Annotated in this window: 105 protein-coding genes and 1 tRNA gene (1 of these 106 running past the window's edge); 41 read left to right on the top strand and 65 right to left on the bottom strand. The window is 74.7% G+C overall.

Translation table 11 applies throughout. The features are described 5' to 3' along the window. The 5 genes from O2W16_RS10305 to O2W16_RS10285 form a co-directional block, all read right to left on the bottom strand. A protein-coding gene (locus tag O2W16_RS10305; protein WP_269158735.1) for a DEAD/DEAH box helicase crosses the window boundary here: on the bottom strand, positions 1–746 show its start. The gene continues 1,420 nt to the left of window position 1, outside the view; the window shows 746 of its 2,166 coding nt (coding positions 1–746); the start codon lies at positions 744–746; its stop codon lies off the left edge, out of view. A 411-nt stretch (positions 747–1,157) separates the two neighbouring features. Next, positions 1,158–1,664 carry a hypothetical protein gene (locus tag O2W16_RS10300; protein ID WP_269158734.1) on the bottom strand — a complete coding sequence of 169 codons (507 nt, stop codon included), beginning with the start codon at positions 1,662–1,664 and terminating at the stop codon, positions 1,158–1,160. 190 nt (positions 1,665–1,854) lie between these two features. Next, positions 1,855–1,928: transfer RNA gene (locus tag O2W16_RS10295), tRNA-Met, on the bottom strand. Positions 1,929–1,993: 65 nt separating this feature from the next. After that, positions 1,994–4,960: a UPF0182 family membrane protein gene (locus O2W16_RS10290; protein ID WP_269158979.1), complete on the bottom strand. Its 2,967-nt coding sequence runs from the start codon at positions 4,958–4,960 to the stop codon at positions 1,994–1,996. Positions 4,961–5,204: 244 nt separating this feature from the next. Further along, complete coding sequence (locus O2W16_RS10285; RefSeq protein ID WP_269158733.1) at positions 5,205–6,227, bottom strand: YlbL family protein; 1,023 nt, start codon at positions 6,225–6,227, stop codon at positions 5,205–5,207. A gap of 279 nt (positions 6,228–6,506) precedes the next feature. On the opposite strand from O2W16_RS10285, the gene O2W16_RS10280 reads away from it, so the two are divergent. Further along, positions 6,507–7,937: a zinc-dependent metalloprotease gene (locus tag O2W16_RS10280; RefSeq protein WP_269158732.1), complete on the top strand. Its 1,431-nt coding sequence runs from the start codon at positions 6,507–6,509 to the stop codon at positions 7,935–7,937. Between the two features lie 73 nt (positions 7,938–8,010). Here the strand turns inward: O2W16_RS10280 and O2W16_RS10275 are convergent, their stop codons facing one another. After that, positions 8,011–8,634, bottom strand: coding sequence for a M48 metallopeptidase family protein (locus O2W16_RS10275; RefSeq protein ID WP_269158731.1), 624 nt, complete (start codon positions 8,632–8,634; stop codon positions 8,011–8,013). Between the two features lie 350 nt (positions 8,635–8,984). Between O2W16_RS10275 and O2W16_RS10270 the strand changes: the two genes are divergently transcribed. Then, the gene (locus tag O2W16_RS10270) at positions 8,985–10,052 is read left to right on the top strand and encodes a ThiF family adenylyltransferase (RefSeq protein WP_269158730.1); all 1,068 of its coding nucleotides are present in this window, start codon (positions 8,985–8,987) and stop codon (positions 10,050–10,052) included. A gap of 16 nt (positions 10,053–10,068) precedes the next feature. Continuing rightward, positions 10,069–11,391 (top strand): ABC1 kinase family protein, encoded by a 1,323-nt coding sequence (locus O2W16_RS10265; RefSeq protein WP_269158729.1) that lies wholly within the window; start codon positions 10,069–10,071, stop codon positions 11,389–11,391. 159 nt (positions 11,392–11,550) lie between these two features. Here the strand turns inward: O2W16_RS10265 and O2W16_RS10260 are convergent, their stop codons facing one another. From O2W16_RS10260 to O2W16_RS10245, 4 genes are all read right to left on the bottom strand, one after another. After that, positions 11,551–11,715: a hypothetical protein gene (locus O2W16_RS10260; RefSeq protein WP_269158728.1), complete on the bottom strand. Its 165-nt coding sequence runs from the start codon at positions 11,713–11,715 to the stop codon at positions 11,551–11,553. Between the two features lie 137 nt (positions 11,716–11,852). Continuing rightward, the gene (locus tag O2W16_RS10255) at positions 11,853–12,191 is read right to left on the bottom strand and encodes a WhiB family transcriptional regulator (protein WP_269158727.1); all 339 of its coding nucleotides are present in this window, start codon (positions 12,189–12,191) and stop codon (positions 11,853–11,855) included. A 158-nt stretch (positions 12,192–12,349) separates the two neighbouring features. Next, positions 12,350–12,712, bottom strand: a complete 363-nt coding sequence (locus tag O2W16_RS10250; RefSeq protein WP_269158726.1) for a hypothetical protein — start codon at positions 12,710–12,712, stop codon at positions 12,350–12,352. Positions 12,713–12,870: 158 nt separating this feature from the next. Beyond that, positions 12,871–14,931: an ATP-dependent DNA helicase UvrD2 gene (locus O2W16_RS10245; RefSeq protein ID WP_269158978.1), complete on the bottom strand. Its 2,061-nt coding sequence runs from the start codon at positions 14,929–14,931 to the stop codon at positions 12,871–12,873. A 146-nt stretch (positions 14,932–15,077) separates the two neighbouring features. Here O2W16_RS10245 and O2W16_RS10240 point away from each other — a divergent pair, with 146 nt between their 5' ends. The 3 genes from O2W16_RS10240 to O2W16_RS10230 all read left to right on the top strand — a co-directional run bounded on the left by O2W16_RS10240 (position 15,078) and on the right by O2W16_RS10230 (position 16,716). Then, positions 15,078–15,341, top strand: coding sequence for a mycoredoxin (locus tag O2W16_RS10240; RefSeq protein ID WP_269158725.1), 264 nt, complete (start codon positions 15,078–15,080; stop codon positions 15,339–15,341). A gap of 95 nt (positions 15,342–15,436) precedes the next feature. Then, a complete protein-coding gene (locus O2W16_RS10235) occupies positions 15,437–16,045 on the top strand; it encodes an ANTAR domain-containing protein (protein ID WP_269158724.1) in 609 nt (202 codons plus the stop codon). Positions 16,046–16,209: 164 nt separating this feature from the next. After that, positions 16,210–16,716: a uridine kinase gene (locus O2W16_RS10230; RefSeq protein ID WP_269158723.1), complete on the top strand. Its 507-nt coding sequence runs from the start codon at positions 16,210–16,212 to the stop codon at positions 16,714–16,716. On the opposite strand, the gene nudC is transcribed toward O2W16_RS10230, so the two are convergent. The 5 genes from nudC to O2W16_RS10205 form a co-directional block, all read right to left on the bottom strand. After that, positions 16,709–17,674, bottom strand: coding sequence for an NAD(+) diphosphatase (nudC, locus tag O2W16_RS10225; RefSeq protein WP_269158722.1), 966 nt, complete (start codon positions 17,672–17,674; stop codon positions 16,709–16,711). The two genes, O2W16_RS10230 and nudC, sit on opposite strands and share 8 nt — an antisense overlap. Continuing rightward, a complete protein-coding gene (locus O2W16_RS10220) occupies positions 17,671–19,056 on the bottom strand; it encodes a M16 family metallopeptidase (protein ID WP_269158721.1) in 1,386 nt (461 codons plus the stop codon). Before O2W16_RS10220 ends, nudC begins: the two co-directional genes overlap by 4 nt. Further along, entirely contained in the window at positions 19,053–20,366 is a 1,314-nt protein-coding gene (locus O2W16_RS10215) for a M16 family metallopeptidase (RefSeq protein ID WP_269158720.1), read from the bottom strand. The genes O2W16_RS10220 and O2W16_RS10215 overlap by 4 nt, the downstream gene beginning before the upstream one ends. A gap of 87 nt (positions 20,367–20,453) precedes the next feature. Then, positions 20,454–21,389: a DUF2510 domain-containing protein gene (locus O2W16_RS10210; protein WP_269158719.1), complete on the bottom strand. Its 936-nt coding sequence runs from the start codon at positions 21,387–21,389 to the stop codon at positions 20,454–20,456. Positions 21,390–21,411: 22 nt separating this feature from the next. After that, on the bottom strand, positions 21,412–22,833 hold the full coding sequence (locus O2W16_RS10205) for a M20/M25/M40 family metallo-hydrolase (RefSeq protein WP_269158718.1): 1,422 nt from the start codon (positions 22,831–22,833) through the stop codon (positions 21,412–21,414). A gap of 61 nt (positions 22,834–22,894) precedes the next feature. On the opposite strand from O2W16_RS10205, the gene O2W16_RS10200 reads away from it, so the two are divergent. The 7 genes from O2W16_RS10200 (at position 22,895) to mnhG (ending at position 29,635) form a co-directional block, all read left to right on the top strand. Further along, complete coding sequence (locus O2W16_RS10200; RefSeq protein WP_269158717.1) at positions 22,895–23,785, top strand: alpha/beta fold hydrolase; 891 nt, start codon at positions 22,895–22,897, stop codon at positions 23,783–23,785. A 73-nt stretch (positions 23,786–23,858) separates the two neighbouring features. After that, complete coding sequence (mbhE, locus tag O2W16_RS10195; protein ID WP_269158716.1) at positions 23,859–26,642, top strand: hydrogen gas-evolving membrane-bound hydrogenase subunit E; 2,784 nt, start codon at positions 23,859–23,861, stop codon at positions 26,640–26,642. After that, positions 26,639–27,079: a sodium:proton antiporter gene (locus O2W16_RS10190; RefSeq protein WP_269158715.1), complete on the top strand. Its 441-nt coding sequence runs from the start codon at positions 26,639–26,641 to the stop codon at positions 27,077–27,079. The genes mbhE and O2W16_RS10190 overlap by 4 nt, the downstream gene beginning before the upstream one ends. Further along, positions 27,076–28,605, top strand: a complete 1,530-nt coding sequence (locus tag O2W16_RS10185) for a monovalent cation/H+ antiporter subunit D family protein (RefSeq protein ID WP_269158714.1) — start codon at positions 27,076–27,078, stop codon at positions 28,603–28,605. Before O2W16_RS10190 ends, O2W16_RS10185 begins: the two co-directional genes overlap by 4 nt. Then, positions 28,602–29,024 (top strand): Na+/H+ antiporter subunit E, encoded by a 423-nt coding sequence (locus O2W16_RS10180; RefSeq protein ID WP_269158713.1) that lies wholly within the window; start codon positions 28,602–28,604, stop codon positions 29,022–29,024. The genes O2W16_RS10185 and O2W16_RS10180 overlap by 4 nt, the downstream gene beginning before the upstream one ends. Positions 29,025–29,027: 3 nt before the next feature. Continuing rightward, entirely contained in the window at positions 29,028–29,285 is a 258-nt protein-coding gene (locus O2W16_RS10175; protein WP_269158712.1) for a monovalent cation/H+ antiporter complex subunit F, read from the top strand. Continuing rightward, the gene (gene mnhG / locus O2W16_RS10170) at positions 29,282–29,635 is read left to right on the top strand and encodes a monovalent cation/H(+) antiporter subunit G (RefSeq protein WP_269158711.1); all 354 of its coding nucleotides are present in this window, start codon (positions 29,282–29,284) and stop codon (positions 29,633–29,635) included. Before O2W16_RS10175 ends, mnhG begins: the two co-directional genes overlap by 4 nt. A 31-nt stretch (positions 29,636–29,666) precedes the next feature. Here mnhG and O2W16_RS10165 read toward each other — a convergent pair whose 3' ends face one another. From O2W16_RS10165 to O2W16_RS10120, 10 genes are all read right to left on the bottom strand, one after another. After that, positions 29,667–33,101: an ATP-dependent helicase gene (locus O2W16_RS10165; RefSeq protein ID WP_269158710.1), complete on the bottom strand. Its 3,435-nt coding sequence runs from the start codon at positions 33,099–33,101 to the stop codon at positions 29,667–29,669. Then, positions 33,098–36,289: an ATP-dependent helicase gene (locus tag O2W16_RS10160; RefSeq protein WP_269158709.1), complete on the bottom strand. Its 3,192-nt coding sequence runs from the start codon at positions 36,287–36,289 to the stop codon at positions 33,098–33,100. Before O2W16_RS10160 ends, O2W16_RS10165 begins: the two co-directional genes overlap by 4 nt. Before the next feature lie 152 nt (positions 36,290–36,441). Then, complete coding sequence (locus O2W16_RS10155) at positions 36,442–36,753, bottom strand: MGMT family protein (RefSeq protein WP_269158708.1); 312 nt, start codon at positions 36,751–36,753, stop codon at positions 36,442–36,444. Positions 36,754–36,763: 10 nt separating this feature from the next. After that, positions 36,764–37,396 carry a hypothetical protein gene (locus O2W16_RS10150; RefSeq protein WP_269158707.1) on the bottom strand — a complete coding sequence of 211 codons (633 nt, stop codon included), beginning with the start codon at positions 37,394–37,396 and terminating at the stop codon, positions 36,764–36,766. Between the two features lie 446 nt (positions 37,397–37,842). After that, the gene (locus O2W16_RS10145; RefSeq protein ID WP_269158706.1) at positions 37,843–38,430 is read right to left on the bottom strand and encodes a TIGR03086 family metal-binding protein; all 588 of its coding nucleotides are present in this window, start codon (positions 38,428–38,430) and stop codon (positions 37,843–37,845) included. Between the two features lie 94 nt (positions 38,431–38,524). Then, a complete protein-coding gene (gene moeZ / locus O2W16_RS10140) occupies positions 38,525–39,685 on the bottom strand; it encodes an adenylyltransferase/sulfurtransferase MoeZ (RefSeq protein WP_269158705.1) in 1,161 nt (386 codons plus the stop codon). A gap of 111 nt (positions 39,686–39,796) precedes the next feature. After that, positions 39,797–41,440: a hypothetical protein gene (locus O2W16_RS10135; protein ID WP_269158704.1), complete on the bottom strand. Its 1,644-nt coding sequence runs from the start codon at positions 41,438–41,440 to the stop codon at positions 39,797–39,799. Next, positions 41,437–42,378, bottom strand: a complete 942-nt coding sequence (locus O2W16_RS10130) for an ABC transporter ATP-binding protein (protein ID WP_269158703.1) — start codon at positions 42,376–42,378, stop codon at positions 41,437–41,439. The genes O2W16_RS10135 and O2W16_RS10130 overlap by 4 nt, the downstream gene beginning before the upstream one ends. 135 nt (positions 42,379–42,513) lie before the next feature. Further along, positions 42,514–43,428 (bottom strand): DUF3152 domain-containing protein, encoded by a 915-nt coding sequence (locus O2W16_RS10125; protein ID WP_269158702.1) that lies wholly within the window; start codon positions 43,426–43,428, stop codon positions 42,514–42,516. A gap of 75 nt (positions 43,429–43,503) precedes the next feature. Beyond that, positions 43,504–44,544 (bottom strand): alpha/beta fold hydrolase, encoded by a 1,041-nt coding sequence (locus O2W16_RS10120; protein ID WP_269158701.1) that lies wholly within the window; start codon positions 44,542–44,544, stop codon positions 43,504–43,506. A gap of 93 nt (positions 44,545–44,637) precedes the next feature. Here O2W16_RS10120 and O2W16_RS10115 point away from each other — a divergent pair, with 93 nt between their 5' ends. After that, complete coding sequence (locus tag O2W16_RS10115) at positions 44,638–45,306, top strand: TetR/AcrR family transcriptional regulator (protein WP_269158700.1); 669 nt, start codon at positions 44,638–44,640, stop codon at positions 45,304–45,306. Between the two features lie 77 nt (positions 45,307–45,383). Then, positions 45,384–45,614, top strand: a complete 231-nt coding sequence (locus O2W16_RS10110; RefSeq protein ID WP_036340369.1) for a DUF3107 domain-containing protein — start codon at positions 45,384–45,386, stop codon at positions 45,612–45,614. A gap of 117 nt (positions 45,615–45,731) precedes the next feature. Here the strand turns inward: O2W16_RS10110 and O2W16_RS10105 are convergent, their stop codons facing one another. After that, positions 45,732–46,406 (bottom strand): ferritin-like fold-containing protein, encoded by a 675-nt coding sequence (locus O2W16_RS10105; RefSeq protein ID WP_269158699.1) that lies wholly within the window; start codon positions 46,404–46,406, stop codon positions 45,732–45,734. Positions 46,407–46,668: 262 nt separating this feature from the next. On the opposite strand from O2W16_RS10105, the gene O2W16_RS10100 reads away from it, so the two are divergent. Genes O2W16_RS10100 through O2W16_RS10085 form a run of 4 tightly spaced genes read left to right on the top strand, consistent with a single transcriptional unit; the run spans position 46,669 to position 51,496 of the window. Further along, positions 46,669–48,483 (top strand): DEAD/DEAH box helicase, encoded by a 1,815-nt coding sequence (locus tag O2W16_RS10100; RefSeq protein WP_269158698.1) that lies wholly within the window; start codon positions 46,669–46,671, stop codon positions 48,481–48,483. 14 nt (positions 48,484–48,497) lie between these two features. Next, on the top strand, positions 48,498–49,646 hold the full coding sequence (locus O2W16_RS10095; RefSeq protein WP_269158697.1) for an outer membrane protein assembly factor BamB family protein: 1,149 nt from the start codon (positions 48,498–48,500) through the stop codon (positions 49,644–49,646). A 45-nt stretch (positions 49,647–49,691) separates the two neighbouring features. Then, a complete protein-coding gene (locus tag O2W16_RS10090) occupies positions 49,692–50,627 on the top strand; it encodes an alpha/beta fold hydrolase (RefSeq protein WP_269158696.1) in 936 nt (311 codons plus the stop codon). Next, positions 50,624–51,496: an oxygenase MpaB family protein gene (locus O2W16_RS10085; RefSeq protein WP_269158695.1), complete on the top strand. Its 873-nt coding sequence runs from the start codon at positions 50,624–50,626 to the stop codon at positions 51,494–51,496. The genes O2W16_RS10090 and O2W16_RS10085 overlap by 4 nt, the downstream gene beginning before the upstream one ends. On the opposite strand, the gene O2W16_RS10080 is transcribed toward O2W16_RS10085, so the two are convergent. Then, positions 51,486–51,797, bottom strand: coding sequence for a hypothetical protein (locus tag O2W16_RS10080; RefSeq protein WP_269158694.1), 312 nt, complete (start codon positions 51,795–51,797; stop codon positions 51,486–51,488). The two genes, O2W16_RS10085 and O2W16_RS10080, sit on opposite strands and share 11 nt — an antisense overlap. Positions 51,798–51,894: 97 nt before the next feature. Then, entirely contained in the window at positions 51,895–52,773 is an 879-nt protein-coding gene (locus tag O2W16_RS10075; RefSeq protein ID WP_269158693.1) for a LysR family transcriptional regulator ArgP, read from the bottom strand. A 77-nt stretch (positions 52,774–52,850) separates the two neighbouring features. On the opposite strand from O2W16_RS10075, the gene O2W16_RS10070 reads away from it, so the two are divergent. Continuing rightward, positions 52,851–53,477 (top strand): LysE/ArgO family amino acid transporter, encoded by a 627-nt coding sequence (locus O2W16_RS10070; protein WP_269158692.1) that lies wholly within the window; start codon positions 52,851–52,853, stop codon positions 53,475–53,477. A gap of 260 nt (positions 53,478–53,737) precedes the next feature. Next, the gene (locus O2W16_RS10065; protein ID WP_269158691.1) at positions 53,738–54,148 is read left to right on the top strand and encodes a hypothetical protein; all 411 of its coding nucleotides are present in this window, start codon (positions 53,738–53,740) and stop codon (positions 54,146–54,148) included. Between the two features lies 1 nt (position 54,149). Here O2W16_RS10065 and O2W16_RS10060 read toward each other — a convergent pair whose 3' ends face one another. From O2W16_RS10060 to O2W16_RS10040, 5 genes are all read right to left on the bottom strand, one after another. Next, the gene (locus O2W16_RS10060) at positions 54,150–55,007 is read right to left on the bottom strand and encodes a RecB family exonuclease (protein ID WP_269158690.1); all 858 of its coding nucleotides are present in this window, start codon (positions 55,005–55,007) and stop codon (positions 54,150–54,152) included. Positions 55,008–55,058: 51 nt separating this feature from the next. Further along, positions 55,059–55,916 (bottom strand): PHP domain-containing protein, encoded by an 858-nt coding sequence (locus O2W16_RS10055; protein ID WP_269158689.1) that lies wholly within the window; start codon positions 55,914–55,916, stop codon positions 55,059–55,061. 56 nt (positions 55,917–55,972) lie between these two features. Beyond that, a complete protein-coding gene (locus O2W16_RS10050; protein ID WP_269158688.1) occupies positions 55,973–56,644 on the bottom strand; it encodes a PH domain-containing protein in 672 nt (223 codons plus the stop codon). Positions 56,645–56,652: 8 nt separating this feature from the next. Then, positions 56,653–56,808 (bottom strand): hypothetical protein, encoded by a 156-nt coding sequence (locus tag O2W16_RS10045; RefSeq protein ID WP_269158687.1) that lies wholly within the window; start codon positions 56,806–56,808, stop codon positions 56,653–56,655. Positions 56,809–56,997: 189 nt separating this feature from the next. After that, entirely contained in the window at positions 56,998–57,624 is a 627-nt protein-coding gene (locus tag O2W16_RS10040) for a DUF6758 family protein (RefSeq protein ID WP_269158686.1), read from the bottom strand. 100 nt (positions 57,625–57,724) lie between these two features. Between O2W16_RS10040 and O2W16_RS10035 the strand changes: the two genes are divergently transcribed. Beyond that, positions 57,725–58,138 (top strand): NUDIX domain-containing protein, encoded by a 414-nt coding sequence (locus tag O2W16_RS10035; protein ID WP_269158685.1) that lies wholly within the window; start codon positions 57,725–57,727, stop codon positions 58,136–58,138. Between the two features lie 40 nt (positions 58,139–58,178). On the opposite strand, the gene O2W16_RS10030 is transcribed toward O2W16_RS10035, so the two are convergent. Then, positions 58,179–58,709, bottom strand: a complete 531-nt coding sequence (locus tag O2W16_RS10030; protein ID WP_269158684.1) for a MaoC family dehydratase — start codon at positions 58,707–58,709, stop codon at positions 58,179–58,181. A 118-nt stretch (positions 58,710–58,827) separates the two neighbouring features. Here O2W16_RS10030 and O2W16_RS10025 point away from each other — a divergent pair, with 118 nt between their 5' ends. Together O2W16_RS10025 and O2W16_RS10020 are read left to right on the top strand one after the other, a co-directional pair. Further along, positions 58,828–59,316 carry a hypothetical protein gene (locus tag O2W16_RS10025; RefSeq protein ID WP_269158683.1) on the top strand — a complete coding sequence of 163 codons (489 nt, stop codon included), beginning with the start codon at positions 58,828–58,830 and terminating at the stop codon, positions 59,314–59,316. Continuing rightward, on the top strand, positions 59,313–60,242 hold the full coding sequence (locus O2W16_RS10020; protein WP_269158682.1) for an MFS transporter permease: 930 nt from the start codon (positions 59,313–59,315) through the stop codon (positions 60,240–60,242). The genes O2W16_RS10025 and O2W16_RS10020 overlap by 4 nt, the downstream gene beginning before the upstream one ends. Before the next feature lie 71 nt (positions 60,243–60,313). Here the strand turns inward: O2W16_RS10020 and O2W16_RS10015 are convergent, their stop codons facing one another. Continuing rightward, a complete protein-coding gene (locus tag O2W16_RS10015; protein ID WP_269158681.1) occupies positions 60,314–60,607 on the bottom strand; it encodes a WXG100 family type VII secretion target in 294 nt (97 codons plus the stop codon). A 181-nt stretch (positions 60,608–60,788) separates the two neighbouring features. On the opposite strand from O2W16_RS10015, the gene O2W16_RS10010 reads away from it, so the two are divergent. After that, complete coding sequence (locus O2W16_RS10010) at positions 60,789–64,958, top strand: FtsK/SpoIIIE domain-containing protein (protein WP_269158680.1); 4,170 nt, start codon at positions 60,789–60,791, stop codon at positions 64,956–64,958. Between the two features lie 8 nt (positions 64,959–64,966). Here O2W16_RS10010 and O2W16_RS10005 read toward each other — a convergent pair whose 3' ends face one another. The 4 genes from O2W16_RS10005 to O2W16_RS09990 form a co-directional block, all read right to left on the bottom strand. After that, on the bottom strand, positions 64,967–65,470 hold the full coding sequence (locus O2W16_RS10005) for a DUF6912 family protein (protein ID WP_269158679.1): 504 nt from the start codon (positions 65,468–65,470) through the stop codon (positions 64,967–64,969). A gap of 122 nt (positions 65,471–65,592) precedes the next feature. After that, positions 65,593–66,987: a WS/DGAT/MGAT family O-acyltransferase gene (locus tag O2W16_RS10000; RefSeq protein ID WP_269158678.1), complete on the bottom strand. Its 1,395-nt coding sequence runs from the start codon at positions 66,985–66,987 to the stop codon at positions 65,593–65,595. A 107-nt stretch (positions 66,988–67,094) separates the two neighbouring features. Beyond that, positions 67,095–68,372, bottom strand: a complete 1,278-nt coding sequence (locus O2W16_RS09995; RefSeq protein ID WP_269158677.1) for an AAA family ATPase — start codon at positions 68,370–68,372, stop codon at positions 67,095–67,097. Further along, positions 68,372–69,136: an SAF domain-containing protein gene (locus O2W16_RS09990; protein ID WP_269158676.1), complete on the bottom strand. Its 765-nt coding sequence runs from the start codon at positions 69,134–69,136 to the stop codon at positions 68,372–68,374. Before O2W16_RS09990 ends, O2W16_RS09995 begins: the two co-directional genes overlap by 1 nt. A 201-nt stretch (positions 69,137–69,337) precedes the next feature. On the opposite strand from O2W16_RS09990, the gene O2W16_RS09985 reads away from it, so the two are divergent. After that, positions 69,338–69,583, top strand: a complete 246-nt coding sequence (locus tag O2W16_RS09985; RefSeq protein ID WP_269158675.1) for a helix-turn-helix domain-containing protein — start codon at positions 69,338–69,340, stop codon at positions 69,581–69,583. Between the two features lie 9 nt (positions 69,584–69,592). Here the strand turns inward: O2W16_RS09985 and O2W16_RS09980 are convergent, their stop codons facing one another. Continuing rightward, positions 69,593–70,162: a hypothetical protein gene (locus O2W16_RS09980; RefSeq protein ID WP_269158674.1), complete on the bottom strand. Its 570-nt coding sequence runs from the start codon at positions 70,160–70,162 to the stop codon at positions 69,593–69,595. A 91-nt stretch (positions 70,163–70,253) separates the two neighbouring features. Between O2W16_RS09980 and O2W16_RS09975 the strand changes: the two genes are divergently transcribed. Both O2W16_RS09975 and O2W16_RS09970 read left to right on the top strand, forming a co-directional pair. Beyond that, a complete protein-coding gene (locus O2W16_RS09975; protein ID WP_269158673.1) occupies positions 70,254–71,024 on the top strand; it encodes a LysM peptidoglycan-binding domain-containing protein in 771 nt (256 codons plus the stop codon). Positions 71,025–71,069: 45 nt separating this feature from the next. Then, positions 71,070–71,669 carry an Rv3235 family protein gene (locus O2W16_RS09970; protein WP_269158672.1) on the top strand — a complete coding sequence of 200 codons (600 nt, stop codon included), beginning with the start codon at positions 71,070–71,072 and terminating at the stop codon, positions 71,667–71,669. 92 nt (positions 71,670–71,761) lie between these two features. Here O2W16_RS09970 and secA read toward each other — a convergent pair whose 3' ends face one another. Further along, positions 71,762–74,869: a preprotein translocase subunit SecA gene (gene secA / locus O2W16_RS09965; RefSeq protein WP_269158671.1), complete on the bottom strand. Its 3,108-nt coding sequence runs from the start codon at positions 74,867–74,869 to the stop codon at positions 71,762–71,764. A gap of 87 nt (positions 74,870–74,956) precedes the next feature. Here secA and O2W16_RS09960 point away from each other — a divergent pair, with 87 nt between their 5' ends. Then, positions 74,957–75,439 carry a pyridoxamine 5'-phosphate oxidase family protein gene (locus O2W16_RS09960; protein ID WP_269158670.1) on the top strand — a complete coding sequence of 161 codons (483 nt, stop codon included), beginning with the start codon at positions 74,957–74,959 and terminating at the stop codon, positions 75,437–75,439. A 5-nt stretch (positions 75,440–75,444) separates the two neighbouring features. Further along, positions 75,445–75,996, top strand: coding sequence for a GNAT family N-acetyltransferase (locus tag O2W16_RS09955; RefSeq protein ID WP_269158977.1), 552 nt, complete (start codon positions 75,445–75,447; stop codon positions 75,994–75,996). Positions 75,997–76,057: 61 nt separating this feature from the next. On the opposite strand, the gene hpf is transcribed toward O2W16_RS09955, so the two are convergent. From hpf to O2W16_RS09900, 11 genes are all read right to left on the bottom strand, one after another. Further along, entirely contained in the window at positions 76,058–76,798 is a 741-nt protein-coding gene (hpf, locus tag O2W16_RS09950; protein ID WP_269158669.1) for a ribosome hibernation-promoting factor, HPF/YfiA family, read from the bottom strand. Positions 76,799–76,825: 27 nt separating this feature from the next. Continuing rightward, positions 76,826–77,716 (bottom strand): ComF family protein, encoded by an 891-nt coding sequence (locus O2W16_RS09945; RefSeq protein ID WP_269158668.1) that lies wholly within the window; start codon positions 77,714–77,716, stop codon positions 76,826–76,828. A gap of 95 nt (positions 77,717–77,811) precedes the next feature. Continuing rightward, positions 77,812–79,551 (bottom strand): LpqB family beta-propeller domain-containing protein, encoded by a 1,740-nt coding sequence (locus O2W16_RS09940; RefSeq protein ID WP_269158667.1) that lies wholly within the window; start codon positions 79,549–79,551, stop codon positions 77,812–77,814. Further along, complete coding sequence (gene mtrB / locus O2W16_RS09935) at positions 79,548–81,143, bottom strand: MtrAB system histidine kinase MtrB (RefSeq protein ID WP_269158666.1); 1,596 nt, start codon at positions 81,141–81,143, stop codon at positions 79,548–79,550. The genes O2W16_RS09940 and mtrB overlap by 4 nt, the downstream gene beginning before the upstream one ends. A 169-nt stretch (positions 81,144–81,312) precedes the next feature. Then, positions 81,313–82,020: an MtrAB system response regulator MtrA gene (mtrA, locus tag O2W16_RS09930; RefSeq protein WP_269158665.1), complete on the bottom strand. Its 708-nt coding sequence runs from the start codon at positions 82,018–82,020 to the stop codon at positions 81,313–81,315. A gap of 116 nt (positions 82,021–82,136) precedes the next feature. After that, positions 82,137–83,621, bottom strand: a complete 1,485-nt coding sequence (gene ahcY, locus O2W16_RS09925) for an adenosylhomocysteinase (RefSeq protein ID WP_269158664.1) — start codon at positions 83,619–83,621, stop codon at positions 82,137–82,139. 160 nt (positions 83,622–83,781) lie between these two features. After that, entirely contained in the window at positions 83,782–85,029 is a 1,248-nt protein-coding gene (gene manA / locus O2W16_RS09920) for a mannose-6-phosphate isomerase, class I (RefSeq protein WP_269158663.1), read from the bottom strand. A 4-nt stretch (positions 85,030–85,033) separates the two neighbouring features. Next, positions 85,034–86,176, bottom strand: a complete 1,143-nt coding sequence (locus O2W16_RS09915) for an SIS domain-containing protein (protein ID WP_269158662.1) — start codon at positions 86,174–86,176, stop codon at positions 85,034–85,036. Beyond that, positions 86,173–86,379 carry a Trm112 family protein gene (locus O2W16_RS09910; protein ID WP_269158661.1) on the bottom strand — a complete coding sequence of 69 codons (207 nt, stop codon included), beginning with the start codon at positions 86,377–86,379 and terminating at the stop codon, positions 86,173–86,175. Before O2W16_RS09910 ends, O2W16_RS09915 begins: the two co-directional genes overlap by 4 nt. After that, positions 86,376–87,755, bottom strand: a complete 1,380-nt coding sequence (locus O2W16_RS09905) for a phosphomannomutase/phosphoglucomutase (RefSeq protein ID WP_269158660.1) — start codon at positions 87,753–87,755, stop codon at positions 86,376–86,378. Before O2W16_RS09905 ends, O2W16_RS09910 begins: the two co-directional genes overlap by 4 nt. A gap of 92 nt (positions 87,756–87,847) precedes the next feature. Further along, positions 87,848–88,198 (bottom strand): DUF3499 domain-containing protein, encoded by a 351-nt coding sequence (locus tag O2W16_RS09900; protein WP_269158659.1) that lies wholly within the window; start codon positions 88,196–88,198, stop codon positions 87,848–87,850. Between the two features lie 185 nt (positions 88,199–88,383). Here O2W16_RS09900 and O2W16_RS09895 point away from each other — a divergent pair, with 185 nt between their 5' ends. Both O2W16_RS09895 and O2W16_RS09890 read left to right on the top strand, forming a co-directional pair. After that, positions 88,384–88,842, top strand: a complete 459-nt coding sequence (locus O2W16_RS09895) for a metallopeptidase family protein (RefSeq protein ID WP_269158658.1) — start codon at positions 88,384–88,386, stop codon at positions 88,840–88,842. Positions 88,843–88,882: 40 nt separating this feature from the next. Then, the gene (locus O2W16_RS09890; RefSeq protein ID WP_269158657.1) at positions 88,883–90,361 is read left to right on the top strand and encodes a hypothetical protein; all 1,479 of its coding nucleotides are present in this window, start codon (positions 88,883–88,885) and stop codon (positions 90,359–90,361) included. Here O2W16_RS09890 and O2W16_RS09885 read toward each other — a convergent pair. Both O2W16_RS09885 and O2W16_RS09880 read right to left on the bottom strand, forming a co-directional pair. Further along, on the bottom strand, positions 90,336–91,199 hold the full coding sequence (locus O2W16_RS09885; RefSeq protein ID WP_269158656.1) for a hypothetical protein: 864 nt from the start codon (positions 91,197–91,199) through the stop codon (positions 90,336–90,338). The genes O2W16_RS09890 and O2W16_RS09885 overlap by 26 nt on opposite strands. A gap of 138 nt (positions 91,200–91,337) precedes the next feature. Then, positions 91,338–91,607 carry a WhiB family transcriptional regulator gene (locus O2W16_RS09880; protein WP_331254102.1) on the bottom strand — a complete coding sequence of 90 codons (270 nt, stop codon included), beginning with the start codon at positions 91,605–91,607 and terminating at the stop codon, positions 91,338–91,340. A 378-nt stretch (positions 91,608–91,985) separates the two neighbouring features. Here O2W16_RS09880 and cofD point away from each other — a divergent pair, with 378 nt between their 5' ends. The 3 genes from cofD to O2W16_RS09865 are packed head-to-tail and all read left to right on the top strand — an operon-like array spanning position 91,986 to position 94,657. Then, on the top strand, positions 91,986–92,945 hold the full coding sequence (gene cofD, locus O2W16_RS09875; RefSeq protein ID WP_269158655.1) for a 2-phospho-L-lactate transferase: 960 nt from the start codon (positions 91,986–91,988) through the stop codon (positions 92,943–92,945). Further along, positions 92,942–94,006 (top strand): coenzyme F420-0:L-glutamate ligase, encoded by a 1,065-nt coding sequence (locus O2W16_RS09870; protein WP_269158654.1) that lies wholly within the window; start codon positions 92,942–92,944, stop codon positions 94,004–94,006. Before cofD ends, O2W16_RS09870 begins: the two co-directional genes overlap by 4 nt. Positions 94,007–94,054: 48 nt before the next feature. Next, positions 94,055–94,657, top strand: a complete 603-nt coding sequence (locus tag O2W16_RS09865; RefSeq protein ID WP_269158653.1) for a dTDP-4-dehydrorhamnose 3,5-epimerase family protein — start codon at positions 94,055–94,057, stop codon at positions 94,655–94,657. 39 nt (positions 94,658–94,696) lie between these two features. Here O2W16_RS09865 and rfbD read toward each other — a convergent pair whose 3' ends face one another. Continuing rightward, entirely contained in the window at positions 94,697–95,593 is an 897-nt protein-coding gene (rfbD, locus tag O2W16_RS09860) for a dTDP-4-dehydrorhamnose reductase (protein ID WP_269158652.1), read from the bottom strand. Then, complete coding sequence (rfbB, locus tag O2W16_RS09855; RefSeq protein WP_269158651.1) at positions 95,590–96,585, bottom strand: dTDP-glucose 4,6-dehydratase; 996 nt, start codon at positions 96,583–96,585, stop codon at positions 95,590–95,592. Before rfbB ends, rfbD begins: the two co-directional genes overlap by 4 nt. A gap of 111 nt (positions 96,586–96,696) precedes the next feature. On the opposite strand from rfbB, the gene rfbA reads away from it, so the two are divergent. Beyond that, positions 96,697–97,560: a glucose-1-phosphate thymidylyltransferase RfbA gene (gene rfbA / locus O2W16_RS09850; protein WP_269158650.1), complete on the top strand. Its 864-nt coding sequence runs from the start codon at positions 96,697–96,699 to the stop codon at positions 97,558–97,560. A 6-nt stretch (positions 97,561–97,566) separates the two neighbouring features. Here the strand turns inward: rfbA and O2W16_RS09845 are convergent, their stop codons facing one another. The 9 genes from O2W16_RS09845 to O2W16_RS09805 form a co-directional block, all read right to left on the bottom strand. After that, the gene (locus O2W16_RS09845) at positions 97,567–98,499 is read right to left on the bottom strand and encodes a DNA-3-methyladenine glycosylase family protein (RefSeq protein ID WP_269158649.1); all 933 of its coding nucleotides are present in this window, start codon (positions 98,497–98,499) and stop codon (positions 97,567–97,569) included. 26 nt (positions 98,500–98,525) lie between these two features. Further along, the gene (locus tag O2W16_RS09840; RefSeq protein ID WP_269158648.1) at positions 98,526–99,296 is read right to left on the bottom strand and encodes an SDR family NAD(P)-dependent oxidoreductase; all 771 of its coding nucleotides are present in this window, start codon (positions 99,294–99,296) and stop codon (positions 98,526–98,528) included. Positions 99,297–99,336: 40 nt separating this feature from the next. Next, positions 99,337–100,437 (bottom strand): mannose-1-phosphate guanylyltransferase, encoded by a 1,101-nt coding sequence (locus O2W16_RS09835; RefSeq protein WP_269158647.1) that lies wholly within the window; start codon positions 100,435–100,437, stop codon positions 99,337–99,339. 46 nt (positions 100,438–100,483) lie between these two features. Then, positions 100,484–101,443 carry a glycosyltransferase family 2 protein gene (locus tag O2W16_RS09830; protein ID WP_269158646.1) on the bottom strand — a complete coding sequence of 320 codons (960 nt, stop codon included), beginning with the start codon at positions 101,441–101,443 and terminating at the stop codon, positions 100,484–100,486. Then, positions 101,440–102,573 (bottom strand): glycosyltransferase family 4 protein, encoded by a 1,134-nt coding sequence (locus O2W16_RS09825; protein ID WP_269158645.1) that lies wholly within the window; start codon positions 102,571–102,573, stop codon positions 101,440–101,442. Before O2W16_RS09825 ends, O2W16_RS09830 begins: the two co-directional genes overlap by 4 nt. Positions 102,574–102,685: 112 nt before the next feature. Then, the gene (locus O2W16_RS09820) at positions 102,686–103,801 is read right to left on the bottom strand and encodes a glycosyltransferase family 4 protein (protein ID WP_269158644.1); all 1,116 of its coding nucleotides are present in this window, start codon (positions 103,799–103,801) and stop codon (positions 102,686–102,688) included. Positions 103,802–103,806: 5 nt separating this feature from the next. After that, the gene (locus tag O2W16_RS09815) at positions 103,807–105,342 is read right to left on the bottom strand and encodes a phosphotransferase (RefSeq protein WP_269158643.1); all 1,536 of its coding nucleotides are present in this window, start codon (positions 105,340–105,342) and stop codon (positions 103,807–103,809) included. A gap of 254 nt (positions 105,343–105,596) precedes the next feature. After that, entirely contained in the window at positions 105,597–106,856 is a 1,260-nt protein-coding gene (locus O2W16_RS09810; protein ID WP_269158642.1) for an ABC transporter ATP-binding protein, read from the bottom strand. A gap of 1 nt (position 106,857) precedes the next feature. After that, the gene (locus tag O2W16_RS09805; protein ID WP_269158641.1) at positions 106,858–107,835 is read right to left on the bottom strand and encodes an ABC transporter permease; all 978 of its coding nucleotides are present in this window, start codon (positions 107,833–107,835) and stop codon (positions 106,858–106,860) included. Between the two features lie 175 nt (positions 107,836–108,010). Between O2W16_RS09805 and O2W16_RS09800 the strand changes: the two genes are divergently transcribed. The 5 genes from O2W16_RS09800 (at position 108,011) to O2W16_RS09780 (ending at position 114,061) form a co-directional block, all read left to right on the top strand. Next, positions 108,011–109,093 carry a glycosyltransferase family 4 protein gene (locus O2W16_RS09800; RefSeq protein WP_269158640.1) on the top strand — a complete coding sequence of 361 codons (1,083 nt, stop codon included), beginning with the start codon at positions 108,011–108,013 and terminating at the stop codon, positions 109,091–109,093. 218 nt (positions 109,094–109,311) lie between these two features. Next, positions 109,312–109,671: a hypothetical protein gene (locus O2W16_RS09795; RefSeq protein WP_269158639.1), complete on the top strand. Its 360-nt coding sequence runs from the start codon at positions 109,312–109,314 to the stop codon at positions 109,669–109,671. Further along, positions 109,668–110,936 carry a glycosyltransferase family 4 protein gene (locus O2W16_RS09790; RefSeq protein ID WP_269158638.1) on the top strand — a complete coding sequence of 423 codons (1,269 nt, stop codon included), beginning with the start codon at positions 109,668–109,670 and terminating at the stop codon, positions 110,934–110,936. Before O2W16_RS09795 ends, O2W16_RS09790 begins: the two co-directional genes overlap by 4 nt. Then, the gene (locus O2W16_RS09785; RefSeq protein WP_269158637.1) at positions 110,936–112,408 is read left to right on the top strand and encodes a glycosyltransferase family 4 protein; all 1,473 of its coding nucleotides are present in this window, start codon (positions 110,936–110,938) and stop codon (positions 112,406–112,408) included. The genes O2W16_RS09790 and O2W16_RS09785 overlap by 1 nt, the downstream gene beginning before the upstream one ends. Before the next feature lie 321 nt (positions 112,409–112,729). Next, positions 112,730–114,061 (top strand): acyltransferase family protein, encoded by a 1,332-nt coding sequence (locus O2W16_RS09780; protein ID WP_269158636.1) that lies wholly within the window; start codon positions 112,730–112,732, stop codon positions 114,059–114,061. Positions 114,062–114,173: the final 112 nt, after the last annotated feature.

The following is a 114,173-nucleotide window of genomic DNA, read 5'->3' as shown; positions in this document are numbered from 1 at the left end:
AGCAGGAACGTCCGGTGGCCGGCGGCCGCCGCGGCGACCAGCTGCCCCTGGTGCGGCATCAGGTCCAGCCCGGCCGGCGTGAACCGGCTGGTCGGGAACGGGAGGTCCAGGCAGGCCGGGGCGCCACCGGACGCGCGCTCGAAGGAGTTCAGCAGCGGACCGATCAGCTCCCACCCGGCCAGCCGGCGTGGCCGGGGCGCGGCCGGCCGGACGGCCGAGAAGTCCGGGGCCAGGAACGGGTTGGCCAGCTGCCGGGACACGACCGACTGCGGCACCACCTGGCGCTCGGGGGCGACGGCAGCCGCAGCGGGCTCCGGCGCCGGCGCCTCGTCGGGGACCGGCTCGACGCCGACGGACTCCAGCAGCTGCCGCTTGAGCGACCTGGCCGCCTCGGACACGACCGCGTCCTCGGCGAGGAGCGCGAGCAGGCCGGAGTCCCGCACGGCGGTCTTCGCGAGGATCGTCCCGATCCCGTCGAGCCGCTTGAGCTGCTCGGCCCGGCGGCTGTCGGTGCCGGCCTCCTCCGCCCGGACCCGGGCGTGCTCCTCGCGCACCAGGAGCGCCACGACCTGGAACTTCGCGCGCACGGCGGGGGTCACGCGACCGCGCTGGGCGGCCGCCTCGACCTCCCGGACGGTGCGGGCGAGGACCGCGATGAGGTCGCCCTCGTCACGGTCCCGGGCGCGTCGCTGGGTGCGCGGGGCGCCACGGCGGGTGCCCGCCTGGGCCTGGCCTCGTCGAGCCAAGAATCCTCCTCTGGAACGCCCGGCCCGGTGGCCGCGGCGGGTGCCGCACACAGGTCCGCGATCGGGGTGACGGCTGTCGCGAGGAGGCAACCAGGACGGTCGCTCCCGATCACGACCCGGCCCCACGGATCTGCAGCAGATCGACGTGATCGGGGCCGGACAGCCCACCCACGGTGGGGACCTGCAGCCACCACTCGATGGCCGGGGCACCCACCGCACGGAAGACGTCGTCGCCGGATGAGCGACAGGCCCCTGAGGCAGGTGCTGGTCCCATGCTAACGGCCATCCGCTCGGCCATCTTCCCGGCCAGGGACACCGGCACGGCAGGACGACCCCGCACGGACGAGAACGGACCCCCGGTGACCGTGGTCCCCCGGCGTGACCTGCCCGGGCAGACCTCTCCGCCGACGGTCAGTTCGTGCTGGGCGGGGTGACGCCGCACTCGACCTGCGCGTGGTCCATGATCTCGTCCATGGGCGGTGCGCTCCGGGCCGAGTAGTCGTCGAAGGCCCCCTGCCACGCCGCCAGGTCCTCCGGCGAGACCGGGGCTGTCCCCTGGGTCTGCTCGATGGCGTCCCGTCCTGCGCCGACCACGACCGAGAACTGACCGTCGAGCTCCGCCGGCGGCTCCATCGCTGCCAGCTGGTCGGTCAACGCGCTGAGCACGTCGCGCACGGCACGGGGATCGCCGGCCTCCACGTCCTCGACCTCCGCCGACGCCTCCAGTCGTCTGAAGAGCTCGTCCATGTCGGAGCAGAAGGACGCGGCGTCGGCGGCAGACCTGGTGTCCTGCTCGGCCTCCGACGTGGCGCCGTCGGTGGTGACGGTCGTCTCGTCGGCCTCCCCGCCGCAGCCAGCGACCACCACCACCAGCGCGCTCGTGGACAAGACCGTGCGGATCGCGAGGCGGGCGCGCATGTCGAGCAGGCTGGCGAGGCGACGCCCTGATCTCCCCGGGAGCTGGATCGGGAGGTCGGCGAACTGGAGGCACGGGAGGTGGTCGTCAGCTGCCGCGTACTGCTGGAGGTGCAACTCCGGGACGAGCCGGCGCCGCACGGACACATGCGACAGGGCCCCTCACAGTCACTGTGAGGGGCCCTGTCTTCTGTAGCGGGGGCAGGATTTGAACCTGCGACCTCTGGGTTATGAGCCCAGCGAGCTACCGAGCTGCTCCACCCCGCGTCGGTGAAGACAACCCTACCAGCTCTGTGGGGAGGGGGCACTCAGGCCCCCTCCCCACCCCGAGCTCAGCCGCCCGGTGCCGCCTCGGCGGCCGCCTGCGCCGCCTGGTAGGCCTCGACCGCGACCTGCAGGTCCTCCAGCGCCGCGCCCTGGCCGGCGAAGTCGCCACCCTGCTGGGCGGTCCGGAGCGCCTCCAGCGCGGCGTTGATGTCCGAGACCGCGCCGGCCATCTCCGGGGTCGCCGCCTCGTCGCCCGGCCCGTCGCCCGTCGCGGGGCCCCCCACCGGCACCTCGGGGTCCGGGATCGGCTCGGGCACCACGTCGGGGGTGGCGTCCTCGTCGACGGTGTCGGCGATGTCGTTGCTGTCGGTGGCCGACTCCCCCGCTCCGGCGCCGAAGACCTGGTCCAGGGCCTCGGACAGGGTGTTGGCGTAGCCGATCCGGTCCCCGAAGTTGACCAGGACCTTCTGCAGCAGCGGGAACCCGCCCTCGCCGGAGGACCGGACGTACAGCGGCTCGACGTAGAGCAGCCCCTCGTCCCCGATGGGCAGGGTGAGCAGGTTGCCGAACACCGCCGTCGAACTGTCGCTGTTGAACAGGGTCAGGTCGGGCCGGATCAGGTTGTTGGTCTCGAAGGCGTTCTGCACCTGGCCCGGTCCACGGAACGGCGTGTTCCCGGGCAGCTGCAGGACCTGGATCTCCCCGTAGGTCTCCGGCGCGCTCGAGGCGGAGATGAACGCCGACAGGTTCTGCCGTTCGAAGGCGTTCATCGGGCTGGTCAGCTGGAAGCTGGCCTCCTCGTCACCCGGCCGCTGGGCCAGGATGTAGTACGGCGGCTGGTCCTGCGTGGTGTCCTGGGTCGGGTCGTCCGGGATCTGCCAGCGGTCGTTCTGGTTGTAGAAGTCGACCGGGTCGTCGACGTGGTAGCGGGTGAGGATCTCCCGCTGGACCTTGAACAGGTCCTCCGGGTACCGCATGTGGCTCTCCAGCTCGGCACTCATCGAGTCCCGCGGCTCGACGACGCCCGGGAACGCCTGCATGTAGGTCTGCAGGACGGGGTCGGACTCCCACTCGTACAGCGTCACCGAGCCGTCGTAGGCGTCGACCGTGGCCTTCACGGAGTTGCGGATGTAGTTGAACGTCTCGTTGGGCAGCGCGGTCGTGCCGGTGCCCGTGAGCGCGTCGGTCGCGGCCTCGCCCAGCTCCATCTGCTCGGCGTAGGGGTAGGAGTTCGAGGTGGTGTAGCCGTCGAGGATCCAGACGATCCGCCCGTCGATCACCGCCGGGTAGGGGTCGCCGTCGACCTCGAGGAACGGTGCGGCCTTCTGCACCCGGTCCCGCGGGTTGCGGATGTGCAGGACCTTGGACTCCTCGTTGACCGCCTCGGAGAGCAGGAAGTTCCGCTCGCGGTAGAAGATGGCGAAGGTCAGCTGGCGGAAGAAGCTGCCGGCCGAGATGCCGCCGTCACCGTCGTAGGTGTTGTTGATCTGCCCCTCGTCCGAGCCGCCCTCCGGCTGGTCGAACTCCCGCGGGGCGACCCCCTCGGGGGCACCGACCACCGAGTAGTCGCTCATCAGCTCGCCGTAGTAGACGCGGCTCTGGTCCACCGGGATGTTGCCGGTGGTGGGCAGGTTCCCGGTGGTGAAGTTGGGCTCGCCACCCTCTCGGCCGGCGGTCACCTGGTTGGCCGGGGCGGCCACGAAGCCGTTGCCGTGGGTGTAGACGGTGTGCCGGTTGATCCAGCTGTCCTGGTTCTCGCTCAGGCCCTCGCTGTTGAGCTCCCGGACGGCGACCACGTAGTCCTGGGTCTGACCGTCGATGGTGTACCGGTCGATGTCCAGCTTCTCCGGGAAGCCGTAGACGTTCCGGATCTGCTGGCGCGCGGTGAACGTGTCACTGAGCACGTTGGGGTCCAGCAGGCGCGCGTTCGGGATGGTCTGGTCGTCGTTGCGCAGCTCGGACAGGACGGCACCGACGTTGGGATCGCCTGCGGTGTCCTGCGCGTAGTTGACGTACTCGACGTCGTCGAGGCCGTAGGCCTCGCGGGTGGCCGCGATGGCCTTCTCGATGTAGGGGGCCTCGCGCTGGTTGGCGCTGGGGTTGACGACGAACTGCTGCACGATGGCCGGGTAGGCCACGCCGATCACCAGGCTGGAGGCCAGCAGCAGCACCAGCGCCGCGGCCGGCAGCAGCGTGTTGCGCACCAGGATGTTGGCGAAGAAGGCGACGGCGCAGATCGCCGCGACGACGACCAAGATGTTCTTCGCCGGCAGCAGGGCGTTCAGGTCGGTGTAGGACGCACCGCTGAAGACCTCACCGCGGTTGGAGTAGACCAACTCGTAGCGGTCCAGCCAGTAGGCGATCGCCTTCAGGGCGACGAACGCCCCGACCAGGACCGACAGCTGGACGCGGGCGGCGCCGGTGAGCTTCTGGCCCGGCGTCTGCAGCCGCAGGCCGCCGAACACGTAGTGGGTCAGCACCGACCCGATCAGCGCCAGCAGGACGATGGCGAAGCCGAAGCCCAGCAGCAGCCGGTAGAACGGGTAGTCGAAGACGAAGAACGAGATGTCCAGCCCGAACTGCGGGTCGACCGTGCCGAAGTCGGTGGAGTTGCGGTAGGTCAGCCAGGTCTGCCAGCTGCCCTGCGCGGTGATGCCGGCGAACAGACCGAGGACGACGCCGATCCCGGCCAGCACCAGCTTGCGCCGCGGCTCGACCGACTGGCGGTAGCGCTCGAGGTTCTGTTGCTCCAGCGACATCGGCCGGAACGTCGGGCGGAACCGGTAGGCCAGGTACACCGCGAGGGCTACCAGCCCCCCGGTGGCCACCGCGGCCACGGCGAACAGGAGCGCACGGGTCTGGATCTCGGTCCAGAACACCTCGGTGAAGCCGGTCTCGTCGAACCAGAGGTAGTCGACGTAGGCGTTGGTCAGCGTGCCGATCACGGTGAAGAGCACCAGCAGCACGGCGACGACGCCGATGACCAACTTGGCGCGCCGGGACAGCGTCGGCACCGGCACGGGGGGCCGCATGGCCACGGTCGGTCTCCTGTCTTCTTGCTTCTTGCGACGTAGAGGCAGCGCGGACTCAGGGGCCCGGCCGGGGAACACGATCACAGGGGCCCGGGATACCGCCAGGGGCGGAGGGCGGGACCGCTGGGTTCCGCCCTCTCCAACTGTTGTCAGCGGCGCCGGGTTCCCAGCGGGGTCACGAGCAGGTCACGGATCGCTGACAGTCGGGTCGAGGAGGCGGTGCCGGCACGGGGAGGGGCCGACGTCAGCACGGCGTGGGAGTCCGCCCGGCCCGCAGGTCCTCCAGCGCGGTCAGCGCGTCGTCCAGCGTCGCGACCCGGGCCGTCGGCAGGCCCTCCTGGGGGTTCTGCAGCGCCTCGGCACAGTTCTCGGCGGGCACCAGGAAGACCTCGGCCCCGATCTCCCGGGCCGCGACGAGCTTGAGCGGGATGCCGCCGATCGGCCCCACCACGCCCTCGGTGTCGATCGTCCCGGTACCGGCGACCACCGCGCCTCCGGTGAGGTCGGTGTCGCCCACGAGGTCGACGATCCCCAAGGCGAGCATGAGGCCGGCGGACGGGCCGCCGACGTCCGCGACCTCGATCCCGACGTCGAACGGCGCGTACGGGGTCTGCAGCACCAGCACGCCGAGCGCCGAGCCCTCGCCCTCGGCTGCCGGGGACGTGGTCACCGTCGTCGTCCCCGGCTCGCCGCCGCGCCGGTAGTCGACGACCACCGAGGTGCCGGGTGGGGTGTCCGCCAGGACGGCCGACAGCGCATCCAGGTCCGGGGTGGGCGTGCCGTCCACCGCGTCGATCGCGTCGCCGGCCTCCAGGCGGCCCTCCGACGCCGAGTCCTCGGCGAGTTCCTGCAGGACGACCGCCTCGGGGTACCCCAGCTCGGCCAGGGCGGCGCCCCGGGCGGCCTGCTCCGAGGTGAGGAAGGCCTGCCGGTTCTCCGCCTGGGTCTCCTCCACCGACCGGTCCGGCGGGTAGATCTGCTCGCGCGGCACGACCACGACCTCGTCGTCCAACCAGCCCTGCACCGCGCCCACCAGCGTCAGCTGGTCCTGCGGGATGCCGACGGTGGTCAGGTTCAGGTTGCCTGAGACGTCGTTGGGCTCACGGCCCTCCACGCTGATGATCGGCGTGCCGTCGATGTCACCGAGGGTGTTGTAGGTCGGGCCGGGCACCTGCGCCACGAAGGGCACCGGGAGCAGCGTCCCCAGCACGCCGAAGAACAGCAGCAGCGCCGTCCCGGCCACCAGCACCGTGGTCCGCCGGGTCACCGGTGCACCGCACCGGCGGCGCCCGGCTCCCTCCGCGACGTCGCCGTCCCCACGCCTGCGCCCTCGACCACGACCCCTCCTCGTTGACGGTCGACCGCCCTCGTCGGGCCCCCACCGTCGTCGGGCCCGCGGCCCGGCGGGCGGGCCCGTCGAACGGCGAGCGTAGGTGACCAGCGCAGGTCGCCGGTCCGACGCAGGTCAGCGCCGAGCGGGGGCGGTACGGCCGGTGGCGGGTCCGGACGGCGGTCGGCCGGGGGCGCACGCGGTTACGGTGGTGTCATGAGCGATCTCCCCTTCGGCTTCGGGCCCCCTGACCGCGACCCCGAGCGCCGGGGCGAGCCCGGCGGGCAGGGCAGCGGCGGGCCGGGCGGCGACGGGCCGGGCAACGACCCCTTCGGCCTCGGCGCGCTGTTCGGCGCGGGCGGGGCAGGCGGCGGCAACCCGGCGGAACTGCTGGGCAAGATGCCGCTGTTCGCCGAGCTGCAGAAGCTGATGAACTGGTCGGGCGGCCCGGTGAACTGGGACCTCGCCCGGCAGGGCGCGATCAGCCAGCTCGCCCCTGGCCACCAGCCGACGTCCGCCGGTGAGCAGGCCGCCGTGACCGAGGCGCTGCGGCTGGCCGACCTCTGGCTGGACCAGGTCACCGACCTGCCCTCCGGCGTCGACCGGGGCCTCGCCTGGTCGCGGGTGGAGTGGGTCGAGCAGACGCTGCCGGCCTGGACCGCGCTGATCGACCCGCTGGCGGAGCGGGTGGTCGCCGCCATGACCAGCGCGCTGCCCGCCGAGGCGGCGTCCTTCGCCGGCCCGCTCGCCGGGATCATGGGCCAGATGGGTGGGGTCATGTTCGGCGCCCAGGTGGGTCAGGCGCTGGCCCGGCTCGCCGACGAGGTCACCACCAGCACCGACGTCGGCCTGCCGCTGGGCCCCCAGGGCGCCGGCGTCCTGGTGCCGCAGAACGTCGCCGCCTTCGGCGAGGGCCTGGACCGTCCTGAGGACGAGGTCCGCCTCTTCCTGGCGCTGCGCGAGGCCGCCCACCAGCGGCTGTACGCCCACGTGCCGTGGCTCCGCCAGCAGCTGACCGATGCCGTGCACGCCTACGCGCGGGGCATCCACGTCGACCGCGAGGCCATCGAGCGCGGCCTGAACGACGCGATGAGCGGCATGGAGGGCGGCCTGGACCCCAGCGACCCGGAGAGCATCCAGAAGCTGCTGGGCAGCGGGCTGCTCGAGCCGGAGGAGACCCCCGAGCAGCAGATGGCGCTGCGTCGGCTGGAGACGCTGCTGGCCCTGGTCGAGGGCTGGGTGGACAGCATCGTGTCCGCGGCCGCCGCCGAGCGGCTGCCCGGTCACTCGGCGCTGGCCGAGACGATGCGCCGGCGCCGCGCCTCCGGCGGGCCGGCCGAGCAGACCTTCGCCACCCTGGTCGGGCTGGAGCTGCGCCCGCGACGGCTGCGCGACGCCAGCACGGTCTGGGGCGCGATGGCGCAGCAGCACGGCCCGGCCGAGCGCGACCGGCTCTGGTCGCACCCGGACCTGCTGCCCACGTCGGACGACCTGGACGAGCCGCTGGACTTCGTCTCCCGCCAGGGAGCGGGCGACCCGTTCGCCGCGCTGACCGACGGTCTCCAGCAGCAGTCGGAGGGCACGTCGCCGGAGCAGGGCGAGAGCGCACCGGACGACGAGGACGGCGGAACCGAGCCCCGCGCCTGACCGACCGACCCCCGCCACGAACGCGTGGCGGGGGAACGGCCTGGCTGCAGGCTGGGGGCAGCGGGGCCGTCCCTCAGTCGACGGCGCCGGGCTCCAGCTCGTCGTCGCCGGCTGGCTGGTCGCCGGCGGAGCCGTGTTCGACGCCCTCGAGGAAGCCCAACGCGCGCTCGGCGCGCGGGTAGGCGTGCACCAGGGCCCAGAAGCGCTGGTCGTGGCTGGCCTCCAGCAGGTGCGCCAACTCGTGGACCAGCACGTAGTCGACGACGAACTCCGGCATGCCCCGCAGCCGGCTCGACAGCCGGATCGTGCGGTCGGCCGGGGTGCACGACCCCCAGCGCCGGTTCTGGTTGTCCACCCAGCGGACGCTGGCCGGCACGGCCCGCCCGTCCAGGTGTGCCCGGGACAGTTCCATCGCCCGCGTCATGAGGTCGTCGTCGGAGCCGAGGGTGCGGCGACGCCGCTCCTCGCGGGTCTGCAGCTTGGCGACCATCTGATCGACCCAGCGCCGCTCCTCGGCAGCGCTGAAGGCCGCCGGGATGAGCACCACGGTGCGCCCGTTCTCCCGGTAGGCCGTGACCGTCCGGCGGCGTCGGGCGCTGCGGCGGACCTCCACCTCCGGCACCGGACGGGGCGCCGTGCGGACGGCGGGGACCGCCGTCGACGCAGCCGGCGCGCGGCGGTCGGGTCGCTTCTCCACGCACGCACCGTATCGGGCCGGACGGCGCACCTCCCGGGTGAGGACACCCGGTCGTGGACAGGTGCACACGGACAGTGGACACGGGGCGGGCGGCTGTCCCCCGATCGATGGACGGGGCCCGCTCCCTCCACAGGCTCGACCGTGCGTTCCTGCAGGTGAGCGCGCCGGGCGACGACCTCGTCGGGCATCGTCCCCGCCCGCTCCCCCGGGTCGTGCACAGCGACACGCCTGGTGGTCAACATCGCGTCCACAGCACCGTCCACAGGTTGTGGGAGGACGCCGGCGGCCGCTCTCCCCGACCTGTGGACGACGACTGCGGGCGGGGCCGTCGCACTGGCACCCTCCCTGCGATGACCGAGAGCCCGCACCCGCTGCTGCCCGCTGCGACGCCGCTGCTCCGGCTCGACCCGGACCTGCTCCAGATCGGCGGTGTCGACGGGCGCGACGGGCTGCGCGTCCACCCGGCCGGGGACGAGGTCGCCGCCCGGCTGCGCAGGCTGGACGGCCGCCGCAGCGAGCGTGCGGTGCGCGCCGAGTGGGTGGCCGAGGGCGTGCCCGGCGGCGTGGTGGACGACCTCCTGGCCGGGCTGCGCGGCACCGGCCTGCTGCACGACCTGGCCGCCGCCGACCTGCTGGCCGCCGACCCGGGCCCGGCCGCGGTCGCCCGGGCCGGGCTGGAACTGCCCGCGGCGGTGCCCCGGGCGGGCACGGGCGGGCGATGGCGCGCTCGCCGGCAGAGCGCGGTCGTCGTCGACGGCGCCACCCGGGTGGGCGTCCCGCTCGCCGCGGTGCTGGCCGCCAGCGGGGTGGGGTGGGTGCACGTCCGGGACCGGGGCGCCACCCGCGCCGGGGACGCCGTCGTCGGCGGGGTGACGGCGGCCGACGAGGGGCGCCCCCGGGCGCTGGCTGCGGCCGACGCCGTCCGGCGGGCCAGTCCACTGACCGACCTCCGCCCGCTCCCGCCGGACCGTCCGCCGGACCTGGTGGTCCTGTGCCGGCCCTGGGCGGCCGCCGATCCCCTGTCGGCGGCCCTGCACCAGGCGAGCACCCCGCACCTGGTGGCCACGGTGCGCGAGGAGACCGGCGTCGTCGGCCCGCTCGTCCTGCCCGGCGGCGCCGACGGGTGCCTGCGCTGCGCCGACGCCTGGCGGCGGGACGACGACCCGGCGTGGCCCCGGCTGGCCGCCCAGCTCGCCGCCGTCGAGCCGGCCGCCAGCGGCGCGACCGTCACCTGCCTGCTCACCGCCCTGACCGCCGCCGTGCAGGTGCTGGCCCACCTGGACGGCGGCGACGACCCGGTGACCGTGGGGGCGGCCCTGGAGCTGCGCCCACCCGACCTCGTCCCCCGCCTCCGTCGCTGGCCGCCGCACCCGGGATGTGCCTGTCGCGGGGCCGGTCGAGGCGCGCCACCGCCGTAGAGGGGACACTGGTGTGGTGAGTGACACCGGACGGGACATCCCGCGGGGGGCGGTGTCCCGAACGGCACGGCTCGCCTCCCTGCCGCTCGGCGCCGCCGGGCGCGCCACCCTGGGCATCGGCAAGCGACTCTCCGGGGTCTCGTCCGAGGAGGTCAGCGCGGAGCTGCAGCAGCAGACGGCCGAGCAGCTGTTCGCCGTGCTGGGCCAGCTCAAGGGCGGTGCCATGAAGCTGGGGCAGCAGCTGTCGATCTTCGAGGCCGCGGTGCCCGAGGAGATGGCCGGGCCCTACCGCGAGGCGCTGGTCAAGCTGCAGGAGGCGGCTCCGCCGATGCCGGTGCGCACCGTGCACGCCGTGCTCGCTCAGCAGCTGGGCGGGAGCTGGCGCGAGCGGTTCCGCGACTTCGACGACACCCCCGCGGCGGCGGCCAGCATCGGGCAGGTGCACCGGGCGACGTGGCGGGACGGCCGGGACGTCGCGGTGAAGATCCAGTACCCCGGTGCCGGCACCGCGCTGATGGCCGACCTCAACCAGCTCGCCCGGTTCGCCCGCATGTTCGCGGTGCTCTTCCCGGGCATGGAGGTCAAGCCGCTCATCGCCGAGCTGAAGCTGCGCGCGGAGGAGGAGCTGGACTACGGACTGGAGGCCGACGCGCAGCGGGCGTTCGCCGCCGCGTACGCCGACGACGACCAGATCGTCGTCCCCCGGGTGGTGGCCAGCGCACCGAAGGTCATCGTCTCCGAGTGGCTCGAGGGCATCCCGCTGTCCCGGGTCATCGCCGACGGCACCCGGGAGCAGCGCAACCGGGCCGGGCTGCTGATGACGGTGCTGCACTTCTCCGGTCCGCAACGAGCCGGGCTGCTGCACGCCGACCCGCACCCGGGCAACTACCGACTGGTGCCCGACGGGCGGCTCGGGGTCATCGACTTCGGTGCCACGGCCCGGCTGCCCGGCGGCCATCCCGAGCCCATCGGCCGGCTGGTCCGCTGGGCCCTGGAGGGCCGCGCCGAGGACGTGCTGGCCGACCTCCGCGCCGAGGGCTTCATCCGCGAGTCCATCGAGGTCGACGCCCAGGGAGTGCTGAGCTTCCTGTTGCCCTTCCTCGCTCCGCTGTCGGCCCCCTCGTTCCAGTTCAACCGGGCGTGGATGCAGGAGCAGGCGAACCGGATCGGTGACCCGCGCAGCGACGCCAGCCGGCTGGGCCGCCAGCTCAACCTGCCACCGGCCTACCTGCTGATCCACCGGGTGACGATGGGGTCGATCGGGGTGCTGTGCCAGCTCGACGCGGAGGCTCCCTACCGCGGGGTCTGCGAGGAGTGGCTGCCCGGCTTCGCCGGCTGACCCGCCGTCCGCACGGACGACACCGGTGCCCGGTGCCGTCCCGGCGCGGGAGGGACCGTGCGGTCCGTTCCGACCGGGAGCCCGAGACCCCGCGGCCGGAACGGACAGCGGCTCCCGCCGCACGGTGCAGCCGCTGCGGTCCTCCCGCCACCTGCACCGTCACCAGACGGCGGAGCTGGCGCGAGCGGCCCGCTGAGAGGCCCGTTCGGCCTTGCGCGCCCAGCGCCGGGCGGTGATCAGCCGGCGGGCCCGGGCGGACTCCTCCGCCTCGGCCATCCGCCGGGTCATGTGCGATCTGGTCTGGTCCTGGTCGAACGAGTGCATCGTGGTCCCTCAGGGTGAGACGGCACCGCTGCGCGGTGGCCGGGTGGAGGTGCATGGAGTGGAGGTGCATCGGGTGACCGGTCGCCCCCGGTGGGGGCGCCGGACCGGCGCGAGCCAGGTGCGCGGGTGCGGTGGCCTCATGCCGCGGCCCCGGTCCGGACCTTGGGCGGGCGGCCACGGGGACGCTTGCGGGCGATGACGACCCCGTGGTCGAAGATCTCCCCGCCCCAGACCCCCCAGGGCTCGGCGCGGTCGAGCGCCCCGGCCAGGCAGGTGGCCCGGATCGGGCACTCGCCGCACAGGCTCTTGGCCTGCTCGAGCTGCGCCGGGCTCTCGGCGAACCACAGGTCGGGGTCCTGCACCCGGCAGGGCAGCCCCCGACGGGTGCCCTCCCGGACCGGCCGCTGGGTGGACACGTGCGTGCGGTCGAGCCCGGGTCGGCGATGGGACGTCGCGGGGTCGATCGTGATCGGCACGGCCGTTCCTCCTACCTTCGTCTGCGTGGCCGGTCGACGGGGACTCGCCGACCGGTGGTCGGGGTCCGCGGAGGCTCGTCGAGACGCTGGAGCAAGACGAAGGCCGCGGTACCCGGTGTCCGGGTTCCGCGGCCTCGAGGAGGACCTGCTGGGCTGTGCTAGCCCAGTGGGTCTTCCGGGGGCAGGTCACCCGGGGTGCTGCTGGTGTGCCGAGCAGGGGCGCCGATGACGGCGTACCCCTTCAGGGCGGTGGTCTGGACGGACGGGGTCTGGACGGACGACAGGGCATCGGTGCCGAGACGTGCGCCGTTCGTGGACAGGCCGGTCGTGCCGGCGGCGGCGGTCAGGCCGCGGAGGCGGACGGCAGTGGCCGACCCGGCGAAGGGCAGACCGGTGCCGTGCTGCGGAGCGGCGGCGGTCGCCATCGAGACGACCCACTCCGCCGGGACGGAGCAGCGCAGGCCGACGGCCGGCGAGGTCACGGTGCGCACGCCGGCGGTGGTGATGTCGGTGCTGTTCACGGGGCCCCTCCTTCCGGGGTCGGAGCCCGGCCTGTCGGCCGGTCTCCCTGCGGTCTGCTGCGGGATGGTGCGGTGGTGCGTCCTGGGTCACTCCCAGGTGGTGGCACGAAGGCTAGGGGAGCTGCCGGAGACGGGTCAAACGAATTAACCGAGATCCCTCAGGACGTGTGTTCGCCCTGGTCAGGGTCGCGTAGACCCTGGACGGTCGCGATGACCTCGGTGCCGTAGAGATCGAGCTTGCGAGCTCCCACACCGGGCAGCGTCGACAGCTCGCGCACCGTGGTGGGACGCGTCTCGGCGATGGCCTGGAGGGTGGCGTCGGTGAAGACGACGTAGGCCGGCACCGACGCCGCCCCGGCGGTGGTGCTGCGCCACGCCCGCAACCTGTCGAACAGCGCCCCCGCCTCGCCCTCGAGGACCACCTTCGGCCGCGTGGCCGGGCGGCGGGGGGCGGCAGCCGCGTCCGGCGTCAGGCCGTCGAGGAACCGGCTGCGCGGCCGGGAACGGCGGCCTCCGGGGTTGCGGGCCAGCGACCAGGACAGCGTGAGCTGCTCGCGGGCCCGGGTGACCGCCACGTACAGCAGCCGGCGCTCCTCCTCGACCGCCTCGGGACGGGACTGCGACTGGGCGATCGGCAGGACGCCGTCGACCAGCCCGACGACGAACACGGCGTCCCACTCCAGGCCCTTGGCCGCGTGCATCGAGGCCAGCGTCACCCCCTGCACCGTGGGGGCGTGCTGGGCGTTGGCCCGCTCGGCGAGGTGCGCCACGAAGCCGGCCAGGTCCAGCGTGGGCTGCTCCGCCACCAGGTCGACGGCGAGGTCGACCAGCGCAGCCAGGGACTGCCAGCGGTCTCGTGCGGTGCCACCGGGAGGTGGCCGGTGCTCCACCCAGCCGGTGGAGGCCAGCACGTCGCGGACGGCGGGCACCAGCGCGCCGGGGTCGTTGCCGCCGGCCGCGGCCCCGCGCAGCAGCAGCACCGCCTCACGGATCTCCGGCCGCTCGAAGAACCGCTCGCCGCCCTTGAGCACGTAGGGCACCCCGAGGTCGGCCAGTGCGGACTCGTACACCTGCGACTGGGCGTTGATCCGGAAGAGCACCGCGATCTCGCTGGCCGGCAGCCCACCGTCGACGAGCTCACGGCAGGCCCGTGCCACCGCTGCGGCCTCGGCGGGCTCGTCGGGGTGCTCGACGAACCGGGGAGCCGGCCCCTCGGCCCGCTGGCCCAGCAGCCGCAGCCCGGGCAGGCCCTTGCGTGGCGCAGCCTGGCCGATCAGCTTGTTCGCCAGCCCGACCACCTGCGGGGTCGAGCGGTAGTCGCGCTCGAGCTTGACCACCTCGGCGTCGCCGTAGCGGTCGGGGAAGCCCAGCAGGTACTCGGGGTCGGCGCCGGTGAAGGAGTAGATCGTCTGGTTCGGGTCGCCGACGACGCAGACCTCGGCCCGGCCGCCCAGCCAGGCGTCCAGCAGCCGCTGCTGCAGCGGGTTCACGTCCTGGTACTCGTCGACGACGAAGTGCCGGTACTGGGCCCGCACCTCGCGGGCGACGTCGCGGTGCTCCTCGATCGCGTAGGCGGTGACGAGCAGCAGGTCCTCGAAGTCCAGGGCTCCGTCGCGCTGCTTGGCCGACTCGTACTGCCGGTAGACCTCGGCGATGGCGGCGGCGTCGAAGGGAAGGTCACGGGCGGCGGCCGCGGCGCGCGCCGGGTAGTCCTCCGGGGTGGCCAGCGTCGTCTTGGCCCACTCGATCTCACTGGCCAGGTCCCGCAGGCTCGTCCGGTCGGTGGTCAGCCGGGCCCGGGTCGCCGCCCCGGCGACGACGCGCAGCTTGTTCTCGATCAGCTCGGGCATCGGCCCACCGAGCACGCGCGGGGCGAAGTACCGCAGCTGGCGCATCGCCGCGGCGTGGAAGGTGCGCGCCTGGACCCCGCCGACGCCCAGCGCCGACAGCCGACCCCGCAGCTCGCCGGCCGCGCGGGCGGTGAAGGTCACCGCGAGCACCTGCTCCGGGACGTACTCGCCCAGGTGCACGCCGTAGGCGATCCGGTGGGTGATGGTGCGGGTCTTGCCCGTCCCGGCGCCGGCGAGGATGCACACCGGCCCGCGCACGGCCTCGGCCGCTGCCCGCTGCTGCTCGTCCAGGCCCGCCAGCACGGCCTCCGGCCCGGTCGGCCCCTCGGCGACGCCCTGCTGCACCCGCTCGCCGTCGACCCGCTGCATCGCCACGACCCGATCCTCCCAGCCGCGTCCGGTGGCTTGGGGGAAGGTTCCCCCGGCCCGGTGCGTTCCGCCAGCGGCAGACCCCGGGTACGGGGCCACCCTCCCCGGGTGGCCTCCCGGGGGACACACGAGGGAGGATCCACCCGATGAGCACTCCGACGGCCGCGGTCACGATGTACACCACGAACTGGTGTGGCTACTGCATGCGCCTGAAGAAGCTGATGGACCGCGACGGGATCGACTACGCCGAGGTCAACATCGAGGTCGACGAGAGCGCCGCCGACCTGGTCATGCAGGCCAACGGGGGCAACCGCACCGTCCCGACGCTGGTGTTCGCCGACGGATCGGCGCTCACCAACCCCAGCATCGACCAGGTGAAGGCCCAGCTCGCGCAGCTCCCCGGCGCGTGATCTCTGGTCCGTGGCCCCCGGGGAGCGATGATCGTCCCCCCGGGAGCTGCGGCTCGTCTCCCGCCGACGGGGCCCCGGCACCGAGGGAGGCCGTGATGAAGCCGATGACCGGAACACCCCTGCCCGGGAGCTGGCCGGTGTCGGTCGCGCTGCCGACCGACGTCCTGGTGGGCCCCTCCGGCGGCCCGGCGGCCGTCGTGGTGCGCACGAGGCGCGGCTGGTCGGTGCTCAGCGCCCAGCACACCCTCGGCGACGTGCTGGAGGGCTCCGTCGGCGACTCGGGCGCGGGCTGGGGCGAGCGGGTCGACGGGCTGGCACTCGTCGAGGCGATGACGCTGGCCGACCTGGTGGCCGGTGAGCTGGGCACCACGCCCGAGCCCGACCGGCAGGCGCGTCGGGCGGCCCGCACGGCCGGTCCGTCCGCCCCGGTGGAGACCCGTGCGGCCGCGGGCGAGGACCCGCGCGCCGAGGAGATCGCCGTCCTGCGCCGGACCGTCTCCCAGCTCGAGCACGCGCTGGCCGCTCGCGTCTCCATCGAGCGGGCCCTCGGCGTCCTGGCCGAGCGGCACGGCACCAGCCCCCGCGCGGCGTTCGAGGAGCTGCGCCGGCAGGCCAGGTCCCAGGGTCGGCCCGCCGCCGAACTCGCCGCGGAGGTGCTCGACGCGCTCCCGACCCGCGACGTCGTCCCCGGGGCCCCCAGCTGACCGCTCCACTCCCGCTCTCCCCGGATGCGCTGGCCGCTCGGCTCGCCGAGCTGCTGTCGCAGCTGCCACCCGAACCCGGGGCCGCCTCCCTCCGGGTCGCCGTCGACGGACCGGAACTGCCCGGTGCACCCGGGGCAACCGGTCCACGAGCCCTCGCCGACGCCGTGGCCGACCGATTGCCCACGCTGAGCCGGCCGGCGGTCGTCGTCCCGGCGGAGGGTTTCTACCGACCCGCCTCGCTGCGGCTGGAGCACGGCCGCTCCGACCCCGACGCCCGGTACAGCGACTGGCTGGACGCCGGCGCGCTGGCCCGTGAGGTGCTGGACCGGTGCGGACCTCATGGCACCGGGGAGCACCTGCCCGCGTTGTGGGACCTCGAGCGGGACCGGGCGGCGCGAGCGGAGTACCGCCCGGCCCCGGCCGGCGGGGTGCTGCTCGTCCCCGGTTCGCTGTTGCAGGGGCTGGGGCTGGCGTTCGACGTCGTCGTCCACCTGCGGATCAGCCCGGCCGCCCGGCGGCGGCGAGCACCCGCCGACCGGGTCTGGGAGCTGCCGGCCTTCGACCGCTACGACGAGGAGGTGGACCCGGCGGCGCTGGCCGACGCGGTGGTCCTCGCCGACCACGCCGACCGGCCGGCCCTCGTCCTGCAGGGCCGCTGGTCGCTCAGCTGAACTCGCCGGCCACCCAGCGGTCGATGATGTGCCGGGCGATCGAGACCGTCGGCGGCAGCGCCTGCGGGCCGGTGCCCGAGCGCAGCTCCTCCCGGCTGAACCACCGGGCCTCCTCGATCTCGTCGTGGTCGATGCGCAGCTCCTCGCTCGTCGCGCGGGCGACGAAGCCGAGCATCAGCGACTGCGGGAACGGCCACGGCTGGCTGGAGACGTACCGGACGTCGGTGACGGCGATGCCGACCTCCTCGGCGACCTCGCGGACCACCGCGGACTCGGCGGACTCGCCGGGCTCGACGAAGCCGGCCAGGATCGAGAACCGACCGGGGGGCCAGACCGCCTGACGGCCCAGCACGCAGCAGTCGCCCCCGTCGTGGACCAGCATGATCACCGCCGGGTCGGTCCGCGGGAAGATCTCCCGGCCGCTGTCCGGGTCGCGCTGCACCCAGCCGGCCCGCTCGATCGTGGTCGCCGCACCCGTGATCGGGGAGAACCGGTTGCGCTCGTGCCACTCGATGATGCCGACCGCCTGGACCAGCAGACCCGCGTCCAGGTCGCCGAGGGCACCCCCGACGTCGCGCAGGCCGGACCAGGAGTCGACCGGTCGGCCGGCCACGCTCAGCGAGCGGGCGACGCGGAGCGCGCCGTAGGCGGTGCCCTCGGCCTCACCCAGGTAGATGGCGCCCTCGGGCCAGGTCGACTGCTCCTCGTAGACCAGCTCGGGACCGTCGGGCCCCTCGTGCACCGGCACCGTGCGTCGCTCGTCGACGCGCAGCAGGCGGACCGGCCGGCCCTGCGCCGGGTCGGTCAGTGCGCGGGCCAGGTGGCCGCGGTCGTGCGCGGTGCGGGAGAGCAGGGGGACGTCGGTGACGGCCCCGGCGTGCCGGTCCTCCGGCCAGTCGCCGCGGGCCGGCGGCGGGGGGTTGTCCGCCTGGGTGCTGCCGCCGGGCGGGACGCTCACGCGAGCGACTCGGGCACCGGCTCGACGGCCGGGGCGGTGACCTCGATCGGGCCGAGCACGCGCAGCTGGTCGGCGACCTCCTCGGCGTCCCCGACGACGACCGCGGTGAGCCCGGCCGGCGACAGCCACCGCCGGGACGCCTCGGCGACCTCCTCGAGGGTCACCGCGGCCAGCGCCTGCTGGTGCTCGGCGAGCCACTCGGCGGGCAGCCCGGCGCCGAACAGGGCCGACAGCGTGCTGGCCAGCCCGGCGTGCGTCGCCGTCCCGAGGGCCAGGGTGCCGAGCAGGTACCGGCGGGCGGAGTCGAGCTCGGCCTCGGTGACCGGCGTCAGCGCCATCCGGCCCAGCTCGTACACGGTCTCGAGCAGGGCGGGGCCGGTGACGCCGGTGGCGACGTCGGCCTCGACGGTGAACGACGAACCGGCCATCAGGTGCTCGACCGAGCTGCGCGGGCTGTACGTGTAGCCCCGGCGCTCGCGGATGTTCTCCACCAGCCGGGAGGAGAAGTAGCCACCGAACACCATGCTCGCCAGCCGGAGCGCAGGCAGCTGCGGGTCGGTGCGGCCCGGCGCCGGGCCGCCCAGCCGCACGTTGGACTGCACCGCATCGGGCCGGTGCACCAGCTCCAGCGGGCCGGGGACGAGCGTGGGCACCGGCGCAGCAGCGACCGCCCTGCCCTCGGCGACCCAGCCGGCCAACGCGGTGCCGACGACGTCGACCGCGGCCGCCGGGTCGACGTCACCGACCAGCACGAGCGTGCTGCCGGCGGGCAGGACCCGCTCCCGGTGCAGCTTGCGCAGGGCCGCCGGGGTGACCGCGGCGACCAGTTCGGCCTCGGGCAGCTGCTGGGCGTACGGGTGGGCACCGAACCGCCGGGCGGCCAGGGCCGAGCGGGCGATGACGCCGGGCTGGGACCGGGCGATGAGGATGCGCTCCCCCACCCGGGCCCGCTCGGCGTCGACCAGGCCCGCCGGGTAGGTCGGCGCGCCGAGCAGCTCGGCCAGCACACCCAGGACGGCGTCGAGCCCGTCGGGGAGCATCGTGGTGGAGAACAGCAGCCGGTCGGCGTCCGCGGAGACCGACAGCTCGGCGCCGTGCGCCTGTAGCAGCTGGGCGATCTCCAGCTGGTCGTGCCGGGCGGTGCCCAGCAGCACGGCGCTGGCCAGCAGGGCGGTCCGGGCCGCGTGGGTGGCCGCCGCCCGGGGCGCGGAGGCGGCGAAGGGGACGCGCAGGCGCAGCTCGACCAGCGGCACGCCCGGCCGCGGGACGACGACCAGCCGCAGCCCGTTGGGCAGCGTGGTCTGGTGCACCTCCGGCGCCACGGCGGGCCGCGGCTCGCCCAGCGGCGGGATCAACGAGAAGTCCAGCACGGGTGCACTCATCGGGCTGCCCCTCCGGTCGCGCGCAGTTCCAGGACGGCGGCGGTGTCCGGCGAGAGCCCGCGGGCCGCTGCCTGCACCTGGTCGGGGGTGACCGAGGCCAGCCGGGCGGCGAGCTCGCCGGCCAGCTCGGCCCGGCCGTGGATGAGCTCGGCGGAGGCGAAGCCGAGGGTGCGGCCGAGCACGGAGTCCGCCTGCTGGAGCAGCTGCGCCTCGGTGCGTGCGGTCACCCGGGCCAGCTCCTCGACGGGGACACCGTCGGTGGCGACCTTCTCGACCTCCTCGTGCACCGCCGCGAGCACCCGATCGACCGGGACGTCGGCCGGGTGGTGCACCTGGCTGACCAAGAGCGTGGCGTCGCGGACGTCGAACGGGTCACCGAACAGGCCGAGGTAGCTGCTCTGCGCCACCGCCAGCCGGTCCGTGTGCAGCAGTCGGCGCTCCAGGCGGGAGGCGTCGCCCTCGCTGAGCAGCTCGGCCAGCAGCACGGTGCCCAGGTAGGTGTCCAGGTCGCCGACCGGGTCGGGCACCCGCCAGCCGATCGCCACGGCCGGCGCCGGCGCCAACCGGTCCTCGACCACACCGCGGCGGGCCGTGGTGGGCGAGGGCTCGCCGACGGCCGGTGCCGGCGGGGCCGGACGGGCGGGCACCGCGTCGAACCAGCGGCGCACCAGCACCTCGGTCTCGGCCGGGTCCAGGTCACCGCCGATGCACAGCACCGCGTTGGAGGGGGCGTAGTACCGGGAGAAGAAGTCGGTCGCGTCCTCGACGGTGGAGGACTCGAGGTCGACGAAGGAGCCGTAGCCGTCGTGCGTGTTGGCGAAGCTCTCGAACGCGATCCCCGGCAGCTGCAGCCACGGGAAGGCGCCGTAGGGCCGGTTCAGCACGTTGACCCGGATCTCCTCCTTCACCACGTCGATCTGGTTGCGGAGGTTCTCCTCGGTGATCGCCGGGGCCGCCATCCGGTCGGCCTCCAGGAAGATCGCCCGCTCCAGCGCCTCGGCGGGCAGGGCCTGGAAGTAGTTCGTGTAGTCCTGGTGGGTCGACCCGTTGAAGGTGCCGCCGGCGGCCTGGACGAGACGGGCGTGCTCCATCTTCGGCACGTTCGCCGACCCCTGGAACATCATGTGCTCGAAGAGGTGCGCGAACCCGGTGCGGCCCGGGGGCTCGGAGCGCATGCCGACGTCGTAGAAGACGCTCACGGCGACGACGGGGACACTCCGGTCCGGCGCGAGCACCACCCGCAGCCCGTTGTCGAGCGTGAACCGCTCCACCGGGTGCCGCAGGGTCAGGTCGGGCCCAGCTGCTGTCACGTCGACGACCCTAACCGTGCGCGTCGCGGTCCTCCGGACCGACCTCGCTGCCGCGCGGGGATCCGTACGGCCACGGGGCAGCTCTGCTCACAACACCTCGACGTCGGCGAGGACGCGGTCGATGGCGCCGTACAGCTCGGCATGGGTGTTGGGGATGGAGAGGTAGAGCAGTGCGGGCGCGGGCCGGCCGACGTCGATGAGCAGCAGCGCGGCCCGTTCGCCGCTGGAGTCGTAGCCCGGCACGTCCCAGGTGAGGTCGAACTCCACGACCCAGGCCGCCGCCCCGTCGACGGTCACCGCCTCGTCCCGGCGGACCGTCCGCTCGTTGGGCTCCGGGTAGTACCGGGTCCGCACCGAGTCGGCCAGCGCGGTCGCGGTCGACTGCAGGGTCTCGGGGCCGGCCCAGCCGTAGGCGGGGACCAGCGGCCCGGAGGTGCACTGGGCGATGAAGACGCCGTTCTCCCCGGGCAGCTCCTCCTGGGTGACGAAGTACTGCCCGGCGACCTCGGTGGTCTCCAGCTGCACCCCGCGGTCCCACTCGAACCAGCCGTCGCCGAGGAAGGGGTAGGAGATGCCGGCGGCCTCGTCGATGATCCGCACCGTGCCCGGCGGGAACTCCTGGCCGGGCGCAGGGGCGGCCGCGGCCACGGGCGACTCGTCGTCCGGCTCGGGGTCGGTGCCCCCGGCGGCGTTGACCAGCAGCCCGGCCAGCACCAGCACGAGCACGAGCAGGAACCCGCCGAGGCCGATCAGCCGCGGGCTGCGACGCGGCGGGGACGACTCGGGGCCGCCCCAGGAGTCCCAGGACGACGCCTGGGTCGCCGGGAGCTGGGCCGGCGGGCTCTCGAACCCCCGGCCGACGGAGACCCCCGGGCCGGCCGGGGTGGTCACGTCGGACCAGGTGAGGCCGTTCCACCAGCGGACCAGCCCGGGGGCGCCGTCCGGGTCGGGGTACCAGCCGGGCACGGGCGCGCTGCCCTGACCGGTCGGCTGTCCCGTGACCCCGGGGCCGGGCCCGCTCATCCTCGGCGCTCCCCGTCCCTGCTCAGCGCGCCGGGAACGGAACGGTGGCCAGCTCGCGCCACAGGTGGGCAGCGGCCTCCGCACCGCGGTAGAGCATCGGCAGCAGCACCCGCTCGTTCGGCGAGTGGATCCGGTCGGTGGGCAGCCCGGCGCCGAGGAACAGCAGCGGGGCGCCGAGGATGCCGGCCAGGTCGGCCTCCGGGCCGCTGCCGCCCTCGCGGGTGAACAGCACCTGGTCGGCACCGGTGTCGAAGGCCTGCCCGATGGACCGCAGCAGGGCGTCCATCGCCGGGTGGTCGATGTCGCTGCGGCACGGGGCGACGCCGCCGGGCGGGACGTGCACGTCGGCCTCGATGCCCGCCGGGGTGTTCGCCTGCACCCAGGCACGCACCTGCTCGCCCAGGTCGGCGGGCACCTGGTCGGCGACGAGCCGGAAGGTCACCTTGGCGTGCGCCTCGGCGGGGACGATCGTCTTGTGGCCGGGGCCGGTGTAGCCACCCCACATGCCGTTGACCTCCGCAGTCGGGCGGGCGCCGATCCGCTCCAGGGTGCTGAAGCCCGCCTCGCCGGTGGCCACGCGGGAGGCGGCCGGGCCGGCCAGCCACGCCTGCTCGTCGAACGGCACGCGGCCCATCAGCTCACGCTCGCGCTCGGTGAGCGGCCGCACCTTGTCGTAGAAGCCGGGCAGGGTGACCCGCCCGGACTCGTCGTGCAGCGCGGCCAGCAGCTCGGCCATGGCGTGCAGCGGGTTCGGCACCGCACCACCGAAGGAGCCCGAGTGCAGGTCGACGGCGGGGCCGCGGAGGGTGATCTCGGCGTCGGCGAGCCCGCGCATCGCGGTGACGGCGCTGGGGACGTCGGGGGCGGCCATGCCGGTGTCGCTGACCACGATGACGTCGCAGGCCAGCCGGTCGGCGTGGGCACGCAGCAGGTCGGCGAAGTACGGCGAGCCCGACTCCTCCTCGCCCTCGATGACCAGCTTCACCGTCACGGCGGGGGTGTCCCGGCCGGTGGCGGCCAGGTGGGCGCGCATGCCGAGCAGGTGGAAGGCGACGTTGCCCTTGTCGTCGATGGCGCCGCGGGCATGCAGCTCCGGCCCGTCCGGGCCCTCCACCCGGGTCGGCTCGAACGGCGGGTGCTCCCACAGCTCCAGCGGGTCGACCGGCTGGACGTCGTGGTGCCCGTAGACCAGGGCGACCGGTGCCCCGGCATCGGCGGAGGGCCACTCGGCGAAGACGGCCGGCGCCCCGGCGGTCGGCCAGATCTCCACGGTCGGGAAGCCGGTGCGGCGCAGCGCCTCGGCCAGCCACTCGGCGCTGGCCGCGACGTCGCCGGCGTGCGCCGGATCGGCCGAGATCGACGGGATGCGCAACCACGCGTCGAGGTCGGCGTGCAGGTCGTCGAGGTGGGCGGTGACGAAGTCGCGTTCGGCGGAGCTGCTCACGCCGTGGACCGTATCCCGCCGCACCGACGCGACCGGCCGGGCGCCGGGCTAGGTTGCCTGCATGGCCGTGGGGATGTTGCAGGTGGACGTGGGCGACCTGACCTTCGACGTGCGGACGGACGGGCCGGAGGACGGCCCGCCGGTGCTGCTGCTGCACGGCTTCCCGGAGACGTCGCTGAGCTGGTCGGCGGTCACCCCGCTCCTGGCCGAGGCCGGGTTGCGCACCTACGCCCCCGACCAGCTGGGCTACTCCCCCGGCGCCCGGCCCGGCGAGGTCGATGCCTACGCGCTGACCAACCTGGTGCAGGTGACCGCGGACCTGATGACCGCGCTGGACGTGCCGGTCGCCGACGTCGTCGGGCACGACTGGGGCGCCAACGTGGCCTGGGGTCTGGCCGGCTGGCACCCCGACCGGGTCCGCACCCTGACCGCGGTGTCGGTGCCGCACCCGACGGCCTACACGCTGGCCTTCCGCGCCGACCCGGAGCAGAAGGAGCGCTCGGCCTACATCAAGCTCTTCTGGCAGGCCGGCAAGGCCGAGGAGGTGCTGCTGGCCGACGGCGCCCGGCGGCTGCGGCGGATGCTGGAGGCGCCCGGTGTGCCCGCCGAGGCGGTCGACGTCTACGTCGAGCAGCTGTCGGCGCCGGGCGCGCTGACCGCGGCGCTGAACTGGTACCGGGCGATGAGCTCGGCCACCCGGGTCGACCCGGTGGGGGTGCCGACGACGTACGTGTGGAGCGACGGCGACGTCGCGGTGGGCCGGATCGCGGCCGAGGCGTGCGCGGACCAGGTGACCGGGGACTACCGGTTCGTCGAGCTCCCCGGGGTCACCCACTGGGTCCCCGAGCAGGCGCCCGAGGACCTCGCCCGCGCGGTGCTGGACCGGATCGCCCGGGGCGCAGCGGCCGGCCGGGCGGCAGACACCGGGTTGGCACGGAGCGGGCAGGGGTAGTCGCGACCCCGTGACCGTGCCGCCGCGCTGCGCTCCTGCCGCGGCGACCCGCTGCCCCGGTGACGACTGACCGGTGCTCCTCGCCCTCGCCCTGCTGGGCATGCTCGCGCTCGCGGTGGCCGCGCCGCTGCTCGCCCGGCGCCTCGGCCGGAAGACCGGGTACCCGCTGGCGGCCGGCTACCTGGCGGTCGCGGCGCTGCTCGCCTCGGCCGCCCCGCGGGTGTGGGCCGGTGAGACCGAGACCGCGTCGTGGGAGTGGCTGCCGTCGCTGGGCGTCTCGCTCTCGCTGCGGCTGGACGGGGTCGCCGGGGTCTTCTGCCTCATCGTGCTGGGCGTCGGTGCCCTGGTCATGGCGTACTGCCCCGGCTACCTGGGCGACGAGGAGCCGCACGGGACCGTCTACCTGCTGCTGTCCCTCTTCGCGACCAGCATGCTCGGCCTCGTCCTGGCCGCCGACGTGGTGCTGCTGTACGTCTTCTGGGAGCTGACCACGGTCTGCTCCTTCTTCCTGATCTCCACCGCCGGGGCCGCCGCGGCCCGCCCGGCACGGCAGGCCCTGCTGGTCACCGCGGCCGGCGGGCTGGCGTTGCTCGCCGCCGTGGTGCTCCTCACCGTCGCCGCGGGGACGACGGACCTGGCGACGATCCTCGCCGACCCCGAGCGGGTGCTGGGCTCCGGGCTCGCCTGGCCGATCGGTGGGCTGCTCGTCCTGGCGGCGTGCACCAAGTCCGCGCAGCTGCCCTTCCACTTCTGGCTCCCCGGCGCGATGGTGGCCATGACGCCGGTGAGCGCCTACCTGCACTCGGCGACGATGGTCAAGGCCGGCATCTACCTGCTGCTCCGCTTCTCGCCGCTGTTCGCCGAGGAGTCCGCCTGGTCGACAGCCCTGATCTGCATCGGTCTGCTGACGGCGGTGACCGGCGCGTTCCTGGCCCTGCGCGAGAACGACCTGAAGGGGATCCTCGCCTACTCGACGGTGAGCCAGCTCGGCCTGCTGGTCGCGGTCATCGGGGTGGGGACGCCGGAGGCACTGGCGGCCGCCGTCCTGCACACCTTTGCCCACGCGCTGTTCAAGGCGACGCTGTTCATGCTCGCCGGGATCGTCGACGAGGAGACCGGGACCCGCGACATCCGCGAGCTCTCCGGCATGTGGCGGGCCATGCCGGTCACCGCGGCGACGACGGTGCTGGCTGCCCTCTCGCTGGCCGGGGTCATCCCGATGCTCGGCTTCGTCAGCAAGGAGTACCTGTTCCAGGGGCTGCTCGAGGCGGAGGGGCCTCCGTGGGCCGGGCCGGTGGCGCTGGCGCTGGGCGTGACCGCCTCGGTGCTGACGTTCGGGTACGCCGCCCGGATCGTGTACGGCGGGTTCGGCGGCGACGACCTGCACCCCGACGTCTCCGAGCCCCCGGCCGCCTTCCTGCTCCCCGGAGCCGTCGCCGCGGGGCTCGGCCTGGTGCTCGGCCCCGCGGTCAGCGTGCTGAGCCCGATGATCGACGCGGCCGCCAGCGACGTCGCCCCGACCGGGGAGCCCCCGGACGTGTACTTCTGGCACGGGCTGAGCCCTGAGCTGGCCATGTCCGCGCTGACGATCGTGCTCGGGCTGGTCCTGTTCGGGTTCCGCGCCCCCGTCGACCGGGCCCTGCAGCGCCTCCGCCTCCCCGATGCAGGTCGGCTGTTCGACCGGGTGCACGACGGGGTGATCGCGCTCGGACACGCGGTGGGCCGCCCCGAGCGCACCGGCTCCCCCGCCGCGCACCTGAGCCGCCCGCTGGTGGCGGTGGTCGCGCTGGGTGCGGTCGGGACCCTGGTCGTCGGTGGTCTGCCCGCGCGCGCGGACACCGACCGCCCCCTCGACTGGGTGGTCGCCGGGCTGCTGGCGGTGGTGGTGCCGGCCGCGGTGCTGACCGGCTCGACCCTGGCGGCGGTGGGGCTGGTCGGCATCACCGGCCTGCTCGTGGCGACGTGGTTCCTCCTCGCCGGGGCCCCCGACGTCGCGCTCACCCTGATGCTCGTGGAGGTGATGACGGCGGTGGTGGCGGTCCTGGTGCTGCGTGGCGTCCCGGGCCGGCTCGTGCGCAGCCCGCGGCGTGAGGCCGTGCCGGCCGCGGCGCTGGCGCTGGGGGCCGGCGTGGCCGCGACGCTGGCCACGCTCGCGTTCACCGGCCGCCGGGAGCTCTCGGCCGTCGGGGAGCACTTCCTCACCTCGACGGAGGAGCAGACCGGCGGGACGAACGTCGTCAACACGATCCTGGTCGACTACCGGGGGCTGGACACCCTCGGTGAGGCCGTCGTGCTGGGCACGACCGCGCTGGGCACGGCCCTGGTCCTCGGTCGCTCCGAGTGGCGGGGGGCCGCTGCGGGGACGCCGGCCGACCGGCGGGGTGACGCCGTGCTCGAGGTCAGCAGCCGGGTGCTCGTGCCCGGCATGTTCCTGCTCTCGGCCTACCTGCTCTGGCGGGGACACGACGAACCGGGCGGCGGTTTCATCGCCGCCCTGGTCGCCGGGGCCGCGATCGCGCTCAGCCGGCTGACCCACGGGCCCGGCACCCGGCTCAGCCGGCTGACCCGGCCCGACCGGCTCGCCGGCGCCGGCCTGGTGCTCGTCGTGGCCGTCGGGGCGCTGCCCACCGTGCAGGGCCAGGCGTTCCTGACCCCGGTCGAGCTCCCGTGGCTGCACGCCCTCGGGATCGGCTCCACGTTCCTGTTCGACCTGGGGGTCTACCTGTTGGTGCTCGGCCTCCTCGCGGCCGCCGTCACGCGACTCGAGCAGCCGGACCGCACGGCTGGGGACGAGCCGCCCGGCTCCCCGGTCACCGGGCCGCTGGTCACCAGCGGGGTCCCGGAGCGGGCGCCGTGACCGCCGCGCTCGTGGTGGGGCTCCTGGTGGCCGGTGGGGTGTTCCTGCTGCTGCGGCGGGGGCTCCTGCGCATCGTCCTGGGCTTCGTCCTGCTCGGACACGCGGTGAACGTCCTGCTGGTCTCCGCCGGCGGCATGCAGCGACGCGGCGCCCCGCTGCTCGGGGAGACCGAGGCGGACGTGGCCGCCGACCCGCTCCCCCAGGCCTTCGTGCTGACCGCCGTGGTGATCACCTTCGGGATCACCGTGTACATGCTCGCCCTGGCCCGGGCGGGCGACCCGGGTGCGACGACCGGCCATCCGCCCGCCCGCGCCGACGCGTCGTCCCCAGCGGACGGCTCAGACCGGGACGACCCGGATCGGGACGACGCGGATCGGGACGACGCGACCGCCGACCGCGGCCGGCGCACCGACGCACCCGAGGGCGGGACGTCGTGACCGGCGGCCTCCTCGTCCTGCCGGTGGCCGGGCCGCTGCTGCTGTCCGGGCTGCTGGCGCTCGTGCACCACCTGCGACCGCACACCACCCGCCTCGACCGGGTGGTCGGGCCGGCCGCCGCCGGCGGGGTGCTCGTCTTCGCCGGCTTCCTGCTGGCCGCGACGTCGGACGGGTCGGTGCCCGTGCTCCAGCTGGGCGGCTGGCAGCCGGGCATCGCGATCGTCTTCGCCGCCGACACCTTCAGTGCGGTGATGTTGGCGGTCACCTCGTTGCTGGTCCTGGTCAGCCTGCCGTTCGCCGCAGCCCTCGGCGAGGACGAGGACCCGGCCTTCGTCCCCCTCGTGCTGGTCCTGATGGCCGGGGTCTCCGGCGCCGTGCTCACCGCCGACCTGTTCAACCTGTTCGTCTTCATCGAGGTCATGCTCGTGCCGAGCTACCTGCTGTTCGCCGCGGGCGGCGGGGCCGAGCGCCTGGCCTCCGCCCGGCTGTACGTGAGCATCAGCCTGATGGCCTCGACCATCCTGCTCGCCGGGGTCGGTCTCGTCTACGGCGCCGCGGGCACGGTGAACCTGGGGGAGCTGGCCGGCGCCGGTGCGCAGTCGCCGGCCGTCGGGCTGGCCGCGGCGGTCGTGCTGCTCGCGCTGTGCGTGAAGTCGGCGGTCGTGCCGCTGCACGGATGGCTGCCCCAGACCTACTCACGCACCGGCCCGGCGGTCGCCGCGCTCTTCTCCGGGCTGCTCACGAAGGTCGGCGTCTACGCGGTGATCCGGCTGTACTCCGTCGTCTACGAGGGCGCACCGCGCTACCTCTGGGTGGTCATGGCCGCGGCCCTGCTGACCATGGTGATCGGGGTGCTCGGTGCGGTCGGGGAGCACGCGATGCGGCCGGTCCTCACCTTCCACATGGTGAGCCAGATCGGCTACGTCTTCGTGGGGCTGGCCCTCTCCACCGCTGCCGGGCTGAGCGCCACGGTCTTCTTCCTGGTCCAGTACGTGCTGGTCAAGACGGCACTGCTGATGTGCGCGGGGGTGGTGGAGCACCACTACGGGACCGGGGACCTCGACCGGCTCGGCGGCCTGGCCCGGCGGGAACCCCTGCTGGCCGGCACGTTCGCCGTCGCCGCGCTCACGCTGGCGGGCATCCCGCCGCTGTCGGGCTTCGTCGCCAAGCTGGGGCTGGCCTCGGCGGCGGCCTCGGCGGGGCAGCACCTGGCGGTGGCCCTCGTCGTCGGGGTGAGCCTGCTGACCCTGCTGTCGATGGTGAAGCTGTGGAACGGCGTCTTCTGGGAGCCGCCCGCCGAGGAGCAGGGCGCCGTGGAGCAGGGCGTGGACGGCGGTGCGCCGGCCGCCGTGACCAGCGTCCTCGGGAGCCGGGTGCGGCCGCTGGTCCTCGCCCCGCCGGTGTTCCTCGCTGCGGCCGCCGTCGTCCTCGGGCTCTGGGCCGAGCCGCTGCTCTCGATCAGCACCGCGGCCGGCGCCGGACTGGCCGACCCCTCCGCCTGGGTGGCGGCGGTGACCGGGCGATGACCACCGACCCCGGGGCCGGTCCGGCCTCGCTGCCGCAGCGCAGCGCCCGCCGCGCATGGCGGGTCACGGCCTTCGCCGCACGCTTCCTCGTCCGGTTCCTGCGCGCGAACGTCGCGGTCGCCCGCGAGGTCCTGACCCCCGGGCTGCAGGTGGCGCCGGCCGTGGTCGTCGTCGCGGTGCACAGCCGGACACCGTTCGAGGTGGCGACGTTCATGAGCCTGATCGCCCTGACCCCCGGCACGCTGCCGATCGAGCTGGACCGGGACCGTCGGCTGCTGACCGTGCACGGGATGCACGCCGGCGACCCGGACGCGTTCCGTGCCGAACTGCACGAACTGGAGGACCAGATGCTCACTGCCCTGCGGCCGGTGACCCCACGGCCCGACGACCGGGTCCCTGACGACGACCGCCGGAGCTGAGCGGTGGTCGTGCTGGACGTGGCGCTCGCCGTCCTGGCCCTGTCCCTCCTGGTCTCCGCCTGGCGGCTGGTGACCGGTCCCACCGACGCCGACCGGGCACTGGCCGTCGACTACGGCTTCGTGGTCGTCGTCGCCGGCATCGCCCTGCTGGCCGTGCGCCTGCGAACCCCGGCACTGCTCGACCTCGTCCTCGTCGCCACGCTGGTCGGCTTCCTCGCCACGGTGGCGTTCGCCCGGCTGGTCGCGGAGCGGTCCCGATGACCCTGCAGAGCGTGCTGGGCCAGGGCCTGGCGCTCCTCGGCGTCCTGCTGATCGGCGCCGCGGGGGTCGGCCTGGTCCGCCTGCCCGACGTCTACAACCGCGCCAACGCAGCCACCAAGGCGGCGAGCCTGGGCCTGGTCTGCGTCCTGCTCGGCGTCGTCGTGCTCGCACCCGGGGTCTCGGCGGTGGTGACCCTGCTGGTGGCCATCGTGCTGCAGCTGTTCACCGTGCCCATCGCGGGCTACAAGATCGCCGAGGCGGCGCACCGGTCCGGCGCACCGCTGGCCCCGGCGACCGTCCGCGACGAGCGGGACGTCCCCGGCCCGGAGGACGAGACCGGCCGCACGTGAGGCACCCCGGCCACGGCGGACGACACGCACCTCAGTCGGCCGGACCTCCGGTGACCAGGGCGAGCAGGCCGGCCTCGTCGAGCAGGTCGGCCGGCCGCAGGGTGACCCCGGCGGCGACGTGGTGGAAGCCGGCGCTGACCCGCTCCACCGGCACGCCGGTCAGCCGGGACCAGCCCAGCCGGTAGGCGGCCAGCTGGACGGCGGCAGCCGTGAGCTCGGCGGCCCCGGGCACCGGACCGGTCTTCCAGTCGATGACCTCGTAGCCACCGTCCGGGGTGGCGTAGACGGCGTCGATCCGGCCGCGCAGGGTCAGCGGACCCAACGGTGTCTCGAACGGCGCCTCGACGTCCACGGGCTGCCGGTCGGCCCACTCCCCGGCGAGGAAGGCCTGCTGCAGCGCGGTGAGCGCGGCGTCGGGGGCCGCGCCGGCGTCACCGCTGCCGGGCAGCTCGTCGAGGTCGATCAGCCGGGCGGCACCGAACCGCTCCTCCAGCCACGCGTGAAAGGCGGTGCCCCGCCGGGCCAGCGGCGCCGGTGCAGCCGGCATCGGCCGGCGCAGCCGACGGGCCAGCTCACCGGGGTCACGGCGCAGCGCGACCAGCGCGGAGACCGACAGGTGGGTGGGCAGCGGGACGTCGACGGTGCCGCGGGAGTGCTCGGCCCGCTCGCGCAGCAGCAGGTCGGCGTCGCGGAGCCAGTCGGCGACCAGCGGGTCGTCGGTCGCGCCCAGGGCCTCGGTGGTCAGCGGGTGCGGCCGGGTCGCGGCGACCAGGTCGGCGGCAGCGGTCAGCGAGCGGCGGCGGCCGGCCGACAGCGGGTCGGCCGGCCAGACGCCCACCGGCCACTCGGCCAGGGCCGGGTTCTCGGCGTCGTCCGCCGGGGGCTCCGCCCACGAGTCGACGACGCCGGCGCCGTCCTCGCAGGCGCCCTTGACCGCCAGCAGCAGGGACGACGGGCCGCAGACGGTCTTCCCGTCGCGCCACCAGCTGCCCGAGCACAGCAGCAGGTGCTTGGCCCGGGTCACCGCGACGTAGCCGAGCCGGATCTCCTCGGCCAGGCCGAAGTCCTTCCACTCCTCGACGTAGTCCTCCAGGGCGTCGCGGACCGCGGCCTGGTCACCGGAGCCGGGGACCGGCAGGTGCAGCCGCGGCAGCTCGGCGCGGTCGGTGACCCGCAGGTCGACCGGGACGGCGCCCGGGTCACGGATCCAGGAGTCCGAGGCGTCGCCCTTGGCCGGGAACTGGCCCACGGTCATCCCCGGCACCGCGACGACGTCCCACTCCAGCCCCTTGGCCGAGTGCCCGGTGAGCAGCTGGACCGCCTCCGGGTTGACCGCCACCTCGCCGGGCTCCAGGCCCCGCTCGCGCACCTCGGCGTCGGCCAGGTAGCCGAGGAACGCCGGCAGCGAGGGCAGCTCGGCGAGCTCGGAGAACTCGGCGGCGACCTCGTGCAGCGCGTCCAGGTGGGTGCGGGCGCCGCCGGGGGTGACGTCCGGGTGGCTGGCCAGCTCGGTCTCCAGGCCGAGACTGCGGACCACCTCGTCGACCAGGTCGGGCAGCGACTCACCCAGCCGGGACCGCAGCCCGGACAGCTCGTTCGCCAGCCGCCGGAGCCGCCGGTGCCCCTCCGCCGAGTACGCGTCGGGGCGGCCGAGGTCGTCCAGCGCCTCCACGATGCTGCCGCGCTCCCGCGGCAGGACGGGGCTCGCCGGGGCACCGGCCTGCGGCGGGGTGCCGTCCTCGACCGGTTCCGGCGACGGCGTGCTGCGCTCCCGGACCAGCGCCCGCGACCGCGCCTCCAGCGCGGCCAGGTCGCGCGGCCCGATCCGCCAGCGGGCGCCGGTGAGCAGCCGGCCCAGCGCGTCCCCGGCGCTCGGGTCGACCAGCACCCGCAGGGTGGCGACGACGTCGGAGACCTCGGGGACGTCCAGCAGCCCGCCCAGTCCGACGACCTCCACCGGCAGGCCGCGGGCGCGCAGCGCGGCGGCGATGCCGGGCAGCTGGGCCCGGCGCCGGGCGAGCACCGCGATGGTCGGCCGGGGCACGCTGCCGCCGACGGTGTCCCCGCCGTCCGGACCGGTCGCCGGGGGTGTCCCCTTCCAGCACTGCTCGAGCCGGTCGGCCAGCGCCTCGGTCTCCTCGGCGACCGTCTCGTACAGCCCGCAGTGCACCGCCCCGGCGCCGGCGACCGGCGAGGACTGCAGGTCCGGCAGCGGCTGCTCGGGCTCGGGCAGCGCGGCGGCCACCGTGTTGGCCACCGCCAGCACCGCCCGGTCGTTGCGCCAGCTGGTGGACAGGGTGAGCCGCTCGGCCGGGCGCTCCGGGGTGCCGGGGAAGGTGCGGGCGAAGCGCTCGATCGTCCCGGCGGAGGCGCCCCGCCAGCCGTAGATGGACTGCCGGGGGTCACCGACCGCCAGCACCGGGTGCCCGCCCGGTCCGCCGAAGAGCGCCTCCAGCATCCGCAGCTGGCCGACGCTGGTGTCCTGGTACTCGTCGAGCAGGACGACCCGCCAGCGGGCGCGCTCCCGCCGGCCCACCTCGGCGGAGCTGACCGCGACCCGGGCGGCCAGCGAGACCTGGTCGGCGTAGTCGATCGCCCCGGCCGCCCGCTTGCGCGCCTGGAACGCCTCGACCATGGGCAGCAGGGCGACCCGGGCCCGCTGCCGGGCCAGCAGCTTGAGCACCTCGGCGTACGGGCCCTTCTTCCGGCCGGCGTCGGGGTAGCCGTGCAGCTGGGACTCCAGGCGCGCCGTCCAGGCCCGCAGCGCCTCCGGGGTGATGTCGTGCTCCCCCAGCTCGCCGGCGAGCTGCAGCACGTCCTCGGTGGTGGTGACCAGGCCCAGGGCGACGTCGCTCATGTCGCCGGTGTGCGCGGCGACGGCGGTGGCCGCCTGGCCCCAGCACATGGCCGGTCCGAGCACGCCCGAGCCGGGCTCCACCCCGATCCGCAGCCCGTGCTCGGCCACGATGCTGGCCGCGTAGCCGTGGTAGGTCGCGACCGTCGGCGCCGCCACGGCGAGCCGTTCCCGCAGCCCCGGATCGGTGTCCGGGTGCTCGGCCAGGGCGCCGAGCCGCTTGCGCACCCGGGCGTTGAGCTCGCTGGCCGCCTTGCGGGTGAACGTCAGGCCGAGCACCGCCTCGGGGGCGACGAGCTGGTTGGCGACCAGCCAGGCGACCCGGGCGGCCATCGTCTCGGTCTTGCCCGACCCGGCGCCGGCGACCACGACCAGCGGCCGGTCGACCGGAGCCGCGACCACGCCCGCCTGCTCCGGCGACGGCGAGTGGCCGACGCCGCTGCGGACCGCGGTCTCGGCCGGGGTGAGCAGGCGCGGCGGCTCCGGGGCGACCACCGGCACCATCCCCGGCAGGTCGAAGCTCAGCTGTTGAAGGACCCCGTCCTCCCCTCCGCTCGCGAGCTCGCGAGGGAACCCGGGACGGGGCCGGGACGAACCGGCAGAAGGCGTCATCGGGTCACCTGCCGGCCGGACTCCTGCATCGGGCAGCTGCGGCGGAAGGCGCACCGCTCGCAGTCGGTGTCGGTGCGTGCCACGAACTCCCCCGCCCCCATCCCCTCGCCGACCTCGGCGATCAGCTCGCCCGCCCAGCTCTCCCGCGGGTCGACGTCGGCGGGCAGCGGCGACTGCACGTGCTCCTTGGCCGCCTTCTGCGCGCCGCCGACCTGCAGCAGCGCCGCACCGCCGGTGGCGGTGCCGTGCTCGGCGAAGGCGCCCTCGGTGACGGCGAGCTGGTAGGCCGCCAGCTGCCCGTGCTCCTCCACCGCCCGCGGGGCGGTCTTGCCGGTCTTCAGGTCCACGACGACCAGCCGCCCCTCGGCGTCCCGCTCGAGGCGGTCGACCTGCCCGCGCAGCCGCGCCCGGCCGACGGTGACGTCGAAGTCCTCCTCCGCCGCGACCAGTTCCCGGTCGGCGCGGGCGTGCCAGGCCAGGAACTTGGTCAGCATCTCCTGGGCCCGGTCCCGCTGACGCTGGTCGAACCAGCCCGGCCCCAGGTCCAGGCCGTCCAGCTCGGTGTCCAGCGCGGCGGGGGCGTCTGCGGGCGGCAGCCCCTCGGCCACCTGCTGGGCGACGTCGTGCACCGCGGAACCCACGGTGCGGGTCGCCTCGGGGGCCGCCTCGGCGCCGACCGCGCCGAGCACCCAGCGCAGCGGGCACCGCTGGAAGGTGTCGATCGCCGAGGGCCGGACGGGCACCACCTCGGCCGGGTCGACCAGCGGCGCGTCGTCGGACAGCGGGGCCAGCCCCCACCAGACCGACGGGTCGGCCCCGGGCACCCGCTCCTCGGCCAGCCGGCGCAGCACCGCTGCGGCGCTGGCCCGGCGGGCCGGTGGCGTGTGCGGGTCGGTGAGGTGCCGGCGCAGTTCGGCGACGAGCGCGGGGAGGGTCAGCTGCCGGGGCAACGGGGTGTGCGGCCGGGCGCCGTCCCCCTCGGCGGGGGGCGGCACCACGAGGTCCAGGAAGCGCGAGGCGGTCGCCCCGGCGTCGCCGCCGTCCAGCGCGCCGTCGACGGCGGTGACCAGCAGGCGGCGACGGGCCCGCGTGCAGGCCACGTAGAACAGCCGCCGCTCCTCGGCCATCGCCTGGGTGCGCCGGTCCAGCGTGGCCGGGTCGGTGCCGCCGGCGGCGTCGACCAGGTCCTCGGCGCCGAGCAGGCTGACGCGGCTGCGCAGGTCGGGCCAGACCCCCTCCTGGACCCCGGCGACGCAGACCAGGTCCCACTCCAGGCCCTTGGCGGCATGGGCGGTGAGCAGCCGCACCGTCTCCCCCATCGGTGCCCGCGCGGCGCCGCTGTCACCGGGCAGCTGCTGGGCGCCCAGGTGCTGGACGAACGCGGCCACGGTGGCGTGCGGGAGCCGGTCGACGAAGCCGGCGGCGGCGTCGAACAGCGAGACGACGGCGTCCAGGTCACGGTCGGCCACCGCACCCGGTGGCCCCCCGGCTGCGCTCGCCCGTGCCCAGCGGGTGGCCAGCCCGCTGGCCTGCCACATCGCCCACAGGACGTCCTCGGCGCTGCCGTCGGCCGCCAGCGCGAGCCGGCCGGCCGACAGCACCCGGGCCACCCGCAGGGCCGGTCGGGCCAGGTGCTCGGGCAGCGCGTCGAGCAGGGTGGCGTCGGCCAGCACCGCCGCCAGCGGCGCCCCACGGACCGCCGGGTCCTCGCCCCGGATGGCCGTCTCCCGGCGGACGGCGCGGCGCAGCCGCCGCAGGTCCAGCACCGTCGCCCCACCCAGCGGGGAGGCGAGCAGCGCCTCGGCGCCGGGCTCGTCCAGCCCCGTCTCCGGCGGCGGCTCGCCCTCGGCAGCCGGTGCACCGGTGGCCGGCAGCAGCGCGGTCAGCGCGGCCAGGAACGGCTGGACGGCGGGCTGCCCGGCGAGCGCGACGTCGTCCGCGGAGACGGCCACCGGCACCCCGGCCTGGCTCAGCGCCCGGCGGACCGGGCCGAGGCCGGCGGTGGCCGACCGGACCACCACCGCCATCTGCGACCACGGCACGCCGTCCAGGAGGTGCGCGCGGCGCATGGTGTCGGCGAGGAAGGCGGCCTCCATGGACGGGGAGTCGAAGACGTGCACCTCCGCGGCGCCGGGGTCGGTGTGCTCGCCGGCCTCCAGCCGGCGGTGCTCCCACGGCCCGGGCAGCCCCTCGGCGACCCGCCGGCTGACGGTGAGCAGCTCGGTGCCCGAGCGGCGGCAGACGCCCAGGGACAGCCGGTCGGCCGGCCGGCCGTCGCGGTGCCGGAAGCGGCTCGGGAAGTCGATGATCCCGCGCGGCTCGGCCCCGCGGAACGCGTAGATCGCCTGGTCGGGGTCGCCGACGACGACCAGGTCGCCGCCGCCCCCGGCGAGCAGCTCGACCAGCTCGACCTGCGCCGGGTCGGTGTCCTGGTACTCGTCGACGAACAGCCAGCCCGCCCGCTCGCGCTCGGTGCGCAGCAGCTCCGGGTCGCCGTGGAGCTCGTCGATGGCGGTGCGGACCAGCTCGGCCGGGTCGTACCCGGAGGCCCCGCCGCGGGCGACCGTGGCGAACCAGGAGACGTCCTGGTACTGGCGGAGGAAGTCCGCGGCCGCCTCCCAGTGCGGCAGCCCGCGCTCACGGCCCCAGGCGGACAGCCGGCGGCTGTCGATGCCGCGCTCGGTGGCCCGCAGCAGCAGCTCGCGCAGCTCGTCCCGGAAGCCGTCGGTGCCCAGCGCGGCGGCGAGCTCGGCGGGCCAGCGGACGGCGCCCTCCTCGTCGGCGTCCCCGCGCAGCAGCTCGGCCAGCACGGCGTCCTGCTCGGCGGAGGTCAGCAACCGCGGCGCGGGCTCACCGCGGAGCACCGCGGCCCGGCGCAGCACCCCGAAGGCGTAGGAGTGGAACGTGCGGGCCACCGGCTCCCGGATGGTGCGCCCGACCCGGGCGGTGATCCGGGTGCGCAGCTCGGCGGCGGCCTTGCGGCTGAAGGTGAGCACCAGCAGCCGCTCGGGGTCGGCGCCGGCGTCGATCCGCGCGGCGACCGCCTCGACGATCGTGGTGGTCTTCCCGGTGCCGGGGCCGGCCAGGACCAGCAGCGGCCCACCCCGGTGGTCGACCACCGCCTGCTGCGTCGGGTCGAGCTGCGGGCGGACCACCGGCTCCGGCTCCGGCTGCACCAGCCGGTACACCGGCCCAGCCGACGAAGACCCAGCCGACGAAGACCCAGCCGACGAAGACCCGACCGACGACGGCCCGACCGACGACTCCGCCGTGACCACCGCTGCACTCCCCGTCTCCCCCCGCACGTCCCGATGAGACCACGGGGGTACGACAGTCCGGCTCAGGCGTCGTCCGGCCAGCCCACGGCGGCGAGGTCGACCCGGGCACCGCGCAGCGGCACGCCCTCGCCGGCCAGCAGCTCCAGCTGCCGCACCCGGACCGGTTCGGCCGCCGTCCCGTCCGCGCGCACGACCCGGTGCCAGGGCACCGCCGCCCCACCGGCGGACAGCGCCCGGGCGACCCGGCGCGGCCCGACCCCGACCAGCCGCCCGATCGCGCCGTAGGTGCTCACCCGCCCCGGCGGGATCGACTCGACGACGTCGTAGACGGCCTCGTCGACGTCCTCCGCCGAGCGCGACCCGGTGCCTCGCACGGTGCCGACCTCAGCCGGTGAAGTAGCTGTTGACCGTCCACCACTCGTACAGCGCGGCGACGTCGTCCTGCGTCGTGCCCGGTGCGTGGACGGCGCCCTCGATCAAGTGCTCGTCGTCGGTCCACACGATCACCACGTCGCCGTCGGGCAGCAGGGCGCAGGCCACCAGACCACCGGTGACGCCACTGGGATACGTCCACTCGCCGTAGCCGGTGGTGGTCGAGCAGTCGTCGCCCTCGGGCAGCTCGTCGAGCCGCAGTTCCGCGGCGTCGTCGGCGAACACCGAGCTCAGGGTGGCCACGTCCGGGTACGCGTAGTACACGGCACCGGCCGGGCCGGGCTGGGTGACCGCGGGCCCGCAGGCGGCGGCCGCGAGGTCCCCGTCGCCCTCGAGCTGCCCCTCCTGACAGTCGGTGAAGTCGCTGGGCAGCCGCGCCAGCAGGTCCGCCGGGGCGGGGGGCGGCGCGGGCGACGACGGGGCGGACGACGAGGACGACGGCGCAGACGACGGCGCAGACGACGAGCTGCCGGCACCGGCCGTCGGTACGGGGTCGTCCTCGTCGTCCCCGGTCAGGGTCAGGGTCAGCACCACCGCGACGATGACGAGCAGCACGATCGCGGCGATGATGGCGAGGACCGTCACCCGCTTCGTGCGCTCGTCGTCACCGTCACCGGAGGCGCTCGCCCCGCCCTGGTCGGGCCCACCCGGGTACGGCGGCTGGCCGGGGACGCCGTACCCGCCCGGCGGCTGACCGGGACCGGGCGGCCCCCAGGGGGCGGGCTGACCGGGACCGGGCTGCCCCCAGGGCGCGGGCTGACCGGGCGGCTGACCCCAGCCGCCCCCGGACTGCCCCGGTGCCGGCTGACCCCAGCCACCGGGCTGGCCCGGCGGCTGACCCCAGCCACCGCCCTGCGGCGGCTGTCCACCCGACGGCGACGGCCCGTCCGGGCCGGGCGGGGGCGGACCCTGGGGTGGCTGGCTCATCGTGCGACCTCCGGCCGTCGGCTGTGTCGGGACGGCAGCCTAGGCCGCGCAGGTCCCGCCGGGTCCGGGTGTCGACGGCGCGTTGCCGATGGCCCGGGAGCCGGTCAGACCCGGCGGCCGAACCGGGCCAGCATCCGGGTCTGCAGGTCCGCACCCGGCGGCACCTCGACCGGGGCGTCGAACACGCCGGCCACGCCGTCCTCGCCCAGGTGCTCCTCGGCGTGGCGGAACGCCTCGGCCACGAGCTCGGGGTCCAGGGCGGTGTCCCCGCCGACCGCCCGGGCGAGGTCCCAGGCGTGCACGGTCAGGTCGACGGTCATCTCGGTCAGGTGGTCACTGGCCGGTGCCGGTCCGGCGGGCAGCCGCACGGTCCGGGACAGCGCGTCGTCGGCGGCCCAGGCCGTCAGTGCGGCGTCGGCCGCGGCCTCCCACGCCGACAGCGGGTCCCCGCCCAGCAGCTCGGCCGGGTCGGTCGGGACCTGCGGGCCGATGGCGCCCGGGGACTCCCCGGCGAGCAGCAGCGGGACCCACAGCTGCTCGCCCGTCAGGTGGGCCACCAGGTCCGCGACGCTCCACTCCGGCAGCGCCGGAGCATCCCACTCGCCGGGCTCCACTGCGTCCACCCGATCGGTGAACTGCGCCTGAGCACGCTGGAACCGCATCAGCAGGTCGGCACGACGGGGATCGGGCATGCCCCCAGTAGAACGCAGGCGGGGCCCGGGACGCCGATCGGCGTCCCGGGCCCCGCCAGCAACCCGGTGGAACGGCCCCTCCCGGGGGCCTCCGTCAGTAGGTGGGGAGCGCCTTGTCGATGCGCGTGGCCCACGCCGTCACGCCGCCCTGGACGTGCACGGCGTCCTTGAACCCGGCGTTCTTGACCGCGGCGAGCGCCTCGGCCGAGCGGACACCGGTCTTGCAGTGCAGCACGATCGGCTTGTCGTTCGGCAACTGCGCCAGCGCCCGGCCGGAGAGGATCTCGTCCTTCGGGATCAGCGTGGCGCCCGGGATGGAGACGATCTCGTACTCGTTGGGCTCCCGGACGTCGATCAGCGCGAAGTCCTTGCCGGCGTCCATCATGTCCTTGAGCTCGTCGACGGTGATCGTCGAACCCGCGGCGGCCTCCTGGGCCTCCTCGGACACGACGCCGCAGAACGCCTCGTAGTCGATGAGGCCGGTGATCGGCTCGCCCTCCGGGTCCTTGCGGACCTTGATCTCGCGGAAGGTCATCTCCAGGGCGTCGTAGACCATCAGCCGGCCCAGCAGCGTCTCGCCGATGCCGGTGATGAGCTTGACCGCCTCGGTGGCCTGGATGGCGCCGACGGTCGCGCAGAGCACGCCGAGGACACCGCCCTCGGCGCAGGAGGGGACCATCCCGGGCGGCGGCGGCACCGGGTAGAGGTCGCGGTAGTTCGGCCCGTGCTCGTTCCAGAAGACCGACACCTGGCCGTCGAACCGGTAGATCGACCCCCAGACGTAGGGCTTGCCGAGCAGCACGCAGGCGTCGTTCACCAGGTAGCGGGTGGCGAAGTTGTCGGTGCCGTCGACGATCAGGTCGTACTGGCTGAAGATCTCCTCGACGTTCTCGGAGTCCAGCCGGGTCTCGTGCAGCCGCACGTCGATCAAGGGGTTGATCTCCTTGATCGAGTCACGGGCGCTCTCGGCCTTGGAGCGGCCGACGTCGGACTGCCCGTGGATGATCTGGCGCTGCAGGTTCGACTCGTCGACGGTGTCGAACTCGACGATGCCGAGCGTGCCGACACCGGCGGCGGCCAGGTACATGAGGACCGGCGAGCCGAGGCCACCGGCACCGACGGCCAGCACCTTGGCGTTCTTGAGCCGCTTCTGCCCGTCCATCCCGACGTCAGGGATGATCAGGTGGCGGCTGTAGCGGCGGACCTCGTCGATCGACAGGTCGGTGGCGGGCTCCACCAGGGGTGGCAAGGACACTGTTGCTCCTCTGCATCATCGGCACCGCGGCGCCGCCTTCGAGGCGGCAACCGGCGTGTTCGTGCGGACAACAGCGTGGCACGCGGTCCTCTTCCCGGGCGCCGCCCGGGGTCAACCGCGCAGGTCCCGCCGCCGGTACCCCGCGAGGCCCGCGGCGGTCAGCGCCGCGGCGACCACCAGCAGTCCGACCAGGCCGGGCACGTCCACCTGTTCGGCCGGCACCGCCCCCACGTGGGCGAAGGGCGACAGCCCGCGGACCCAGCCCGGCCAGGCCAGGGTGTCGGCGAGCACCAGCAGCAGGTAGCCGCCGGCGGCCGGCAGCACCCCCAGCGGCAGGACGGCGGCCGGTGCCCACGCCAGTGCCGCGACCGCCGCGCCCAGGCACACCGCCACGATCGGCAGCACGTTCAGCACCCCCGCCAGCGCCGCACCGGCGGACAGGTCCGCGCCCACCCAGGTGGCACCCAGCCAGGTCGCCAGCCCGGCCGCACCGGCGAGCAGGACGGCGCCGGCGGCCACGCCGGTCAGCTCGGTGGCCAGCCAGCGGACCCGGCGCACCGGCAGCGAGTAGAGCAGCGTGAGGCGGCCGGCGACCTCGTCGGCCGCCGTGGCCGCGACCCGGCTGGCGACGAACCCGCCGACGGGCACGGCCAGCACGGTGAACAGCGACGCGACGTAGCCGCGCACGGTCCCCAGCTCGGCGAAGCCGGCCTGGGCGGCCAGCTCGGCGAAGCGCGGGTTCTCGGTCAGGAAGTCGGTCATCGTCGTGGCCAACAGCCCGATGAGCAGGAAGTAGGCGAACACGGCCGCCCCCCAGCCCACCACCGGCCGGCCGGTGTGCCGGGCCGCCAGCGCGGGCAGCGACCGCAGCTCCCGGGTGCCGGGCCGGACGGCGCCGGGGCGGCGCCACGGCCCGCTGCCTACGTCCCGGCGGGCGGCGACCGTCGCCGCCACCGCGACCAGCACGGCGACGGTGCCGGCCAGCACGACCAGCGGCAGCACCCGGTCGGCGGCGAACGGGGCGCTCCGGCCCAGCAGGCCGAACGGGCTCAGCCAGTGCAGCCACCCGAGCGCCGGTACCCCGTCGGCGACCATCCGGGTCAGCAGACCGGCCAGCAGCACCCCCACCGCCAGACCGGCGGCGGCCCGGCGCTCGGCCAGCAGCTGCGCGGCGAGCGCGCCCAGCGCCGCCCCCACCATGCCGGTGCCACCGATGAGCGCACCGAACAGCACGGCGCCGGTCGCCGCGGTGCCGGCCAGCACCAGGCCGGCGGCCGTGCCGACGCCGACGAGCGCGGCCGCACCGAGGAGCACGACGAGGTGCCGCAGCAGCACGGCCGGAAACCGCAGCCGGCCGGCCAGCAGGAGGTCCCAGCGGCCGGCCTCCTCCTCACCGCGGGTGACCCGGGTCGCGGCGAGCGCCGCCCAGACACCGACGAGCACCGCGATCGCCGTCCCGGTGCGCCACACGGTGAAACCGCCCGGGTCGTCGAGGGCGACCGGCGGGCCGAACAGGGTGCGGATGGCCGGGTTCTCGGCCAGCGCCGCCAGCGACGCCCCGGCCAGCTCCTGGTCCAGCTGCCGGTGCTGGACGGCGACCAGCGCCGGCATGCCGGCGGCGACCACGGTGACGAGGACGGCGCCACGACGGACCGACCGCACCGCCAGCGCGGTCACCACCCGGCCGGCGGCGCCCGGCTCCGGCGCCCTCCCCGCAGCGGACGTCGTGGGCGCGGGCGCGGTGCCGGCGGTCATGCCCGCAGCTCCCCGCGCGTGGTCCGGTGGTCGCCGTCGCCGTAGAAGTCGAGGAACAGCTCCTCCAGGGAGGGCTCGCGCACGTCGAGGGCGACGACGTCCAGACCGGCCAGCGCGCGCAGCACCGGGGCGGGCGGCCCGGCCAGCGTCATCGTCAGCTCGACCGGCGAACGCCACTGCAGGTCGGCGACGCCGTCGACCCCCGCCAGCCCGGCTCCCGCGGCGACCGGGGTGGCCAGGGTGACGCTGATCTCCGACCGGCGCAGCCGCCGCAGCTCCCGCAGCCCGGCGACCTCCACCAGCCGGCCCTGCCGCAGGATGCCCACGCGGGCGCAGACCGCCTCGACCTCGGCCAGCTGGTGCGAGCTCAGGAAGACCGTCTGGCCCCGGTCTGCGGCCTCGGTCACGCAGCGGCGGAACTCCCGCTCCATCAACGGGTCCAGCCCACTGGTCGGCTCGTCCAGGACCAGCAGCGGCGCGCGGGTGGCGAACGCGGCGACCAGCGCCACCTTCTGCCGGTTGCCGGTCGAGTAGGTGCGCGACCGCCGGTCCGGGTCCAGGGCGAACCGCTCGACGAGCTCGGCCCGGTAGTCCAGGTCGGTGCCCGGGCCGACGCCGGCGAGCAGGTCCAGACACTCCCGCCCGGTCAGCGCCGGCCAGAGCGCGACGTCCGCGGGGACGTACGCCAGGTGGCGGTGGGCCCGGCCGACGTCGTGCGCGGGGACGCCGAACACCTCGACGTGACCGCCGGAGGGGCGCAGCAGCCCCAGGACCATCCGGATCGTCGTGGACTTGCCGGCTCCGTTCGGGCCCAGGAAGCCGAACACCTCGCCCGGGGAGACCGACAGGGAGAGGTCGTCGACGGCGACCGTCCGGGAGAACCGCTTGCTCAGGTGCTCCGCGCGCAGCGCGGGCACGGCGGGGGCAGAGACGGGCACCGGGGCCCTCCGATCGCAGCCGGGAACACGACTGCCGACCAGGCTTCCCGGCGCACCACCGGGGACCCTAGACCCGCTGCGCGCCGGTCGGGAGCCCTTCTGGAACGGCACCCGGCCGCCGTGTGGTCCGGAGGGTCACGACGGGAACGGCCAGGCGTTCTTCACGCAGGTCTGCAGGCCGAGGGTCTGCTGCTGCATCACCGGGGCCAGCTGCCCGGCGCCGGGGCACGGCTCGTGGCCCTGGCCGAGGGCGTGCCCGACCTCGTGGTTCACCACGTACTGCCGGTAGGTGGCGATGTCCCCGCCGTAGTCGGGGACGGCGGTCTCCCAGCGGGCCAGGTTGATGACCGCCCGCTCGCCGTAGCGGCAGGACGTGTACCCGCCGGTGCCGACCCCGGGGCAGTAGACCTCCATGCTGCCGGGGCTGACCAGGCTGACCCGGAACTCGTAGGCGCCGGCTGCGGCCTCGGCAGCGCCCACCCGCTGGAAGGACAGCCGGCCACCGTTCCCCCACCCCCGGGGATCCCCGAGGGTGGCCTCGACGGCGGCCGCGAAGGCAGCGCCGTCGACGCCGATGCCGTCCTCGACCTCCACGACGAAGCGCTCCAGCGGCCCGGTGCCGTACACCGCCGACGTGCCGTCGACCACGCTCACGCTCCCGGCGCCCTGCTCGACGTAGGTCGGTGCGGCGGGGACGGCCTCCTCCGGGGCCGACGTCGGTGTGCTGGACGCCGCGGCCGGCATCCCCTCCCCCTCGGCCTCGGTGACCTGCGGGGCGATCGGCGCGGACGCGTCGGCCGCGGCCTCGGCCGTCGACGCCGGCGCGGGGCCCGCCCCGCCGCCCGGCCGGACGACGTCGACCAGGGTGACCAGGGTGGCGATGGCCAGCAACGGCACGGCGTAGGCCCGCCAGCCGTACCGGCGGACGAACCGGCGGAACCGCCCGCGCGGCAGCACGACGGGGCGCACGGAGCGGGCCGGGTCGCGGCGGGCGACCAGCGGCTCGGCTCCCCGCCGTCGTCCGGACGGGCGGCGTCCCGAGCTCGTCACGGCGGCCAGGATCTCACGCCGCAACGGCGCCCCGGGAGACGCAGACCCGGTGCGCCGTCGTCCGGGGTGGGTCGGTCACACCTGTCCGGTGGAGAGGTCGGCACCGTCGGTGCGGTCCGGCTCGCCCTCCCGGGCGGCGTCCTCGGCCAGGCCGAGCACCGCCCGCGCGGTGGGCTCCGGGGCCTCCAGCATCGCCAGGTGCCCGATGCCCGCCTGCACCTGCAACCGGGCATCGGGGAGCACCTCGGCCAGTCGCGGCGCGAGCTGGGGGTCGACCAGCTTGTCCCGGTCGCCCCAGACCACCAGGGACGGTGCCCGCACCGACCGGGCCATCCGCCAGGCGTTGGCCCGCCCCACCCGCAGGTAGGAGCTCATCAGGCCGCGCAGGCTGCGGGTGAGCGCCTGACCCGCCCAGGGCTGCTCGTCCCGGCGCCGGGTCTCCTCCACCGCCTCGGCGACCCGCTCCGGCGGCACCCGGCTCGGGTCGCCGAAGCACATCTGCAGCAGCCCGCGGACGCGCTGCTCGGGGCTGGCGCCGGCGAGCCGCCGTTCGGCCAGCGCCGGCACGCCGGGCAGCAGCACCAGCGCGATCGCCCGGTCGAACGCCGCCGGGACCCGGTAGACCGGCATGGCGGCGGAGATCAGGGTGAGGGTCGCGACGAGGTCCGGGCGGCGGGCGGCGACCCACACGCTGACCAGACCGCCGAGCGAGTTGCCCACCAGGTGCACGGGGCGGCCCTGCCCGGGGCCGGGCCGGGCGACGATCCACTCCAGGACGTCGACGACCGCCTGGACGTGCCGGTGGATGGAGTAGCGGGGCGGCGGCGCCGACTGGCCGAACCCGGGCAGGTCCAGTGCCCAGCCGTCGAACCGGACGGCGAGCAACGCCGCCAGGTCGGTCCAGTTGGTCGAGGCGCCACCCAGCCCGTGGACGTAGAGCGCCCGCTCGTGCGGCGCCTCCCCCTCGACCGGGTCGCCGCCCGGCAGCGGGCCGCACCAGGGCGTGTGCCGGACGAAGACCTCACCGCCGGTGATCGGCACCATCGCACCGGGCCAGGGCGGGAGGAGGGCACCGGGCCGCGGCAGCGGCACCGAGGACAGCCGGGCGTCGGTCACCTACCCGACGGTAGAACACCGCGCTGTGGCTGCACGGCGGACGGGCCGGGGCCGGGCGCCGTCCGCGCGCCGCGCCGGTAACATCGCCGGGCCATGCGACCCAGCCGACCCGTACCCGTGCCGCCGGCCGCCCGCCGCACCGCCCGCCTGCCGCGCGGTGCCCGGCGCCTGCAGCTGCTGCGCGCCGCGCAGGACGTCTTCGTCGCCCAGGGGTACCACGCCGCGGCGATGGACGACATCGCCGACCGGGCCGGGGTCAGCAAGCCGGTGCTCTACCAGCACTTCCCGGGCAAGCGAGAGCTCTACCTGGCGCTGCTGGAACAGCAGGTCGACGAGCTCACCGACCGGGTGCGCGAGGCGATGGCCGGCACCGAGGACAACCGCGAGCGGGTCGAGGGTGCGGTCGGCGCCTACTTCGACTTCGTGGACGCCGACGGCGAGGCGTTCCGGCTGGTGTTCGAGTCCGACCTGCGCAACGACGCCGACGTCCGGCGGATCGCCGACCGCGGCGCCCGGCAGTGCATCGAGGCCATCGCCGAGGTCATCGCGATGGAGACCGGTGCGGACACCGAACGGGCGCTGCTGCTGTCCGCGGGGTTGACCGGGCTGGCCGAGACGAGCGCCCGGTGGTGGCTGGCCCGCAAGGGCACCGTGTCCCGGGACGAGGCCGTGGCGCTCGCGTCGTCCCTGGGCTGGCGCGGCATGTCGGGCTTCCCGCTGCGTGAGGACGCCGACGGACCGGCCACGTTCGCTGACGGCTGACCGGTTGGACCGGATGCCACCCGCCGGGCTGGACTAGCGTGGGTGGTCAGTAGCCGGACCTGAGGAGGCATCCCCGCGTGGAAGTAAAGATCGGTGTCCAACACTCCCCCCGCGAGCTGGTCATCGACAGCCCCAAGAGCCCGGACGAGATCGCGGCCGAGGTGTCCAAGGCCATGACCGGCTCCAAGGACGGCCTGCTCACGCTGGTGGACGAGCGCGGTCGGCGCATCGTCGTCCCGACCGACCGGATCGCCTACGTCGAGATCGCCGAGGCCGACCAGCGCCGGGTGGGCTTCATCAGCAGCTGAACGACCGCACCACGACGACAGGGCGCCACCGCACCACGGTGGCGCCCTGTCGCGCGTCCCGGCCCCGGCGCAGGGTCCCGCGCCGAGCTTGCGAGGGGTGGGGGGCGCCGGGGTCCTTCAGGGGTTCAGGCCGAGGGCCTGCATGCGGACCGAATGAGCGGTGGTGAGGCGCTGGAGCAGCCGGCCCACCCCGGTCAGGTCCCCGGTGCCGGCGATGAGCAGGTGGGCCAGTTGCTCGTGCTCGGCGATGACCGCCTGGGACTGGGTCAGCGCCTCGCCGACCAACCGACGCGCCCACAGCGCCAGCCGGCCGGTGAGGGTGGGGTCGGCGGCGAGGGCGGCCCGGACCTCCCGGAGAGCGAAGTCGGCGTGCCCGGTGTCGGCGAGGACCTCCTCGACCAGCGCCCGGTCCGGCTGCGGCAGGAAGGCCGCGACCTCGCGGTAGAAGTCGGTGGCCAGCCCGTCACCGACATAGGCCTTGACCAGCCCCTCCAACCAGGTGCTGGCCCGGGTGCCGTCGTGGAAGGCGTCCAGCGCAGCGACGAACGGGGTCATCGCCCGGGTCACGTCCACGCCGAGCTCGCGCAGTCGCTGGGTCAGCCGGTCGTGGTGCCCGATCTCGGCCGCCGCCATCCGGGCCAGGGCGGCGCGGCCTTCGAGCGTCGGCGCCAAGCGGGCGTCCTCGGCGAGCCGGTCGAACGCGGTCAGCTCGGCGTAGGCCAGCACGCCCAGCAGGTCGATGACCGCCGGCTCAGCGGCCGGTCGGCCGGGGCTCTCCTCGACGCTGGTCACGGTCCTCCCCCTCGATGCGCACATGCGCCGACGCGTCGCCGGCGGCCGACGCGACGTCGTCCCACCCGTGTCGCACGGCAGCCCAGCGAGGCTAACGGGCTGGTCACGCTAGGATGGAATCGGCGGGCCGCCAGGCTCGTTGTTCCTGCGCAACCTCCGTGTGCGCTGATGACCGCCGGATCACCTCCTCGAGGCCGGCCCTCCGAGGGCCGTCTCCCGGGCAGTCTGCACTCGACGCCCGGTCTGCTGGCCGCGTCGGCGCTTGGATCGAACATCCCGGAACCGACCCCGGGACCGGCGAGCGAGTCGGGCAACGCTGGAGCTCGAGACCGAGCTCGGGCACCGACGACGCACCGCGGTCCCCCACCAGACCGAGGCGAGAGAACTGACCTCCACCGAGAACACATCCACCGCCAGCAGCACCACCGCCGCTCCGGAGCTGGAGCACGCCGAGACCGGCGCGCCCGCTCCCGAGGAGCTCGAACAGCAGGTCGAGGAGCTGGGCGGCGCCCCCGTCGCCCCCGACAGCCCGCTGTTCAGCGACTTCGACGTGCACCCCGACATCGTGGCCGCGCTGGCCGAGGTCGGGATCACCCGCACCTTCGCCATCCAGGAGCTGACGCTCCCGCTCGCCCTGGCCGGCAACGACCTCATCGGGCAGGCCCGCACCGGCACCGGCAAGACGTTGGGCTTCGGCGTCCCGCTGCTGCAGCGCGTCCTCCCCGCGGCCGAGGGCGGCGACGGCGTCCCGCAGGCGCTGGTCGTCGTCCCGACCCGTGAGCTGTGCGTCCAGGTCTCCCGGGACCTGGCCGCCGCCGGCGCCAAGCGCGGCATCCGGGTGCAGGCCATCTACGGCGGCCGCGCCTTCGAGCCGCAGGTGGCCGCACTCCAGGCCGGCGTCGAGGTCGTCGTCGGCACCCCCGGCCGGCTGCTCGACCTCGCCCAGCAGGGCCACCTGATCCTGGGCAAGGTCCGCGGCCTGGTCCTCGACGAGGCCGACGAGATGCTCGACCTGGGCTTCCTGCCCGACATCGAGCGCATCCTGGCGATGGTCCCGGACAAGCGGCAGACGATGCTGTTCTCCGCGACGATGCCCGGCCCGATCGTCACGCTCTCCCGGTCGTTCATGACCCAGCCCACGCACATCCGGGCGCACGGCAACGACGAGGGCTCGACGGTCCCGCTGACCACGCAGTTCATCTACCGGGCGCACAACCTGGACAAGCCCGAGCTGCTGTCCCGGGTGCTGCAGTCCCGGGACCGCGGCCTGGTGATGGTCTTCTGCCGCACCAAGCGCACCGCACAGAAGGTCGCCGACGAGCTCGTCGACCGCGGGTTCGCCGCGGCCGCCGTGCACGGTGACCTCGGCCAGGGCGCCCGCGAGCAGGCGCTGCGCGCCTTCCGGGCCGGCAAGGTCGACGTGCTGGTCGCCACCGACGTCGCCGCCCGCGGCATCGATGTCACCGGGGTCAGCCACGTCGTCAACTACCAGTGCCCCGAGGACGAGAAGACCTACGTGCACCGGATCGGCCGCACCGGCCGGGCCGGCAGCACCGGCGTCGCCGTCACCCTGGTCGACTGGGACGACATCCCGCGCTGGCAGCTGATCAACAAGGCGCTGGACCTGGACTTCGCCGACCCGCCGGAGACCTACTCCACCTCGCCGTGGGTCTACACCGACCTCGACGTCCCGACGACGGCGACCGGGCGGCTCCCCCGCGCCCAGCGCACCCGCGAGGGCCTGGGCGCCGAGAGCCTCGAGGACCTCGGGGAGACCGGCAAGCGCCAGCGCGCCGGCGGGACCTCCTCCGGCCCCGGCCGCACCAGCTCCCCCGCCGAGGACGACCAGCCCACGGTCGGGCCGCCCAAGAGCCGTCCGCGGCAGCGCACCCGGGGCAGCGGCGCCGCCGCCGCGGGGGCCGCTGCGGCGGTCGACGGTCCGAGCGCCGAGGGCGGTTCTCCCGCCATGGCCGCGTCCACGGACGGCGGCGAGGCCAGCGGCCCGCCCCGGCGCCGCCGTCGTCGCGGTGGCCGTGGCGGCAGTGGCGGCACCGGCGGCTCCGAGCCCGCCGCCTGATCCACCACCACCGCATGACCCTGGTACGTCGCCTGCCGCTGCGCGTGTGGGCATGGACGGCGGTCACCCTCGTGGTGGCCGCCGTTGCCGTCCTGCTGTGGCGCACCTCCGACGTCGCAGCGACCTCCCGGACGACGGCCGCGCCGGCCGCCGTCCCCGACGAGTCGCCGGCCGCTGAGCTCGCACTGGCCTGGTCGGCGGCCACCGGCCCGGCACCGCGGCACGCGGTCGAGAGCGGCCGGGTGCTGGTCACCGACGAGCACGGCGTCGCCATGCTGGACGCCGCGACCGGGGACGAGGCCTGGCACTACCGGCGGGCCAACGCCACCCTCTGCGACGCGACGGCGGTCGACGGGATCGTGGTGGTCGCCTTCCGCACCACCGGGCGCTGCAACGAGCTGACCGGGCTGGACGCCTCGACCGGCGCCCGGGAGTGGTACCGCAACGTCCGGTTCCGCACCGACGTCGACCTGTCCAGCGCCGACCAGATCCTGCTGGCCAGCAGCCCGACCGGGATCGTCACGATCGACCCGGCGGGCGACAACACCCGGTGGCGGTACGCGCCGCCGGAGGGCTGCCGGATCGTCGGGTCCGACGTCGGCAGCTCCGGGGTGGTCGTGCTGGAGCGGTGCAGCGACCCGGAGGCGGTACAGGTGCGGCTGCTGGACGGGTTCGCCGGCGACGTCCTCTGGACCCGGGACCTGGAGGTCGGCGGTGCCGCCCCGCGACTGGCCGGGGTCGACCGGCTGGTCGACGTCGTGGTCGGCGACCGGGTGCACGTCCTGTCCCCGGTCGACGGGACGCCGCTGAGCGAGGTCCCGCTCCCGGCCCTGCCCGCCGACCAGGACGCCGCGACCGAGCCGCTGCAGCAGGTCGGCATCGCCGACGTGGCCCTGGTCTGGGCACGTGGTCAGCTGCTGGCCCTGGACCAGGCGACCGGGCTGCCGCGCTGGCAGGTGCCCGCCCTCGGGCTGCCCGCGAGCGGGGACGGGGAGGCCGTCACCGTGCCCGAGGAGGGCGCGTTCGTGCAGCGCAGCCTCGCCGACGGGACCGAGCTGGCGCGCTGGTCGACCGCCGACGCCGTCCCCGCCGGGGGACGCACGTCGCTGGTCGGTCCGGTCGTCGTCTACGTCACCCCTGAGCAGGTGTCCGCACACCGGTAGTCACCCGTGGCGGCGCGTGGCCGGACAGCGAGGCACACTCGGGTCATGGTCCTGCCTGGTGGCTCCGAGCACACCGCCCCCGACGACCTCCGCCAGCTGGCGGTGCACGACGCAGCCCGGGTGACCTTCCCCGGCTGGGGCGGCCCGATCGCCGCCCTGGACACCGGCGCCGGCGACGGCCCGACGGTGCTGCTGGTGGCCGGCTACACCGGCAGCAAGGAGGACTTCGCGCCGTTGCTCTCCCCGCTCGGGGAGGCCGGGGTGCGGACGGTGGCGATGGACCAGCGCGGGCAGTACGAGTCGCCCGGTCCGGACGACCCGGCGCAGTACTCGGTGGCCGACCTCGCGGCCGACGTGGTCGTCGTCGCCCGCCGGCTGCAGGAGGAGACCGGCAGTCCGGTGCACCTGCTCGGGCACAGCTTCGGTGGCCTCGTCGCCCGGGCAGCAGTGCTCGCCGAGCCGGCGCTGTTCGACTCGCTCACCCTGCTGGGGAGCGGCCCGGCCGCACTGACCGGCCCCCGGACCGAGCTGCTGGACCACCTGGCCCCGCTGCTGGAGGCCGGTGGCGTCCAGCTGGTCAGCGACACCCTGGACCAGCTGGCGATGACCGATCCGCAGGCCCAGGCGGTCCCGGCGCCGACCCGGGAGTTCCTCACCCGCCGGTTCCTGGCCAACACCGCTGCGGGGCTGCTCGGGATGGCCGACGCGATGCTCGCCGAGCCCGACCGGGTGGCCGAGCTGGCCGCGACCGGTGTGCCGGTACTGGTCGCCCACGGCGTCGCCGACGACGCGTGGAGCCCGGCGGTCCAGGCAGAGATGGCCGCCCGGCTGCGCGCCCGGCACGAGGTCATCCCCCAGGCGGTGCACTCCCCCGCGATCGAGAACCCCGCCCGCACCCTGCAGGTGCTGGTCTCCTTCTGGAGCGACCCACGCGGCTCGCTGGCCGCCGCCGCCGACGAGACCGCCGGCGCCGTGCGATGAAGCCGACCCCGTCCATCAAGGACTTCACCGAGCAGGAGGACCTGCTCGGCTTCTTCGGGCCGGACAGCGTCACCTGGCGGGTGCACAGCGACCCGGCGTTCTCGGTGGGCGGCATCCGGGCTCTCCTGCTGCAGGCGCTGCACCCGGTGGCGATGGGCGGCGTCCACCAGTTCTCCACGGCCTTCGCCGAGGACCCCTGGGCGCGGCTGACCCGCACGGCCGAGTACGTCGCGACGCTGACGTTCGGCACCCGGCGGGACGCGCTCCGCCAGGTCCGCCGGGTGCGCGGGCTGCACCGCGGGAAGTCCGGCGTCGAGGAGACCACCGGCCGGCACTTCAACGTCGACGACGCCGACCTGCTGCTGTGGGTGCACAACTGCGAGGTCGACTCCCTGCTGTCCACCGCGCGCCGGGCCGGGGTGCCACTGACCGACGCCGACGCCGACCGGTACGTCGAGGAGCAGGTGGTCGCCGCCGTCCTCGTGGGTGCCGAGGAGGCCGACGTGCCGCGCACGGTCGCCGACCTCGAGGCCTACTTCGACCGGATCCGGGCCCAGCTGGCCGTCACGCCCGCGGCGCGCACCGCCTCCCGGTTCATCCTGCTGCCGCCGATGCCGGGCTGGGTGCAGCTGCTCACCCCGGCCCGGCCGGCGTGGAGCACGCTGGCCTCCCTCGGCGCCGCGACGCTGCCCGGCTGGGCGCGCCGGCTCTACGGTCTCCCGGGGTTCGGGGTCACCGACACCGCGGCGACCGCCGGGCTCAAGGCCTTCCGGCAGACGACGCTGGCGGTGCCGGCGCGGGTGCGCGAGTCGCCGATCGTGCGTGCCGCCCGCGAGCGCGTGGCCGCGCTCGAGCCGCTCAGCGCCTGAGCGGGCGGCTCCGCGCCGAGTCGTGCCGTGCTGCCGCGGCCGCCAGCAGGAACGCCACCGGCAGGAAGAACAGTCCGACTCCCAGGCCCAGCACCAGCGACCAGCCGAGCACGACCGCCGCGGCACCCCAGGTGACCGCCCGGGCGTACCGGCTGCCCGACGCGAGCACCGCGACCAGACAGACGAGGACCGGCAGACCCAGCAGCACGAGCGCGAACACGCCCGTGTCGCTCCAGACGTCGGCGATCAGCCACCCGGCGACGACCACCGCCAGACCCAACGCCGACCAGCGCAGCACCACCGACCTCCTCGCCCCGTCTCCACCAAGGTCACCGAGTCTGGTCACCCCGCGGGACCCGGGCAAGCCGGTCCACCTGCTGCCGGTCATCCGCCGCCGGTCATCCGGTGCCGGGGAGCAGCACCCGACGCGCGGCCGCGAGGACGGCGTCGGCCACCCGGTCCAGCGACGGCGACCGCAGCCGCCACTGCTGCCAGTACAGGACGACGTCCACCGCACCGGCCGGGTGGAGCACCACCAGGTCGTCCTCGGTGTCCTGCAGGTCCGGGACCATCCCCCAGCCCATGCCCAGCCGCACCGCGGTCAGGAAGTCGGCCGAGGAGGGCACGAAGTGCATCGGCGGCTGCGCCGGGTCGACCCCGCGGGCCCGCAGGTGGGCGTGCTGCAGGTCGTCGCTGCGGTCGAAGACGACGACCGGCGCCCGGGCCAGGGACTCGGCCGTCCCCCCGTCGGAGAACCAGCGACGGACGAAGTCGGGCGCAGCCTGCGGCCGGTACCGCATGCCGCCCAGCCGGGTAGAGCTGCACCCGGGGACGGGGTCGGCGTCGCCGGTGACGGCGGCCATCACCGTCCCGGACCGCAGCAGCGCGCTGGTGTGCGCCTGGTCGGCGCGGTGCAGGTCGAGGACGAGCTCACCGGCCAGCGGCGCCAGCGCAGGCAGCACCCAGGTGGCCAGCGAGTCGGCGTTGACCGCGATCGGCAGGCTGACCCGGCCGTGCGCGGTGCCGTCCAGCTCGCGGGTGGCGTCGGCGGTGAGCAGGTCGATCTGCCGGGCCAGCCGGAGCAGCGCCTGACCGGACTCGGTGGGCTGCACCGGCCTGCTCCGCACCAGCAGCACCCGCCCGGTCGTGGTCTCCAGTGCCTTGATCCGCTGGCTGATCGCCGAGGGCGTCACGTGCAGTGCGCGTGCGGCGGCGTCCAGCGTGCCCGTGGTGACGGTCGCCTCCAGGGCCCGCAGCTGTGCCAGGTCGAGGTCCACGCCGCCATCAGACACGCTTCAGGTGCATCAGGAAAGTGAGCTGGTCTGTCGAACAGGGTCGACCTAGCGTGCTCGACATGTCCTCCGCCCTCCTCGCCGCTGCCGCCGGACTGGGGCTCGGGCTGTCGCTGATCGTGGCGATCGGGGCGCAGAACGCCCTGGTGCTGCGGCAGGGGCTGCGCAGCGAGCACGTCGCAGCGGTGGTCGCCGTCTGCCTGCTCTCCGACGTCGTGCTGATCACCGCCGGAGTCGGTGGCGCCGGTGCACTGGTCACCCGGGCGCCGGGCGTGGTGACCGTCGTGTGCTTCGCGGGGGCGGCGTTCCTGCTGGTCTACGGCCTGCTGGCCGCCCGGCGGGCGTGGCGCCCGGCCGCCCTGCTCCCCGACTCCAGCGGCGCCCGCGCCGGGCTGGCCGCGACCGTCTCCACCGCCCTGGCGCTGACCTGGCTCAACCCGCACGTCTACCTGGACACCGTCGTGCTGCTCGGTTCGCTGGCCAGCACCTACGACGACCGCCGCTGGTGGTTCGGCGCCGGGGCGGCCCTGGGGAGTGCGGTCTGGTTCCTCGGGCTGGGCTACGGCGCACGGCTGCTGCGACCGGTGTTCGCCCGCCCGCGCTCCTGGCAGGTGCTCGACGCGGGCATCGCCGTGGTCATGGTCGCCCTCGCGGCGTCCCTGGCGGTCCGGGGCGCGACCGGCGGATGAGCGTTGTGCGCCGGCCGGTTCCGGCGCTACGGTCGCCGGCATGACTGCCGGGTCGGCCTCGAGCCGTGAGCGAGTCGGGTACCCGGCCCGCACGTGACCCCGGGGCGGCCCCGCGGGCCGCCTCCCCCAGCACCGCCCCGCGCACCGTGCCCGCACCGGTGGCGCCGCGCCCGCACCACGTCCTGCTCCCGGCCTGAGCCGGTTCCCCTGCGCACTCCCCGGCCCCTCGTGCGGCCGGTCCCCCACCCTCTGGAGCCCTTGTGCCCACTGCTGCCCTGCACCACATGATCGTCCCGGTCACCGACCGGGACACCGCCGTCGACTGGTTCGTCGACCTGCTCGAACTGCGCGAGCCCTACACGGACGGCTTCTTCCGGTCCGTGCAACTCGACGACACGATCGTGCTGAACTTCGCCGCCGTCCCGGCCGTGGAGCCGCTGCACTTGGCCTTCCTGATCGGCGAGGAGCACTTCGACCGGGTCCGCACCCGGTTCGACGGCGACGGGACGCCGTACACGGCCGACCCGCCCGGGCGCCGCCCTGGCGAGGTGGGCGAGGTCAACCCCGATGGCAGCGGACGCCGGTTGTACTTCCGCGGCCCGGACGGCCACCTGCTGGAGGTGCTGACGGCCCGCTACACCGACGTGCCGGCCGGCTCGGCAGCCGGCTGACTCACTCGGCCGGCGCCGTCACCGGCTCGGTGGGCAGGAAGCTCCACGTCTCCCGGGCCGGGGCGGCCGCCTGACCGGTCGGGCAGCTGGAGCGGAAGTCGCACCAGCTGCACTGCTGGCCGGGCACCGGCGGGAACGCCTCGTCGGCGTCCGCGCCGGCCGCGAGCGCCTCGGTGGCGGTGCCGATGTCGGCGGCGATGTCCTCGGCCCGGCGCACGTGGTTGGCCAGCGACCGGTCGGTGTGCTCGAAGGCGGCCACGGTGCCCGAGGGCAGGTGGTGCAGCTCGACCCGGGTGCACGGCCGGCGCAGCGTGCGCCGGACACCCAGCACGTAGAGCGCCAGCGCCGGTGACCCGCGGGCCTCGTCCTCGGTGCTGGGCACGCGACCGGTCTTGTAGTCCACGACCACCAGCTCGTCGCCGCGGCGGTCGATCCGGTCGACCCGACCGGACAGGGCGAGCGCCTCGGTGGTGGCGCCGACCGTGCGCTCGGTGCCGGCCGGCTCGTCGGTCGGGTCGAGCTCGGCCACGTAGTCGGTGATCCAGGCCGCGGCCCTGGCCCGCCACTGCGCGGCCTGCTCGTCGTCCCGGAAACCGGCTCGCGACCAGCCGCTGTACAGCAGCTGCCGGGCCGCGGCCGGGGTGCGCTTCTCCACCGGCAGCTCCCACCACGAGCGCAGCGCCGCGTGCACCGCCGAACCCACGGTGTTGTGTGCCCACGGCGGGCCCTTCGGCGGGCTCGGCCGGGTGAGGTAGGCGAACCGGTACCGGCGCGGGCAGTCGGCGAAGGTGGCCAGCTTGCTCGGCGTGCAGGAGAACAGCCGCTTCGGCATCCCGGGCATCTCGAGCTGGTCGCTCACCGCGTTCCCCCCGTCGTCACGCCGCCACGGTAGCCGCGGCCACCGACGGGATCAGTCGGCGAGCACGACGCTGCCGGTGCCGGCGGCCAGCAGCGCCTCGAACTGCTCCGGGTCGGTGGTGCACGCGCCGATCGGGGTCCGCTTGTTGGTGCCGTGGTAGTCGCTGGACCCGGTCTGGATCAGCCCCAGCCCGGTGGCCAGGGCACGCAGGTACGCCCGCTGGTCGGGCGTGTGGTCCGGGTGCTCGACCTCCAGGCCGAGCAGCCCGGCGGCGGCCATCTCGGCGATCGCGTCGTCCCCGACCACCCGCCCCCGCGACGTCGCCAGGCCGTGCGCGAACACCGGCACCCCGCCGGCAGCGCGCACGAACCGGATGCCGTCGAGCACGTCGGTGTCGGCCTTGGCCGCGTAGTAGGGGCTGCCGTGGTGCAGCAGCGTGGCGAAGGCGTGGTCGACCGAGTCGACCACGCCGGCGTCGACCAGCGCCCGGGCCACGTGCGGACGCCCGACCACCCCGCCCTCGCTGCGCGCGACGATCTCCGCCCAGACGATCGGGTACCCGTCGGCGGCGAGCGCGGTGACGATCCACTCCCCCCGGCTGAGCCGCTCCTCGCGCAGCCGCACCCGCTCGGCGGCGAAGGCCGGGTGCAGCGGGTCGAACAGGTACGCCAGCAGGTGCACGCTGATCGGTGACTCACCGGCCGGGAAGTACCGGCAGGACAGCTCCATCCCCGGCACCAGCGTCAGCCCGGACGGGCGCGCCTGCTCGGCCAGGGCCCAGCCGGCGGTCGTGTCGTGGTCGGTGAGGGCGACGACGTCGAGCCCGGCCGCGGCCGCGGTGGCGACCAGTGCGGCGGGGCTGTCGGTGCCGTCGGAGACCGAGGAGTGGGTGTGCAGGTCGATGCGCACGCCCCCAGCCTGCCGCACCGGCCGCCTACGCGTCGCGGCGCGGTCGCGAGGACCGGTCAGGACGGTGGGCGGGTGCGCCGGATCGGGGCGGTGTCGTGCCGGCGCCCCGACTGCAGCGGCGGCGGCATGTGCTGTTCGGGGGCTGCCTCGGCCCCCCGGTCATCGGCGTTCATCGACCCCTCGGCGTCCTCGTCGGAGCTCACCGGGTTGGTGGAGAAGTCGGTGCCGAACATCAGCTCCGACAGCCGCTTGTACAGCGCGTTGGCGTGCGGCAGGTAGGTGATCTCGTCCAGGCCCTGTGCCTGGCCGGCGGACTCGAAGCGGAAGGTGCCGTAGCCGAGGACCTGCCCCCAGCCGGTCTCCTTCCAGGTGAGGTCGGTGATCCGGCGCAGCGGCATGACGGCGACGGTCCGGATGAACACCCCGGAGGTCATCAGCACCCGCCGCCGGGTGATCAGGAAGTGCCGGACCCACCACTCCCCGACGTGCAGGCCGAGGTAGAGCAGCGAGCCGAGGACCACGACCAGACCGAGCACGGTCGAGAACCCGTCGTCCGGGTCGAGCTGGAGGAACCACACCCCGACCGCGAACGCCGGGACACCCCGGAGCGCCGGGCGCGCCAGCACCGCCGGGTGGCGGCGGGTGGCGATGACCGGCGGTTCGTCCGGGAGCAGGTACTTCTCGGCGTCCTTGCCCCAGCGGGGCCGTCTCGAGCGGGGGCCGGACACGGCCGCGCTCAGACCAGTGATTCCACGAAGGCCGACAGCGAGTCGGCCGCGTCACTGAGCGCGCCACCGGCACTGCGCACGATGCCGGCTGCGTCCTCCGGCCGCTGGATCACGTAGAAGACCACGAAGGCGATCGCCAGCCAGATGAGCACCTTCTTCAGCACGGTCGCACCGTTCCTTCCTCAGGTGGCCAGGCGGACCCGACAGCGACCAGGCGAGCGGGCCGACGGCGGTACACCTCGACGGCCGTCCGGACCGCGCCCCATGGGTAACAGCAGTCCCACTCGGAACACCACTCGCCACGCCGAGGGCGTGTCGAACGGATCCACTCCGGCCGGTTCGCCTCTGTCCGCTCAGCGGCCGGGCAGCAGCCGATCGGTCATCGGGCCGAGCGGCAGGTCGGGGTAGACCCGGTCCCGCAGGTCCAGCAGCGCGAGGTCCTCGGCCAGCAACCAGGCGGCCGACGCCGGCCAGGTGACCAGCCACAGCCAGACGCCGTGCGCCTCCCCGACGTAGGCGGCGCGGTCGTCGCCCACCGGCACGAGCCACAGCGGCACCCGCTGCCCGGCGGCCTCGACCGCGACGGTGGAGGGCCCGGCACCGACGAGCTCTCCCGGGTCGACGCCGGGCAGCCCGGCGTAGCCGCAGCCCAGGCCGGTGCCGGGCTCCTCGGCCACGAGCACCAGTTCGGCGGAGCCACCGAGCGGCGCCGGACCGGCGCAGGCGACGACGATCGCCCGGGCCCCGGGCTCACCGCCCCAGGCCAGCCCGGTGACCGCCCAGCCGCCGGGCATCGGGTCGGGGACCCAGGCCGGCACGCGGGCATCGGCGCACACCGCGCTGATCGCGTCGTGGGCGACCACGGCGGTGTGGTGCAGCGGGGTGACGGCTGCGTGCAGGTGACACCAGCCCTCATCGGCCGAGCCGGGGCGGACGACCAGCACCTCGCCGCAGCGCGGGCACACCGGGGAGACACTCATCGCCGCTCACCGTCCTGTTCTGCCGTGGGTTCGTCAAGCATCGCCTCAGCGTCCCGCCGTCCTGGGCACCGGGTCCCCGCCCGCCCGTACCCTTCCCGAGGTGGACGACCCGCGGCCGGAGGTGGCGTGCGTCGGCGCCGTGGTGCACGACGAGCGGGGTCGCTTGCTGCTGATCCGCCGGGGCCACGCGCCGAGCGCGGGCCTGTGGTCGGTGCCGGGCGGGCGGGTGGAGCTGGGCGAGTCCGAGGCCGACGCCGTCGTCCGGGAGACCGTCGAGGAGACCGGGCTGGCGGTGCGCCCGGTCCGCGTGCTGGGCCGGGTGCGGGTCGACGGCGACGGCGTCGTCTTCACCGTCACCGACTGGCTGTGCACGGTGACCGAGCCCGGGCGGCAGCCGGTGGCCGGGGACGACGCCGACGACGCCGCCTTCGTGGACGCCGTCGGGCTGACGGCGCTGGAGATGGCCCCCGGCGTGGTCACCGCGCTGTCCGGCTGGGGCGTGCTCCCCCGCTGAGCGGCCGGGCACCCCGATCGTGCCGGGGCGCCCAGGACGGTCACCGCCGGACGGGTTCAGGACGCCCGGGCTGCTCCCCGCCGCGGGCCTCGCCGTAGGACCGCTTGGGCACCATCACCTTGCGGCGGAAGACGCAGACCACGGTGCCGTCCTGCTTGTAGCCGATCGTCTCCACGTGGACGACGCCGCGGTCGTCCTTGGAGCGGGACTCGGTCTTGTCCAGCACGGTGGTCTCGCCGTAGATCGTGTCGCCGTGGAAGGTCGGGGCGACGTGCTTGAGCGAGGAGACCTCGAGGTTGGCGATCGCCTTGCCGGAGACGTCGGGGACGCTCATGCCGAGCAGCAGCGAGTAGACGTAGTTGCCGACGACGACGTTCTTGCCGAAGTCGGTGGTCTCCGCGGCGTAGTGGGCGTCCAGGTGCAGCGGGTGGTGGTTCATGGTGAGCAGGCAGAACAGGTGGTCGTCGTACTCGGTGACGGTCTTGCCGGGCCAGTGCTTGTAGGTGGCACCGACCTCGAACTCCTCGTAGTACCGGCCGAACTGCATCTGGCTGCTCCCGCTGGTCGACATCGGACGACGGACGACGCAGGTGGGACTGCCGGGGCCCCGGGTGCACGCGTGCGCCCCGGCTGCCCGCCACGGAGCGACGATGACCCGTCTGGACGGTCGCCGATCCTACGATGGCCCGGTGCACCTGCAGTCCGCCCCTGACCTGCCGGCCGAGGCCGAGGTCGAGCGCCTGACCCCCGGCGGGCGGCGCGCCCGGCTGGCTGCGGCCGCGACCGTGCTGGCCCTGCTGCTGGGCGGCACGGTGTGGGGGGACGACGACACCTTCCCCTTCGGTCCGTTCCGGATGTACTCCACCCGCGCGAACCCCGACACCCCGGTCGTCTCGACCCGGGTGGTCGGGCTGACCGCCGCCGGCGAGGAGGTCCGCCTCTCCGGTGGCGAGGTGGGGCTGCGCCGGGCCGAGTTCGAGGGCCAACTGCCACGGATCCACGAGGACCCTGCGCTGCTCGGCCTCCTCGCCGCCTCCTACGCCGAGCGCAACCCCGACGCCGAGGAGCTGGTCGAGGTGCAGGTCGTGCAGCGCCGCGTCGAGCTCGAAGACGGCCAGCGGACCGGCGCCTCCAGCGACCGGGTGCTGATCGAGCACGAGCTGGAGGACGGCGAGTGAGCACCTCGGTCACCACCCCGCCCACCGCCGCACCGGTGCGCCCGGATGAGGCCCCGGCCGCCCCCGGCACCCCTCGCTGGTGGTTCCGCCCGGTGCCGCTGGCCCGGATCGCGGTCTTCCGGGCGATCGCCTACCTGTTCATCCCGGTCGACGTCTTCCTCACCACGGCGTGGGTGCGTGCCCACGCCGACGTGCCCACCGACTGGTACGCACCGCTGCTGATCGGCCGGCTGCTGAACCTGCCGGCCCCGACGCACACCCTCGTGCTGGTCGTCCAGTGGGCACTGGTGATCGCCGCGGTGGCCGCCGCCACCGGCCGTGCCCCACGACTGCTCGGCCTCGCCGTCTTCCTCCTCTACTCGGACTGGATGGTGATCGCGATGAGCTACGGGAAGGTCGACCACGACCGGATCGCCTTCCTGGTCGCGCTCGCGGTGCTCCCCACGATCGGGCGGGCGCGACTGCGGGACCGGCGTTCCTCGGAGGCCGCCGGGTTCGCCATGGCCGCCGTGCTGGTCACCGTGACGCTCACCTACTTCCTCGCCGCCTGGGCGAAGATCCGGTTCGGCGGCTGGGACTGGGCGACCGGTGCCACGCTGACCCGCGCGGTGGTCCGCCGGGGCACCGACCTGTCGATGTGGACGCTGGACGTGGCCTGGCTGCTGCCGACCGCGCAGTGGGTGATGATCATCCTGGAGCTGGCCGCACCGCTGATCCTGCTGGTGCGCACCGACCGGGCCCGGATCGGGCTGGTGCTCTTCCTGCTCGGCTTCCACGTGATGGTCTACGCCGGCGTCGGGATCATCTTCCTGCCGCACTGCATCGCGATCCTGTCGATCCTGCCGTGGGAGCGGCTCTCGGTGCTCCAGCGCCGGGACACCCTGGGCGGCCTCCCCGCCGCGCCCGGGAGCCCCGCCCCAGGCTGACGGCGCCCGGCCGAGCGGCAGCTCCCCGCCGGCGTCGGCCCCGGCCGACGTCGGCGTCCGGCCGGCCGGCGTCAGAGCATCGCGCCGATCCGGGCGGCCATCTCGGCCTCGTGCTGCTGGTACGCGGAGGCGACGCTGGTCAGCAACTGGCCCATGCCGGTCAGCGCCTCGCTCACGCCCTGACTGGACAGTCGCCACTTCTCGTACAGCTCGCTGAACTGCACCGCGGCCTGGCTGTCGGTCCACCCCTCCAGCACCGAGCTGTTGATCCCGGCGGACAGCGTGGCGTGCCGGGCCGAGGTGTCGGCGGCCTCCGCCCGGCACTGTCCGGCCATCGTGTTCAGCGTCGCGATGTTGACCTTCATGGCTCCTCCTCACCTGCCGGGCACCTCCCGGCGGCTTCCGAACCTAGGTCCGCCCGGGCAGGCCGGACCGCAGCTGTCCACAGCCGGCCCGGCCGTCCACAGATGTTCGTCGGGGCCCCCGCGGCGCCAGTGGCCAACCGCACCATGACCGGGTGTCCAGCTCCCCGGTGCGGTGTCCTGCATGACGACGGCGCCCGGCGAGCACACCGTCCGCTGTTGGACACTGCAGGCCCCCGACGGCGCTCTCGACGTCGAGGTGCGAGCACCGGACGGGGCCGTGCTCGGCGACGTCCTGGCCGGGTTGTCCGACCAGCTCCACCTCCCGCCGGCCCAGCTCTGGTCCGGGTCGAGTGCGCTGCCGGCCAGCACCCCGCTGACGTCGGAGGCCCTGCGCCACGGCGCCCTCCTGGGGTGGGGCCGCCCGGGACCCCGGGAGCCGGCCGAGGGCGGTGCGCTCGAGCTGCACGTGGTGGCCGGGGCGGACGCCGGTCGCACGGTCGCGCTGAGCCAGGGTGCACTCGTCGTCGGCCGCGGCGCGGCGTGCGGGCTGACCCTCGAGGACCCGGACGTCTCGCGCCGCCACGTCGTCGTCTCGGTGGCCGAGGGGCGGGTCACGGCCGCCGACCTCGGTTCCTCCAACGGCACCACGCTGACCGACCGCACCGGTGTGGCCTCCGCGGTGGGCACCGCTGAGCAGGAGTGGCCGGTGGACGCGACGCTCCGGCTGGGTGCCAGCGCCCTCCGGCTGACCGGCCCGCGCGGCGCCGGCCTGGAGTCCGCTGCTGCGCCGGCAGGACGGGTGCACGTCCGCCCGCTCCCCTGGTCACCGCCGGCGCCGGTGAGCACGACGGTGCTCCGGCCGGCGGCCCCGCCGGAGCCGGCACGGCGACGGCTGGGCTGGGTCGCCGTCGCACTCCCGGCGGTCGGCGGGGTGCTGATGGCCTGGCTCCTCGCCACGCCGCACTTCCTCTTCTTCGCCCTGCTGAGCCCGGTCGTCGCCGTGGTGAGCTGGTCGTCGGACCGGCTGTCCGGCCGCCGCGGCCACCGCCGGGAGGTGGCTGCGCACGCCGTGGCGCTCGCCCGGGCCGACGCCGAGCTCGGCCGGGCGGTCGCCGCCCACCGGACGGCGCAGGAGGCCGCCCACCCCGACCTCGCCCTGCTGGCCGCCGCCGCGCGTCGACGCAGCAGCCCGCTGTGGTCCCGGACCGGCCCGGCCGCCGCCGCGCTCAGCGTGCGGCTGGGCACCGGCCCGGGCCTCACGTCGGTGACCAGCGCAGAGCCCGGTGGGGACCGTGCCGCCGTCCCGGCCGAGCACCTGCCGGTGGCGCTGCCGCTCCAGGACGGCACCGGTCTGGGCATCGTCGGACCGCGGGCAGCGGTCCTCGGCGTGGCCCGTGCACTGGTCTGCCAGCTGGCCGTGCTGGTCCCTCCCGCAGGCCTGCGGTTGGTGCTGGTGAGCAGCCGGGGCCAGCTCGCGGACTGGCGGTGGTGTCGTTGGCTGCCCCAGCTGCAGGGGGTGGTCGTCCCGGGCGAGCCGGTCCCCGACCGGCTGCTGGCTGCGCTGTCCGGCGCCCCGACCGCGGGAACCGGCGCCCCACCCCGGACGGTGGTCGTGCTGGACGGCCCGGTCGACCCGGCGACCGCCGCCCTGGTCGCGGGAGCCGCCGCCCAGGCCGTACGACTGGACCTGGCCGGGACCGAGGCCGCCCTCGCGTTGCCGGCGCTGGCCCGGCTGCAGGTCGCCGGGGAGACCGGCACCGGAGGTCGGCTGCGGCTGCCCGGCGCCGACCAGGAGAGGTTCGTCGACCTGGATGCGGTCGGCGCGGGGACGGCCGACCGGATCGCCCGGGACCTGGCCCGGCTCGCCGTGCCCGCCTCCGCCGGTGAGCTGCCCGACGCGGCCCGGCTGCTCGACCTGCCGACCGCCGGGCTTCGCCTGGATCCGCGGGGCAGCCAGGCGTCCGGCAGCTGGGACCGGGAGCGCGACCGCCTCCTGGCCACGCTGGGGGCCACCGGCGAGGGGCCGGCCCGGATCGACCTGGTCGCGGACGGTCCGCACACGCTCGTCGCCGGCACGACCGGTTCGGGCAAGTCCGAGCTGCTGCAGACCCTCGTCGCCAGCCTGGCTCAGCACCACCCACCGGACCGGTGCAGCTTCCTGCTCATCGACTACAAGGGCGGAGCCGCCTTCGGCGAGGCGGCAGCGCTCCCGCACACGGTGGGCATGCTGACCGACCTGGACCCCCAGTCCACGGCGCGGGCGCTGCGGTCCCTCTCCGCGGAGCTGACCCGCCGGGAACGCCTGCTGGCCGAGCACGGCGTGCGCGACCTCGCGGCCCTGCCGGCACCGGTCGCCGCCAGCCGCCTGGTGATCGTGGTGGACGAGTTCGCCACCCTGGCCGATGAGCTCCCGGGCTTCGTCAGCGGCCTGGTCGGCATCGCCCAGCGCGGCCGGTCGCTGGGCGTGCACCTGGTGCTGGCCACCCAGCGTCCGGCCGGCGTGGTGAGCCCGGAGATCCGGGCCAACTGCTCGCTGCGGATTTGCCTGCGGACCACCGACGAGGGCGACGCCCGCGACGTGCTCGGCAGCACGCTGCCCGCACACCTGCCCCCCGACCGCCCGGGGCGGGCGTACCTGCGGACCGGCAACGGGCCGGCCGTGCTGCTGCAGGTGGCGCGGGTCTCCGGCCGCTCTTCGCCGGCCGGCGCGCCGCTGGCCGTCGCGCGCCGCCACTGGCCGCCGCGACTGGGGCCGGCGCAGCCCGCGCCGCCCGGCAGCGAGGCCAGTGAGCTGCAGCGTCTGGTCACGGCGCTCGGGGCGCGGGCACGGGCGGACGCCGTCGACCCACCGCACCGGCCTTGGCTCCCCCCGCTGCCCGACGAGCTCCCCGCCGCGGCGCTCGACCGCTGGGCGTCGGAGGCACCGGCGTCCCGACTCCGGGTCGGCCTGCGCGACTCCCCCGACGCGCAGCTCCAGGCACCGCTGGAGCTGGACCTGGACGCCGGCGGCGGGTGGCTGGTGGTGGGCGGTCCCCGCAGCGGACGGACCACCGCCCTGCGCACCGTGCTGGGTGAGGCGGTCCACCACCTGCCGCCCGGTGGCCTGCAGGTGCACGTGCTCGACCACGGTGGCGGTGGCCTCGCGGCCCTGGCGGCGGGCCTGCCGCACACCGGCACGACCGTCGGGCGGGACGACGCACACCGCACCGTGCGGCTGCTGGCCCGGTTGACCGAGGAGGTGGACCGGCGCCGTGGCGGTGGTGGCGGACCCGCACCGCTCCTGCTGCTGCTGGTCGACGGCTACGAGAGCGTGGCCGCGCAGCTGGAGGCGGCCGACCCCGCCACCGGGGCGGCGGCGCTGCTGCGGCTGGCGCGGGAGGGTGCCGCCGTCGGCCTGACGGTCGCCCTGACCGCCGAACGCGCCGTCCCCGGTGGCCGGCTGGCGGGCTCCGTCCGGGAACGGCTGGTGCTGCCGTTGCCCGATCGGGCCGACTACGCGGTGGCCGGCGTGCCCGGTCGTGCGGTGCCCGGCCACCGGCCGCCGGGGCGGGCGCTGGTCGGCGAGGACGCCGCCGAGTGCCAGCTGGCGCTGCCCCGCACGCCTGTCGTGCCCGCGGCCGACCCGCCGGGGGCGTCGGGGGCCGAGCCGCCGGTCCGGGTGGTCGAGCTGCCCGCGGACCCAGGTCTGCCACTGCCCGGTCCGGCACCCGCCGGCGACGGACCGGCGACGTGGTGGTTGCCCGTCGGCCCCGGCGGCGACGGCGGTGAGGCGGTCGGCGTGGACCTGGCCCGCACCGGCGGCCTGCTGGTGGTCGGCCCCCCGGGCAGCGGCCGGTCCAGCGCCCTCCGGGCCTTCGGCCGGCACGTTCGGTCGGCCGGTGCGGCCGTGCTCGAGCTGGTCACCGCACCCGCACCGGTCACCGGTGAGGGCGGCGGCGGGCCCTCGCACCTGCCCGTCCAGCTGTCCGGGACGGACGCTGCCGGGGTGCACAGCTGGCTGGCCGGGCACGACGGGCGCCGGGTGCTCGTGCTCGCCGACGACCTGAGCTCGCTCTCCGACGAGGTCGGTGACCTGCTGGCCTCGCTGAGCTCACCGACCGGCCGGGTGACGGTCGTCGGCGCCGGGACCGCCGCCGAGGTGGCCGGGGCCTTCCGCGGTCCGGCGGCAGCGCTGCGCCGCAGCCGCACGGCCGTGCTGTTGCGGCCGGCCCCCGGCGACGCCGAGCTGCTCGGCCTCCGGGTGCCCCGGACGCCGTTGCCCCCGCGGCCCGGCTCGGGCTGGCTGGTGACCCCGCACGAGGTCATCCGGCTGCAGGTCGCCCGGCACCGTCCTGCACCGGGCACCCGGTGACCGACCGATCAGAGGAGCTCGAGCGCCGGGCCGATCTCCTGGGTCGCGTACCAGGCGAGCTCGTGCCCCTCCGCCTGGTCGACGACGAACTGGGCTTCCTCGCTGCCGAGGTCGGCCTCCAGCACGACGGCGACCGCCGCGCGGACGTCCGCCTCCGCCTCGGCCCCGTCGACGTGCGCGCTGGCGATGTCGCCGGTGGCCAGATCAGCGGTGGTCCGCGCGGCGCCGGCGTCGGCGCCCTCGTCCTGGATGGGGGTGACGGTGGTCTCCGGCACGTCGGCGGCGAGCACCACCCGGCGGCGGGCGGCCAGCGGGTCGACGTCCATCAACCGCAGGCTCGCCCGCGCCGCGGCGAGCAGTGCGGCGTACTCGAGCTCCTCGTCGTCATCGCTCAGCTCGTAGAAGTCCCGCAGCTGCGGGGTGACCGTGAAGACCGTGTGCGGCCCCTCGAGTCGGCCCTCGTCGAGCAACCGCTGCAGCACGGTCGTCGTGGCCGGCAGGTACACGCGCACCGGTTCGCCTCCTCCTGGTCGACAGTTCCCAGCGACACCAACGCCGCCGGCCCGACGATCTTCCCAGGCGCCGCTGTACAGGCCCCCGGCGCGCGCCCGGACCGGGGATCAGCCGGCCTCCGTCAGCTCGACGCCTCCACCAGATAGGCGATCTCCTGCTCGATGAGGTCGGCCAGGTCGTCGACGTCGCTCACGCTGTCCCGGTCCGCGTTCAGCCCGAAGTAGACGGTGCCGTCGTAGCTGGTCAGCCCGATCGCCAGCCCCTGCCCCCGGACCAGGGGGACCACCGGGTAGACCTCGACCATCCGCGCCGGGCCGGCGTAGAGCGGCACCTGCGGGCCGGGCACGTTGGTGACGACCAGGTTGAACAGCCGGCGGGAGAGCCCGCTGGCGGCGCGGGCACCGAGGGCGTGCAACGTCGGCGGGGCGAACCCCGAGAGGGCGCTGAGCGTGTCCGCCCCGACCGACTGCCCGCTGGGTGCCAGGCCGCGCATCGCGAAGCTGATCCGCGCCAGCCGCACCCGCGGGTTCGGCTCCCCCACCGGGAGGTCGACCAGGAAGGACCGGACCTCGTTGGCGCCGCCGTCCTCCTCGGCCCGCACCGACACCGGCACCAGCGCGCGGACCGAGGAGCTGCCCACCACCGGCTCACCCCGGGACAGGAGCCACTCCCGCAGCGCGCCGGTCACGGAGGTCAGCAGCACGTCGTTGACCGTGCCGCCGTGCGCCTTGCGCACCAGCCGCAGGTCGGCGAGGTCGGCGCGGGCGACGGCCACCCGGCGCTGCCGGCCGATGGGGGCGTTCAGCGGGCTGACCGGCGCCGGGGACACCGCGGTGCGCGCCACCGCGGTCACCAGCCCACCGGCCACCCCGGCGAACCGGGTCGCGGTGGCGCGCAGGTCGCCCGCCGCCGTGCGGGCGGTCTCGAGCACCGCCGAGGGGCGCTGCAGGTACTCCTCCACCGCCTCCCAGACCAGCGCGGCCGACCCCGGCGGGCGGCGCGGTCGCCACTCGCCCGATGCGGCCGGTGCGGGGTCTGCCTCCGGGTCCGGGTCGAGGATCACCTGCCCGATGTCGATCGCCCCGAGACCGTCGACGAGCGCCGGGTGGGTCTTGGTCACCACCGCCGTGCGGTCACCGGCCAGCCCCTCGACGAGGTACATCTCCCAGAGCGGCCGGCTGAGGTCCAGCGGCCGGGCGGTCAGCCGGGCGACCAGGTCCAGCAACTGCTCCTCGGTGCCGGGCCGGGGCAGCGCCGAGCGTCGCACGTGGTAGGTCACGTCGAAGTCGGGGTCGTCGACCCATGCGGGGTTCGCCAGGTGGCCGGGCACCTCGAGCACCTTCTGCCGGTACCGGGGCACCAACGGCAGCCGGGCGCGCACCAGTTCGATCAGGGCGTCGTGGTCCAGCGTCCCGGACGAGCACTCCAGGACCAGCACCGCACCGACGTGCATGGGCGTGCCCGGTTCCTCCAGGTACAGGAAGGACGCGTCCAACGCGGTGAGCCGTTCGACCAACGTGACCTCCCTCACTGGTACCGGGTCCACGCTACGGCCCGGGCATCACGACCGGTCAGCCCACCCCCTGCCCGGCCCGGCGGGCGCCCCGGCCGGGCCGGCACGGCTCAGCGGGAACGCCGGCGCCGCCCAGCCGGCTCGGCGACCCCGCCGAGCTGAGCGGCCAGCGTGCGGAGCCCGGTGCGCAGCGGGGACGCGGGAGCCACCTCGGCCAGGGTCCGTCCGGCCGCCAGGGCCGCGTCGGTGGCCCGCCGGTCGGCCGGGAGGAAGGCACGGACCTCGTGGCCGGTGAAGCGGCTCAGCGCACCGGCGATCTCCTGCCGCGCGTCGCCGGGCACCGGACCCCGGCGCAGCTGGTTGACCACCACGACCGGCTCCACGTCCGGGAGCGCCTCGCGCAGCTCGGCCAGTGCCCGGACGGCGCGCTGCAGGGCGACCGGGTCAGCTCCGCAGACGCAGAGGACCACGTCGGCCTCCTCGAGCACGGTGAGGGTGGCTCCGTTCCGGCGTGGCGCGGCGGTGTCGAAGGAGAGCTCCTCGTCCTCCTCCAGGGAGAACCCGCAGTCGACCACGGTCAGCGAGGCCAGCCGCCGAGCCTCCTCGAGCACCACCGCGACCGCCTGCGGCCGCAGCTCGGGCCACCGGTCGGCCCGGGCCAGCCCGGTCAGCACCCGCAGGTGCGGGTGAACCACCCAGGCGAGCCTCGCCAGGGCCGCGACGTCGAGCGTCCCGGCCGCCGCCTGCCGGGCAGCCGCCGCCACGCCGGGGGACTCGTCCAGCAGGCCGAGGACCTGCGCGACCACACCGCCGTACACGTCCCCGTCCACCAGCAGCGTGGAGACCTCCAGCCGGGCCGCCTCGTCGGCGAGCCCGACGGCCACGGTGCTGCGACCGGGCGCGCCCGTCGGCCCCCAGACCGCCACGACCCGGCCCCGGCCGGCCGGGCGCGCCGACTCCTCGGGCGGCAGCCCCAGGGCGGGCAGCGCCGACCGTGGGTCGCCGACGTCGTGGCCACCCACCGGTCCGCCGCGCACGGCGTCCCGGAGCTCGCGGGCGATCTCCTCGGCCGGCGCGTCGGCAGGCAGCACCCGGACGACGCCGAGCTGGTGGAGCCGGTCGGTCGCCCGGGTGTCCCCGGGTTCGACCAGCCCGACGACCGCGATGCCCGCGGCGGTCAGCCGGGCCACCGCCGCGCCGTCCAGCCGGCGCAGCTCGGCCGAGAGCAGTGCCGCCTGGCCGGTGCCGGTCGTCGCGGCGGCCAGCAGGTCGGCGACGTCGACGCAGCGCCGGACGACGGTGACCCCGTGGTCCTCGCGGTCCAGCGCCCCGACGAGCTCGGACTCCCAGGACGCGCCGGTGACTGCGGTGAAGACCTGCAGGGCCATCAGTCCACCGGCCCGGCCGGGACAGCTGCGACCGGTGCGCCGCTGCGGTCGGCCGTGGCCCCACCCGTGTCGGACGGAGCCTCGACGGAGTTCCGGACGACGACCACCAGCCCGCGCCCCCGGATCGAGGCGAGCACGTCGGCAGCGTCCTCGGCCGGCACGGCGACGACCACCTGCACGGTCGAGGTGGCCGTGGAGAGGACGCCGTCCCCACGCCCGGTGACCGCCTGCACCGGTGCACCGGCGACGACGACGTCCACCCCGCCGCCGGTCGGCGCGGACCCGCCCACCACCGGGTCGGCCACGGCGTAGACGTCGACCACCTGCCCGCGGTCCAGCCCGGGCGGGACGTAACCGGCCTGCACCGGGAGCGCGAGCTGCACCAGGTCACCCGGCTCCTCGAGCACCGATCGCGGCAGCAGCTCCCCGTCTCGCACCGCACGGGCGAGCACCCGCCCCGCCGGGCGGGTGCTGGTGGCCAGGTAGGCCTCGGCGACGTCGTCCAGCCGGACGGAGACCGGGACCAGGTCGGCCTCGGACAGCACCGTGCCGGCCGCCAGGTCACCGGCGGCGGACCAGACGGGCACGGTCGCGTCCGCGGCCGTCACCACCCGGGCGCCGACCAGGACCGAGCCCAGCACGAGCAGGACTCCGAGCACCAGCCGCAGGTCCAGCCAGCGCGGCGGGCGGACCCGACGCGCCGCCGGGCCGGGTGGAGCCGTGTCGGCGCGCACGGTGGACGGCGCCGCGGTGGGCGCGCTCATCGGTCGGATCATCCCTCGCCCTGTCTGCCCGTCTCGGGCCGGTCACCCGGCTGACCTCGCCGTACGCGGTCGCGGAGGCAGATCATGACCGAGGGACGAGCCGGTGCGCAGCGGTCGTCCACACCTTCGGGTGGACCGTCCGGGCCGCTGTCACCCGGCTGACACACTGGCGGGCACCTTCGACGGGAGAACACCGACCCCATGGCCACCCAGCGCTTCCTGACCCTCGACGACGTCGCGGAGATCCTCAACGTCTCCTGGTCACAGGCCTACGCGCTGGTGCGCCGCAAGGAGCTGATCGCCATCCAGATCGGCGGGCGGGGCCAGTGGCGGGTCGAGAAGGACGAGCTGGAGCGCTTCATCCAGCAGAAGTACGCCGAGGCGCGCTCGTCCTCCGTCGCCGAGGAACCGGCCCCCGACGACGCCGAGGTCGACTCCACCCGCTGAGCGAGCCGCTCAGCCGGCCGCCGGCCCCGCCGTCCGGAGCGCGACGAGCGCGTCCAGCGGCACCGCCCGGACCCCGGTGACCGCCCCACGGCGCCGGGGCTGGTCGATCGGGTGCTCGGCCACCTCCAGGAAGTCCGCGCCGACCCGGTCGACGGTGCCGGCCAGGACGGCGCCGTCCACCAGCAGGCAGTGCAGAGCGGCCCGGTCCCGGGCCAGCGCCCGAGCCGCCCGGCGGAGGTCCAGGGCCCGGTCGACGAGACCGGCCGTCCCGGCCACGGCGGTCACGGCCGTGAGCCCGGACACCGCGGTCACCGCGCCCAGCGCGACCAGCACCTCGCGGCGCTGGTGATCGACCAGCAGCACCCAGTCCACGCCGACGTCGACGAGCCGGCCGGCGAGCTCTCCGGCACCGCGGGAGCTCAGCGAGACCTCCTGTCCGGCCGAGCCCCGTAGCCGGTCGGCCAGCCGGACCCGTCCGTGCTCGGCGCGCGCCCGGGACGCCTCGTCGCCCTGCTCGACGGCGGCCTCCTGCTCGGCCAGCTGGCCCTCGAGGTCGGCGAACAACTGCTCCCAGCGCATGACCGGCAGGTTAGCCCGTCCACAGATCCTTTCGTTTGGTTGCATTTGCTTCGCATGGTGGTGTTTGGTCCTCGTTGTGAGTGGAGTGGGCATGTCGGCAGGGCGCTGGACGGGTACGGCCGCGGCGTTCGCCCTGGTCGCCGGTGGCCTGCGCCGGCTGGGGGCGGAGCCGGGGACGGTCCGCGCCGCGCTGGCCGATCCCCAACGGCTGGTCGACACCGCCGGGGCGGACGCCCTCGTGCTGGTGGCGGTGACCGCGCTGGCCTGGCTGTGCTGGGCCTGGGGTGCCCTCGGTCTGCTGCTGACCGCTGCCACCGCGGCGCCGGGCCTGGCCGGCCGGACGGCCGGGGTGCTGCTGCGCGGGGTGCTCCCAGCCGGTGCGCGGCGGGCCGCGGCGATCGCCATCGGGGTCGGCCTCAGCACCGCGGCGCCCATCGCGCTGCCCAGCGGTCCCGGCCCCCTCGCCGTCGCCTCGGCCGAGACGAGCCCCACCGCCGACGCCTGGCCGTCGGGTCCTGCGACGCCCGTCGTGCAGCCCGACTGGCCGAGTGCACCGGCGACCGCGGCGGAGGACACAGCTCGCACGGAGGGCACAGCCGCCGCGGAGGACACAGCCGCCGTGGAGGACACCGCCCCGGCGCCCGACTGGCCGGGGCCGGCGACCGGCGACCACGTCGTCCTGCGCGGCGACTGCCTGTGGGACGTCGCCCGCGACTGGCTCACCGGCCGCCGTCCCGGGCAGCCGGTCACCGACGCCGAGGTGGCCGCCGCCGTGCAGGCGTGGTGGGAGGCCAACGCCACCGTCATCGGCCCCGACCCGGACCTGCTGCTGCCCGGTCAGGTGCTGCGACCCCCGACCTGACCCACCCTCCCGATCCGCCTCCCCCATCGTCCCGAGGAGACACCGATGACCGCCGCGCCGCAGCTCTCTCCGGCACCACCTGCTCCCCCGTCGTCCGGGCCGCTGGCCGCTGCGCCGGCGCCGGACCCCCGGCGGCTGCAGCTCGTCGTCGTCCGCACACCCGGACCTCCCCTGCAGGAGGAGGGCCTGCCGGTGCGGCTGCTGGTCCCGGGCCGGCGCACACCACGGCCGGCCCCTCCGCCCGGCCCGCGGCCCCGGTTGGACCGGCCGGCCCGGCCGGCCGGTGATGCGGCGGACTTCGGGCCGGCCTGGACGCGTCGGGCCGAGCTGCCCGACCCCCAGGCCGCCGGACGGCGACTGGTCACCCTGACCTTGGAGGCGTTCGCCGGCCGCCGGCCGATCAGCCAGCTGCAGTCCCTGGTGAGCCCGGCGCTGTTCCAGGCCCTCAGCGGGCGTCGCCGGCCGCGCTGGTGCACCGAGGGGACCGCACCGCTGCTGCTGAGCACGGTCCGGGTCTGCGAACCGGTGGACGGGGTGGCCGAGATCAGCGCCGTGGCCCGGCGCGGCGGCTGGGCACATGCGGTCGCCGCCCGGCTGGAAGGGGTGGACGGGCGCTGGCGGTGCACGGCGCTGCAGGTGGGCTGAGCGGCTCCCCACCCGGTGGCGCAGGTCGGGACCGCACGACGACGATGCCCCGCCGACCAGGTGGTCGGCGGGGCATCGGGGAGCTCAGCGCGTCAGCCGGCGACGCCGTGGCACTGCTTGTACTTCTTGCCCGACCCACACGGGCAGGGCGCGTTGCGCGGGGTCTCCTTGGTGCCGGTGACGGTCGCCGTCTTCGCCGCCTTGGCCCGGCCACCGTCCTTGGCGGAGGAGTCCAGGCTGGGCGCGCTGTAGCTCAGCTCCGTCTGGTCCGGGGCCTCCAGGCCCTTCACGTCCAGCTCCGGCCCGGTGCCCGTGGACACCGGCTCCGCGGGCGCCGGCGCGGCAGCCGCCGCGGGGGCGGCCTTGCGGGTGCGCCGAGCCGAGCTCGTCGTCCCGCCGCCGTTGGACGTCGGCGCAGCAACCGGCACGGCCGGGGCCGTGCCGTTGCCGTCCGCTGCCGGGGCGACCGGCTCGGCGGCCGGTGCGGCCGACTCGGCCGGCGGGGTGGGCGCGGCCGGCTCGGCGGGAGCGACCGGGGCAGCGGCCTCCGCCGGAGCAGCGGCTGCCGCCGGAGCAGCGGCTGCCGCCTGGGCTGCGGCCGCGGCCTGCCGGGCCAGCACCCGCTGGGTCCCGGCCTGCGCCCGGGAGAGCGCCTCCGCCTCGGCGGCCGCCTGCTTCTGCGCGGCCTCCGCGGCCTGCTGGTCCTTCGTCTTGACCTCGAGGTTGAAGAGGAAGCCGAGGGACTCCTCCTTGATCCCGTCGAGCATCGCGTTGAACATGTCGTAGCCCTCGCGCTGGTACTCCACGACCGGGTCGCGGTTGGCCATCGCGCGCAGGTGGATCCCGGCCCGCAGGTAGTCCATCTCGTAGAGGTGCTCACGCCACTTGCGGTCCAGCACGGTGAGCAGCACCCGCCGCTCGAGCTCGCGCATCACGTCGGAGCCGAGCGCCTCCTCGCGGGCGGCGTAGGCGGTGTGCACGTCGGTGAGCAGCTCCTCCTTCAGCACGTCCGCGGTCAGCGCCGCCTGGTCGCCGTCGGCGACCCGGTCGAGCAGCTCCTGCCGGTCCAGGCCGACCGGGTACAGCGCCTTGAGCCCGTCCCACAGCTGCTCGAGGTCCCAGTCCTCGGCATAGCCGGTCTCGGTCGCCCCGCTCACGTAGGCGATGACGACGTCGTCGACCATCGTCTGCACCTGCACGTGCAGGTCCTCCCCGTCGAGCACCTTGCGGCGCTCGTCGTAGATGACCGTGCGCTGCCGGTTGAGCACCTCGTCGTACTTGAGGACGTCCTTGCGGACCTCGTGGTTCTGCTGCTCCACCTGGGTCTGCGCGGACAGGATCGCCCGGCTGACCATCTTGGACTCGATCGGCTGGTCGTCGGGGACGCGCAGCGTGGTCATCATCGACTCGAGCATCGGCCCGTTGAACCGGCGCATCAGGTCATCGCCCAGGGACAGGTAGAACCGCGACTCACCCGGGTCGCCCTGACGCCCGGACCGGCCGCGCAGCTGGTTGTCGATCCGCCGGCTCTCGTGCCGCTCGGTGCCCAGCACGTACAGCCCACCGGCCTCGGCGACCTGGTCGTGCTCGGCCTTGACCTGTTCCTTCGCCGACGCGAGCGCCTCGTCCCAGGCGGCCTCGTACTCCTCCGGGGTCTCCGCCGGGGACAGGCCCTTGGCACGCAGCTCCTCGTCGGCGATGAACTCGGCGTTGCCGCCGAGCTGGATGTCGGTGCCTCGGCCGGCCATGTTGGTGGCGACGGTGACGGCGCCGAGCCGCCCGGCCATCGCGATGATCGACGCCTCCCGGGCATGGTTCTTCGCGTTGAGGACCTCGTGCGGGATGCCGCGCTTGAGCAGGTACTTGCTCAGCAGCTCGGACTTCTCCACGCTCGCGGTGCCGACCAGCACCGGCTGGCCCGCCTCGTGCCGCTCGGCGATGTCCTCGACGACGGAGTCGAACTTGGCCTTCTCCGTCTTGTAGATGACGTCGGCGCGGTCGGCGCGGACCATCGGCCGGTTCGTCGGGATCGGCACGACGCCGAGGGAGTAGGTCTGGTTGAGCTCGGCGGCCTCGGTCTGGGCCGTGCCGGTCATCCCGGAGAGCTTCTCGTAGAGCCGGAAGTAGTTCTGCAGGGTGATCGTGGCGAGGGTCTGGTTCTCGTCCTTGATCTTCACCCGCTCCTTCGCCTCGATGGCCTGGTGCATGCCCTCGTTGTAGCGCCGGCCCGAGAGCACGCGGCCGGTGAACTCGTCGACGATGAGGACCTCGCCGTCGGTGACGATGTACTGCTGGTCCTTCTTGTAGAGCTCCTTGGCCTTCAGCGCGTTGTTCAGGTAGCTGATCAGCGGGGTGTTGGCGGCCTCGTAGAGGTTCTCGATGCCGAGCTGGTCCTCGACGAACTCCACGCCCTCCTCGGTGATGGCGACCGTCCGCTTGGCCTCCTCGACCTCGTAGTGCCGGTCGCGCTTCATCAACGGGGCGATGCGGGCGAACTCGCCGTACCACTTGGCGCTGGTCTCGGCCGGGCCGCTGATGATCAGCGGGGTGCGCGCCTCGTCGATGAGGATCGAGTCGACCTCGTCGACGATGGCGAAGGCGTGGCCGCGCTGGACCAGGTCGCCCTTGCTCCAGGCCATGTTGTCGCGCAGGTAGTCGAAGCCGAACTCGTTGTTCGTGCCGTGCGTGATGTCGGCGGTGTACTGCTGCCGGCGCAGCTCGGGCTTCTGGCCGGAGACGATCGTGCCGACCGACAGGCCCAGGAAGCGCTGCACCCGGCCCATCCACTCGGCGTCGCGCTGGGCCAGGTAGTCGTTGGTCGTGATCACGTGCACGCCGTCGCCGCTGAGCGCGTTCAGGTAGGCCGGCAGCACACCGGTCAGGGTCTTGCCCTCACCGGTCTTCATCTCGGCGATGTTGCCCAGGTGCAGCGCGGCACCGCCCATCAGCTGCACCCGGTAGTGCCGCTGGCCCAGCGTGCGGGTGGCCGCCTCACGGACCACGGCGAACGCCTCGGGGAGCAGGTGGTCCAGGGACTCCCCGTCGCCGTAGCGCGCCTTGAACTCGTCGGTCTTCGCGCGCAGCTCGGCGTCGGTCAGATCGGTGACGTCGGGCTCCAGGGCCTCGACTGCGTCGGCGATCTTCGTCAGCCGTCGGACGATCTTGCCCTCACCGGCACGCAGGATCTTGTTGAACACCACGACCCCAGCGTAGGCGGCGCGGCTGTGAACCGGTCCCGGCGCGGCCGAGCGTCCTGCCCGGAGCCCCGGACTCGTACCCTCCGCGACGTGTCCTCCGCCGCAGACTCCCCACCTCCCCCGCTGCTCGGACCCGGGCTGGTGGCCTTCTTCACCGAGCGGCACCTGGCCACGCTGACCACCCTGCGCGCCGACGGCACCCCGCACGTCGTGCCGGTCGGCGTCACCCTCGACGCCGCCACCGGCACCGCCCGGGTGATCACCTCCGGCACCTCGGCGAAGGTCCGCCACGTGCGACGCGGGCAGGTGCAGGGCGGGCAGGTGCAGGGCGGGCAGGAACAGGGCGGGCCGGCCCGGGTGGCGGTCTGCCAGGTCGACGGCAAGGTGTGGACGACGCTGGAGGGAACGGCGGTGGTGCGTGAGGACGCCGGTTCCGTCGCCGACGCCGAGGCCCGGTACGCCGTCCGCTACCAGCAGCCGCGGGTCAACCCGGCCCGGGTCGTGCTGGAGATCTCGATCGACCGGGTGCTGGGCAACGCCGAACGCTGGCGGGGTCCCGAGGAGCTGCAGTGACCGGGATGGACCTCGGCGGCATCGACCTGACCACCGAGGTGGTGCGCACCGACCGCCTGCTGCTGCGCCCCTTCCGCGAGGACGACGTCGAGGCGGTGCTCGCCGGTTGCCAGGACCCCGACGTCCAACGCTGGATCAACATCCCCGTGCCGTACACGCGCGCCGACGCCCTGGCGTACGTCCTCGAGGACTCCCCGGCCGAACGCCGGGCAGGCGCCGGCACCAACCTGGCGATCGAGGTGGACGGCACCGTCGTCGGGTCCACCGGGGTACACCGGATCGGCCAGCACCCGATGGGCCCGGAGATCGGCTACTGGCTCGCGCCATCGGCCCGCGGCAGGGGCTACGCCGCGGAGACCACGCACGCACTCGCCGAGTGGGCGCTCGGTCTGGGCGCCCACCGGGTGTACCTGGTCGCCGACGTGCGCAACACCGGCTCCCAGGCCGTCGCCCGCCGGGCCGGGTTCACCCAGGAGGGCGTGCTGCGCTCCTACCTGGCCTACCGGGACGGCAGCCGGGGCGACGCCGCGGTCTTCTCCCGGCTGCCCACCGACTGACCCCGGACAGGCGACGAGCCGCCCTCCACGGATGCGGAGGGCGGCTCGCCGGGGCAGCGGGTCAGGCGTGCGCGGGCTGGAGGTCCCCCGCCGCCGCGGATGCCGCGACGGCGGCGGCCGGAGCCGCGCCGTCCTCGGCGTCGGCCGGGGCGCCGAGCCGGATCAGCCCGTAGTCGAACGCGTGCCGCCGGTAGACGACCGAGGGCACGCCGGTGTCGGCGCAGAGGAAGAGGAAGAAGTCGTGGCCGACGAGCTCCATCTCGTAGAGGGCCTGGTCGATGTGCATCGGGGTGGCCGGGTGCACCTTCTCCCGGACGACCTGGCCGGGCAGGTGCTCGTCCAGGTCGGTCACCAAGGGGCCGTCGGCCAGCGCGGCCTCGACGTCGGCGGTCGTCCCGTCCGGCTCCCGCACGGGGGCGCTGCCCACCCCGTCGAGCACCGGCTCCTCGACCGTGGGGACGCCGTCGATCCGCACGCTCGGTGGCGTTCGCCGGCCGTGGTGCACGCGGCGACGGTCGTTGGCTCGTCGCATGTGGTTCTCGAGCTTGCCGGCCGCGAGCTCCAGCGCGGCGTAGAAGTCGGGGGCAGACGCCTCGGCGCGGGCGACCGGACCCTTGCCCCTGAGCGTGATCTCCACGCGTTGGGCGTTGGCTGCCTGCCGAGGGTTCTTCTCGTGCAGCAGCTCGACGTCGATGCGGATGACCTTGCCGTCGAACCGTTCCAGCTGGCCGACCTTGTCCTCCACCTTCTGGCGGAAGTGCTCGGGCACCTCGACGTTACGACCACGGACCACGATCTCCATGGGACCTCCCGGTTGAGCGGGGTGTGATCAACCCGACGCTAGACGCTGTACCCCGGTCCCGACAGTGGAAGCAGGGTCCGGTCCTGCCCCAGCTCGACCACGCACCGTGAACGACCCAGGTGGCGGCGCGGCGAACGGTCGGTGCACTCGTCGTGGAGTCGCCGCGACGACTGCGGCCACCACCGGCGTGTCCCGCCACGGCGTGTCCCCGGCCGTGGCGAGCGCCCGGGCCCCTTCGGTCAGGGTCGCTCCGCTGGTGACGACGTCGTCCACGAGCACCAGCCGGCTGCCCGCGGGCACCCCGGCCCACGCCCGGTGCCCGGCGGGCAGCACGCGGAACCGGCCGGCCAGGTTGGCCCGCCGCGCGGCCGCGTCCAGGCCGGCGGAGTCCCGGGTGCGCCCGGCCCGCCCCCGCAGCCTGCCCAGCACCGGCGCCGTCCGGGCGGGCACGCCGGCCGCCCGCAGCTCGGCGACGGCGCGGTCGGCCAGTTCCCGCACGTGGTCCCGACCCCGCTGGCGCACCGCCGCCGCCGAGCTCGGCACCGGGACGAGCACGACGGGCGCGGTCGCCGGCCCGGCCGCACCGGCCAGCACGACGCCGACGGCCAGCGCCAGCGCCGCACCCAGCGGACCGGCCAGCTCGGCCCGGCCGTGCTCCTTGAAGGCCAGCACCGTGGGGCGCACCGGCCCGGCGTAGGCGCCGGCCGCCACGGTCGGCGGGAAGCCGGGCGGGTGCCGGCGCGGCTCGGCCAGCCGGGGCCGGGTGAGCCGACACCGGCAGGCCGGGCAGAGGACGTCGCCGGGCCGGGCGCAGCCGGCGCAGCTGCGGGGCAGGACCAGGTCGGCCAGCGCCCGGCTCCCGGCCCGCAGCACCCCGGCCACCCCGCCGTCCCCGTCCATGCCGCCCGCGCCGACCATGCCGGCAGCCTGCCGGTCCCCAACCGCACCCCGGTCCCGCAGCGCGGCGCTGGGGGCCCGGGGCGGGCGTGGGGACGACGGCCGGCGCCGTCCGGTCACATCGGGTAGAAGGGTGCCCCTCCCGGCAGCGGCTCGGCACCACGTACGGCGGTGACCCAGTTGCCCCCGGGCAGTTGCCAGAGCGTGCCGCCGGCGCTGACCAGGGGCTGACGCCCCGGCGCGGCCGCGACACCGGTCGGCTGTGCGGGCAGCCCCGAGGTGGTCAGCTCACTGAGCCCCCAGCCGTCCACGCTCACCTCGTAGGGCACGGTGCGCCCGGTGCTCGGGTCACCGGCCAGCAGGAGCAGCGACCCGGCGTTCCGCCAGGCGACGTCGACGACCTGCCGGATCGCGGGGGTGACCGACCGCAGGTCCCGGACACTGACCGCGTCATCAGCCCGGACCACCGTCCCGACGTAGAGCTGCCCGCCCTCGGGACCGTCGATCACCACGGCGGCCCGCAGCCCGTCCGGGGACAGCTGGAACGTGGTCGCCCGGCCGAGTCCGGGCAACGTGGGGGCGCTGACCGTCTGCGACGCCCCGCCCTCGGGCAGCCGGATCACCTCGGCGCCGTCCCGCACGGTCCACACCTCGGCCCGGGTGCCGGCCGTCGTCGGCTCCGTGAAGCTGCTGCCGGTCAGCGCGGGCGCCAGTTCCTCGCCGTACTGACCGGCGTACAGCGTGGCCGGCGCCCCCGACGGCGAGACCGAGGTCGACACCCCGGCGGTGAGCCCCAGGGCCCCGGTCCGGCCGTCCACCGAGACCGCCGCAGACTCCAGGCCGTACACCCCCTCCCCCGCGGGCCCGGGTGCGGCGCTGCCGTCGGAGGCACGACGCAGCGCACCGTCGGCCACGTAGTGGCCGACCGCATCGGCCGGGACGACGTCGGGGTCGTACTGCTGCCAGTCGTCGACCCGCTGCTCCTCAGGGACGTCCGGCAGGCCGAGCTCCTGCCCGTCGCGCAGCACCCTCACCGAGGTCACGTCCAGTTGGTCCAGGGACCAGACGAGCTGCGCGGAGGCCGCCTGCAGGGTCGCGTCGTCGACGTCGGCGGGGAAGGTCAGGTCGACCGTCGCCGTCCGACCGGAGGTGCTCACCGTGCTGCGCAGCTCCGCGTCGGCCAGCGGGTTGAGCACGCCGGCGGCGATCTGCGGGGACGGTCCGTCGATCAGGCGCTCGACGAGCGTGTTCGGCTGGGCACCACCGTCGACCAGGTAGCGGGGGTCGGGGACCACCCGGGTGCCGGACTGGTCCAGGAAGTAGGCGTCGACGGGTTCGTAGGTGCGGGCGAAGTCCGGCTCGAGCATCAGCAGCCCGTCGGGCGGGTCGCTGATCCGCCACTCCCCCGACTCCTCGGTGAGCGTGAAGGTGTGGTCGTAGACCTCCCCGGTGCCGACCGTGAAGCTGCCGCGTTGGTCGACGGTGCCCACCTCGGCAGCGGTGACCTCGACGACGCCGGGCGCGGTGCGCACCGGTGCGTAGTCGCCGCTGATGACGGTCAGCCCGTCCGTGTCGCGCCAGGCCGCCGCGGCCTCCTCGGTCAGGTACTGGCGGGCCACGGGGTGGTTGCGGACGGTGCTGGCGTTGGCGTCGATGAACCCGCGGACGACCTCCTCCGGCGTCGCACCCGGTACCGGGGCCGGCGGCTCGATGCCGACGGCGCCGGCCGGCGGGGCGGCCGCCTGGGTGATCCGCACCGTCGGGGAACTGCTGGGCACGGTGCTGCAGCCGGCGAGCGCGCAGGCGGCGAACAACGCGACGAGCGAGGCCAGCCGTGCGGAGCGGTGCCCGGTCACGACGCGCCCCCGACGGAGCGCGTGGGCGCCGGACGCAGTGGCAGCGGTGAACTGGCCAGGTCGGCGCCGGCGGTCAGCGGCAGGGTGAGCCGGAACTGCGCCCCCTGCCCGGGCTGGCCCCACACCTGCAGCCAGCCACCGTGCAGCCGGGCGTCCTCCAGGCTGATGGACAGGCCGAGGCCGCTGCCGCCCACGGTGCGCATCCGGGAGGGGTCGGCGCGCCAGAACCGGTCGAACACGTGCTGGGCCGCCACCGGGTCCAGGCCGACACCGTGGTCGCGCACCGTGATCGCCGTCGCCGCACGGTTCGCGGCCAGGGTGATCTCCACGGGCTGACCCTGCCCGTGCTCGATCGCGTTGCCGATCAGGTTGCGCAGCACCCGCTCCACCCGTCTCCCGTCCACCTCCGCGATGACCGCCGACGTCGGGACGTCGACCTCCAGCGTGCAGCCGTGCCGTTCCGCGAGCACGGTCATCCCGGCGGCGACCCGCTCGACCAGCGGGCCGAGGTCCTGCGCCTCCGCCTCGAGCGTCGCCGCGCCGGCGTCGTACCGGCTGATCTCCAGCAGGTCCGTCAGCAGCCCCTCGAAACGGTCCAGCTCCGCCCGCAGCAGCTCCGCGGAGCGGGCGACGGCCGGGTCGAAGTCCGCGCGCGCCTCGTGCAACACGTCCGCCGCCATCTGCACCGTGGTCAGCGGCGTGCGCAGCTCGTGCGAGACGTCGGAGGTGAACCGCTGCTGCAGGTGCGACAGCGCCTCCAGCTGGGTGATCTGCTTCTGCAGGCTCTCGGCCATCGCGTTGAAGCTGGTGGCCAGCCGGGCCAGGTCGTCCTCGCCGCGCACGGCCAGCCGCTCCTCCAGGTGCCCGGCCGCCAGCCGCTGCGCACCTCCGGCGGCGCGGCGCACCGGGCCGACGACCAGCCGCGTCACCAGGACGCCGATGCCCACGACGAACAACACGAGCGCCGTGCCGCTGATCACCACGGTGCTGCGGATCAGCCCCAGGCTCTCCTGCTCCTGGTCCAGCGGGAAGGCGAAGTAGACCTCCACCCGGTCGCCGCTGCGGGCGTCGGTGGGCACGGGGGCCCCGACCACCAGGGTGGGCACGGCTTCACCCTGCGCACCGGGCACCTCTGCGTACCGGTAGGCCGGCGACCCGTCGGCCACCTCCGCACGCAGGTCGGCCGGGAGGGCGGGGTAGATCTCCAGCCGGCTCCACGCCGGGCGTTCCTGGTCGCCGGATCCGTAGACCATCACGACGTCGAAGTCGCCGGCGGCGCCACCCCGCGACGTCAGGCCGGTGACCGTACGAGCCAGCGTGGAACGCACGCTGGCCGAGTCGCCGGTGGCGATGCCGCTGACCTCGGTCTGCGCGTACGCCACCCCGTTCAGCACCTGGTCGATGGCCGCGTCGCGCTTGACCCGGAGCAGCTGGTCGCTGATCTGGCTGAACAGCACCAGGCTCACGATCACCACGACGGTGCTGGCGACCAGCATGGTGATGGCGCCGATCCGCAGCTGCAGCGAGGACCGCCAGGCGTGCAGCGCGCGGCGCAGGGCACGCCCGCCGGCCACCAGTGCGCGCCGCCGCATGCGGCGCACCCGGCGGCGGACCCGCGCCGACGGCGGACGACGGGCAGGCCGGGCCGAGGGCGTGCCCGGAGCGGCGGTACCCGGAGCGGCGGTGCCCGGTGCAGCCACGCCGGTCCGGTCGACAGCCGGCTCCCCGGTGGCGGTGCTCACGACCGGCGGGGGGCCCGGGTCACGGCGGGCCGGCCTTGTAGCCCACCCCGCGGACGGTGAGGACCACCTCGGGCTTCTCGGGGTCGCGCTCCACCTTCGCGCGCAACCGCTGGACGTGCACGTTCACCAGCCGGGTGTCGGCGGCGTGCCGGTAGCCCCAGACCTGTTCGAGCAGCAGCTCACGGGTGAAGACCTGACGGGGCTTGCGGGCGAGGGCCACCAGCAGGTCGAACTCCAGCGGGGTGAGTGCGATCGGCTCGCCGTCCCGGGTGACCTGGTGCGCCGGGACGTCGATCTGCACGTCTCCGATGGCCAGGCTCTCCGCCTGACCGCTCTCCCCGCGGCGCAGCTGTGCCCGCACCCGCGCGACCAGCTCGACCGGCTTGAACGGCTTGGTCACGTAGTCGTCGGCCCCGGCCTCCAGGCCCTGGACGACGTCGATCGTGTCGCCCTTGGCGGTCAGCATCACGATCGGCACCGTGGACTGGGTGCGGATGTCGGCGCAGATCTGCAGGCCGTTGCGGCCCGGCAGCATCAGGTCCAGCAGGACCAGGTCCGGGCGGATCTGCTGGAAGGTCGCCACGGCTCGTGCCCCGTCGGAGACGAACGCCGGATCGTAGCCCTCCCGGCGCAGCACGATGCCCAGCATCTCGGCGAGGGCGGCGTCGTCGTCGACGACGAGGACGCGGCCGCGGCTGGTCCCGGCAGTGGGAGCGGAAGGGGGCACGCACCCATTCTGCGCGACGACGTCCACCCAGCGGTCCGCCCCGCCCGGGGAACTCCCCGGGCGGGGCGGGACGTGCAGCTCAGAGCCGTGCGGTGCGCTCCTGGCGCGGGGTCCGATCAGTAGCGGTAGTGGTCGCTCTTGTACGGGCCCTCGACCGGGACGCCGAGGTAGTCGGCCTGCACCTTGGACAGCGTGGTCAGCTTCACCCCGAGGGCGTCGAGGTGGAGGCGGGCGACGTGCTCGTCGAGCTTCTTGGGGAGCACGGTGACGCCGGGGGTCTTGCCCTCGTAGGCGGCGCGGTTGCCCCACAGCTCGATCTGGGCCAGCGTCTGGTTGGAGAACGACGCGCTCATCACGAAGCTCGGGTGCCCGGTGGCGTTGCCCAGGTTCAGCAGCCGCCCCTCGGAGAGCACGATGATCGTGTGGCCGTCGGCGAACCGCCACTCGTCGACCTGCGGCTTGATCGTCGTCCGCACGACGCCGGGCGTGCGGGCCAGGCCGGCCATGTCGATCTCGTTGTCGAAGTGACCGATGTTGCCGATGATCGCCTGGTGCTTGGTCGAGGCCAGCTGCTCGGCGGAGATGATGTCCTTGTTGCCGGTCGTGGTGATGATGATGTCGGCCTTGCCGATGACCTCGTCCAGCGTGGTCACCTCGTAGCCGTGCATCGCCGCCTGCAGGGCGTTGATCGGGTCGATCTCGGTGACGATGACCCGGGCGCCCTGGCCGCGCAGCGACTCCGCGCAGCCCTTGCCGACGTCGCCGTATCCGCAGACGACGGCGACCTTGCCGCCGATCATCACGTCGGTGGCACGGTTCAGACCGTCGATCAGCGAGTGCCGGCAGCCGTAGAGGTTGTCGAACTTGCTCTTGGTGACCGAGTCGTTGACGTTGATCGCCGGGAAGAGCAGCCGGCCCTCCCGGGCGAGCTCGTACAGCCGCAGCACACCGGTGGTGGTCTCCTCGGTGACGCCCTTGATGGCCGCACCGATGCGGGTCCAGCGCTGGTCGTCCTCGGTCAGGCTGGTGCGCAGCGCGTCCAGGATGACGCCGTACTCCTCGGAGTCGGCCTCGGTGGTGTCCGGGACGACGCCGTCGGCCTCGAAGCGGGTGCCCAGGTGCACCAGCAGCGTGGCGTCGCCGCCGTCGTCCAGCAGCATGTTCGGCCCGATGATCGTGCCGTCGGCGTCGGTGAACTCGAAGAGCCGCTGGGTGCACCACCAGTACTCCGGCAGCGTCTCGCCCTTCCAGGCGAAGACCGGCACGCCGGTGGGCTCCTCGGGGGTGCCCTCGCCGACGACGATCGCCGCGGCCGCGTGGTCCTGGGTGGAGAAGATGTTGCAGCTCACCCAGCGGACGTCGGCGCCGAGGGCGGTCAGCGTCTCGATCAGCACGGCGGTCTGGATGGTCATGTGCAGCGAGCCGGCGATGCGGGCCCCGGCCAGCGGCTGGGCGTCCCCGTACTCGGCGCGCAGCGCCATCAGGCCGGGCATCTCGTGCTCGGCGAGGCTGATCTCCTTGCGGCCGAAGCCGTGCAGGGAGAGGTCGGCGACCTTGAAGTCGCCGTCGGTCAGGGTGCGGGTGCCAGTGCTGGCGGTCATGTCGCTCCAGTGTCCGGCCCTGCCCAGGGTGGGCGGGCTCTGTCGGTCGCTGTGGTCCCCGCAGCTGCGGGGCGAGCGAGCATGCCGAGGCTTCGGCGGGGCTCGTGCCACGGTGGAGCCTACCCGCCGGGGCGGTCGACCCGGCGTCCCCGCGGCCGCGTCAGCGCAGCGCGGTCGTGGCGCGGTACAGCACCGCGGGACCGCGGGCGGTGACCGCCTGCCCGGCCGGCACGAACGCCGACTGCCCCTGCCGCAGCGTCAGGTCGCCGTCCGCGCCGGTGAGCACCGCGACGCCCTCTGCGCAGAGGACCACCTGCGGCCCGGGCGTGGTGAGCACACCGGGGTCGACGTCGACCTGGCACCGGGTGAGGTCGAAGTCGTCGACCGGGACGGGGTAGCGCAGCCCGCCGCGGCCGAGCACCGGGTGGATGACCGGCACCTTGCCGTCGGTGAAGTCGAGGACCTCGATCAGCGCCGCCAGGTCGACGTGCTTGCTGGTCAGCCCGCCGCGCAGCACGTTGTCCGAGCTGGCCATCACCTCCACCCCGGCACCGCTGAGGTAGGCGTGCAGGTTGCCGGCGGGCAGGAAGACCGCCTCACCCGGCGCCAGCGTGAGGTGGTTGCACAGCAGCGAGATGACCACGCCAGGGTCGCCCGGGTACGCCTCGGCGAGGTTCTCCGCCCAGCGGTAGGTGTTGATGAACTCGGGATCGTGCTTGGCGACGAAGCTCGCCGCCTTGTCCGCGACCGCACTGACCAGCGATTCCCGGCGCCGCTCGGACAGCGCGAGCAGCTGGGGGATCGCCGTCCGCAGGCCCCCGTGGGCGAGCGCGGCGACGGTGGGCAGCAGCTCGGTCAGCTGGAGCTTCGCCAGGCAGTGCAGCGACTCCACCAGCGGACGGAAGCCGCAGAGCGCCTCGACCGGCGTGATCGCCAGCAGGATCTCCGGCTTGTGGAAGGGGTCCTTGAAGGTCCGCGTCGGGTCGTCGAGCGGGACGCCGGCGGCCTCCTCCGCCGCGAACCCGACCTCTGCCTGAGCGGTGGTCGGGTGGGCCTGGAGGGAGAGCGGCTGATCCGCCGCGAGGACCTTCATCAGGAAGGGGAGCCGATCACCGAAGCGGTGCCGGGCGTCTGCACCCAGCATCGTCTCCGGCTCCATGGCGATCGCCTTGTCCAGCGGTCGGCCGTCGGAGAGCACGCTCGGCTCCCCCGGGTGCGCGCCCATCCACAGCTCCGCGTGCGGCTGGTCAGCCGGCGACGGCTGCCCGAGCAGGTCCGGGATGACCGTGCGGGATCCCCAGGGGTAATGGCGCACGGCGTTCGTCATCTGCCACATCGCGCCGGACCATACCTCCGGCTGGGCGGTGTCCACGGCCGAACCGCCGACCACGTCCACCGCGTCGTGCACCAGGTCAGGGGTGGAGCGCCCGCTCGTGGTCCAGCGCCAGCGCCAGGTAGACGGCGCTGAAGTCGGCGACGGAGAGCTGCCGGGCGAGCCGGGCCAGCCGGGGCTGCCGCTCCGGCTCGGCGTGCTCGGCCAGCGCGCTGACCGGGACGTTGTGTGCCGCCGCAGTGCGCAGCACCTCCTGCATCGCCTCCTCCGCCGACCGCGGGTCGCGCTCCCCGGCGTCGTGCTCGCCGGCGTCCGCGTCGCGGATGGTGATCAGCCGCAGCCGGCGGCCGGCGTCGTCGGTCCGGTCCCGGAAGAAGTCGTCCTGCCCCTCTTCCGGGGCCAGCAGGCCGCCGAGGACGGTGCACGCAGCGACCCGCTGGTCGGGCAGCCGGAAGCCGGTCACCGGCAGCCCGGCCAGGGTGGCCAGCTGATCGGCGACCCGGCCGGCCGCGGCCCCGGCCAGCGGACCCTCGGCGGCGATGACCGGCAGCGCGTCCAGCAGCTCCAGCGCCAGGGTCTTCGCCGGGTTCACGAAGGACTCACGGGCCGGGCCGCACTCCGCCGCCACCTCGTCCAGCGCCGCGGCCACCAGCTCGGTGTCGGCGGCGTCCTCCGCGACGAGTCCCAGCTCGGCAGCGAGGAGGAGCATGGGCGTGAGCAGCGACCACAGCGCGGTGTGCTGCACCCGGGAGGCCGGGAGCGGCACGTAGGGCGCCCGGGCGCTGGCGCACGCACCGTGCAGCGGGGCGCCCTCGGCGCCGATGCCGACCAGCACGACGCCACGGCGCGCGGCCTCGTAGGCCGGGGTGACGGCGTACCGGCCGGCGCCGGTCCGGGTGGCCACCACCGCGATGTCCGAGGGGCCCATCCAGACCGGCAGGTCCGGGCCCGGGACGACGTCCACGGTCACCGGGCTGGCCGGCCCGAGCAGCGCCCGCAGCACCGCCGCGGCGACCGCCCCCTCGCGCCGCCCGACGATCACGAGCCCACGCGGACGGCCACCCGAGGTCGCCCGCTGCAGCCCGGCCTCCCGCGTCAGCTGCGTCGTCTCCCGGACCTGGGCCCCGGCACCCGCGACCGCCGGCAACAGCCCCCGGGGGTCGCGGGCACGCAGCAGCTCGAGGTCGTCGAGGACCTCCTCGGCGAGCTCGGGCGAGGTCATGAGCTGCGCTGCCGGGCCTCGTCGAGCAGCAGCACCGGGATGCCGTCGCGCACCGGGAAGGCCCGGGAGCAGGTCGGGCAGACCAGCTCGCTCGCCTCGACGTCGACGGTGAGCGGCGTGTGGTGCGTGTCCGGGCAGGCGAGGATCGCGAGCAGCTCCGGGTCGATGCCCAGCGTCCCGCCGCCGGCGGCCGGGCCGCTCATGCGCGGACCACCTCGAGCACCTCGTCGCGCACCTGCGCCATGCGGGCTGCGTCGGGGGCCTCGACGTTCAACCGGAGCAGGGGCTCGGTGTTGCTGGCCCGCAGGTTGAACCACGCGCCGTCGGGCAGGGAGACGGTCAGGCCGTCGAGCTCGTCGAAGGTCACCCCGTCCTGCTCGCCGTAGACCTCGCGGACGGCGGCCACCCGGCCGGCCTGGTCGGCGACCGTGGAGTTGATCTCGCCCGAGGCCACGTAGCGCTCGTACTCGGCGGTCAGCTCCGACAGCGGGCGGGACTGCTCGCCGAGCGCGGCCAGCACGTGCATCGCGGCGAGCATGCCGGTGTCGGCCCGCCAGAAGTCGCGGAAGTAGTAGTGCGCGGAGTGCTCACCGCCGAAGACGGCGTCGGTGCGGGCCATCTCCGCCTTGATGAAGGAGTGCCCGACCCTGGTGCGCACCGGCTCCCCGCCGTGCTCGCGGACGATCTCCGGCACCGCCCGGGAGGTGATCAGGTTGTGGATGATCACCGTCCCGGTGCCCTTGGCGAGCTCCCGGACGGCGACCAGCCCGGTGATCGCCGAGGGGCTCACCGGCTCACCGCGCTCGTCGATGATGAAGCAGCGGTCGGCGTCCCCGTCGAAGGCCAGGCCGATGTCGGCGCCGTGCTCGCGCACCCCCGCCTGCAGGTCGACCAGGTTCGCCGGGTCCAGCGGGTTCGCCTCGTGGTTGGGGAAGGACCCGTCGAGCTCGAAGTACATCGGCACGATCTCCAGCGGCAGGCCGGAGAGCACCACCGGGACGGTGTGCCCGCCCATCCCGTTGCCGGCGTCGACGACGACCTTCAGCGGCCGGATGCCGGAGAGGTCGACCAGGCCCCGCAGGTAGGCGGCGTACTCGACGGCGACGTCCCGAGCACTGACCGTGCCCGGGCCGCCCGGGTCGCGGTCGAACACGGTCGCCCCGTCCAGCAGCTGCTCGGCCCACTCGCGGATCTGGACCAGCCCGGACTCCTGGCCGATCGGCGCGGCGCCGGACCGGCACAGCTTGATGCCGTTGTACTGCGCCGGGTTGTGGCTGGCGGTGAACATCGCACCCGGCATCTCCAGTGAGCCGGCGGCGAAGTACAGCATGTCCGTGGAGCCCAGCCCGGCCTCGACGACGTCGAGCCCGCGGGACAGCACGCCCTCGGCGAAGGCCCGGGACAGCGGGATCGAGGAGTCGCGCATGTCGTGGGCGGTGACGACCGCGGTCGCCCCCGTCTCCTGGTGCACGAACTCGGCGAAGGCGGTCCCGATGGCGCGGGCGACGGTCTCGTCCCACTGGTCAGGGACGACCCCGCGCACGTCGTAGGCCTTGATGATCGATGTCAGGTCCGGCAACGCAGCTCATCCTCGCAGTCGGTGACCGCGGCCCGAGTGACCGACGGCGGGTCGACCCTAACGGCGCAGTGGGCGCCGGGCGCCCCAGCGTCTCAGGGGAGGTTGGGGAGGACGCGCAGGTGGCCGCGGCGGGTGCCGCTGCCGTCGTCGGCCGGGTCGCGCGGCGGCTCCGGGCGGGCTGCCTCGCGCACCGCATCGGCCAGCGCCAGCAGGTCGTCACCGGTCGGGCCGAGGTCGTCGGCGTCGATCTCGTGCCGGACGACCTCCCAGCCCCGGGGCACCGTGAGCCGCTCGGCGTGGAACTCGCACAGGTCGTAGCTGTGCGGCTCGGAGTAGGTCGCCAACGGGCCGACGACGGCCGTGGACTCCGCGTACACGTAGGTCAGCGTGGCCGCCGCCGGTTGTGCGCAGCCGCTGCGCGAACAGCGACGTGACTGCCTCACCACCGGTTCCTCACGCCGGGCACACTATCCGGGCCGACGCCGTCTGGGGAGGAGGCACACCGGATCACGCACGTCCACCCCCACCTCTCCGTCCTGGCCCACCCGACCCAGCCGTCCCTGGCCGGGCGTCCCCGGCCGATCGCTGGCACCGCCGCGGTCCGGTGAGGCCGTAGGCTCCTGCCGCGATGGACCGCCTCCCTTCCCGCGCCCGGCGCGACCGCCATGGCCGCGGCCTGCGCGGTCGTCTCGTGCCGCCGACGGTGCCGCTGTCCCGCAGCCGCGCCGAGCAGTTCGACGACCTGGTCCTGGACGCGGTCGAGGACCTCGAGCGCCGCTGGGAACGTGAGCTGGCCGGCGTCGAGTTCGCCGTCGAGGACGTGCCCTGGGTGGACCACACCAGCCCCGACGACGTGGTGCTGGACGCCGACGTGCTGGAGGACGGCAGCGTCCCGCTGGCTCGCGTGCTGCCCGCGCACCGGGAGGGCGGGCACGAGCACCCGGCCCGGATCGTGGTCTACCGCCGTCCGCTGGAGATCCGGGCCGCCGACCGCGACGACCTCGCCGACCTGGTGCGGGACGTCGTCGTCGACCAGGTGGCGGTGCTGCTGGGACGGGACCCCGAGGAGATCGACCCCGCCGGTTGAACGGGTCGCAGCCGACCCCTTTGCCATGCTGGGCGCCGAGATGAGCACAGCTGACCAGAGCCGGCCCGGACGGCGGGCAGCCGTGACCGGGCTGGTCGCCTTCCTCGCCGTCCTCGCCGCCGGCCTGGTGCTGCTGGCCTTCCAGCCCCGGACGACGACGGCCACCGCGACCCTGACCGTGACCCCCCGCACCGAGGCCGGCGCCGGTGCCGCCCTGCTGCTGGCCGACCGGTACGCCGCGCTCGCCGGGTCGGCCGAGGTCCTGGCTGCGGCGCAGGCCGACGCGCCGGCGCTGGCCGAGGTGCCGCTGGCCGAGCTCGCGGAGGGCACCGCTGCCGACCGCGCCCCCGGCACCGCCACCGTCGCGGTCCGGGTGACGCTGCCCGACCGGGACGCGGCGGTGGCCGCCGCCGACGCCGTGGTGGACCGGCTGGTCGCGGTCGGCGCCGCCGAGGACCTCGTGGACGTCGACCCCGGCCGGGAGGCCTCGCCGACCGGCGCATCCGGGTCGCCGGCCGGGGCCCGGTGGGTGGTCGTCGCGGTGCTGCTGGCCCTGGCCGCCGGGCTGTGCGCCGGGCTGGCGTCGACCCTCCTGACCGGGAGGCGCGCTGCCGGTCCGGCGGCCCGCGACGCCGGTCACCGCGGGACCGACGTCGAGGAGCTCGACGACCTGCCCGGCTTCCGGGACACCCCGCCCGGCACTGCCACCGCCCGGCCGGCGGCAGTGCAGCCACGGACCACCGGCGCGGGCGCCACGGCGACCGCGGTCCGGACACCCGGCGGCACGCTGTCGCGCACGGTCCTGTCCGCCACCACCCTGACGGCGGCGTCCCTGCTGGTCCTCGCCGCCGTGGCCGTGGGTGCACCCACGAACCGGCCCGGGGACGTCGGCCTGGACGCCACCGCGGCGGACGGCGCCGTCACCGGGACGACGGCAGCTGCACCCGCCCCGCCCGCTCCCGCCACACCGACCCCGGAGAGCGAGTCAACCGATGCCGCAGTCCAGCCCGAGGCGGGCGCCCTGGCGCTGTCCTCCGTCCCGCTGGGCACCGACGGCGTCGCGGCGACGGCGACCTTCGGCGGGGTGGTGCTGGAGGAGCGGGCCGTGGGGCTGACCGTCACCTACCCCAGCGTCAGCCTCACCACCGACGGCCGACGCGCCCTGGCGCACGTCCGGCTGCCCACGTACAACTGCCTGACCGCCGAGCCGCCTGCCGACCCGGTGGCCGCCGGCTGCGCCCGGTCGATCACCGAGTACGCCGACCTGGCCAGCCCGGCGCTCCAGGTCACCCGCGACGGCGACCGCATCGAGCTGAGCGGCCTCTTCCCGACCTACACGCGCCCGAACGGCAGCGCGCCCAGCTACACCGGCAGGGCCTACCAGCTGGCCGCCTCGATCGCGCCCGACGGCCCGCGCCGGGAGGGCACCACCCCGGCGGCCGGCGTCGTCCGGATCGGGCTGGACAGCGCGGCCACCGCACCCGACCGCGGGGTCACCCGGCTGCAGCACCCCGGCTGACCGCGCCCCGGCGGCCCAGCTGGGCGAGGCCGGCGACGGCGGTGAGCGTGCCCGCAGGGGCGCCGAGCTCGCGGCGGAGCCCGCCGACGTCACTCGTCCCCCACCACGGCCAGCGCTCCTCCCCGGCGGTGCCGCGGTCGAGCAGGGTGAGCAGCAGGGCGCTCGGCCCGTCGTCCGCCGGGACGACGGCGACCTCCAGCTCACCGGTCGCGGCGTGCAGCCGGGCCGCGGCACGCACGAAGTCCCGCTGCGCGGCGGGGAGCTGCGCCAGCACGGCCGGCAGCCAGCGCTCGACCTCGGCCGGGTCCCGGCTGCGGACGACGTCGGCGACGGTGTCCAGCTCGTCGACCAGGCGCCGGCTGCGCGCGGTGGCCAGCTGGGCGTCGGGCAGCCCGGCAGCGAGGTACCGCACCGTCGGGTCACCGAGCGGGAGCCCGGTCAGCCGGAGGGTCCACGGGCCCCGGACCCGGTCCAGCAGGCCGATCACCCCGGCGGCGAGCCGTGCGGCGACCTCGTCGTCCCGGGCCGGCAGCCGGGACTGGGGTCGTCCCGGGGGCAGCGGGCCGGGTTCGGCACCCAGCAGGGTGACCACGGTGCCGACGCCGCGACGCCGGAAGGACAGCAGGGCCACCCCGACAGGAGGGCTCTCCGCGTCCTGCCCGACCAGCACCGCCCGAGGACGGACCCGACCCAGCGGGCGGCCGGCCTGCGTGTTCAGCGCAGCGGTGAGCCACGGTGGGCGGGCGGGGAGGGGGGCGGCGACCCCGGTCAGGAGGGGTGCGGCGGCGCGGACCTCACGGACGACGGCGGCGCGGCCGTCGGCGACCCGGGTGTGCACGGGCCCAGTCGACCACACGGGTCGACCACACGGGCGAGGGTCCGTGGGGACGGAGCGTGGAGCACTCGGTGACGAGCATCGTCGGCGCGTCGTTGCGCCGACCGTGCGGGAGGGGTGTGGGGAGGTGCGGGGTCGTCGTCAGCCGGCCTGGCGACGCAGGCGGCGGCGCTCACGCTCGGAGAGCCCGCCCCAGATGCCGAAGCGCTCGTCCATGGTGAGGGCGTACTCCAGGCACTCGGCGCGGACCTCGCAGCCGGTGCAGATCTTCTTCGCCTCGCGGGTGGAGCCGCCCTTCTCCGGGAAGAACGCCTCCGGGTCGGTCTCGGCGCACAGCGCGCGCTCCTGCCAGCTCTGCTCCTCGGCGTCCACGCCCGGGAGCCCGGCGTCGAAGACGTCCGCCCTCCCCAGCACGTCCCGCCCGGAGGAGGCCGGGGTGGGGCCTGCCGCAGAGCTCTCGTGCTCGATCAACCACGACACCTCGACTATCACGTTGCGTCCCCTCTCGCTGCGTCCCGGTGCGTGCTGCTGGGCGGATCCCAGTCGCCAGCACCTGATGACGACATCGGAATTACACGCGTGTCGTTGAGTCGAGGTCAAGTCGGGCCGGTGTAACGCAGCACCACACGGACCACACAGGTCACACCTCGTTCGGGAGTGGTCACAGCCCACCCGGACACGCCGGGGTCTGCCACACCATCTGCCAGCGAGACCGGGCGGTTTCGTGTAGATCGTCTGGGGCGGACCCGGGTCCGCCGTGGAGTTCTGCCGATCAGGCACGATGGTCGGGTGCACATCGTCGTACTCGCCGGCGGCGTCGGCGGCGCCCGCTTCCTCCGCGGCCTCCTCGCGGCGGCTCCCGACGCCGAGGTGACCGCCGTGGTCAACACCGGCGACGACGTGACCCTGCACGGGCTGCGGATCTGCCCCGATCTGGACACCGTGATGTACACGCTGGGTGACGGGATCGACGAGGACCGTGGTTGGGGTCGCCGGGGCGAGAGCTGGACGGTGAAGGACGAACTGGCCGCCTACGGTGCGGAACCGACCTGGTTCGGCCTCGGCGACCGGGACATCGCGACCCACCTGGTCCGCACCCGCATGCTCGACGCCGGTTACCCGCTCTCCGACGTCACCGCCGCGCTCGCGCAGCGCTGGCAGCCGGGGGTGCGGCTGCTGCCGATGAGCGACCAGCGGGTCGAGACGCACGTCGTGGTGGACGACCCCGAGACCGGCCGCCCGCGCGCCATCCACTTCCAGGAATGGTGGATCCGGCACCGGGCCGCCCTGGCCGCCAGCAGCTTCGTCCAGGTCGGGGTGGACGACGCCCGTCCCGGCCCCGGCGTCGTCGAGGCCCTCCGCACCGCCGACGCGGTGGTCTTCGCGCCGTCCAACCCGGTCGTCTCGATCGGCACCGTGCTCGGGGTGCCCGGCATCCGCGACGCGGTCCGCGCCGCCACCGGCCGGGTGGTCGGCATCTCCCCCATCGTCGACGGCGCCGCGCTGCGCGGCATGGCCGACCGCTGCCTGCCCGTGGTCGGCGTCGAGGTCAGCGCGGAGGGCGTCGGCCGGCACTACGGCGCCCGGTCCGCCGGCGGCCTGCTGGACGCCTGGCTGGTGCACACCGGCGACCAGGCCACCGTGCCCGGCGTCGACGTGCGCGCCGTCCCGTTGCTGATGAGCTCACCGGAGGCGACACAGGCGCTGGCCCAGGCCGCGCTGGACGCAGCCGGAGCAGGGCCCCGGTGACCGCACCACCGGCGGGCATCTCGGTGCTGCCGGTGGCCGGGCTGCCCGAGTTCTGCCCCGGCGACGACCTCGCCGGCGCCGTGGCCGCCGCTGCCCCCTGGCTGAGCGACGACGACGTCCTGGTGGTCACCTCGAAGGTCGTGTCCAAGGTCGAGGGCAATCTGGTGTCGGTCCCGCCGGGCACCGACCGGGAGAGCGCCCGCCAGCAGGCCATCACCGCCGAGACGGTGCGGGTGGTCGCCCGCCGAGGGCCGCTGAAGATCGTCGAGACCCGGCACGGCTGGGTGGTGGCCGCCGCCGGCATCGACGCCTCCAACGTCGCCTCCGACGCCCTGGTGCTGCTGCCGGAGGACGCCGACGCCTCGGCCGGGCGGCTGCGTGACCGGCTGCACGAGCTGCTCGGGGTGACCGTGGCCGTCGTGGTCAGCGACACCTTCGGCCGGCCCTGGCGGGACGGGGTCACCGACGTGGCGATCGGGGCGGCGGGGCTGCCCGCCCTGGTCGACCACCGCGGGGCCGTCGACTCGCACGGCAACCGACTGGAGACCACCCAGGTCGCGGTGGTCGACGAGCTGGCCGCCGCCGGTGACCTGGTCAAGGGCAAGCTCGGCGGCGTCCCGGTGGCGGTGGTCCGCGGCCTCCGGTTCCGGCCGCCGACGCCGGACGAGGGCACCCGTCCGCTGGTCCGGCTCGGCGCCGGCGACCTGTTCCCCACGGGCACCCGGGACCTGGTCGGCAGCCGCGCCAGCTCCGCCTCCCTCGCCCACCGGGACGGCGCCCTGCTCGCGGTCACCGAGGCGTTCCGGACCGCCGTGGCGGCGCTCCCGGAGTTCCCGGTGGTCTTCCGCTACGGCAGCGAGGAGGGGGACGACGGCGACGTCGTCGACGTCCACCTGGCCGACCCGATCACCCCGGTCACCTCGCTGGCCCTCGGCGCGGTCGTCGGCGCGGCGCTGGTCCAGCTGCAGGCCGAGGGCTGGGCGACCCGGTGGGAGCCGGCCGCGACCTTCGGCGGTGCGTCGCTGGCCGGCCGGATGTGGCTGGGGGGAACTCCCACCTGAGGGGGAGACCCGGTGCCCGCCTGTGACGGCGGTCGTTAGCGTCGACCCGTGCAGATCCGTGAACTCGCCGTCCCCGACGCCTACGCGCTGGACCTGGTCCCACACGGCGACGCCCGCGGCCGGTTCACCGAGTGGTTCCGCGCCGACGTGCTCGCCGAGGCGATCGGCCCGGGCTTCCGGATCGCCCAGGCCAACCACAGCGTCTCCGCCCGCGGCGCGCTGCGGGGCGTGCACTTCGCCTCGGTGCCGCCCGGCCAGGCCAAGTACGTCTACTGCCCGGCCGGGAAGGTGCTCGACATCGTGGTCGACCTGCGGGTCGGCTCGCCGACCTTCGGCGTGCACGACTCGGTGCTGCTGGACAGCGAGCAGCCGCGCGCGGTCTACCTGGCCGAGGGCCTGGGGCACGCGTTCGTCTCCCTCGCCGACGCCAGCTCGGTCACCTACCTGGTGTCCACCGGCTACTCCCCCGGCCGGGAGTTCGGCGTGCACCCGATGGACCCCGAGCTGGACCTGCCCTGGCCGACCGACGTCGACTTCGAGCTGTCGGCCAAGGACCTCGCCGCCCCCACCCTCGCCGCAGCCCGTGAGCAGGGTCTGCTGCCCACCATGGCCCAGTGCGAGGCTCGGTACGCGGAGCTGCGCGGCAGCTGACCCCTCGGGGCCGGGGGCGTGGCTCCGACCCCACCCGGGTCAGCTGCGGAGGGCGCCGAGCCGGTCGACGCAGGAGCGCACGGAGGTCGCCCAGGGCGGCAGCGGCGTCAGCCCGGCCGCCACCCAGGCGGCGGGGTCCAGCACGCTGTAGGCAGGGCGCACCGCCCGGCTGGGGAACGCGTCGGTCGTGGTCGGCTGCACCCGCCCCGGATCCGCGCCGGCGAGCTCGAAGACCAACCGGGCGAGCCCGAACCAGGTGGTCGCGCCGCCGTTCGTGGCGTGCAGCAGGCCGCGGGCCGGCGCCAGCGCCACCTCGACCAGCCCGCGGGCGAGGTCGGCCGACCAGGTCGGGCTGCCGGTCTGGTCGTCGACGACGGACACGGTGTCCCGCTCGCGTTCGAGCCGGAGCATGGTGCGCACGAAGTTGCTGCCGTGCGCGGCGTGCACCCAGGAGGTCCGGACGACGACGGCGTCGTCGTCCACCGCCGCGATCGCCCGCTCCCCGGCCAGCTTCGTCCGGCCGTAGGCGGTCCGCGGTGCGGGCTCGTCGTCGACCCGGTAAGGCGTGCTGGCCGTGCCGGCGAAGACGTAGTCGGTGGAGACGTGCACCAGCCGGCCCGCTCCAGCCAGCTCCTCGGCCAGCCAGCCGGGGGCGGCCCCGTTGACCAGCAGCGCGGTCGCCTCGTCGTCCTCGGCCGCGTCCACCGCCGTGTAGGCGGCGGCGTTGACCACCACCGGCCGCGCACCGGCCGTCCGGGCCAGGTCCAGCCACCCGCGGACCCGCGCGCGCACCTGGGCCTCGTCGGTGAGGTCCAGCTCGGCCCGGCCGAGCGCGGTCACGGTGTCGTCCGGACGGTCCGCCGCCAGCACCGCCTGCAGGTCGGTGCCCAGCTGCCCACCCGCGCCGGTGACCAGCCAGGAGGTCGGAGCGGTCACGAGCGGGCGGTCGCCGCGGCGGCCTTGAGCGGCTCCCACCACGCCCGGTTGTCCCGGTACCACTGGACGGTCAGTGCGAGACCGTCCTCGAAGCTCATGCGCGGGGCGTAGCCGAGCGCAGCGGTCTTGGAGTGGTCGACGGAGTACCGCAGGTCGTGACCGCCGCCGCGCGGGTCGACGATGTTCTCCACGTGGCTCCAGTCGCGGCCGGTGGCCGCCAGCAGCTGCTCGGTGAGCTCCTTGTTGGACAGCTCCCGCCCACCGCCGATGTTGTAGAACTCCCCCGGCCGGCCCTTCTCCAGCACCAGCTGGATCCCCCGGCAGTGGTCGTCGACGAACAGCCAGTCGCGCACGTTGGCGCCCTCCCCGTAGAGCGGCACCGTGAGCCCGTCCAGCAGGTTGGTGACGAACAGCGGGATGACCTTCTCCGGGAAGTGGTAAGGCCCGTAGTTGTTGCTGCACCGGGTGATCGAGACGTCCAGCCCGTAGGTCTTGGCGTAGGCCCGGGCGATCAGGTCGCTGCCCGCCTTCGCCGCCGAGTACGGCGAGTTGGGCTCGAGCAGGTGGTCCTCGGTCCACGAGCCCTCGTCGATCGAGCCGTAGACCTCGTCGGTGGAGACGTGCACGATCCGGCGGACGCCGTGCCGGAGCGCGGCGTCGAACACCTGCTGGGCGCCCAGCACGTTGGTCAGCACGAAGCCGGCGGCACCGGTGATCGAGCGGTCGACGTGGGACTCCGCGGCGAAGTGGACCACCATGTCGTGCCCGGGCAGGGCGGCGTCCAGGTCCGCGGCGAGGCAGATGTCGCCCCGCACGAACCGGTAGCGCGGGCTGTCGGAGACCGGGGCGAGGTTGGCCAGGTTGCCGGCGTAGGTGAGCTTGTCGAAGACCGTGACCTCGGCGTCCTCGAAGCCCGGGTACCCGCCGGAGAGCATGGTGCGCACGTAGTGCGAACCGATGAAGCCGGCACCGCCGGTGACGAAGACGCGCATGCCCGAGACGCTAGGCGACGCCGGCGGACGGTGGGGCGTGCCACGGCGCACCTCATCCACCGGGGTGAGCGGCACTCCCACTCCACGGCGCCCGACACCTAAGGTCGCCGGGTGCGCGGGATCATCCTCGCCGGTGGAACCGGCAGCCGACTGTGGCCCATCACCCTCGGCGTGAGCAAGCAGCTCATGCCCGTCTACGACAAGCCGATGATCTACTACCCGCTCTCCACGCTGATGATGGCCGGGATCCGCGAGGTCCTGGTCATCACCACCCCGGAGGACCGCGACTCCTTCGCCCGGTTGCTCGGTGACGGCACCCGGCTGGGCATGCGGATCGAGTACGCGGTGCAGCCCCGGCCCGAGGGGCTCGCGCAGGCGTTCCTCATCGGCGCGGAGTTCCTCGACGGCCAGGCGGCCGCCCTGGTGCTGGGCGACAACATCTTCTACGGCGCCGGCCTGGGCACCGCCCTGTCCCGGCTGCCTGAGCCCGACGGTGGGCACGTCTTCGCGTACCACGTCGCCGAGCCGGCGGCCTACGGCGTCGTGGAGTTCGACGACGCCGGCCGAGTGCTCTCCATCGAGGAGAAGCCGGCGGTGCCCAAGAGCTCCTACGCCGTCCCGGGGCTGTACTTCTTCGGCCCGGACGTCGTCGAGGTCGCCCGCGGCATCACCCCGAGCGCCCGGGGCGAGCTGGAGATCACCGCCGTCAACGAGCACTACCTGCGGCAGGGCCGGCTCACCGTCACCGTGCTGGACCGTGGGACCGCCTGGCTGGACACCGGCACCTTCGCCTCGCTGCGTCAGGCGACCGAGTTCGTCTCGGTGGTCGAGGAGCGGCAGGGGCTGAAGATCGGCTGCATCGAGGAGGTCGCCTGGCGCAACGGCTGGCTGGAGGACGCGGGGCTCCGCGCCGCGGCCGAGCCGCTGGCCAAGAGCGGCTACGGCGACTACCTGCTGGGCCTGCTCGGCGGCTGACCGGACTCAGATCGAGCGGTACTGGGTGGGGGCCATCCGGGGGCCCCGCTTGGGAGGCATGCTGCCGCCGATCTCCAGCAGCCGGACGACGCGCTGCCGGTGCCCGCGCCAGGGCTCCAGCAGCTCGAGCATCCCGGCGTCGTCGGTCTTCCGGCCGGCCAGCGACCAGCCCACCAGGTTCTTCAGGTGGTAGTCACCGACGCTGACCGAGTCCGGGCAGCCCACGGCGCGCTGGGCCACCTCGGCCGCGGTCCAGCCGCCGATGCCCGGCACCGACTGCAACCGGCGGCGCAGGTCCTCGCAGTCGTCGTGGACGCTGGCCTCCAGCCGGGACGCGACCGAGGCGACCGCCCGCAGCGACCGGCGGCGGGCGCCGTCCAGCCCGCAGCCGTGCCACTGCCAGTCGGTGACCGCGAGCACCCGCTCGGCCGAGGGCACCACCCGCATCCCCGCCGGCGCCGGGCCGGGCGCCGGCTCACCGGCCAGCCGCAGCAGCTCCCGCCAGGTGCGGTGCGCCTCGATGCCGGTCACCTTCTGCTCCAGGACGGCGGGCACCAGGGCGTCCCACACCCGCCCGGTGCTGCCCAGCCGCAGCCACGGCGCCCCGTGGTGCAACCGGGTGACGAGCGGGTGCCGGGTCGGGTCGAAGTCCTCCGGCCGGTCGTCGGCACCCAGCCAGCGGGGCGCGCGCCGACCCGCCCACGCTGCGCCTGGTCCCCAGGCCTGCACCCGGATGGCCGACGCCCCTCCGGTCAGCCGCACGGTGGCCGGGCCGTCGGGGGTGGTCGTCGTCCGCCAGACGCCGTCCTCGGCGTAGCGCAGCGTCGGGTCGCCGGTGCCCCGGCGGTCCCGGGACAGCGTCCGGCGCACGTCCAGCGGCCAGTCCGGCGTCCAGACCTGGTCGTGCGCCGGTGCCTCGACGACCGACAGCTCCCCCACTGCGTCCCCTCCGGCACGTGCTGCCGTCAGCGGGGTGCCATCCGCAGCGCACCGTCCATCCGGACGACCTCACCGTTCAGGTAGCCGTGCCGCACGATGTCCAGCGCCAGCTCGGCGAAGTCCTCGGGGCGGCCCAGCCGCTTGGGGAACGGGATGCCGGCGGCCAGCGCCGTCCGGGCCTCCTCGGGCAGCGAGGCGAGCAGCGGGGTGTCGACCAGGCCGGGGGCGATCGTGCAGACCCGCACGCCGACGGAGGAGAGGTCGCGCGCCGCCGGCAGGGTCAGCCCGACGATGCCGCCCTTGGACGCGGCGTAGGCGATCTGCCCGATCTGGCCGTCGTACGCGGCGATCGAGGCGGTGTTGACGACGACACCCCGCTCGCCGTCCTCGTCGGGCTCGGTGCGGGCCATCGCGGCGGCGGCCAACCGGAGCACGTTGAAGGTGCCGATCAGGTTGACCGTCACGGTGCGGGTGAACGGCGCCAGGTCGTGCGGGGCGCCGTCGCGGCCGAGCACCCGCTGGGCCCAGCCGATGCCGGCGCAGTTGACCGCGATCCGCAGCGGCCGGTCCTTCCCCGTCGCGTCCTCGATCGCCGCCTGCACCGACGCCTCGTCGGTGACGTCGGTGCGCATGAAGGTCGTGTGGCCCCCCAGCTCGGAGGCCAGCGCGTGCCCGCGGTCCTCCTGCAGGTCCAGGACGGTGACCGCCACCCCGGCGGCGGTCAGCGCTCGGGTGGTGGCCTCACCGAGGCCAGAGGCCCCTCCGGTGACGACAGCGGCGACGTCGAGGTTCTTCATGCCGCCGAGGTTAACCAGCCAGCGCGAGCCGGCCGAGGGGTCAGCTGAACCTCGCCCCGAAGCGCTCCTGGGCCGCCCCGAGCAGCGCCTTGACCCGCTCGGCGTCGGAGACCGGGCAGACCATGGTGACGTCCGCGGTGTGCACCACGACGCTGTCGCGCACACCGACCAGCGCGACGAGGTGCTCCGGGTCGTCGCTCAGCACGACGTTGCCAGAGCTGTCCAGCAGGACGGTCAGCCCGCGGGTGGCGTTGCCCGCGTCGTCCGCGGTCAGCGTGTTCGCCAGCGCCGGCCACGAGCCGACGTCCAGCCAGTCGACGTCCAGGTCGACCACGGCCACCCGGCCCGGCTCCGCGGCGGCCGGCTCCAGCACGGCGTAGTCGACGCTGATCTTCGGCAGGGTCGGGAAGACCTCGACCAGCACCGCGTCCCTCTCAGGACCCGCCGGCGCGGCGACGATGCGCCCCAGGCCGGCGGCCGACTCCGGCAGGTGGTCGGCGAGTGCGTCCAGGACGGTCTGCGCCCGCCAGACGAACATCCCCGAGTTCCAGACGTACTCACCACTGGCCAGGTACTGCTCGGCGGTGGCCAGGTCCGGCTTCTCCCGGAACGAGACCGCCTCGCTCGCACCGGCCACCTCGGTCGGCGCGCCCTTCTGCACGTAGCCGAACCCGGTGGCCGGCGACGTCGGGGTGACGCCCAGCGTCACCAGCGCCCGCGGCCGGACGGCGAGCAGGTCGTAGGCGGTGCGCAGCGCATCGGCGAACCGCTCGACCGGCCGGATCACGTGGTCGGCGCTGACCACGGCCAGCTCGGCGTCGGGGTCGACGTCGGCGACGAGTGCGGCGGCCAGCCCGACCGCGTTCGCGGTGTCCCGGGCGACCGGCTCCAGCACCAGCCGGTCGGCACGCAGCTCGGGCAGCGCGGCCCGCACCTGGTCGCCGTACCGGGCCGCGGTGCACACCCAGATCTGCTCCGTGGGCAGCACCGCCTGCAGCCGGGTGAACGCCTCGGCCAGCAGGCTGTGCGCGGAGCCGTCCTCGGCGGCCACCACGTCGAGCAGCTGCTTCGGGCGCTCGGCCCGGGACAGCGGCCAGAGCCGGGTGCCGGATCCGCCCGCCATGATCACCGCGTGTCGCATGGTCGTCCGTCCTCAGTCGTCATCGTGTCGTGGTGCAGGGCTCGGGTCAGCCGCGGCGGAGGCGCCGACGGCTCCGCTGGGCCGGGAGTTCATCGACCGTCTGCTGCGGCTGCGCACCCTCGTCCACCCGGCTGCTGACGTAGGAGACCAGCATCCGGCCGCCCAGTCCGGCCCGCAGCACCGTCCGCAGCGGGGCGTGCCGGCGTCGCGGGTAGTCAGCCGACAGGTACCGCAGCGCGCTGGTGTGGTGCACCCGCTGCATCTGGTGGGCCGAGCGCTTCGTCGCGTGCCCGCCCTCGTGCGTCACCACAGCGGTGGGCACGTACACCTGCAGCCACCCTCGCTGACCCAGGCGGCGGGCCAGGTCGACGTCCTCGAAGTACATGAAGTAGCCAGGGTCGAAGCCACCCACCGAGGCGAAGGCGCCCACGTCCACCAGGAAGCAGCTGCCCGAGAGCCAGCCCGCCGGACGCTCGACGATCTCCTCGTGCTCCCGGCGGTACCGGGCCGTCCACGGGTTGGCCGGCCACGCCCAGCCGAGCAGGGCGTGCCCGACACCGGTCGACAGTGAGGGGAGCTCGCGGGCAGAGGGGTAGATGGTCCCCTCCGGCGTCCGGATGGCCGGGCCGAGCGTCGCCGCCCGGGGCCACCGCACGGCCGCGGCCAGCAGCTCGTCGACCGCCCCGGGCTCGAAGCGGACGTCGGGATTGGCGATCAACGCATGGCCGGAGGTGAGGTGGGCCAGCCCGGCGTTGGCCGCGGCGCCGTACCCGACGTTGCCGCCGGTCCGCAGGAGCCGGACCTCCGGGCGCTCCCGGGCCGTCTGCTCGGGCACCCCGTCGGTGGAGCCGTTGTCGGCCAGCACCACCTCGTACCGGCGGGTGGTCGCCAGTGCCAGGGAGTCCAGGAACGCAGCCAGCGTCCCACCGGGCGAGTAGGTGACCACGACGACGGTCAGCAGCTCGTCGTCGGGGACGGTGGGCACGGCGCTCTCTGGAGGGGTCATCGAACGGCCCGCTGGTAGCTGGCCAGGTGCGCCCGGGCGGTCGCCGCCCAGGTGAACTCCGCTGCCCGCGCCTGGCCTGCCGCGGCCAGCCCGGTCCGCCGGGCCGGGTCGTCCAGCAGCGCCCGCAGGCCCGCTTCGATGCTGGCCACGTCGGGTTCGCAGTAGGCCACGGCGTCGCCACCCACCTCGGGCAGCGCGAGCCGCCGGGTGGTGAGCACCGGGGCACCGCAGGCCATCGCCTCCAGCACCGGCAGGCCGAACCCCTCGCCCAGGCTGGGGTAGGCGACCAGCTCGGCACCGCCGAGCAGGCCGGCCAGATCATCCAGCGGCAGGTACCCGGTGCGCAGCAGCCGGAGGCCGGCGGGCACCTCGGCGGCGACCCGGTCGACCTCCTCGTCCCACCCCCGCCCGCCGGCCAGCACCAGGGCAGGCGGCGTGGTGCGACCGGCGCTGGCCCGCACCCAGGCCCGGACCAGGGCCGGCACGTTCTTGCGCGGCTCCAGCGTGCCGAGGAAGGCGACGTAGGGGACGTCCGCCAGGTCCAGCGTCGCCCGAACCCGGCTCACCTCGGCCTCGGTCGGCCGGTGGAACCGGGCGCCGTCGACGCCCAGGTGCGCGACGTCCACCCGGTCCCGGCGTGCGCCCGCGACACGCACCAGCTCGTCGCGGGTGGCCGCCGACGGGGTGACCGCGCGCCGGGCGCGGCGCAGGCTGACGCGGGTCCAGGTGCGGAAGAACCGCCGCTTGACCGGCACGTGGACGGCAGGGTCGGTGAAGAACGTGGCGTCGTGCAGGGTGGTCACCACCGGCAGCCGGGCGGCCAGCGGCATCGTGTAGTGCGGGCAGTGCAGCACCCTCGCCCCAGCGGCCCGGCCCGCGGCAGGCAGCCGCAGCTGCTCCCACACCAGACGGCCAGGCACCGATGCCGCCCAGGAGGGTGCCGTGCTCACGCGCTCGGCGCCCACCAGCCCGGTGTAGAACACCCGGTCCCGCTCCTGGCAGACGACCGCGACGTCACCACCCGCAGCGACCAGGGCCGGGAGCAGCTCGTCGACGTAGCGGCCGACGCCGCCGCGGTCGGCAGGCACCGCCGTGGCGTCCACGAGCACACGCGGCATGACCTCGGACACGCGGTCCTTCCTGGGGGCGGGGCGGCGGTCGGGTGTGGGCGGGACGGCACGCTCGCGACAGGCGCCGACCGGTACGGACCGGTTCCAGCCGGTCACGGACGACCGGGGGAGCCTAACCTGCCCCCGTCGGCACCAGCTCGCGGTACAGCTCCCACAGTCGGGTGGCCGCGCCGGTCCACGAGAAGTCCGCTGCCCGGGTCCGGCCGCGGCGCACCAGGTCGCGGCGGAGTTGCTCGTCACCGGCCACCCGACCCAGCGCGGCGGCGAGCGCGACCCGGTCACCGACCGGGGTGACCACGGTGCTCCCGCCACCCACCTCGACCAGCGCGGGGTCGTCGGAGGTGACCACCGGGACGCCGGCGGCCATGCCCTCGAGCACCGGCAGGCCGAAGCCCTCGGCCCGGCTGGGCACCACCAGGGCCGTCGCCCCGCCGAGCAGGGCCGCGAGGTCCTCGTCCGGCACCCGACCGAGTGTCCGCACTCGGCCGGCGGGCAGCCCGGCGGCAGCGACCAGCGCCGGGACGTCGACGTCGCCCCACCCGGGCTGGCCCACGACGACCAGCGGCAGGTCCGGCGCACCGGCCCCGGCCAGGGCGCCCACCAGCACGTCGAGCCCCTTCCGCGGCTCCAGCGTCGCGGTGGTCAGCAGGTACCCGCCGGGCGTGAGCCCCAGCGCGGCCTGCCGCGCCAGCGCGTCGGAGGGCAGGGTCAGCCGGCCGGAGACGCCCTCGCCGACGACCACGAGCGGGCAGCGCAGCGTCAGGTGTCGCCGCAGCTCGCGGGCCACCGCCTCGGTCGGGACGACCACCGCCGCCGCCGAGGACGCGGCGCGCCCGATCATCCGCCGGTGCCACCGCACGCCGCGGGGGGTCAGCGTCTCGGGATGGGTCCAGGGCACGGCGTCGTGCACGGTGACCACCACCGGCCGCCGGCCGCCGAGCGGGGCCAGCGGAGTCGGGGCGTGCACCAGGTCGACCCCGCGGGGCGCGGGCAACGGCCCGCGCTCCCAGGCCGCCACCAGCGGACGCCGGGGCAACGGCAGGCGGTGCGGCCCGCCGACCCCGGGCACGACGGCGCCCGCGACGCGACGGTGCCACGCCGTCCAGCCGGTCACCTCGGTGCCCGGTCCCCCGGTCGCCGCCAGCGCCCCGGCGACCTCGACCGCGTAGCGGCCGGTGCCGCCGGGCACCGGGGAGAGCACCTGCTCCAGGAGCAGCCCGACCCGCATGCGCGTCAGCTGGTCAGCGCCGCGACGTCCCGCGTCCCGGCGGCGACCTGGTCGTAGAGCGGCCACAGCTCCGCACCCAGCGTCTCGCGTGGAGGGAGCTGGCTCTTGCCCTTCTCCACCGGCTCACGGGTGCCCGTGGACAGCGCGTGCGCGGCCCACAGCAGCGACACCAGGTCACCGTCGTCGTCGACCGGGCCGGCGTCGGCGTAGTCGATCAGCGTCGCCCGGCTGCCGTCCCACAGCACGTTCCAGCTGCGCACGTCGTTGTGGAACAGTCCGCGCTCCCGCAGCGCCCGCAGTGCGGCCACGACGTGGTCGACGACCTGGCGGACGACCTCGGGCGACTGTCCCGTCCCGGGCTCGAAGAGGTCGCCCGCGGCCCGGGCGTACACCAGGGTGGCCTGCCCGCCAGAGACCTCGAAGTCCAGCAGCTGCGGCACCTCGGGCAGGTCGCGCAGGGACAGCAGCGTGGCGATCTCCCGGGCGATGAGCCGGGCGTTGTCCGACTCCGGCCCGGAGAAGGCGTAGCGCTTGATGATGAAGTCGTCGCCCCAGTAGTAGCGGCGGTCCTCGTGGTCGTGCACCGCCCACGAGTTGGCGTAGGCCTCGGCCCGGTCGTGCGAGTAGGCGTAGACCCGGTTGTTCACCGTCACGGTGTCCTTGCGGCTGACCACGTAGAGCGGTCGCGACCGGTCGGACAGGTGGGTGCCGAACTGGCCCAGCGGGACCACCTCGACCTGGTCGCGCACCAGCTCCAGGACGTCCAGCTCGTCCTCGGGGAGGGAGGCGTCCCAGAACAGGTCCGGGTCCTCCCCCTTGACGGCCAGCTCGAGCACCAGGGTCGGCACCCGGTCCAGCAGCTCCTTGACCAGCGCCTTGGTCTCGTCGAGGCCCTGGTGGTGCACCACGTGGTGGAGCACGCTGAGCAGGGTCACCACGTCGAACTGACCGGGCGCGATGGCCATGACGCTGTCCCGGTTGAACTCGCGCGCCCGGATCGTGGTCGGCACGCCGTTGAGCTCACCGATCAGCGTGGACACCTCGACGTTGCCCGGGTTGAACTCCCAGCCCTCGGTCGTCACGCCCCGGTCGGCGAACCAGTAGCAGACGAAGCCCAGGGAGGAGCCGACGTCCAGCAGACGCTTGCCGCGCAGCGTGCCGGCGAAGTGGTTCTCGATGGCCCGGCAGCGGTCGATGCTGCCGCGGGCCGGGTCGGCGATGACCCCCGGGAGCCCGTAGGCCGGCTGATAAGGCTCCACCTGGGCGGCGAGTGCGCGCAGCTTCTGCAGCCGGAAGTCGAACTGCTGGAAGTGGTTCACCCGCCCGTCCACCTGGTGCACCAGTTCGGTCAGGTCCAGGAGCGCCTGCCGGACGTCCTGCTGGAGCTCCTGCCGGAGCTCCTGCCGGAACTCCTGCCGGAGCTCCTCGAGCTGCGGCCCGACCTTCCGGACGTCGGCGGACAGGTCGCGCAGGATCGTGCGGTCCTCGACCAATCCGGGAGCCATCCGACCCAGAGCCTGCTTGAGCTTGCGCTTGACCATCACTCGGTCCCCTCACCGTTTACCAGGCCGTCCGTCACCGGCAGCCTCCGTCCCGTCGCTGAGTGTCCGGCATGCCGTGTCCCGCACGGCAGCCGCCCTCCGGTGCGCCGACGCCGCGCACGGCGTCAGAGCCGAGCCGGAAATGGACGCACGTGAACCGTGCCCGCCGTGTTCTCATCCACGTCCGAGCCGATCCGCGAGGCAGGCCGAGACCTGCCCGAAGGCGGTCGGCACCGCGCGCGGAGGACGGCGGGTCACCGCACCGTGACGTCGGGCGCCTCGATCGGCTGCACGGAGACACGCGCGGGCATCCGGACCAGACCGGCCTGCCACTCCGTGTCGATGACCTTGAAGTTCTTGATCCGGGCCACCCGGGTGTAGTGCGGGCCGTTGACGCCGTGCGTGGCCAGGGTCACGTGGTAACCGCCGTCGACCAGCGGGATCGACTCGTAGCTGAAGCTCACTCGGCGGGAGCCCTCGATCGGGTCGAGCTGCAGGTCCATCAGGTGCGTGTTGGAGGCGTAGCAGTTCTGGTCCATGTGGTTCTCGATCTTGATGCCCACCGCCCAGTCGGTGACCAGCTTGCTCGACGTCACCGTGCACTCCACGCCGAACGGGTCCCCCGGGGAGAAGGTGTCCTTCGGCTCTCCCCGGCCGTTGGTGATGACGACGTCGGAGATGCGCATGGGCGTGTAGGTCGGCGCATCCACCGCGCCGGCGGCCTCCGCCACGTCCGCCTCCTCCGCCGCCGCCTCCGCCGCTGCCTCAGCCTCCGCCTCCGCCTCCTCGTCCCAGGTGTCCCGGATCATCCGGATCGCCTGGGTCGGGGCACCGTCGTACTGCATGACCCCGTGGTCGAGGAGCACGGCGCGGTCGCACAGGTCGCGCACCAGATCGAGCCCGTGGGTGACGAAGATGATCGTGCGCCCCTCGCGCATGAACTCCCGGATCTTGTCCAGGCACTTGCGCTGGAAGGCTTCGTCACCGACGGCGAGCACCTCGTCGATCAGCAGGATCTCCGGGTCGACGTGCACCGCGACCGAGAAGGCGAGCCGGACGTACATGCCGGACGAGTAGAACTTCACCTGCGTGTCGAGGAACTCCTCGATGCCCGAGAAGTCGACGATCTCGTCGAAGTACCGGTCGGTGTCGGCTCTGCTGAGCCCCAGGATGGACGCATTGAGGTAGACGTTCTCCCGGCCGGTCAGGTCGCCGTGGAACCCGGCGCCGAGCTCGAGCAGTGCGGCCAGCCGGCCGCGGCGCTCGACGAAGCCCGACGACGGGCTGAGGATCCCGCCGATGACCTTGAGCAGAGTCGACTTCCCTGACCCGTTGTGCCCGATCAGGCCGATGGAGGTCCCGGCGTCGATGGACAGGTCGATGTCCCGCAGTGCCCAGAACTCCTGCCGCTTCTCCTTGGTCTGCCGGGAGTTGACCAGCCGTTCCTTGAGCGACTTGTTGACGTTGATCGAGAACTTCTTGCTGACGTCGTTGACGCGGATCACGGTGGTCATGTCACAGCTCCTGGGCGAAGTCGCCTTGGGTGCGGGCGAAGTAGCGCTGGGCCAGCCACAGCAGACCGAGACCGACCAGCAGAAGGACACCCAGCCGGCCCCACAAGTTCCCGGCGAAGGTGTACTCGGGACCCATCGTGTAGAAGGCCCGCTGGAAGGCGGCCACCACGTTCACCATGGGATTGGCGAGATAGAGGTCGAGCAGGACGCTGTTCCCGTTCTCAGAGAAGTTGTTGATGGGGAGCACGATCGGGTAGACGATCGGCACCATCCAGAAGAGCGCCAGCGTGATGATCTCGATCAGGTGCTGGAGGTCCCGGAAGTAGACGGTGGCCGCAGCCAGGAAGAGCCCCAGCGCCAGCCCCCAGGTCAGGCAGACGACCAGCGCGAGCGGGACCAGCGCGAGGTCCCAGGTCGGCACCACCTGGAAACCGGTCAGCGCGGCCAAGCCCAGCGCGGCGAAGAGGACCAACAGCTGCAGACCGAAGTTCACCAGAGCCGCGCCGACCACCGACAGTGGGAAGATCTCGCGCGGGAAGTAGGTCTTCTTCAAGAGGCCGCCGTTGCCCACGATCGACCCGGTGCAGCCACCGAGGATGTCGGTGAACAGCCCCCAGACCACCAGCCCGGAGAAGATGAAGATGGCATAGGCCGGCTGCTGGTTGCCCAGGAAGATGGTGAACGCCACGTAGTAGATGACCAGCTGGGTCATCGGGCGGACCAGCGTCCAGAAGAACCCCAGGACGCTGTCCTTGTACTTGACCTTGAGTTCCTTGCGGACCAGCTGCGAGAGCAGTTCCCGGTACCTGAAGATGTCCGCCAGGTCCTTCAGCGACCCCCGAAAGAACGTGCGCGGCGGGTTGACCCGCTCCATCGGCAGGGCCTCCACCGCGTCCACGCGAGGGGTCGTCGGGGCCTCGTCCAGCGAGTGCGCCGACGCACCGCGGGGGGCCGGGGCGTCGAAGTCCGTGGTTGTCATTGACCTTCCATCCTCCAACGCTGAGTCTGCCGAGAATACGAGTGGCGATCCATCACTGCTCCCCTCCGACCGACCGCTGGGCTGCTCGCGGTCCGGCGGCGGGCGGCAGACGCCCTCGAGGGCAGTCCGTCGTCCCGAGCGACCATCGGCACCGAGCCTCTAGGGTGGTCGCGACATGGACGTGATCCTGGACGGAACGCCCCTTCTCGGGCCGCGCACCGGTATCGGACAGTACGTTGCGCACCTCTACCAGGCACTGAGGACACGTCCCGACGTCGTCCCACGGCTCTACGCCTTCACCATCCGCCACGGGAGTCGCCCGGTGGACGTGCAGCCCGGCGACTGGGTGAGGCGGACCGCTCCCGCCCGGATCCTGCAGCGCACCTGGGCCGCGACGGCCTGGCCGCCGGCCGAGCTGCTGCTCCCGAGCGGGGACGTGTTGCATGCCACCAACTTCACAGGCCCCCCGGCGCGTCGCACGCCGCGGGTGGTCACCGTGCACGACCTGGCGTTCAGCCGCCTCCCCGGGACCGTGCACCAGCGCACCCGCCGGCTGAGCGGGTTGATCGAGGATCAGGCAGCCACCGCCGCGGCCGTGCTCACGCCGACACACGCGGTGCGCGACGAGGTCGTCGAACACCTGGCTCTCGACCCCGGCCGGGTGCACGTCACCCCGCTGGGGGTCGACCCGTCCTGGTCCCGGGCGAGGCCGCCGACCCAGGCGTGGCGGGCTGAGAACGGGGTGCCGGCCGACTACCTGCTCGCGGTCGGCACACAGGAGCCGCGCAAGAACCTGACCGCTCTGGTGCAGGCGCACGCTGCCGCCGGCCGATCGCGGGTGCTCCCGCTGGTCGTGGTCGGCCCGGCGGGCTGGGGCGACGTCGTGCGCCCGAGCCAGGACGTGGTGGTGCTGCCCTACCAGCCGGCCGAGACACTGCGGTCCCTGGTCGCCGGCGCCGCAGCACTCGTGTTCCCCTCTCTCTACGAGGGCTTCGGGTTGCCGGTGCTCGAAGCGCTGGCCGCCGGGACGCGAGTCCTCGCCAACGACATCCCACCCCTGCGCGAGGTGCTCGGACCGTGCGCGGACCTCGTCGACGCCACGGACATCGAGGCGCTGAGCGCGGCGCTGGTCGCGGTCAGCGCCGCGGGGAAGGACGAGGAGGCCCGCCAGCGCGGCCGCGAGCGGGCGGCCACCTTCACCTGGGGAGCCTGCGCCGAGGCGACCGTCCAGGCCTATCGCAGAGCACTCGTGGGCTGACCTCGGAGCCGCTGGAGTGCCTCTGGCACCTCTGGCCACACCCGTCTCCCGCGGTCGTTCCGGGGGCATTCCGGCAGGTACTGTCCCGGGAGAGCCGGCCGGCCCCGATGGGTCCAGCGTGCCCACCTCCGCCCACCTCAGAGCCACCCCTGTCCCCTGCCGGGCGGGTCCGGTCGCTCTTCCCGGACGACCGTCCAGCACGAGAGGAATGAGGACGCTTGACCACCGTCGAGAACGTCGCCCTCGCGACGTACCCCGGCGCCCGGATGCGCAACGGCCACTTCTTGCCCGACGAGCCAGGCACCTCTGGGGCCGGGGTCCCCTCGACCGGCCGCACCACCGACCGGGTGAACGGGCTCGACAGCCGTCTCACCAGCCAGCGGCTCGATCCGGTCCAGGGCGATCGGCCGGCGCGCTCCCACGTGCCCGCCCTGGCCTCGGGCGAGGGGCGCCACGTCACTCTGGCCGTCCACGGTCTCGAGGGCACGGAGCTCGCCCCGGAGCACCGCCTGGCCAACTGCTCCGACCGGGAACAGGTCGGACCGGTCTTCCTCGAGCCAACCCTGGAGATCCGATGAGCGGCATCACCCCTGACCAGCGAACCGGCCGGCTGGGCATCGTCCCGGCCCGGTTCGGGCCCAAGATCGTCGGCGGCGCAGAGATCGTCCTCCGGCACATCGCCGAGGGACTGCAAGAGCGTGGGTGGGACGTCGAGATCCTCACGACGGCCGCCACCGACTACTTCTCCTGGGAGAACGACCGGCCGGTCGGCACCGCGGTGGAGGACGGGCTGACCGTCCGGCGCTTCGAGGCGGTCAAGTCCACACCCGGCACCGAGCGCTCGGTGCTGGGACACCGGATGCTCGCCGGCGACCGGCTCTCTCTCTCCGAGCAGGAGCGGTGGATGAACGACGACGTCCGCGTGCCGGATCTCTACCACCACCTGCTGCTGCACGCCGACGAGTACCGCGCACTGGTCTTCGGCCCGTATCTCTTCTGGCCCTCCTACGCCTGCTCGCAGGTGGCTCCGGGCAAGTCGCTGCTGTGGACCTGCCTGCACGACGAGGCCGCCGCCTACCAGGACATCTACAAGCCACTGCTCTCCGGGGTGGCCGGACTGTTCCTGCAGACCGAGCCCGAGCACGAGTTGGCGCACACCATCCACCCACAACTCGCTCCTCACGCCGTCGTGGGCTGTGGGGTCGAGGTGCCGGAGTCCTACGACCCGGACCGCTTCCGTGCGAAGTACGGGATCACCGGCCCCTTCGTCCTCTACGCCGGCCGCCGTGAGGGGGCCAAGGGATGGGACGAACTGCTCACCCACTTCAGCCAGGCCGTGCTGAAGCGTGGATTGGACCTCCGCTTGGTCACCATGGGCGCCGGCGAGGTACGTCCGCCGGCCGGGCTGGAGGACCGCGTCATAGACGTCGGCTTCCTGCCCGACGAGGACCGCAACGACGCCTACGCCGGCGCACTGGCCTACGTGCAGCCCTCCCGGTACGAAGCGTTCTCCCGGACGATCATGGAGTCCTGGTTGGCAGGCCGGCCGGTCGTGGGGATCGCCGAGGGGGGCGTCGTCCGCCACCACGTGCAGACCAGTCAGGGCGGGCTCGTCTACGACGATGCGGAAGAGTTCGCCGAGGCGCTCGCCGTGCTGGTGGAGCACCCGCACCTGGCCGAGCAGATGGGCGTGCGCGGCCGGGAGTACGTGCTCGCGCGCTACCAGTGGGACACCGTCCTCGACGGCATCGAGAGCAACATCGTCGAATGGACACCGGCACCGGCCGGGACCGTGGCCGAGCTCGCGCCGGCCGGCAGCCCCGAGACGGGTGGAGGGCTCTGATGCGCATCCTCATGGTCAGCCCCTATCCGCCCCAGCGGGACGGGATCGCCAACTACACCGCCCAGTCGGTGGCCGCGCTCATGCGTGAGGGGCACGACGTGGTGGTGCTCTCGCCGCAGCCCTCGGCCGCCCACCAGCACCTGGACTTCATGGCCGGTCCGCGCGCGTGGGCGGCGATGAGCCGTCGAGTGCGGGGATTCGACAAGCTGGTCATCCAGTGGCACCCGGCGTTCTTCTACCGGAACAGCTCGATCAGTGACCGGTCCGCCGTGGACCTGGCGATGGCCGCCGTCTTCAAGCTCGTCCCCCAGGTGGAGATCTGGGTGCACGAGTACGAGTACGCCGAGGTGGATGCCTCGGCCGTGCGCCGCCGGGCCGCCAGGACCACGTTCTCCCAGGTCGACCGGATCGTCTTCCACTCCGAGTCCGAACGGGACATGTTCCTGAAGACGGTCCCCGTGGACCGTTCCCGGACCGTGCTGTCCGAACACGGGCACGCCTTCCTCCCGCGGACGTCGATGACCCGTGAGCAGGCCCGGGAGTCGCTGGGCATCGCCGCCGACGCGTTCTCGTTCCTGTGCATCGGCTTCATCCAGCGACACAAGGGCTTCGACCGGGCAGTCCATGCGTTCGCCCGGCTGGGCTCCGCACCGCACGCTCGGCTGGACGTCGTGGGCTCCACCCGGCTGGAGGAGCCGGAGTTCCTGGCCTACCTCAACGAGCTCGAGTGGCTGACCGACAGCGACCCGCGGACGACGCTGCACGCCGGCTACGTCTCGGACGAGCTGTTCGACCGCTGGATCCTCGCCTCGGACGTCGTCGTCCTCCCCTACCGCGAGATCTGGTCCTCGGGCGTGCTGGAACGGGCTGCACTGTTCGACCGTGAGGTGATCGCCACCCGCGTGGGCGGCCTGGAGGAACAGGCGGCGCAGCGACGGGTGACCTTCGTCGACGACGACCACGCCCTCGGCCAGGCGATGGCCGACGCGGCCGGCCTCCCGCTGGACCCCCCGGACACCGCTGCTGACGCCACCGAGCTGGAGGAGCTGCCCTGGAGCGACCTGCAGCAGGTGATCGTCCGCCGAGCTGCGGTGCTGCGGGGCGGTGCGCCCCGCAGCAAGGCTTCCTCAGCGACGACCGCCACGACGGCAAGGCGCCGGGACGACGACCTCGATCGCGCGGCGGTGCTCGTCCGCCGGGTCCCGCCGTACGTCACCCCGCCGCCGACCTCCACCCGGCCCGGCGTGCCGGCGGTCAAGCGACTGGTGCAACGACTCACCGCATGGCAGATCGCCCCGCTGATCAGTCGGGTCGACCACCTGCAGGCCGCGACGGCGAACAGCGTGGCGCTCATGGCCGAGCAGGTCCGAGACCTCCGGGACGTCGTTGACGCGCTGCCGACGACGAGCGATCGCGCGTCGGCTGACCCGCTGCCGGTCGACGGTCCCCGTGCTGGCTCGCCAGCCGACTGACCCCGGACCACGAGAGGAGGGGCGGCCTGTGCAGGCCGCCCCTCCTCTCGCATCCGGGGCCTGTCCGTCACGATCTGGACCGTCCCGTCACATCCGTCCACACTGACTCAGTGGTCCCGCGTCGGCCCCGTGCGGGAGGTAGCGTCGGGACGTCCCGCTGAGGCGCGGCGCATGTGACCAGGAAGGTCCAGCGCTTCAAGTCAGCCAGCCCAGCGCGGGCGGACCGTCGCGGTCACCGCTTGGAGGAACGAGGAGCCTGTGTCCTTCGTCGAGTCCGTCGCCCCCACCACCGGTAGCGGCGCAAAGGTCCATGCGTCGCGGATGCGCAACGGCCGCCTCGAGTTCCTCGACGCACTCCGTGGCGTCGCGGCACTCACGGTCGCCGTCCAGCACCTGGCGGAGGTGATCTGGCCCGGCGTGCTCGAGTTCTCGCACATCTGGTGGCGGCCGGGTGAGTTCGGCGTGCTGGTGTTCTTCATCTGCAGCGGGTTCATCATCCCCGCGTCGATGGAGCGCCGCGGCGATCTCAAGGAGTTCTGGATCGGTCGGGCCTTCCGCCTCTTCCCGCTCTACCTCGCCGTGCTGGGGATCGGCCTGCTCCTCTATGCCACCCCGTGGGCCGCGCCGGCCCCGGGCTACCGGGTGGTGTCGGACACACTGCTCAACACCACGATGCTCCAGGTCTTCGCCAACCGGCCGTTGGTGATCGGCGCATCCTGGACGCTCGGGTACGAGATGGTCTTCTACCTGACGATGACGGTGCTGTTCATGCTGGGCTGGCACCGTCGTTCGGCCGGGATCTCGATGGGCCTCATGGTCTCCGCCCTGGTGCTCGGCAGCACCCTCGTGCCGGCATACCTGCAGCAGACGCAGATCCGCAGCTGGCCAGCTGTGGTCTTCGGCCTCATCGCGCTTGCCGTCGTGGTGATCGCGCCACGGCTGAAGAGCGGGGCCGAGCGCAGTGTCGGGCTGACCATCACCGTGGCCGTGCTGCTGCTCATGCTCAACCGACCGCACGATCTGTGGTTCGCGATGCTGCTGCTGGGCTCCATGTTCGTCGGCACAGCGCTGTACCGGTACGACATCGGTCAGTTGAGCGGCCGGACGGCTGCGGGTGTGTTCTCCTTCGCCTTCGTCAGCATCATCGTGGTCCAGTTCTGCTACCACGTGGGCGCGGCGGAGCCGATCACCGGTGCCGTCCCCCGCTGGTGGACCGAGGCACTGACCTTCTGCTCGGCATACGCGGTCTTCGGTGTGCTCTTCCTGCTCCGGCGGTTCTCCTACCCGCGGGTCTTCGTCTACCTGGGCACGATCAGCTACTCGGTGTACCTGGGCCACGCCCTGGTGCTCATGCTGCCCCTGCCCTCGGTCGCCCCGCTCCTGCTCTTCGCCGGCATGGTCGGGTTCACGCTCCTCCTGGCCGCGGTGACTTACCACGGCATCGAGAAGCCCGGGCAGCTGGTCGGCCGGAAGGTGATCAGCCGCTACCGTGCGCGTTCCGGAGGGACGGCAACCGTCCCCCCTGGGGCCACCCCGGGTGGTCCGGTGATCAGCGAGGCTGCAGCAGCGCCCACCCTGCGCACGGACGCCCTGGGCGTTGCCCCGGTGGACGAACGGACCAGCGAGCTGAGTCACCCGGTCAGTCGGATCTGATCCACCCAGCCCACCACAGAGGGGCGTCGTCGGACCTCCCCGCCCCGGACCAGTGGCCGGATCAGCTCGCGGTCGTGTTCCCGGGTGGTGACCGGTGCCGCGCTGACCACCT

This window comes from Modestobacter sp. VKM Ac-2984 (genome assembly GCF_026967985.1).
GTDB lineage: Bacteria > Actinomycetota > Actinomycetes > Mycobacteriales > Geodermatophilaceae > Modestobacter.
This window is presented reverse-complemented; position numbering and strand designations above follow the sequence as displayed.

Excerpts from the sequence above, each read along its gene's own strand:
- O2W16_RS10300 (WP_269158734.1), bottom strand. The coding sequence starts at position 1,664 with ATGCGCGCCCGCCTCGCGATCCGCACGGTCTTGTCCACGAGCGCGCTG.
- O2W16_RS10290 (WP_269158979.1), bottom strand. The coding sequence starts at position 4,960 with ATGCGGCCCCCCGTGCCGGTGCCGACGCTGTCCCGGCGCGCCAAGTTG.
- O2W16_RS10280 (WP_269158732.1), top strand. The coding sequence starts at position 6,507 with ATGAGCGATCTCCCCTTCGGCTTCGGGCCCCCTGACCGCGACCCCGAG.
- O2W16_RS10270 (WP_269158730.1), top strand. The coding sequence starts at position 8,985 with ATGACCGAGAGCCCGCACCCGCTGCTGCCCGCTGCGACGCCGCTGCTC.
- O2W16_RS10260 (WP_269158728.1), bottom strand. The coding sequence starts at position 11,715 with ATGCACTCGTTCGACCAGGACCAGACCAGATCGCACATGACCCGGCGG.
- O2W16_RS10245 (WP_269158978.1), bottom strand. The coding sequence starts at position 14,931 with ATGCAGCGGGTCGACGGCGAGCGGGTGCAGCAGGGCGTCGCCGAGGGG.
- O2W16_RS10240 (WP_269158725.1), top strand. The coding sequence starts at position 15,078 with ATGAGCACTCCGACGGCCGCGGTCACGATGTACACCACGAACTGGTGT.
- O2W16_RS10235 (WP_269158724.1), top strand. The coding sequence starts at position 15,437 with ATGAAGCCGATGACCGGAACACCCCTGCCCGGGAGCTGGCCGGTGTCG.
- O2W16_RS10220 (WP_269158721.1), bottom strand. The coding sequence starts at position 19,056 with ATGAGTGCACCCGTGCTGGACTTCTCGTTGATCCCGCCGCTGGGCGAG.
- O2W16_RS10210 (WP_269158719.1), bottom strand. The coding sequence starts at position 21,389 with ATGAGCGGGCCCGGCCCCGGGGTCACGGGACAGCCGACCGGTCAGGGC.
- O2W16_RS10200 (WP_269158717.1), top strand. The coding sequence starts at position 22,895 with ATGGCCGTGGGGATGTTGCAGGTGGACGTGGGCGACCTGACCTTCGAC.
- O2W16_RS10180 (WP_269158713.1), top strand. The coding sequence starts at position 28,602 with ATGACCACCGACCCCGGGGCCGGTCCGGCCTCGCTGCCGCAGCGCAGC.
- mnhG (WP_269158711.1), top strand. The coding sequence starts at position 29,282 with ATGACCCTGCAGAGCGTGCTGGGCCAGGGCCTGGCGCTCCTCGGCGTC.
- O2W16_RS10165 (WP_269158710.1), bottom strand. The coding sequence starts at position 33,101 with ATGACGCCTTCTGCCGGTTCGTCCCGGCCCCGTCCCGGGTTCCCTCGC.
- O2W16_RS10145 (WP_269158706.1), bottom strand. The coding sequence starts at position 38,430 with ATGCCCGATCCCCGTCGTGCCGACCTGCTGATGCGGTTCCAGCGTGCT.
- O2W16_RS10135 (WP_269158704.1), bottom strand. The coding sequence starts at position 41,440 with ATGACCGCCGGCACCGCGCCCGCGCCCACGACGTCCGCTGCGGGGAGG.
- O2W16_RS10115 (WP_269158700.1), top strand. The coding sequence starts at position 44,638 with ATGCGACCCAGCCGACCCGTACCCGTGCCGCCGGCCGCCCGCCGCACC.
- O2W16_RS10095 (WP_269158697.1), top strand. The coding sequence starts at position 48,498 with ATGACCCTGGTACGTCGCCTGCCGCTGCGCGTGTGGGCATGGACGGCG.
- O2W16_RS10090 (WP_269158696.1), top strand. The coding sequence starts at position 49,692 with ATGGTCCTGCCTGGTGGCTCCGAGCACACCGCCCCCGACGACCTCCGC.
- O2W16_RS10085 (WP_269158695.1), top strand. The coding sequence starts at position 50,624 with ATGAAGCCGACCCCGTCCATCAAGGACTTCACCGAGCAGGAGGACCTG.
- O2W16_RS10070 (WP_269158692.1), top strand. The coding sequence starts at position 52,851 with ATGTCCTCCGCCCTCCTCGCCGCTGCCGCCGGACTGGGGCTCGGGCTG.
- O2W16_RS10040 (WP_269158686.1), bottom strand. The coding sequence starts at position 57,624 with ATGAGTGTCTCCCCGGTGTGCCCGCGCTGCGGCGAGGTGCTGGTCGTC.
- O2W16_RS10030 (WP_269158684.1), bottom strand. The coding sequence starts at position 58,709 with ATGTCGACCAGCGGGAGCAGCCAGATGCAGTTCGGCCGGTACTACGAG.
- O2W16_RS10015 (WP_269158681.1), bottom strand. The coding sequence starts at position 60,607 with ATGAAGGTCAACATCGCGACGCTGAACACGATGGCCGGACAGTGCCGG.
- O2W16_RS10010 (WP_269158680.1), top strand. The coding sequence starts at position 60,789 with ATGACGACGGCGCCCGGCGAGCACACCGTCCGCTGTTGGACACTGCAG.
- O2W16_RS09995 (WP_269158677.1), bottom strand. The coding sequence starts at position 68,372 with ATGGCCCTGCAGGTCTTCACCGCAGTCACCGGCGCGTCCTGGGAGTCC.
- O2W16_RS09990 (WP_269158676.1), bottom strand. The coding sequence starts at position 69,136 with ATGAGCGCGCCCACCGCGGCGCCGTCCACCGTGCGCGCCGACACGGCT.
- O2W16_RS09985 (WP_269158675.1), top strand. The coding sequence starts at position 69,338 with ATGGCCACCCAGCGCTTCCTGACCCTCGACGACGTCGCGGAGATCCTC.
- O2W16_RS09980 (WP_269158674.1), bottom strand. The coding sequence starts at position 70,162 with ATGCGCTGGGAGCAGTTGTTCGCCGACCTCGAGGGCCAGCTGGCCGAG.
- O2W16_RS09975 (WP_269158673.1), top strand. The coding sequence starts at position 70,254 with ATGTCGGCAGGGCGCTGGACGGGTACGGCCGCGGCGTTCGCCCTGGTC.
- O2W16_RS09970 (WP_269158672.1), top strand. The coding sequence starts at position 71,070 with ATGACCGCCGCGCCGCAGCTCTCTCCGGCACCACCTGCTCCCCCGTCG.
- O2W16_RS09955 (WP_269158977.1), top strand. The coding sequence starts at position 75,445 with ATGGACCTCGGCGGCATCGACCTGACCACCGAGGTGGTGCGCACCGAC.
- hpf (WP_269158669.1), bottom strand. The coding sequence starts at position 76,798 with ATGGAGATCGTGGTCCGTGGTCGTAACGTCGAGGTGCCCGAGCACTTC.
- O2W16_RS09945 (WP_269158668.1), bottom strand. The coding sequence starts at position 77,716 with ATGGTCGGCGCGGGCGGCATGGACGGGGACGGCGGGGTGGCCGGGGTG.
- mtrB (WP_269158666.1), bottom strand. The coding sequence starts at position 81,143 with ATGCGGCGGCGCGCACTGGTGGCCGGCGGGCGTGCCCTGCGCCGCGCG.
- ahcY (WP_269158664.1), bottom strand. The coding sequence starts at position 83,621 with ATGACCGCCAGCACTGGCACCCGCACCCTGACCGACGGCGACTTCAAG.
- O2W16_RS09915 (WP_269158662.1), bottom strand. The coding sequence starts at position 86,176 with ATGACCTCGCCCGAGCTCGCCGAGGAGGTCCTCGACGACCTCGAGCTG.
- O2W16_RS09910 (WP_269158661.1), bottom strand. The coding sequence starts at position 86,379 with ATGAGCGGCCCGGCCGCCGGCGGCGGGACGCTGGGCATCGACCCGGAG.
- O2W16_RS09895 (WP_269158658.1), top strand. The coding sequence starts at position 88,384 with ATGGACCGCCTCCCTTCCCGCGCCCGGCGCGACCGCCATGGCCGCGGC.
- O2W16_RS09890 (WP_269158657.1), top strand. The coding sequence starts at position 88,883 with ATGAGCACAGCTGACCAGAGCCGGCCCGGACGGCGGGCAGCCGTGACC.
- rfbB (WP_269158651.1), bottom strand. The coding sequence starts at position 96,585 with ATGCGCGTCTTCGTCACCGGCGGTGCCGGCTTCATCGGTTCGCACTAC.
- O2W16_RS09840 (WP_269158648.1), bottom strand. The coding sequence starts at position 99,296 with ATGAAGAACCTCGACGTCGCCGCTGTCGTCACCGGAGGGGCCTCTGGC.
- O2W16_RS09835 (WP_269158647.1), bottom strand. The coding sequence starts at position 100,437 with ATGCGACACGCGGTGATCATGGCGGGCGGATCCGGCACCCGGCTCTGG.
- O2W16_RS09830 (WP_269158646.1), bottom strand. The coding sequence starts at position 101,443 with ATGACCCCTCCAGAGAGCGCCGTGCCCACCGTCCCCGACGACGAGCTG.
- O2W16_RS09820 (WP_269158644.1), bottom strand. The coding sequence starts at position 103,801 with ATGCGGGTCGGGCTGCTCCTGGAGCAGGTGCTCTCCCCGGTGCCCGGC.
- O2W16_RS09815 (WP_269158643.1), bottom strand. The coding sequence starts at position 105,342 with ATGGTCAAGCGCAAGCTCAAGCAGGCTCTGGGTCGGATGGCTCCCGGA.
- O2W16_RS09810 (WP_269158642.1), bottom strand. The coding sequence starts at position 106,856 with ATGACCACCGTGATCCGCGTCAACGACGTCAGCAAGAAGTTCTCGATC.
- O2W16_RS09805 (WP_269158641.1), bottom strand. The coding sequence starts at position 107,835 with ATGACAACCACGGACTTCGACGCCCCGGCCCCCCGCGGTGCGTCGGCG.
- O2W16_RS09800 (WP_269158640.1), top strand. The coding sequence starts at position 108,011 with ATGGACGTGATCCTGGACGGAACGCCCCTTCTCGGGCCGCGCACCGGT.
- O2W16_RS09790 (WP_269158638.1), top strand. The coding sequence starts at position 109,668 with ATGAGCGGCATCACCCCTGACCAGCGAACCGGCCGGCTGGGCATCGTC.
- O2W16_RS09785 (WP_269158637.1), top strand. The coding sequence starts at position 110,936 with ATGCGCATCCTCATGGTCAGCCCCTATCCGCCCCAGCGGGACGGGATC.
- O2W16_RS09780 (WP_269158636.1), top strand. The coding sequence starts at position 112,730 with ATGCGCAACGGCCGCCTCGAGTTCCTCGACGCACTCCGTGGCGTCGCG.